Annotated in this window: 107 protein-coding genes, 1 pseudogene and 1 riboswitch; of the genes and pseudogenes, 54 read left to right on the top strand and 54 right to left on the bottom strand. The window is 73.6% G+C overall.

Annotated elements, in window-relative coordinates; all coding sequences use genetic code 11:
* The first annotated feature begins 82 nt into the window (after positions 1-82).
* Entirely contained in the window at positions 83-1,024 is a 942-nt protein-coding gene (locus ACIQ8B_RS23760) for a 5-dehydro-4-deoxyglucarate dehydratase (protein ID WP_403549396.1), read from the top strand.
* The gene (locus ACIQ8B_RS23755) at positions 1,021-2,190 is read left to right on the top strand and encodes a hypothetical protein (RefSeq protein ID WP_403549394.1); all 1,170 of its coding nucleotides are present in this window, start codon (positions 1,021-1,023) and stop codon (positions 2,188-2,190) included. The genes ACIQ8B_RS23760 and ACIQ8B_RS23755 overlap by 4 nt, the downstream gene beginning before the upstream one ends.
* On the opposite strand, the pseudogene ACIQ8B_RS23750 reads toward ACIQ8B_RS23755, so the two are convergent.
* Positions 2,127-2,762: pseudogene (locus ACIQ8B_RS23750) on the bottom strand (MFS transporter); the annotation flags it as partial. The gene ACIQ8B_RS23755 and the pseudogene ACIQ8B_RS23750 overlap by 64 nt on opposite strands.
* A gap of 248 nt (positions 2,763-3,010) precedes the next feature.
* Between ACIQ8B_RS23750 and ACIQ8B_RS23745 the strand changes: the two are divergent.
* From ACIQ8B_RS23745 to ACIQ8B_RS23685, 13 genes are all read left to right on the top strand, one after another.
* Positions 3,011-3,712: a GntR family transcriptional regulator gene (locus ACIQ8B_RS23745; protein WP_290007868.1), complete on the top strand. Its 702-nt coding sequence runs from the start codon at positions 3,011-3,013 to the stop codon at positions 3,710-3,712.
* On the top strand, positions 3,709-4,707 hold the full coding sequence (locus tag ACIQ8B_RS23740; RefSeq protein ID WP_403549392.1) for a dihydrodipicolinate synthase family protein: 999 nt from the start codon (positions 3,709-3,711) through the stop codon (positions 4,705-4,707). The genes ACIQ8B_RS23745 and ACIQ8B_RS23740 overlap by 4 nt, the downstream gene beginning before the upstream one ends.
* Positions 4,695-6,425, top strand: a complete 1,731-nt coding sequence (gene araD, locus ACIQ8B_RS23735) for an L-arabinonate dehydratase (RefSeq protein ID WP_403549390.1) — start codon at positions 4,695-4,697, stop codon at positions 6,423-6,425. The genes ACIQ8B_RS23740 and araD overlap by 13 nt, the downstream gene beginning before the upstream one ends.
* Positions 6,426-6,541: 116 nt before the next feature.
* Positions 6,542-7,474, top strand: a complete 933-nt coding sequence (locus ACIQ8B_RS23730) for a carbohydrate ABC transporter permease (RefSeq protein WP_290007862.1) — start codon at positions 6,542-6,544, stop codon at positions 7,472-7,474.
* Entirely contained in the window at positions 7,471-8,367 is an 897-nt protein-coding gene (locus tag ACIQ8B_RS23725) for a carbohydrate ABC transporter permease (RefSeq protein WP_403549387.1), read from the top strand. The genes ACIQ8B_RS23730 and ACIQ8B_RS23725 overlap by 4 nt, the downstream gene beginning before the upstream one ends.
* Positions 8,364-9,548: a Gfo/Idh/MocA family protein gene (locus ACIQ8B_RS23720; protein ID WP_403549385.1), complete on the top strand. Its 1,185-nt coding sequence runs from the start codon at positions 8,364-8,366 to the stop codon at positions 9,546-9,548. The genes ACIQ8B_RS23725 and ACIQ8B_RS23720 overlap by 4 nt, the downstream gene beginning before the upstream one ends.
* Positions 9,545-10,390, top strand: a complete 846-nt coding sequence (locus tag ACIQ8B_RS23715) for a PmoA family protein (RefSeq protein ID WP_403549383.1) — start codon at positions 9,545-9,547, stop codon at positions 10,388-10,390. Before ACIQ8B_RS23720 ends, ACIQ8B_RS23715 begins: the two co-directional genes overlap by 4 nt.
* Positions 10,387-11,982, top strand: a complete 1,596-nt coding sequence (locus tag ACIQ8B_RS23710) for a family 43 glycosylhydrolase (RefSeq protein WP_403549381.1) — start codon at positions 10,387-10,389, stop codon at positions 11,980-11,982. The genes ACIQ8B_RS23715 and ACIQ8B_RS23710 overlap by 4 nt, the downstream gene beginning before the upstream one ends.
* Positions 11,979-13,343 (top strand): ABC transporter substrate-binding protein, encoded by a 1,365-nt coding sequence (locus tag ACIQ8B_RS23705; protein ID WP_403549379.1) that lies wholly within the window; start codon positions 11,979-11,981, stop codon positions 13,341-13,343. Before ACIQ8B_RS23710 ends, ACIQ8B_RS23705 begins: the two co-directional genes overlap by 4 nt.
* Positions 13,344-13,458: 115 nt before the next feature.
* Positions 13,459-14,250 (top strand): rhamnogalacturonan acetylesterase, encoded by a 792-nt coding sequence (locus tag ACIQ8B_RS23700; protein ID WP_403549377.1) that lies wholly within the window; start codon positions 13,459-13,461, stop codon positions 14,248-14,250.
* A 33-nt stretch (positions 14,251-14,283) separates the two neighbouring features.
* Complete coding sequence (locus tag ACIQ8B_RS23695) at positions 14,284-15,615, top strand: polysaccharide lyase family 1 protein (RefSeq protein WP_403549375.1); 1,332 nt, start codon at positions 14,284-14,286, stop codon at positions 15,613-15,615.
* Positions 15,616-15,697: 82 nt separating this feature from the next.
* Positions 15,698-16,804: a pectinesterase family protein gene (locus tag ACIQ8B_RS23690; protein ID WP_403549373.1), complete on the top strand. Its 1,107-nt coding sequence runs from the start codon at positions 15,698-15,700 to the stop codon at positions 16,802-16,804.
* Positions 16,801-17,874: a dienelactone hydrolase family protein gene (locus ACIQ8B_RS23685; RefSeq protein ID WP_403549371.1), complete on the top strand. Its 1,074-nt coding sequence runs from the start codon at positions 16,801-16,803 to the stop codon at positions 17,872-17,874. Before ACIQ8B_RS23690 ends, ACIQ8B_RS23685 begins: the two co-directional genes overlap by 4 nt.
* Positions 17,875-17,949: 75 nt before the next feature.
* Here the strand turns inward: ACIQ8B_RS23685 and ACIQ8B_RS23680 are convergent, their stop codons facing one another.
* From ACIQ8B_RS23680 to ACIQ8B_RS23655, 6 genes are all read right to left on the bottom strand, one after another.
* Positions 17,950-18,144: a hypothetical protein gene (locus ACIQ8B_RS23680; protein ID WP_403549369.1), complete on the bottom strand. Its 195-nt coding sequence runs from the start codon at positions 18,142-18,144 to the stop codon at positions 17,950-17,952.
* 363 nt (positions 18,145-18,507) lie between these two features.
* The gene (locus ACIQ8B_RS23675; protein WP_403549367.1) at positions 18,508-19,338 is read right to left on the bottom strand and encodes a pectate lyase; all 831 of its coding nucleotides are present in this window, start codon (positions 19,336-19,338) and stop codon (positions 18,508-18,510) included.
* A gap of 96 nt (positions 19,339-19,434) precedes the next feature.
* Positions 19,435-20,316 (bottom strand): hypothetical protein, encoded by an 882-nt coding sequence (locus ACIQ8B_RS23670; protein WP_290007841.1) that lies wholly within the window; start codon positions 20,314-20,316, stop codon positions 19,435-19,437.
* Entirely contained in the window at positions 20,313-20,918 is a 606-nt protein-coding gene (locus ACIQ8B_RS23665) for a SigE family RNA polymerase sigma factor (protein WP_403549365.1), read from the bottom strand. Before ACIQ8B_RS23665 ends, ACIQ8B_RS23670 begins: the two co-directional genes overlap by 4 nt.
* A gap of 502 nt (positions 20,919-21,420) precedes the next feature.
* On the bottom strand, positions 21,421-21,894 hold the full coding sequence (locus ACIQ8B_RS23660) for a GNAT family N-acetyltransferase (RefSeq protein ID WP_290007838.1): 474 nt from the start codon (positions 21,892-21,894) through the stop codon (positions 21,421-21,423).
* Positions 21,895-21,897: 3 nt separating this feature from the next.
* Positions 21,898-22,671, bottom strand: a complete 774-nt coding sequence (locus tag ACIQ8B_RS23655) for an IclR family transcriptional regulator (RefSeq protein WP_106414812.1) — start codon at positions 22,669-22,671, stop codon at positions 21,898-21,900.
* A gap of 142 nt (positions 22,672-22,813) precedes the next feature.
* On the opposite strand from ACIQ8B_RS23655, the gene ACIQ8B_RS23650 reads away from it, so the two are divergent.
* Positions 22,814-24,343, top strand: coding sequence for an aldehyde dehydrogenase (NADP(+)) (locus tag ACIQ8B_RS23650; protein WP_290007837.1), 1,530 nt, complete (start codon positions 22,814-22,816; stop codon positions 24,341-24,343).
* Positions 24,344-24,349: 6 nt separating this feature from the next.
* On the opposite strand, the gene ACIQ8B_RS23645 is transcribed toward ACIQ8B_RS23650, so the two are convergent.
* On the bottom strand, positions 24,350-24,958 hold the full coding sequence (locus ACIQ8B_RS23645; protein WP_403549471.1) for a response regulator: 609 nt from the start codon (positions 24,956-24,958) through the stop codon (positions 24,350-24,352).
* Positions 24,959-25,076: 118 nt separating this feature from the next.
* Here ACIQ8B_RS23645 and ACIQ8B_RS23640 point away from each other — a divergent pair, with 118 nt between their 5' ends.
* The 3 genes from ACIQ8B_RS23640 (at position 25,077) to ACIQ8B_RS23630 (ending at position 27,653) form a co-directional block, all read left to right on the top strand.
* Positions 25,077-25,685, top strand: coding sequence for a DUF1349 domain-containing protein (locus ACIQ8B_RS23640; protein ID WP_403549361.1), 609 nt, complete (start codon positions 25,077-25,079; stop codon positions 25,683-25,685).
* Positions 25,686-25,787: 102 nt separating this feature from the next.
* Entirely contained in the window at positions 25,788-26,504 is a 717-nt protein-coding gene (locus tag ACIQ8B_RS23635) for a DsbA family oxidoreductase (RefSeq protein ID WP_403549359.1), read from the top strand.
* A gap of 96 nt (positions 26,505-26,600) precedes the next feature.
* Positions 26,601-27,653, top strand: coding sequence for an aminotransferase class V-fold PLP-dependent enzyme (locus ACIQ8B_RS23630; RefSeq protein WP_403549357.1), 1,053 nt, complete (start codon positions 26,601-26,603; stop codon positions 27,651-27,653).
* A gap of 172 nt (positions 27,654-27,825) precedes the next feature.
* Here ACIQ8B_RS23630 and thpD read toward each other — a convergent pair whose 3' ends face one another.
* The 6 genes from thpD to ACIQ8B_RS23600 form a co-directional block, all read right to left on the bottom strand.
* Positions 27,826-28,722 (bottom strand): ectoine hydroxylase, encoded by an 897-nt coding sequence (gene thpD / locus ACIQ8B_RS23625; RefSeq protein WP_403549355.1) that lies wholly within the window; start codon positions 28,720-28,722, stop codon positions 27,826-27,828.
* Between the two features lie 6 nt (positions 28,723-28,728).
* Positions 28,729-29,127: an ectoine synthase gene (locus ACIQ8B_RS23620; protein ID WP_106414818.1), complete on the bottom strand. Its 399-nt coding sequence runs from the start codon at positions 29,125-29,127 to the stop codon at positions 28,729-28,731.
* A 35-nt stretch (positions 29,128-29,162) separates the two neighbouring features.
* Positions 29,163-30,434 carry a diaminobutyrate--2-oxoglutarate transaminase gene (gene ectB, locus ACIQ8B_RS23615; protein WP_106414819.1) on the bottom strand — a complete coding sequence of 424 codons (1,272 nt, stop codon included), beginning with the start codon at positions 30,432-30,434 and terminating at the stop codon, positions 29,163-29,165.
* A 68-nt stretch (positions 30,435-30,502) separates the two neighbouring features.
* On the bottom strand, positions 30,503-31,009 hold the full coding sequence (ectA, locus tag ACIQ8B_RS23610; RefSeq protein WP_290007829.1) for a diaminobutyrate acetyltransferase: 507 nt from the start codon (positions 31,007-31,009) through the stop codon (positions 30,503-30,505).
* Between the two features lie 353 nt (positions 31,010-31,362).
* Positions 31,363-31,629, bottom strand: coding sequence for a DUF664 domain-containing protein (locus ACIQ8B_RS23605; protein WP_403549352.1), 267 nt, complete (start codon positions 31,627-31,629; stop codon positions 31,363-31,365).
* A 304-nt stretch (positions 31,630-31,933) separates the two neighbouring features.
* Positions 31,934-33,034, bottom strand: coding sequence for a pyridoxal-phosphate-dependent aminotransferase family protein (locus ACIQ8B_RS23600; RefSeq protein WP_403549350.1), 1,101 nt, complete (start codon positions 33,032-33,034; stop codon positions 31,934-31,936).
* 105 nt (positions 33,035-33,139) lie between these two features.
* Here ACIQ8B_RS23600 and ACIQ8B_RS23595 point away from each other — a divergent pair, with 105 nt between their 5' ends.
* The 5 genes from ACIQ8B_RS23595 (at position 33,140) to ACIQ8B_RS23575 (ending at position 37,859) form a co-directional block, all read left to right on the top strand.
* Positions 33,140-33,991: an ABC transporter substrate-binding protein gene (locus ACIQ8B_RS23595; protein WP_403549348.1), complete on the top strand. Its 852-nt coding sequence runs from the start codon at positions 33,140-33,142 to the stop codon at positions 33,989-33,991.
* Positions 33,992-33,995: 4 nt separating this feature from the next.
* The gene (locus tag ACIQ8B_RS23590) at positions 33,996-34,832 is read left to right on the top strand and encodes an amino acid ABC transporter permease (protein ID WP_403549346.1); all 837 of its coding nucleotides are present in this window, start codon (positions 33,996-33,998) and stop codon (positions 34,830-34,832) included.
* Positions 34,829-35,620, top strand: coding sequence for an amino acid ABC transporter ATP-binding protein (locus ACIQ8B_RS23585; protein ID WP_403549344.1), 792 nt, complete (start codon positions 34,829-34,831; stop codon positions 35,618-35,620). The genes ACIQ8B_RS23590 and ACIQ8B_RS23585 overlap by 4 nt, the downstream gene beginning before the upstream one ends.
* A 21-nt stretch (positions 35,621-35,641) precedes the next feature.
* Complete coding sequence (locus ACIQ8B_RS23580) at positions 35,642-36,733, top strand: amidohydrolase family protein (RefSeq protein WP_403549342.1); 1,092 nt, start codon at positions 35,642-35,644, stop codon at positions 36,731-36,733.
* A gap of 154 nt (positions 36,734-36,887) precedes the next feature.
* Positions 36,888-37,859: an SCO1860 family LAETG-anchored protein gene (locus tag ACIQ8B_RS23575; RefSeq protein WP_403549340.1), complete on the top strand. Its 972-nt coding sequence runs from the start codon at positions 36,888-36,890 to the stop codon at positions 37,857-37,859.
* A 123-nt stretch (positions 37,860-37,982) separates the two neighbouring features.
* Here the strand turns inward: ACIQ8B_RS23575 and cobC are convergent, their stop codons facing one another.
* From cobC to cobM, 6 genes are read right to left on the bottom strand one after another with little or no spacing between them, the layout of a single operon-like run.
* A complete protein-coding gene (gene cobC / locus ACIQ8B_RS23570; protein ID WP_403549338.1) occupies positions 37,983-39,044 on the bottom strand; it encodes an Rv2231c family pyridoxal phosphate-dependent protein CobC in 1,062 nt (353 codons plus the stop codon).
* Positions 39,034-39,945, bottom strand: coding sequence for a sirohydrochlorin chelatase (locus tag ACIQ8B_RS23565; protein WP_290007813.1), 912 nt, complete (start codon positions 39,943-39,945; stop codon positions 39,034-39,036). Before ACIQ8B_RS23565 ends, cobC begins: the two co-directional genes overlap by 11 nt.
* Positions 39,942-40,529, bottom strand: a complete 588-nt coding sequence (locus tag ACIQ8B_RS23560; protein ID WP_106414830.1) for a precorrin-8X methylmutase — start codon at positions 40,527-40,529, stop codon at positions 39,942-39,944. Before ACIQ8B_RS23560 ends, ACIQ8B_RS23565 begins: the two co-directional genes overlap by 4 nt.
* A complete protein-coding gene (gene cobJ, locus ACIQ8B_RS23555) occupies positions 40,526-42,208 on the bottom strand; it encodes a precorrin-3B C(17)-methyltransferase (protein ID WP_403549335.1) in 1,683 nt (560 codons plus the stop codon). Before cobJ ends, ACIQ8B_RS23560 begins: the two co-directional genes overlap by 4 nt.
* On the bottom strand, positions 42,205-43,440 hold the full coding sequence (gene cbiE / locus ACIQ8B_RS23550) for a precorrin-6y C5,15-methyltransferase (decarboxylating) subunit CbiE (protein ID WP_403549332.1): 1,236 nt from the start codon (positions 43,438-43,440) through the stop codon (positions 42,205-42,207). The genes cobJ and cbiE overlap by 4 nt, the downstream gene beginning before the upstream one ends.
* A complete protein-coding gene (cobM, locus tag ACIQ8B_RS23545; protein ID WP_106414833.1) occupies positions 43,437-44,255 on the bottom strand; it encodes a precorrin-4 C(11)-methyltransferase in 819 nt (272 codons plus the stop codon). The genes cbiE and cobM overlap by 4 nt, the downstream gene beginning before the upstream one ends.
* 96 nt (positions 44,256-44,351) lie before the next feature.
* On the opposite strand from cobM, the gene ACIQ8B_RS23540 reads away from it, so the two are divergent.
* Positions 44,352-45,119, top strand: a complete 768-nt coding sequence (locus ACIQ8B_RS23540) for a permease (RefSeq protein ID WP_403549330.1) — start codon at positions 44,352-44,354, stop codon at positions 45,117-45,119.
* A gap of 17 nt (positions 45,120-45,136) precedes the next feature.
* Here ACIQ8B_RS23540 and cobI read toward each other — a convergent pair whose 3' ends face one another.
* From cobI to ACIQ8B_RS23495, 9 genes are all read right to left on the bottom strand, one after another.
* Positions 45,137-45,868, bottom strand: coding sequence for a precorrin-2 C(20)-methyltransferase (gene cobI, locus ACIQ8B_RS23535; RefSeq protein ID WP_290007801.1), 732 nt, complete (start codon positions 45,866-45,868; stop codon positions 45,137-45,139).
* The gene (locus ACIQ8B_RS23530; protein WP_403549327.1) at positions 45,865-47,364 is read right to left on the bottom strand and encodes a cobyrinate a,c-diamide synthase; all 1,500 of its coding nucleotides are present in this window, start codon (positions 47,362-47,364) and stop codon (positions 45,865-45,867) included. Before ACIQ8B_RS23530 ends, cobI begins: the two co-directional genes overlap by 4 nt.
* Positions 47,358-47,966, bottom strand: coding sequence for a cob(I)yrinic acid a,c-diamide adenosyltransferase (gene cobO / locus ACIQ8B_RS23525; RefSeq protein WP_106414836.1), 609 nt, complete (start codon positions 47,964-47,966; stop codon positions 47,358-47,360). The genes ACIQ8B_RS23530 and cobO overlap by 7 nt, the downstream gene beginning before the upstream one ends.
* Positions 47,966-49,966 carry a putative cobaltochelatase gene (locus ACIQ8B_RS23520; RefSeq protein WP_403549325.1) on the bottom strand — a complete coding sequence of 667 codons (2,001 nt, stop codon included), beginning with the start codon at positions 49,964-49,966 and terminating at the stop codon, positions 47,966-47,968. The genes cobO and ACIQ8B_RS23520 overlap by 1 nt, the downstream gene beginning before the upstream one ends.
* Entirely contained in the window at positions 49,963-53,628 is a 3,666-nt protein-coding gene (cobN, locus tag ACIQ8B_RS23515; RefSeq protein WP_403549323.1) for a cobaltochelatase subunit CobN, read from the bottom strand. Before cobN ends, ACIQ8B_RS23520 begins: the two co-directional genes overlap by 4 nt.
* Positions 53,625-55,136: a cobyric acid synthase gene (locus tag ACIQ8B_RS23510; protein ID WP_403549321.1), complete on the bottom strand. Its 1,512-nt coding sequence runs from the start codon at positions 55,134-55,136 to the stop codon at positions 53,625-53,627. Before ACIQ8B_RS23510 ends, cobN begins: the two co-directional genes overlap by 4 nt.
* Positions 55,133-56,074 carry a cobalamin biosynthesis protein gene (locus tag ACIQ8B_RS23505; protein WP_403549319.1) on the bottom strand — a complete coding sequence of 314 codons (942 nt, stop codon included), beginning with the start codon at positions 56,072-56,074 and terminating at the stop codon, positions 55,133-55,135. The genes ACIQ8B_RS23510 and ACIQ8B_RS23505 overlap by 4 nt, the downstream gene beginning before the upstream one ends.
* Positions 56,075-56,195: 121 nt before the next feature.
* Positions 56,196-56,334: riboswitch (cobalamin riboswitch) on the bottom strand.
* 179 nt (positions 56,335-56,513) lie between these two features.
* Positions 56,514-56,735, bottom strand: a complete 222-nt coding sequence (locus ACIQ8B_RS23500) for a hypothetical protein (RefSeq protein WP_106414841.1) — start codon at positions 56,733-56,735, stop codon at positions 56,514-56,516.
* Positions 56,736-56,766: 31 nt separating this feature from the next.
* Complete coding sequence (locus tag ACIQ8B_RS23495) at positions 56,767-58,020, bottom strand: anion permease (RefSeq protein WP_403549317.1); 1,254 nt, start codon at positions 58,018-58,020, stop codon at positions 56,767-56,769.
* A gap of 162 nt (positions 58,021-58,182) precedes the next feature.
* Between ACIQ8B_RS23495 and ACIQ8B_RS23490 the strand changes: the two genes are divergently transcribed.
* The 3 genes from ACIQ8B_RS23490 to ACIQ8B_RS23480 all read left to right on the top strand — a co-directional run bounded on the left by ACIQ8B_RS23490 (position 58,183) and on the right by ACIQ8B_RS23480 (position 61,974).
* Complete coding sequence (locus tag ACIQ8B_RS23490) at positions 58,183-58,968, top strand: class II aldolase/adducin family protein (protein WP_403549315.1); 786 nt, start codon at positions 58,183-58,185, stop codon at positions 58,966-58,968.
* Positions 58,969-59,223: 255 nt separating this feature from the next.
* On the top strand, positions 59,224-60,351 hold the full coding sequence (locus ACIQ8B_RS23485) for an alpha/beta hydrolase (protein ID WP_403549313.1): 1,128 nt from the start codon (positions 59,224-59,226) through the stop codon (positions 60,349-60,351).
* 195 nt (positions 60,352-60,546) lie between these two features.
* Complete coding sequence (locus ACIQ8B_RS23480; RefSeq protein ID WP_403549311.1) at positions 60,547-61,974, top strand: hypothetical protein; 1,428 nt, start codon at positions 60,547-60,549, stop codon at positions 61,972-61,974.
* A 517-nt stretch (positions 61,975-62,491) separates the two neighbouring features.
* On the opposite strand, the gene ACIQ8B_RS23475 is transcribed toward ACIQ8B_RS23480, so the two are convergent.
* Positions 62,492-62,905, bottom strand: coding sequence for a VOC family protein (locus ACIQ8B_RS23475; protein ID WP_290007780.1), 414 nt, complete (start codon positions 62,903-62,905; stop codon positions 62,492-62,494).
* 250 nt (positions 62,906-63,155) lie between these two features.
* Here ACIQ8B_RS23475 and ACIQ8B_RS23470 point away from each other — a divergent pair, with 250 nt between their 5' ends.
* The 3 genes from ACIQ8B_RS23470 to ACIQ8B_RS23460 all read left to right on the top strand — a co-directional run bounded on the left by ACIQ8B_RS23470 (position 63,156) and on the right by ACIQ8B_RS23460 (position 66,267).
* Positions 63,156-64,754, top strand: a complete 1,599-nt coding sequence (locus ACIQ8B_RS23470) for an ABC-F family ATP-binding cassette domain-containing protein (protein ID WP_106414844.1) — start codon at positions 63,156-63,158, stop codon at positions 64,752-64,754.
* 381 nt (positions 64,755-65,135) lie between these two features.
* Entirely contained in the window at positions 65,136-65,357 is a 222-nt protein-coding gene (locus tag ACIQ8B_RS23465; RefSeq protein WP_198602589.1) for a helix-turn-helix domain-containing protein, read from the top strand.
* 106 nt (positions 65,358-65,463) lie between these two features.
* Positions 65,464-66,267 (top strand): enoyl-CoA hydratase/isomerase family protein, encoded by an 804-nt coding sequence (locus ACIQ8B_RS23460; RefSeq protein WP_403549308.1) that lies wholly within the window; start codon positions 65,464-65,466, stop codon positions 66,265-66,267.
* A 32-nt stretch (positions 66,268-66,299) separates the two neighbouring features.
* Here the strand turns inward: ACIQ8B_RS23460 and ACIQ8B_RS23455 are convergent, their stop codons facing one another.
* The gene (locus tag ACIQ8B_RS23455; protein WP_403549306.1) at positions 66,300-67,145 is read right to left on the bottom strand and encodes a hypothetical protein; all 846 of its coding nucleotides are present in this window, start codon (positions 67,143-67,145) and stop codon (positions 66,300-66,302) included.
* A gap of 86 nt (positions 67,146-67,231) precedes the next feature.
* Here ACIQ8B_RS23455 and ACIQ8B_RS23450 point away from each other — a divergent pair, with 86 nt between their 5' ends.
* Genes ACIQ8B_RS23450 through amaP form a run of 5 tightly spaced genes read left to right on the top strand, consistent with a single transcriptional unit; the run spans position 67,232 to position 69,518 of the window.
* Complete coding sequence (locus ACIQ8B_RS23450) at positions 67,232-67,726, top strand: Asp23/Gls24 family envelope stress response protein (protein WP_290007770.1); 495 nt, start codon at positions 67,232-67,234, stop codon at positions 67,724-67,726.
* 25 nt (positions 67,727-67,751) lie between these two features.
* Positions 67,752-67,937, top strand: a complete 186-nt coding sequence (locus tag ACIQ8B_RS23445) for a hypothetical protein (RefSeq protein WP_106414848.1) — start codon at positions 67,752-67,754, stop codon at positions 67,935-67,937.
* On the top strand, positions 67,934-68,314 hold the full coding sequence (locus tag ACIQ8B_RS23440) for a hypothetical protein (protein ID WP_290007766.1): 381 nt from the start codon (positions 67,934-67,936) through the stop codon (positions 68,312-68,314). The genes ACIQ8B_RS23445 and ACIQ8B_RS23440 overlap by 4 nt, the downstream gene beginning before the upstream one ends.
* The gene (locus ACIQ8B_RS23435; RefSeq protein ID WP_403549303.1) at positions 68,311-68,943 is read left to right on the top strand and encodes a DUF6286 domain-containing protein; all 633 of its coding nucleotides are present in this window, start codon (positions 68,311-68,313) and stop codon (positions 68,941-68,943) included. Before ACIQ8B_RS23440 ends, ACIQ8B_RS23435 begins: the two co-directional genes overlap by 4 nt.
* Entirely contained in the window at positions 68,940-69,518 is a 579-nt protein-coding gene (gene amaP, locus ACIQ8B_RS23430) for an alkaline shock response membrane anchor protein AmaP (protein ID WP_403549301.1), read from the top strand. Before ACIQ8B_RS23435 ends, amaP begins: the two co-directional genes overlap by 4 nt.
* A 240-nt stretch (positions 69,519-69,758) precedes the next feature.
* On the opposite strand, the gene ACIQ8B_RS23425 is transcribed toward amaP, so the two are convergent.
* The 8 genes from ACIQ8B_RS23425 to ACIQ8B_RS23390 all read right to left on the bottom strand — a co-directional run bounded on the left by ACIQ8B_RS23425 (position 69,759) and on the right by ACIQ8B_RS23390 (position 80,554).
* Positions 69,759-70,514, bottom strand: a complete 756-nt coding sequence (locus ACIQ8B_RS23425) for an SDR family oxidoreductase (RefSeq protein ID WP_290007761.1) — start codon at positions 70,512-70,514, stop codon at positions 69,759-69,761.
* A gap of 4 nt (positions 70,515-70,518) precedes the next feature.
* Positions 70,519-72,300 (bottom strand): glycoside hydrolase family 15 protein, encoded by a 1,782-nt coding sequence (locus ACIQ8B_RS23420; RefSeq protein WP_403549299.1) that lies wholly within the window; start codon positions 72,298-72,300, stop codon positions 70,519-70,521.
* Between the two features lie 302 nt (positions 72,301-72,602).
* Entirely contained in the window at positions 72,603-73,415 is an 813-nt protein-coding gene (locus ACIQ8B_RS23415) for an SURF1 family protein (protein ID WP_403549297.1), read from the bottom strand.
* A gap of 78 nt (positions 73,416-73,493) precedes the next feature.
* Positions 73,494-74,477 carry a DEDDh family exonuclease gene (locus ACIQ8B_RS23410; protein ID WP_403549295.1) on the bottom strand — a complete coding sequence of 328 codons (984 nt, stop codon included), beginning with the start codon at positions 74,475-74,477 and terminating at the stop codon, positions 73,494-73,496.
* A gap of 98 nt (positions 74,478-74,575) precedes the next feature.
* Positions 74,576-75,583: a CopD family protein gene (locus tag ACIQ8B_RS23405; protein ID WP_403549293.1), complete on the bottom strand. Its 1,008-nt coding sequence runs from the start codon at positions 75,581-75,583 to the stop codon at positions 74,576-74,578.
* 388 nt (positions 75,584-75,971) lie between these two features.
* Positions 75,972-77,336 carry a CoA transferase gene (locus ACIQ8B_RS23400; RefSeq protein ID WP_403549291.1) on the bottom strand — a complete coding sequence of 455 codons (1,365 nt, stop codon included), beginning with the start codon at positions 77,334-77,336 and terminating at the stop codon, positions 75,972-75,974.
* A 102-nt stretch (positions 77,337-77,438) separates the two neighbouring features.
* Entirely contained in the window at positions 77,439-78,965 is a 1,527-nt protein-coding gene (locus tag ACIQ8B_RS23395) for a S8 family serine peptidase (protein ID WP_106414858.1), read from the bottom strand.
* Between the two features lie 59 nt (positions 78,966-79,024).
* On the bottom strand, positions 79,025-80,554 hold the full coding sequence (locus tag ACIQ8B_RS23390; RefSeq protein ID WP_403549288.1) for a S8 family serine peptidase: 1,530 nt from the start codon (positions 80,552-80,554) through the stop codon (positions 79,025-79,027).
* Positions 80,555-80,820: 266 nt separating this feature from the next.
* Here ACIQ8B_RS23390 and ACIQ8B_RS23385 point away from each other — a divergent pair, with 266 nt between their 5' ends.
* From ACIQ8B_RS23385 to moaA, 3 genes are all read left to right on the top strand, one after another.
* On the top strand, positions 80,821-81,177 hold the full coding sequence (locus ACIQ8B_RS23385; RefSeq protein ID WP_106414860.1) for a DUF485 domain-containing protein: 357 nt from the start codon (positions 80,821-80,823) through the stop codon (positions 81,175-81,177).
* The gene (locus ACIQ8B_RS23380; protein ID WP_106414861.1) at positions 81,174-82,802 is read left to right on the top strand and encodes a cation acetate symporter; all 1,629 of its coding nucleotides are present in this window, start codon (positions 81,174-81,176) and stop codon (positions 82,800-82,802) included. The genes ACIQ8B_RS23385 and ACIQ8B_RS23380 overlap by 4 nt, the downstream gene beginning before the upstream one ends.
* A 160-nt stretch (positions 82,803-82,962) precedes the next feature.
* A complete protein-coding gene (gene moaA / locus ACIQ8B_RS23375) occupies positions 82,963-83,952 on the top strand; it encodes a GTP 3',8-cyclase MoaA (RefSeq protein WP_290007747.1) in 990 nt (329 codons plus the stop codon).
* Between the two features lie 28 nt (positions 83,953-83,980).
* Here moaA and ACIQ8B_RS23370 read toward each other — a convergent pair whose 3' ends face one another.
* Together ACIQ8B_RS23370 and ACIQ8B_RS23365 are read right to left on the bottom strand one after the other, a co-directional pair.
* Entirely contained in the window at positions 83,981-84,208 is a 228-nt protein-coding gene (locus tag ACIQ8B_RS23370) for a hypothetical protein (RefSeq protein ID WP_403549285.1), read from the bottom strand.
* A gap of 241 nt (positions 84,209-84,449) precedes the next feature.
* Positions 84,450-84,845 (bottom strand): DUF3099 domain-containing protein, encoded by a 396-nt coding sequence (locus tag ACIQ8B_RS23365; RefSeq protein WP_106414864.1) that lies wholly within the window; start codon positions 84,843-84,845, stop codon positions 84,450-84,452.
* A 246-nt stretch (positions 84,846-85,091) separates the two neighbouring features.
* Between ACIQ8B_RS23365 and ACIQ8B_RS23360 the strand changes: the two genes are divergently transcribed.
* Positions 85,092-85,376, top strand: a complete 285-nt coding sequence (locus ACIQ8B_RS23360) for a GlsB/YeaQ/YmgE family stress response membrane protein (protein WP_290007743.1) — start codon at positions 85,092-85,094, stop codon at positions 85,374-85,376.
* Positions 85,377-85,443: 67 nt separating this feature from the next.
* On the opposite strand, the gene tyrS is transcribed toward ACIQ8B_RS23360, so the two are convergent.
* The 3 genes from tyrS to ACIQ8B_RS23345 form a co-directional block, all read right to left on the bottom strand.
* Positions 85,444-86,712: a tyrosine--tRNA ligase gene (gene tyrS, locus ACIQ8B_RS23355; protein ID WP_403549283.1), complete on the bottom strand. Its 1,269-nt coding sequence runs from the start codon at positions 86,710-86,712 to the stop codon at positions 85,444-85,446.
* Between the two features lie 66 nt (positions 86,713-86,778).
* The gene (locus tag ACIQ8B_RS23350; RefSeq protein WP_403549281.1) at positions 86,779-88,173 is read right to left on the bottom strand and encodes a metallopeptidase TldD-related protein; all 1,395 of its coding nucleotides are present in this window, start codon (positions 88,171-88,173) and stop codon (positions 86,779-86,781) included.
* Between the two features lie 82 nt (positions 88,174-88,255).
* Entirely contained in the window at positions 88,256-89,779 is a 1,524-nt protein-coding gene (locus ACIQ8B_RS23345) for a TldD/PmbA family protein (RefSeq protein ID WP_365418350.1), read from the bottom strand.
* Positions 89,780-90,092: 313 nt separating this feature from the next.
* On the opposite strand from ACIQ8B_RS23345, the gene fabG reads away from it, so the two are divergent.
* Both fabG and fabI read left to right on the top strand, forming a co-directional pair.
* Positions 90,093-90,797: a 3-oxoacyl-[acyl-carrier-protein] reductase gene (fabG, locus tag ACIQ8B_RS23340; protein WP_106414869.1), complete on the top strand. Its 705-nt coding sequence runs from the start codon at positions 90,093-90,095 to the stop codon at positions 90,795-90,797.
* Between the two features lie 5 nt (positions 90,798-90,802).
* The gene (fabI, locus tag ACIQ8B_RS23335; RefSeq protein ID WP_290007736.1) at positions 90,803-91,570 is read left to right on the top strand and encodes an enoyl-ACP reductase FabI; all 768 of its coding nucleotides are present in this window, start codon (positions 90,803-90,805) and stop codon (positions 91,568-91,570) included.
* A gap of 106 nt (positions 91,571-91,676) precedes the next feature.
* On the opposite strand, the gene ACIQ8B_RS23330 is transcribed toward fabI, so the two are convergent.
* The gene (locus ACIQ8B_RS23330; RefSeq protein ID WP_403549278.1) at positions 91,677-92,369 is read right to left on the bottom strand and encodes a FadR/GntR family transcriptional regulator; all 693 of its coding nucleotides are present in this window, start codon (positions 92,367-92,369) and stop codon (positions 91,677-91,679) included.
* A gap of 91 nt (positions 92,370-92,460) precedes the next feature.
* Between ACIQ8B_RS23330 and ACIQ8B_RS23325 the strand changes: the two genes are divergently transcribed.
* From ACIQ8B_RS23325 to ACIQ8B_RS23310, 4 genes are all read left to right on the top strand, one after another.
* Entirely contained in the window at positions 92,461-93,774 is a 1,314-nt protein-coding gene (locus ACIQ8B_RS23325; RefSeq protein WP_403549469.1) for a CynX/NimT family MFS transporter, read from the top strand.
* A 209-nt stretch (positions 93,775-93,983) separates the two neighbouring features.
* Positions 93,984-94,100 (top strand): SGM_5486 family transporter-associated protein, encoded by a 117-nt coding sequence (locus tag ACIQ8B_RS23320; protein ID WP_290007734.1) that lies wholly within the window; start codon positions 93,984-93,986, stop codon positions 94,098-94,100.
* Positions 94,101-94,325: 225 nt separating this feature from the next.
* Entirely contained in the window at positions 94,326-94,532 is a 207-nt protein-coding gene (locus tag ACIQ8B_RS23315) for a hypothetical protein (protein WP_106414873.1), read from the top strand.
* A gap of 63 nt (positions 94,533-94,595) precedes the next feature.
* Positions 94,596-95,114 carry a histidine phosphatase family protein gene (locus ACIQ8B_RS23310; protein ID WP_290007731.1) on the top strand — a complete coding sequence of 173 codons (519 nt, stop codon included), beginning with the start codon at positions 94,596-94,598 and terminating at the stop codon, positions 95,112-95,114.
* An 89-nt stretch (positions 95,115-95,203) separates the two neighbouring features.
* On the opposite strand, the gene serB is transcribed toward ACIQ8B_RS23310, so the two are convergent.
* Together serB and ACIQ8B_RS23300 are read right to left on the bottom strand one after the other, a co-directional pair.
* On the bottom strand, positions 95,204-96,412 hold the full coding sequence (gene serB / locus ACIQ8B_RS23305; RefSeq protein WP_403549275.1) for a phosphoserine phosphatase SerB: 1,209 nt from the start codon (positions 96,410-96,412) through the stop codon (positions 95,204-95,206).
* Positions 96,409-96,639, bottom strand: coding sequence for a hypothetical protein (locus tag ACIQ8B_RS23300; RefSeq protein ID WP_403549273.1), 231 nt, complete (start codon positions 96,637-96,639; stop codon positions 96,409-96,411). The genes serB and ACIQ8B_RS23300 overlap by 4 nt, the downstream gene beginning before the upstream one ends.
* Before the next feature lie 241 nt (positions 96,640-96,880).
* Here ACIQ8B_RS23300 and ACIQ8B_RS23295 point away from each other — a divergent pair, with 241 nt between their 5' ends.
* Entirely contained in the window at positions 96,881-99,415 is a 2,535-nt protein-coding gene (locus ACIQ8B_RS23295; RefSeq protein ID WP_403549271.1) for an FHA domain-containing protein, read from the top strand.
* 91 nt (positions 99,416-99,506) lie between these two features.
* On the opposite strand, the gene ACIQ8B_RS23290 is transcribed toward ACIQ8B_RS23295, so the two are convergent.
* The 3 genes from ACIQ8B_RS23290 to ACIQ8B_RS23280 all read right to left on the bottom strand — a co-directional run bounded on the left by ACIQ8B_RS23290 (position 99,507) and on the right by ACIQ8B_RS23280 (position 102,320).
* Positions 99,507-100,229: a transglycosylase SLT domain-containing protein gene (locus tag ACIQ8B_RS23290; RefSeq protein WP_403549269.1), complete on the bottom strand. Its 723-nt coding sequence runs from the start codon at positions 100,227-100,229 to the stop codon at positions 99,507-99,509.
* Positions 100,230-100,581: 352 nt separating this feature from the next.
* Complete coding sequence (locus ACIQ8B_RS23285) at positions 100,582-101,625, bottom strand: S-adenosylmethionine:tRNA ribosyltransferase-isomerase (protein WP_403549267.1); 1,044 nt, start codon at positions 101,623-101,625, stop codon at positions 100,582-100,584.
* The gene (locus ACIQ8B_RS23280) at positions 101,622-102,320 is read right to left on the bottom strand and encodes an SDR family NAD(P)-dependent oxidoreductase (RefSeq protein ID WP_403549265.1); all 699 of its coding nucleotides are present in this window, start codon (positions 102,318-102,320) and stop codon (positions 101,622-101,624) included. The genes ACIQ8B_RS23285 and ACIQ8B_RS23280 overlap by 4 nt, the downstream gene beginning before the upstream one ends.
* Before the next feature lie 253 nt (positions 102,321-102,573).
* On the opposite strand from ACIQ8B_RS23280, the gene ACIQ8B_RS23275 reads away from it, so the two are divergent.
* The 3 genes from ACIQ8B_RS23275 to ACIQ8B_RS23265 all read left to right on the top strand — a co-directional run bounded on the left by ACIQ8B_RS23275 (position 102,574) and on the right by ACIQ8B_RS23265 (position 104,757).
* Complete coding sequence (locus ACIQ8B_RS23275) at positions 102,574-103,719, top strand: GAF domain-containing sensor histidine kinase (protein WP_290007717.1); 1,146 nt, start codon at positions 102,574-102,576, stop codon at positions 103,717-103,719.
* Positions 103,712-104,353 (top strand): response regulator transcription factor, encoded by a 642-nt coding sequence (locus ACIQ8B_RS23270; protein WP_290007715.1) that lies wholly within the window; start codon positions 103,712-103,714, stop codon positions 104,351-104,353. The genes ACIQ8B_RS23275 and ACIQ8B_RS23270 overlap by 8 nt, the downstream gene beginning before the upstream one ends.
* Positions 104,354-104,511: 158 nt before the next feature.
* Complete coding sequence (locus tag ACIQ8B_RS23265; protein WP_290007714.1) at positions 104,512-104,757, top strand: chaplin; 246 nt, start codon at positions 104,512-104,514, stop codon at positions 104,755-104,757.
* Positions 104,758-104,861: 104 nt separating this feature from the next.
* Here the strand turns inward: ACIQ8B_RS23265 and ACIQ8B_RS23260 are convergent, their stop codons facing one another.
* Positions 104,862-105,650 (bottom strand): hypothetical protein, encoded by a 789-nt coding sequence (locus tag ACIQ8B_RS23260; protein ID WP_403549262.1) that lies wholly within the window; start codon positions 105,648-105,650, stop codon positions 104,862-104,864.
* 164 nt (positions 105,651-105,814) lie between these two features.
* Here ACIQ8B_RS23260 and ACIQ8B_RS23255 point away from each other — a divergent pair, with 164 nt between their 5' ends.
* From ACIQ8B_RS23255 to ACIQ8B_RS23245, 3 genes are all read left to right on the top strand, one after another.
* The gene (locus ACIQ8B_RS23255) at positions 105,815-106,612 is read left to right on the top strand and encodes an ABC transporter ATP-binding protein (protein WP_106414885.1); all 798 of its coding nucleotides are present in this window, start codon (positions 105,815-105,817) and stop codon (positions 106,610-106,612) included.
* Positions 106,613-106,711: 99 nt separating this feature from the next.
* Positions 106,712-107,143, top strand: a complete 432-nt coding sequence (locus tag ACIQ8B_RS23250) for an NfeD family protein (protein WP_106414886.1) — start codon at positions 106,712-106,714, stop codon at positions 107,141-107,143.
* A 158-nt stretch (positions 107,144-107,301) separates the two neighbouring features.
* On the top strand, positions 107,302-108,258 hold the full coding sequence (locus tag ACIQ8B_RS23245) for an SPFH domain-containing protein (protein ID WP_290007710.1): 957 nt from the start codon (positions 107,302-107,304) through the stop codon (positions 108,256-108,258).
* A 69-nt stretch (positions 108,259-108,327) separates the two neighbouring features.
* Here the strand turns inward: ACIQ8B_RS23245 and ACIQ8B_RS23240 are convergent, their stop codons facing one another.
* The 3 genes from ACIQ8B_RS23240 to ACIQ8B_RS23230 all read right to left on the bottom strand — a co-directional run bounded on the left by ACIQ8B_RS23240 (position 108,328) and on the right by ACIQ8B_RS23230 (position 110,406).
* Entirely contained in the window at positions 108,328-108,834 is a 507-nt protein-coding gene (locus tag ACIQ8B_RS23240) for an HNH endonuclease (protein WP_106414888.1), read from the bottom strand.
* 208 nt (positions 108,835-109,042) lie between these two features.
* On the bottom strand, positions 109,043-109,582 hold the full coding sequence (locus tag ACIQ8B_RS23235; protein ID WP_106414889.1) for a YbhB/YbcL family Raf kinase inhibitor-like protein: 540 nt from the start codon (positions 109,580-109,582) through the stop codon (positions 109,043-109,045).
* 41 nt (positions 109,583-109,623) lie between these two features.
* A complete protein-coding gene (locus ACIQ8B_RS23230) occupies positions 109,624-110,406 on the bottom strand; it encodes a sporulation protein (RefSeq protein WP_403549258.1) in 783 nt (260 codons plus the stop codon).
* A gap of 190 nt (positions 110,407-110,596) precedes the next feature.
* Between ACIQ8B_RS23230 and ACIQ8B_RS23225 the strand changes: the two genes are divergently transcribed.
* On the top strand, positions 110,597-111,238 hold the full coding sequence (locus ACIQ8B_RS23225; RefSeq protein ID WP_290007706.1) for a DNA-3-methyladenine glycosylase: 642 nt from the start codon (positions 110,597-110,599) through the stop codon (positions 111,236-111,238).
* The last annotated feature ends 362 nt before the right edge of the window (positions 111,239-111,600 follow it).

Below are 111,600 nucleotides of genomic sequence, written 5' to 3'. Positions count from 1 at the left end.
CCGGCGGGTCCTACCGTGAGGGCGTTCACGGATATGGACATCAATCAAGAATATGGACCATGATCACGACCAGGGAGAGCTTGTGACGTCAGCCCCTCTCGCCGCGCGACTCAGTGTTCCCAGCGGGCCGCTGTTCTTCCCGGTCACCGCCTACGGACCCGACGGCGCCGTCGACCCCGCCGCCTGCCGGCTCCATGTGCGGCGCGGCGTGGAGTCCGGGGCCGCCGCCGTCTTCGCCTGCTGCGGCACGGGCGAGTTCCACGCGCTGACGCCCGAGGAGTTCGAGACCTGCGTGCGGGTGGCGGTGGAGGCCGCCGAGGGGCGCGTCCCGGTCGTCGCGGGCGCCGGCTACGGCACCGCCCTCGCCGTGCGCTACGCCCGGCTGGCCGAGGCCGCGGGCGCCGACGGGCTGCTCGCCATGCCGCCGTACCTGGTCAGGGCCGGGCAGGAGGGGCTGCTGCGGCACTACCGCGAGCTGGCCGCCGCGACCTCCCTCCCGGTGATCGTCTACCAGCGGGACAACGCCGTCCTCACCCCCGCCGCCGTCGTCGGGCTCGCCCGTACCGAGGGCGTCGTGGGCCTCAAGGACGGCCACGGCGACCTCGACCTGATGCAGCGCACCGTGAGCGCCGTGCGCGCGGCCGGCGTCGAGGACTTCCTGTACTTCAACGGGCTGCCCACCGCCGAACTGACCCAGCCCGCCTACCGCGGCCTCGGCATCTCCCTGTACTCGTCCGCGGTGTTCTGCTTCGTGCCGGAGATCGCCCTCGCCTGCCACACCGCCCTGCGCACCGGCGACGAGGCCACCGTGCGCCGCCTCACCGACGGCTTCTACCGGCCGTTCGCCGACCTGCGCGACCAGGGCCGGGGCTACGCCGTCTCGCTGGTCAAGGCGGGAGTGCGGCTGCGCGGGCTGGACGTGGGGGAGGTCCGTCCCCCGCTGCACGAGCCGGCCGGGGATCATCTCAAGCAGCTCGCTCGGCTGATCGAGCGGGGACAGGCGCTGCTCGAGGAGGGCATGTGAAGGCATCGGCGTTCGTCTACCCCTGGGACGTCAACGGGGACCCCGGGGCTCCCGCGCGGCTCGCGGAGCTGGGCACCGCACAGGTGACCCTCGCCTCCGCCTACCACTCCACCCGCGCGCTGACCCCCCGCCACCCCCGGCACCGCGTGGTCACCGCCGAGTACGCGGCCGTGCTGTACCCGGTCGACGGGTCCCGCTGGTCCGGCCGCCGCCTGCGTCCCCATCCGGCGGGCGACTGGGCGCCGGGGGACGCCTTCGGCGAGGCGGCCGCCGCGCTCACGGACGCGGGTCTCGAGGTGCACACCTGGGTGGTGCTCGCCCACACCTCCCGCCTGGGCGCGGAGCACCCGGAGACCTCGGTGGTCAACGCCTACGGCGACCGCTACCCCTGGGCGCCCTGCATCGCCCGGCCGGACACGCGCGCGTACCTGACGGATCTCGCCGCCGAGGCGGCCGTGCGTCCCGGCGCCCGCGGCACCGAACTGGAGTCCCTCGGCTGGTACGGACTGGCCCACCTGCACGCCCACGACAAGACCGCCGGGGTCCCGCTCGGGGACGCCGGGCAGTACCTGATGTCCCTGTGCTTCTGCCCCGACTGCCGGGACGGCTACGGGGAGGAAGGGCTGGACGCGGAGGAACTCGCCGCCGCCGTACGGGAGGCGCTGGACCCGGTGTGGCGGGGAGGGGCGCCCTCCGGGGGCGGCTGGGCCGGCGTCGGGAAACTGCTCGGCGACGCCCGGGCGCACGCCACGCGCGCGTGGCGCGACCGCACGGCCCGCACCCTCCAGGAGGCGGCCGTCGCCGCCGTGCGCCGGGCCGCGCCCGACGGCTTCCAGGTGCTGCTGCACGCCGACCCGGTGTCCTACCACTGCGGCGCCAACGCCGGCGTCGACCCCGCGCACATCCTCTCCGTCGCCGACGGCGTGGTGGTGCCCTGCACCGGTGATCCCGGCCCGGTCACCCCGTTCGCCCGCGAGGGCCGGGAGGGCGCCGTGCTCGCCGCCAACTTCACCGTGGTCTCCGGCATGGGCGGCAGCCCCGGCACCCTCGCCGCCGACGCGGCCGAGGCACGCCGCCTGGGCGCGACCGAACTGCGCCTGTATCACGCCGGGCTGGCGTCGGACGCGGACCTCGCCGCCGTGCGGTCGGCGCTGGCGGACCTCTGACCCAGCACCGTCGCCGTCACCCCCCAGAGGACCACCCCGAGGGCAATCAACTGGGCGCGCCGGCCGAGGAGTTCGACCAGCGCCGCGCCCGCGGCGAGCCCGATCACGTTCGGGACGTGCACCAGGGTGGTGGCGGTGACCCGGCCCAGCAGTGGGCCGGGAGTGCGCCGCTGCACGCTCGTGAGCGCGGCGGTCAGCACGGCGGGCAGCCCCGCGCCGATCGCGGCGCTGCTCGCCCAGGCCGCCGGGTCGTACGGCGCCGCGCGCAGTGCCAGTGCGACGGCCAGGAGGCCGATGCCGTACGCGGCGAACCGCCGGGCGCCCAGCCGCCGCTGGGCCGGTCCCGGGAGCAGTCCGGCCGCCACCGACCCCGCGCCCTGGACGGCGTACAGCACACCGGCGTAGGCGGGGGAGCGGCCCAGGTCCTCGACCACGGCGTACACCAGCGCCCCGTTCACGCCCGCGCACAGCATGGTGACCCCGCCCGCCAGGGCCGGCGGGCGCAGCACGGCGTCCGCCCACAGGCGCCGGAGGCCCTCGGCGGCCCCGCCCCGGCCGCTCCGCCGGGGCGCGCACCGCCCTCCGGCACCGGGCGACCGCCCGAGAGACGGACCGCGTCGATCTGCCCCGGAAGCGCCCGATCAGGACGCCCCGCGTCACATCCGCCCCGCCCCGGCAACCCCAACTTCCTTTGCGCGAAGCATTGACGAAACACCGGGCCACTCCTACGGTCGTCCGCGTCGTACTTCGTACGTCATATATGAGACGCGATACGCGAGATCCGATACGCGTGATCCGACGCGAGATCCGAGAGGCGCGCATGACCTCTGTGCCCACGCCGATCCCCTCCCGCACGCAGTACGTGCTGGAGGAGATCAAACGCCGCATCCTCACCGGCCGGCTCACCCCGGGCCAGGCCCTGGTCGAGACCGACCTCGCCGCACAGTTCGGGGTGTCCAAGACCCCGGTGCGGGAGGCGCTCAAGACCCTGGCCGGCACCGGCCTGGTGGTGATGAGCCAGTACAAGGGCGTCACGGTGCGCATGGTCGACGCGGACATGGCACGCGCGGTCTACGACGTGCGGCTGCTGCTCGAACCGGAGGCGCTCAAGCGCGCCGTGCGCCGCGGCGCCTCCCTGGACGACGCCCGCGAGGCGCTCACCCGCGCCGACGAGGCCACCGACACCGCCGAACGCTCCCTGGCCAACCGGGAGTTCCACCGCGCCCTCTACCTGCCCTGCGGCAACCCGCTGCTCGGCCGGATGCTCGACGAGGTCCGCGACCAGGCCGCCCTGGTCTCCGCGGTCGCCTGGGCCGCCGACCCGTCCTGGGAGCGGGAGGCCGACGAGCACCGCGTGATCCTCGACCTGGCCCTCGCCGGGGACGCGGACGGCGCCGCGCGCGCCCTGCACGCGCACATCGCGTCCTTCGTGCGACGCGCCTTCCCCGAGGCGGAGTTCGAGGCGGAGTTCGCGGCGGAGCTCGCGGCGGCGCAGGAATCCCGGAAGGACGGTCAGGCATGACGACGACGTCTCCCCCTCAGGCGGGCGAACCCCGGGCGGGCGAACCCCGGGCGGGCGAACCCCGGGCGGGCGAACCCCGGACGTTCGAGTCCCGGACGTTCGAGCTCCAGCGGGCCGCCCTGGCCGACGTGGTGGCGATCCCCGTGACCCCGTTCGCCGAGGACGGCTCCGTGGACCCGGACGCCTACCGGGCCCTGCTGCGCCGCCTCCTCGACGGGGGCATCACGACCCTCACCCCCAACGGCAACACCGGGGAGTTCTACGCCCTCACCCCGTCCGAGCGGCGGCTGGTCACCGAGCTGACCGCCGAGGAGGCCGGCGGCCGCGCCGCGATCCTGGTGGGCGTCGGCCACGACGTGCCCACGGCGGTCGCCTCCGCGCGGCACGCCCGCGAGCTGGGCGCGCAGATGGTGATGGTGCACCAGCCCGTCCACCCGTACGTCTCGCAGAGCGGCTGGGTCGACTACCACCGGGCCATCGCCGAGGCCGTGCCCGAGCTGGGCGTCGTCCCCTACCTCCGCAACGCGCAGCTCGCCGGCGCCCGGCTCGCCGAACTCGCCGACGCCTGCCCGAACGTGATCGGCGTGAAGTACGCGGTGCCGGACGCGGCCCGGTTCGCCGCCTTCGCCCGGGACGCGGGACTGGAACGCTTCGTGTGGGTGGCGGGGCTCGCCGAACCGTACGCCCCCTCCTACTTCTCGGCCGGCGCGACCGGCTTCACCTCGGGGCTGGTCAACGTCGCCCCGTCCGTGTCGCTGACCATGCTGGAGGCGCTGCGCACCGGCGACTACCCGACCGCCATGAAGGTGTGGGAGCAGATCCGCCGCTTCGAGGAACTGCGCGCCGCCAACGGCTCCGCCAACAACGTCACCGTCGTCAAGGAGGCCCTCGCCTCCCTCGGGCTGTGCCGCCGCGAGGTCCGCCCGCCCAGCAGGCCGCTGCCCGAGAGCGAGCGCGCCGAGGTCGCCGCCATCGTCGCCGGATGGTCGGTATGAAGTCACCCGAAGAGCTCCGCAGCCACCAGTGGTACGGCACGGACGGACTGCGCTCCTTCAGCCACCGTGCCCGCACCCGCCAGCTCGGTTACCTGCCCGAGGAGCACCTGGGCAAGCCGGTCGTGGCGATCCTCAACACCTGGTCCGACATCAACCCCTGCCACGTCCACCTGCGCGACCGCGCCCAGGCCGTCAAGCGCGGGGTGTGGCAGGCGGGCGGCTTCCCGCTGGAGTTCCCGGTCTCCACCCTCAGCGAGACCTTCCAGAAGCCGACCCCCATGCTCTACCGCAACCTCCTCGCCATGGAGACCGAGGAGCTGCTGCGCTCCTACCCGGTCGACGGGGCCGTGCTGATGGGCGGCTGCGACAAGTCCACGCCCGCCCTGCTCATGGGCGCCGCCAGCGCCGGCCTGCCCGCCGTGTTCGTGCCCGCCGGGCCCATGCTGCCCGGGCACTGGCGCGGTGAGACCCTCGGCTCGGGCACCGACATGTGGAAGTACTGGGACGACAAGCGGGCCGGCGTCATCGGCGACTGCGAGATGCAGGAGCTGGAGAGCGGCCTGGCCCGCTCGCCCGGCCACTGCATGACGATGGGCACCGCGTCCACGCTGACCGCCGCCGCCGAGGCGCTCGGCGTCACCGTCCCGGGCGCGTCCAGCATCCCGGCCGTCGACTCCGGGCACGACCGGATGGCCGCGAAGGCCGGCATGACGATCGTCGACCTCATCCGCGAGGACCGCCGGATCGGCGACATCCTCACCGCGGACGCCTTCGAGGACGCCGTGACGACCGTCCTCGGGCTCGGCGGCTCCACCAACGCCGTCATCCACCTGATCGCCATGGCCGGACGCGCGGGCGTGAAGCTCACCCTCGACGACTTCGACCGCATCGCCCGCACCGTCCCGGTGCTGGCCAACGTACGGCCCGGCGGGCAGACGTACCTGATGGAGGACTTCCACTTCGCGGGCGGGCTGCCCGGGTTCCTCTCCCGGATCCCGGACCTGCTGCACCTGGACCGTCCCACCGTCTGCCACGACACCCTGCGCGAACAGCTCGCCGGCGCGCGGGTGCACGACGACGACGTCATCAGGACCCGCGACAACCCGGTCGCGGAGGAGGGCGGGGTCGCCGTGCTGCGCGGCAACCTCTGCCCCGACGGCGCCGTCATCAAGCACATCGCCGCCGAACCGCACCTGCTCCGGCACACCGGTCCCGCCGTCGTCTTCGACGACTACAAGGAGATGCAGCGGACCATCGACGACCCGGCGCTGAACATCACCGCGGACAGCGTGCTGGTGCTGCGCAACGCCGGCCCCAAGGGCGGCCCGGGCATGCCCGAGTACGGCATGCTGCCGCTCCCCGCCCACCTGCTCAAGCAGGGGGTGCGGGACATGGTCCGCATCTCCGACGCCCGTATGAGCGGCACGAGTTACGGCGCCTGCGTGCTGCACATCGCCCCCGAGTCGTACGTCGGCGGACCGCTCGCGCTGGTGCGCACCGGCGACCCGATCACCCTCGACGTCGAGAACCGCACCCTCACCCTCGACGTGGACGACGAGGAGCTGCGTCGCCGCCGCGCGGAGTGGACGCCGCCGCCCGCGCGCCACGAGCGCGGCTACGGCGCGCTCTACGACGACCAGATCACCCAGGCCGACACCGGCTGCGACTTCGAGTTCCTCGCCCGCCCGGGCACCGTCCAGGACCCGTACGCGGGCTGACCCGCCCGCCCGGGCGGAACCGGCCCCGCACACCCGTGCAGAAAGCGCTTCCTACCCACCCACGCCACAGCCCCAGGCACCGCACAGCACGACGTACCGAGAAACGGAGAACAGTCATGGCCCAAGCCGCAGCCGTGGCGAAACCGCCCGCGCCACCGAGGCGGCGCCGTGCCTCCGCCACACCCCGCCGACTGCCCTACCTGCTGATCGCGCCGGCCGCCCTGCTCATGCTGGGGTTCATCGCGTACCCGGTCCTCAGCGTCTTCTACTACAGCCTGCGGGACTACAACCCCACCAAACCCTGGCGGAACGGCTTCGCGGGACTCGACAACTTCACCCGCATCTTCACCGAGGACCCCCTCTTCTGGGACACCCTCGTCTTCAGCGCCAAGTGGGTGTTCGTCGAGGTCGGCCTGCAACTGCTGTTCGGCCTCGCCCTCGCCCTCATCGTCAACCAGACCTTCGTGGGCCGGGCCCTCGGCCGCGCGCTGGTCTTCTCCCCGTGGGCCGTCTCCGGCGTGCTGACCTCCGCGATCTGGGTGCTGCTCTACAACTCCCAGACCGGCATCACCCGTTACCTCGCGGACATGGGCATCGGCGAGTACGGCGTGAGCTGGCTGTCGGACACCTCCACGGTGTTCCCCGCGGCGGTCGTGGCCGACCTGTGGCGCGGCGTGCCCTTCTTCGCGATCCTCATCCTCGCCGACCTCCAGTCCGTCTCCAAGGACCTGTACGAGGCCGCCGAGGTGGACGGCGCCAGCCGCATCAAGCAGTTCTGGCACATCACGCTGCCGCACCTGAAGGACGCCATCATCCTCTCCACGCTGCTGCGCGCCGTGTGGGAGTTCAACAACGTCGACCTGCTCTACACGCTGACCGGGGGCGGACCCGCCGGCACGACCACCACGCTGCCGCTGTACATCGCCAACACCTCCGTCGACGCCCATGACTTCGGCTACGCGTCGGCGCTGACCACGGTGGCGTTCGTGATCCTGCTCTTCTGCTCGATGGTCTACCTGCGGCTGAGCAAGTTCGGAGGCGAGAAGTGATCACCAAGGAGGCCACCGTGGCCGCCCCCGCCCCCGCGCCGGCCGTCCCCGAGCCGCCCCGGCCCGCGAAGCGGCACCGGGCCTGGGACGAGGCGCCCCGCTGGCAGATCTACCTGCCCCTCGGCGTCTACCTCGTCTTCACCCTCATCCCCTTCTACTGGATCCTGCTGTTCGCGCTCCGCCCGGCCGGCTCCACCTCGCTCGTGCCCTGGCCGATGACCACCGCCCACTTCGAGAAGGTGTGGACCGACCGAGGCTTCGCCACCTTCTTCCAGAACAGCGTGCTCGTCGGCGTCGTCACCCTGTTCATGACCACCCTGGTCGCCCTGGCCGGCGGCTACGCCCTCGCCCGGTTCGACTTCAGGATCAAGCGCGGGTTCATGCTGGCGCTGCTCTGCTCCCAGTTCGTGCCCGGCGCGTTGCTGCTCGTGCCGCTGTTCGAGATCTTCGCCGAACTGCGGATGATCAACTCCCTGGGCAGCGTCATCATCGCGGAGACGGTGTTCCAGCTGCCGCTGTCGATGATCCTGATCAGCAACTTCATCAAGAACGTGCCGTACTCCCTGGAGGAGGCCGCCTGGGTCGACGGCTGCAACCGGTTCCGGGCGTTCCGGGTGGTCGTCCTGCCGCTGCTGCGGCCCGGCCTGATCGCCGTCGGCTCCTTCGCCTTCGTGCACTCCTGGAACCACTTCCTGTTCGCCCTGATGTTCCTCAACAACCAGGAGAAGCAGACCATCCCGGTCGGTCTCAACACCTTGATGAGCGCGGACAGCGTCGACCTCGGCGCGCTCGCCGCGGGCGGCATCATCGCGGCCGTCCCCGTCGTGATCGTGTTCGCCTTCATCCAGAAGTGGCTGATCACCGGCTTCAGCGCGGGGGCGGTGAAGGGATGACCGCCTCGCCCGCCGCATCCGGCGCCCCGCTGCCCGTCGTCCTGGCCGGCGCCCGCGGCCACGGCCGCTGGCACGTGGAGAACATCCGCCGCCTCCAGGCGAAGGGACGGGTACGGCTCGCCGGCGTCTGCGAGCTGACCCCGCTCACCGAGGACGAGTTCGGCGGCGACCTCCCCGAGCAGTCCGCCGACCTCGGCGCGCTCCTCGACGCCACCGGCGCCCGCGTCGCGGTCGTCTGCACCCCCATCCCCACCCACACCGGACTCGCCCTCACCGCGGCCGAGCGGGGCGTGCACCTGCTGCTGGAGAAGCCCCCGGCCCCGTCGTACGCCGAGTTCCGCCGGATGGCGGACGGGGTCGCCGCGGCCGGGGTGGCCTGCCAGATCGGCTTCCAGTCGCTCGGCTCGCACGCCGTGCCCGCGATCCGCGGCCTGATCGCCGAGGGCGCCGTCGGCCGGGTGACCGGGATCGGCGGGGCCGGCGCCTGGGTGCGCCCCGAGGCGTACTTCCGCCGCGCGCCCTGGGCGGGCCGGCGACGCCTCGACGGCGTCGACGTGGTCGACGGGGCGCTCACCAACCCCCTCGCGCACGCCGTCGCCACCGCCCTCGCGCTCGCCGGGAGCACCCGCGCCGAGGACGTCGCCGGCATCGAGACCGAGCTGCTGCGCGCCAACGACATCGAGTCCGACGACACCTCCTGCGTCCGCGTCACCACCGTCCGGGGCGGCCCGGTCACCGTCGCCGCCACCCTGTGCGCGGAGCGGGCCGACGAGCCGTACGTGGTGGTGCACGGCACCAGCGGCCGGATCACCTTCTGGTACAAGCAGGACCGGGTCCTGCTCCAGCGCGCGGACCACGGCCCCGAGGAACTCCACTTCGGCCGCACCGACCTGCTGGAGAACCTCGTCGCGCACCTGGACGACGGCACGCCGCTGCTGGTCACCCCGGACGACACCGGCGCCTTCATGCGGGTCGTCGAGGCGATCCGCACCGCCCCCGACCCGGCCCCGCTGCCCGACGGCGCCTGGCGCCGCGTCCCCGGCGAGGACCGCCGGGTGGTGCCCGGCGTCGACGCCCTGGTCGCGGCCGCCGCGGAGCGCCTGTCCCTCTACTCCGAGCTGGGTGCCCCCTGGGCCCGGCCCGCCCACCACCGTCCGCCGAAAGAGGTGAGCACCCGATGACCGGAAACGACTCCGTGGTGCTGCGCGTCGCCGGCCGGCCCGTCGGCCGGTACGTCACCCGGCCGGAACTGCCGGCCCGGCTCTCCCCGCGGCCCTATCTGCACCCCGTCACCACCCTGGCCGGCACGGCGGTCACCGAGCTGAGCCCCGCCGACCACGCACACCACCTCGGCGTCGGTGTCGCCGTTCCCGACGTCGAGGGGTTCAACTTCTGGGGCGGCCGCACCTACGTCCGCGACCAGGGCCCCACCGAGCTGGACAACCACGGCGCCCAGCGGCACACCGCCTACCACCGGCGCGAGGCCGACGGCTTCACCGAGGAACTGCGCTGGACGGCCGCGCCCGGCGAACTGCTGCGCGAGCGGCGCACGGTCACCGCGACCGCGCTCTCCGACGGCGCGTGGGCCCTGGACCTCGCCTTCGCGCTCACCAACGTCACCGGACGCCCGCTGTCCGTCGGCAGCCCCGCCACCAACGGCCGCCCCGGCGCCGCCTACGGGGGCTTCTTCTGGCGGGCCCGCAAGGAGGACGCGGCGCCGGACGTGTTCACCGCGGCGGCCGACGGCACGGACGCGGTGCACGGGCGGACCGCCGGCTGGGTCGCCCTGGCCGGCTCCGCCTGGACCCTCGTGTTCGCCGCGGCCACCGAGGAGACCCGCCGCGACCCCTGGTTCGTGCGCACCGACGAGTACCCGGGGGTCGGCTCCTCCCTCGCGCACGACGCGCGGCTGCCGGTCCCGCCCGGGGGGACGGTGGAGCGCCGGGTCGTCACCGTCGTCGCCGACGGCCGCCTCGGCCGCGCGGAGGCGGCCGCCCTGGTCGCGAAGGCGGTGAACCCATGAGCGCCGGCCCGGCCGAGCCCGTCTACCGCAACCCGGTCCTGAACGCCGACTGGTCCGACCCCGACGTGATCCGCGTCGGCGACGACTTCTACCTCACCGCCTCCAGCTTCGGCCGCGTCCCCGGACTGCCCCTGCTGCACTCGCGCGACCTGGTCAACTGGACCCTCGTCGGCCACGCCCTGCAACGCCTGGAACCCGAGAGCGAGTTCGCGGTGCCCCGGCACGACTGCGGGGTGTGGGCGCCGTCCCTGCGCCACCACGACGGCCGCTTCTGGATCTTCTGGGGCGACCCCGACCAGGGCATCTTCCAGGTCAACGCCCCCGAGATCCGCGGCCCGTGGACCCGCCCGCACCTGCTCAAGGCCGGCAAAGGGCTGATCGACCCCTGCCCGCTGTGGGACGACGAGACCGGTGAGGCGTACCTCGTGCACGCCTGGGCCAAGTCCCGCTCCGGCGTCAAGAACCGTCTCACCGGCCACCGGATGCACCCGCACGGCACCGAACTCCTCGACGAGGGCAAGGTGATCGTCGACGGCGACCGCATCCCCGGCTGGTTCACCCTCGAAGGGCCCAAGCTCTACCGGCACGACGGCTGGTTCTGGATCCTCGCCCCCGCCGGGGGAGTGGAGACCGGCTGGCAGGGCGCCTTCCGCTCCCGCGCCTTCTTCGGCCCGTACGAGGAGAAGGTGGTCCTGGAGCAGAAGGACACCGACGTCAACGGCCCGCACCAGGGCGGCTGGGTGCGCACCCCGTCCGGCGAGGACTGGTTCCTGCACTTCCAGCAGCGCGGCGCCTACGGCCGGGTCGTCCACCTCCAGCCGATGCGCTGGGACACGGACGGCTGGCCGGTGATCGGGGACGACGGCGCCCCCGTCGCCGCACACCGCCGCCCGGACCTGCCGCCGCAGCCGCCCGCCGCGCCCGCAGGCGACGACGACTTCCCCGGCGGGCGCCCCGGCCGCCAGTGGCAGTGGACCGCCAACCCCCGGGACGGCTGGGCCACCCACCACTCCGCCGACGGACTGCGCCTCACCTGCGTCCGCACCGCCGACGCGCACGACCTGCGGCTGCTGCCCCACGTCCTCACCCAGCGGCTGCCCGGCGCCCCGTGCACCGTCGAGGTGGACCTGCGGCTCGACGACGGCGAACCCGGGGCGCGCGCCGGACTCGTGGTGCTCGGGGACGCCTACAGCTGGATCGGACTCGAGCGCGGCCCCGACGGCGCGGTGCGGCTGGTGCACCGGTTCGCCGAGCCGGCGGCCATGGGGGCGCCTCCCACGTCTTCGGGGCAGTGGGGGAGGGAGCGGGACGCCGCACCCCCGCGCCCCGCTCCCGGCGGCCGGGCCCGGCTGCGCGTCGACATCGGCGCCGGCGCGCGCTGCCGCTTCTCGTACCACACGGGGGACGGTACCGAAGACGGCACCGGGGACGGCTTCCGTCCCTCCGGCCGGGTCTTCGCCGCGACTCCCTGGCGCTGGGTCGGTGCTCTGCTCGGCCTGGTCGCCCTGGCGCCCACCGGACAGGGACACGCCGGCACCGCCACGTTCACGCAGTTCAGGATCCGCATCCAGGAGAAGAGAGCCGACCGATGAAGATCAGCATTCTCGGAAGAAGCACGGGCAGCGGGCGCCGCGGCAGGACGTCGGCGGCCGTCGCCCTCGGAGCGGTCCTCGCCCTGACCGCCACCGCCTGCGGGGACGGCGGCAGCGGCGGGGGCGCGGGAGCCGAGGGCGACGGCACCGGGAAGATCGTCTTCTGGGACAACAACGGCGGTGTCCGCACCGACATCTGGAAGGAGATCATCGCCGACTTCGAGAAGGAGAACCCGGACATCGACGTCCAGTACGTCGGCATCGCCTCCACCGAGTACCAGTCCAAGGTCGACACCGCCATCCAGGGCGGCAGCATGCCGGACGTGGGCGGCATCAGCGCGTCGATGCTCGCGGGCTTCGCCGCCCAGGGCGCGCTGGAACCGCTGGACGAGCGGCTGGAGGGGTCGTCCCTCGACGGCAAGCTCAACAAGGACATGATCGAGTCGCTGCGGGCGGCCGGCGGCGGGGACGACCGGCTGTACTCCGTGCCGACCTCGGCCAACAACGGCGTGCTGTACTACCGCACCGACATGTTCGAGAAGGCGGGCCTTCAGGAGCCGACCACCTGGGACCGCTTCTTCGAGGCCGCGGAGAAGCTCACCGACAAGGGCGACAACCGCTTCGGCTACACCATCCGCGGCGGCGCCGGCTCCATCGCCCAGGCCCTGGACGCGATGTACGGGCAGTCCGGCATCACCTCGTTCTGGGACTCCACCGGCAAGAAGACCACGGTCAACGCCCCGGAGAACGTGAAGGCGCTGGAGAAGTACGCGGGCCTGTTCAAGCGGGTCACCCCCGCCGCCGACCTCAACAACGACTTCACCAAGATGGTCGCGCAGTGGGATTCCGGCGAGATCGGGATGCTCAACCACAACCTCGGCTCCTACCAGGACCACGTGAAGGCGCTGGGCACGGAGAAGTTCCGGGGCATCCCGCAGCCGGTCGGCCCCGGCGGCAAGCGGGTGCAGGTCTCCAACCCGGTCGACGGCCTCGGCCTGTTCAAGAGCTCCTCGAACAAGGAGGCCGCCTGGAAGTTCATCGAGTTCGCCGTCTCCGCGCAGTCCAACTCGAAGTTCAACGAGTCGGCGGGACAGGTGCCGGCGCACGCGGACGCCGCGAAGGACGCGTGGATCGCGAAGGCGGAGCCGACGAAGCTCGCCGCCGAGGCGCTGAGCGACGGGTCGACGACCATCGTGCAGCTGCCGTACTACCTGCCGGACTGGAACACCATCTCGAAGGCGGACAACGAGCCGACCTTCCAGAAGGTGCTGCTCGGGGACATGAGTGCGAAGGATTTCCTGGACGGTCTGGCCAAGCAGCTGAACGAGGCGCAGGCCGAGTGGGACGAGCAGATGAGTTGAGCGGTGCCTTCCGCCGGGGGCGGCCTGCGAGTGCGCAGGCCGCGGGCCGTCCCCGGCCGGGCGCGCAGTTCCCCGCGCCCCTGGTTCTGTCGGCCTTCGTGGAAAGGAACAGGCTGTGTCCCTCTCGCGCAGACAGGTTGTCGTCGCCGGGGCCGGTGTCCCTCTGGGGGCGGCCGTGAGCGGTACGGCGCACGGCGCCCCGCGCCGGCGGACGCTCTGGATCGCCGGTGACTCCACCGCCGCCCAGAAGTACGCCGACGCCGCGCCCGAGACGGGGTGGGGGACGGCGTTGCCCTTCCTGCTCCGGCGCCGTCTTGCCGTCGCCAACCACGCGGTCAACGGGCGGAGTTCCAAGAGCTTCGCCGACGAGGGGCGGTTGGACGCGATCCTCGCCGGCATCCGGCCGGGCGACCTGCTGCTCGTGCAGTTCGCGCACAACGACGAGAAGACCGGCGACCCCAGCCGGTACACCGAGCCCTGGACCACGTACCGGCAGTACCTGCGCCGGTACCTGGACGGCGCCCGGGCGCGGGGAGCGCGTCCGGTGCTGGCGACCCCGGTGGAGCGGCGGCGGTTCGACGCGGACGGGCGGGCCGTGCCCAGCCACGGGGAGTACCCGGCGGCGATGCGGGCGCTGGCCCGGCAGGAGCGGGTCGCGCTGCTCGACGTCCAGGCGCTGTCCCTGGCGCTGTGGCAGGAGCTCGGGCCCGAGGCGACGCGGACGTACTTCAACTGGACCGACACCGAGCAGGACAACACCCACTTCTCCCCGACGGGCGCGATCGCCGTGGCACGGCTGGTCGCCCGGGAGCTGCTGCGCACCCGGGTGCTCGCGCCGCACGACGTGCGGCGGCTGGACCAGGAGATCCCCCCGTCGTGGATCACCTGGCCGGAGGCCGCCGCGTGACACCCCCCGGACCATGAACAGGAGAGCCGCACCATGAACGCATTCGCATGGCATGGGCATGGCAGAAGAGTCGGTGTGCTGGCCGGCTGCACCGCCCTCGCACTGGCCCTGACCGGTACCGCCGCGCAGGCCCACACCCCCGCGCACGCGCACCGCGACCCCGCACGCCAGACCCTGCCCGCGGGCGACGGCTGGGCGGCACACGGCACCGGCACCACCGGAGGCGCCGCCGCCGACGCCGCGCACGTCCGCACCGTGACCGACTGGGACCAGTTCACCGCCGCCCTTGCCGAGGGCGGGGACGCCCCGAAGATCATCAAGGTGAAGGGCACCCTCGACGCCGTCGCCGACGGCTGCGACGCGCTCGCCGCCCCCGGCTACGACTTCGACGCCTACCTGGAGACGTACGCCCCCGAGACCTGGGGCCTGGACCGGGACCTGGCCGACGAGCCCGACGACAGCCCCGAGGGCCTGCGCCGCGCCTCCGCGGCCAACCAGGACGCGGCGGTCAAGGTGAACGTCCCCTCCAACACCACGATCATCGGCGTCGGCCGCGGCGCCGCCGTCAAGGGCGCCAGCCTCCAGATCAAGGGCGTCGACAACGTCATCGTCCGCAACCTCACCCTGGAGAGCCCGGTCGACTGCTTCCCGCAGTGGGACCCGACCGACGGCGACCGCGGCAACTGGAACAGCGAGTACGACACCGTCGTCGTGCACGGCTCGACCCACGTGTGGCTGGACCACAACACCTTCACCGACGGCGCGCACCCCGACAGCGCGGCCCCCACCCACTTCGGCATGCTCTACCAGCAGCACGACGGCCAACTCGACATCGTCCGGGGCGCGAACCACGTCACCGCCTCCTGGAACGTCTTCACCGAGCACGACAAGACGATCCTCATCGGCAACAGCGACAGCGAGTCCACCGCCGCGGGCGACCGCGGCAAGCTCAAGGTGACGTTCCACCACAATCTGTTCGAGGACCTCACCGAGCGGACCCCGCGCGTCCGTTTCGGGCAGGTCGACGTCTACAACAACCACTTCGTGGCCGGCTCCGGCTACGGCTACAGCTTCGGCATCGGCAAGGAGTCCCAGCTCGTCGCCGAGCACAACGCGTTCACCCTGCCCCGGGGCATCAGCCCGGCGAAGATCCTCAAGCGCTGGAACGACGCGCCGCTCACCGCCCGGCACAACCTGGTCAACGGCAGGCCGGTCGACCTGATCGCCGTGCACAACGCGGAGATCCCCGAGGAGACCCTGCGCTCCGGCGCCGGCTGGACGCCCACCCTGCGCAGGACCGTGCACCCCGCGTGGGCCGTGCCCGTCCTGGTCGGCCTCGGCGCGGGCGCCGGCCGCCTCCGCTGACCCGCACCCGCCGAGCCGCCGGTGCGGTCCGCCCCCACGGCCGACCGCACCGGCTCCCGCCCGCCCCCCAAGGAGCACCCGCATGCCCTCGCCCCTGTCCCGGAGGAACGCCCTGCTGGCCGGCGCCGCGGCCGGCTCCGCCCTCGCCCTGACCGCCCCACCCGCCCACGCGCACCGCCGCCCGCGCGGCCCGTTCGGCTGCCACGGCTCGCCGTCCGCGCGGCTCACCCCCACCACCCTGTACGTCCACCCGCGCGGCGCCGGCGACTTCACCGGCGTCCAGGCCGCCGTCGACGCCGCCACCGGCCCCGGACGCACCCTCGTCATCGCCCCCGGCGTCTACCGCGAGACCGTCTCCGTCCCCGCCGACCGCACGGACATGACCTGGATCGGCGCCTGTGACGACGCCCGCGACGTGGTCGTCGTCCACGACAACGCGGCCGGCACCCCCAAACCCGGAGGCGGCACCTACGGCACCTCCGGGTCGGCCACCACCACCCTGCGCCCCGACGGCTTCACCGCCCGCCGGATCACCTTCGCCAACGACTGGCTGCGCGCCGACCACCCCGGCATCAGCGGCACACAGGCCGTCGCCGTCAAGGTCATGGGCGACCGCAGCGCCTTCTTCGACTGCCGGTTCCTCGGCCACCAGGACACCCTCTACGCCGACTCGGCGTCCCCGGCCACCGTGGCCCGCCAGTACTTCGCGCGCTGCTACGCCGAGGGCGACGTCGACTTCGTCTTCGGCCGGGCCACGGCCGTCTTCGAGGACTGCCACTTCCGCACGCTGCTCCGCCCCGACCTGAGCTCCGCCCCCTTCGGCTTCGTCTTCGCGCCCTCCACCGCCGTCGCCGCCCCGCGGGGCTTCCTGGTCACCCGCAGCCGAATCAGCAGCGAGGCGCCGGACGGCTTCTACAAGCTGGCCCGCCCCTGGGTGCCCAGCTCCGACCCGACCGCCCGGCCCATGCTCACCGTCCGCGAGACCCGGATCGACGCGGGCATCGACGCGGTCGCCCCGTACGCGAACATGTCGAGCGGCCACCCCTGGCAGGAGCAGCGCTTCGCCGAGTACCGCAACACCGGACCGGGTGCCGTGATCACCGTGCCGGAGAACCGGCCCCAGCTCGACCGGGTCCGGGCCGCCTCCCACACCCCGCGGGCCCACCTCGGCGACTGGCGGCCCCGGTGACAGCCCCCGTCCCCGGCCCGCCCGGCCTCCACCGGGCGCTCAGGGACGACCTGCGCTTCCCGCTCGCCTGGGGCACCTCGCCGGTCCGGGACTTCCCCGCGTGGCGGCGGGCGGCCCGGGCCAAGGTCGAGGAACTGCTCGTCGTGCCCCGCCAGGACGGCCTCCCGTACGCGCCGCGGTACACGGACCGCTCGGAGGCCGACGGCTTCACGCGCGAACTCGTGACCGTCACCCTCACCCGCCACACGCGGGTCCGCGGCGCCCTGCTCACCCCGCGGGGCACCGGCCCCTTCCCGGCCGTACTGCTGCTGCACGACCACGGCTCCCGGTTCGACATCGGCAAGGAGAAGGCCGTCCGGCCCTGGTACGACGACGCCCGGCTCGCCTCCGCCGGGGAATGGGCCGGCCGGCACTTCGACGGCCGCTTCGTCGGGGACGAACTCGCCCGGCGCGGCCACGTCGTGCTCTGCCTGGACGCCCTCGGCTGGGGCGAGCGCGGCCCCCTCGCCCACGAGCAGCAACAGGCGCTGGCGAGCAACCTCTTCCACCTCGGCTCCTCGCTCGCCGGACTCCACGCCCGCGAGGACCAGCGGGCCGCGGCCTTCCTGGCGGGACTGGACCGGGTGGACGCGCGCCGGGTCGCCGCCCTCGGGTTCTCCATGGGCGGCTACCGGGCCTGGCAGGTCGCCGCCCTCAGCGACGACGTCGCGGCCGCGGCGAGCGTGTGCTGGATGACGGGCCTGAGGGAGATGATGGTCCCCGGCAACAACACGCTGCGCGGGCAGTCGGCGTTCCACATGCTCCACCCCGGGCTCGCCCGGTACCTCGACATCCCCGACGTGGCGAGCATCGCCGCGCCGAAGCCGATGCTGTTCTTCCACGGCGGACGCGACGCCCTCTTCCCCGCCGGCGGGGTGCGGGCCGCGTACGACCGGCTGCGCGCCGTCTGGCGTTCGTGCGGGGCGGAGGAACGGCTGCGGCTGAAGACCTGGCCCGAGGCCGGCCACGTCTTCGACGCCGCGATGCAGGACGAGGTGCACGCCTGGCTCGGCTCCGTCCTGCGCGGCTGATCCGCGCGGCCGAGGACCTGCCGGCCCGTCCCTTCCGCGACGCCGGAGCGGCGGGGCGGTCCCCGGTCACCGCCGTCACGGTGAACCGTGCGGCCCGGGAGCGGGCGTGCCGTGACCGGTGAGGACCGCGCCGGACGCCAGGTCGCGGGCGGCGCCGGCGAAGCACCGCTCGTCGGCACGGGGGGCGAGGCCGGGGACGACGCCCCGGCCGGGGCCCGTGAGCAGAGCCCCGGGCGCGGTGGCCGGACGGCGCGCCCGGGGCGGTGTCACGGGGGCTTCCCGGTGGGAGCCGCCGGTGGACGACGCGGCCGGGCGGTCCTCCCGCGTCCGGACGGACGCGGCGACCCGGGACCTCTGGCTCGGGGCCGTGCAGGGCCGTGTCCGGCTTCGCCGCGCCGCTGGTGGCCGCCGGCCCCGGACACCCGCGCGGAGGACTCCGCACCGGAGGGCCCGCACCGGGAAACGCGGACGCCCCCACCGGGCGTGGGCCGGCGGGGGCGCCCTGACGGCCCTTTGGACGGGGGTCCGAAGGGCCGGGGTCCCGGCGGGCCCGAGGGGGGTTCGGACGTCGCCGGGACCGGGCCGCCGGACGTCGGGACGGCGGCCCGGGGTCACGTCACGGACGCGGCGGGATCACTTGTAGGTGATGTCCGAGTCCGAGAACTTGCAGTACTTCCCGTCGGGGCCGGAGCCGAGGTCCTTCGGCTCCTTGCCCGAGTTGTTGCCCTGGTAGCGGGTGCAGGTCTTCATCTTCTTCTTGCTGTCGCCGTGGATGCGGATCCCCGACAGCGTGGCGGTGTCGCCGTAGTTGGTGTTGATGCCCACGATCGACTTGCCGGGCGCGGTGAGGTCGATGTCCTTCAGCACGATCGTGCGCTTGTACTGCGTCTTGCAGTTGCCGCAGGAGCGCACCAGCTTGCCGAAGTCCTCGACCTGGAAGCCGCTCACGGTCAGCGTGCCGGCGCCGTTGAACTGCAGCACCTTGTCGTCGGCCTTCCGCGCGCCGCCGCCGATCACCTTGTACTGCGCCGACGACGACTTGCCCTTGAAGCTGGCGGCGTCCTCGCCGACGTCCAGCCACCACACGTTCTCCAGCGTGCAACTGCCCTTGCAGTGCACGCCGTCGGCGGCCGGGGTGCCGATGACGACGTTCTTCAGCGTGGCGCCGTCGGCCAGCTCGAAGATCGGGTCCTGGCCCTCGTCCTGGCTGTCGCCGCCCAGGGCGCCGGTGCCGTAGAACTTCTTCATGCCGCCGTCGTAGACGCCGGAGACCGGCACGGTCTTCGACACCGGCTTGCCGCCGGTGTCCGAGGGCCAGGACGGGGCGGCGCTCGCGGTGGACAGCATCGTCGAGGTGACGATCGCCGCACCCGTGATGCCGAGCGCGGAGAACCCGGCGATCGCCACCCGCCTCTTCGCGGTCCGGCGCCGGTGGGAGACGCGCTGTTCGGCTCGTGCAGTCATGCCATTCCTTGCGTGGAGAGGGTCTTTGCGTCTCCTGGTCGCCGCCGGAGCGGGAAGGGTTGCCGCCTCTCCGAAGAATTTTTTCCGGGCCGGCCGTCACGAGTCCCCGTCGTCGGACGAACCGCCCTCGTCCGCCGCCGCCTTGTCCCCCCGGCGCGCGAAGTCGCCGCCCACGGAGAGCCGCTGCGCACCGGTGGCGGCCGTCGCGGTGTAGCGGTCGTCCCCGGCGTCCCGGCCGCCGCGCCCGTGGTCGTACTGCCCCGCGAACACCCACTCGCCCGGCGGGACCGCGCGGCCCTCCTTGAGCGTCCAGGTGTAGACGAGGAAGCCGCCCCGCTCCCGGACCGTGAGGTCGAAGTCGGCCTCGGGCAGCGAACGCCAGGCGCCCGTGGAGGCCACCCCGCCGGTCTGCGCGATCCGCAGCTCCACGGTGAGCGCGGTCAGCCGCTCGGTGGTCTTCAGGGTGACGTTGCTCTGCGCCCAGAACTCGTTGCTGTGCGGGTCCACCGAGCCGTCCGACCACAGCGGCCCGTCCTCCACCCCGGCCGGCGGCCGGACGGTGCCGGACGCACTCGGTGTCCCGGCGGACGGGGCGCCGGTGTCCCGCGGCCGGTCCGGGGCGTCCGGGGAGGGCTCCACCGGCGGCACGGGCGCCCTGCTCGTCGCGTCCGGGGAGGGCGTGGGCGCCGGGGCCGGCGAGACGGCCACGTGCCGCTGCGAAGGCGGCTCGTCGCCCTTCACCGCGGAGGCGACTGCGTAACCGCCCACCGCGAGCACACCGGCCACCGCGGCCGTCGCGCCCGCCATCCGGAGCCAGCCGAACACCGGCGGGCGCCGGGCCCGGTGGTCCGGCCGGGCCGGGCCGGCCATGCCGCGCTCGATCCGGGCCAGCATGCGCTCCCGGTCGGGCTCGTGCGCCCCGGCCGCCTCCTGCAGCCGGGCGCGCAGCTCCTCGTGCACGTCCCGCCGCATCGTCACCGGTCCCTTCCCTCGGCCCCGCCGGAGCGTTCGCGCGTGCCCTCGGCCGTGTCCCCGCGGGCGGCCGCCCCCATCGCCGCGTGCACCCGCTGCGGCACCTCCCGCGTGCCCAGCAGCCGCTGCAGTTCGGCCATCCCCTTCGAGGTCTGGCTCTTCACCGTACCCACCGAGACGCCCAGGGCCAGCGCGGTGTCCTTCTCCGACAGGTCGAAGGCGTACCGCAGCACCACGCACGCCCGCTTGCGGAACGGCAGCCGGCGCAGCGCCTCCCGCACGTCCACCACGCCCGCCACGTCGGGATTCTCGGTCCGCTCCTCGCGCTGCGGCCAGAACAGCGCGATCCGGCGCCGCTCGCGCACCGCGCTGCGGATCCGGGTGCGGGCCAGGTTGGCCACCACGCCCCGGGCGTACGCCACCGGGTGGTCGGCGGCCCGCACCCGGTCCCAGCGGTGCCACAGCGCCAGCAGCGCGTCCGCCGCCAGGTCGTCGGCGGCGTCCGCCTCACCGGTCAGCAGATGGGCCAGCCGGGACAGTTCGGCGTAGTGGCGCTCGAAGAAGGCGTGGAACTCCACGGAGGCGGTGTCGTCGACGACGGTGCCCATGGCCTCCCTCCCCTCGCGGCGGCGTCGGGCGCCCGGCGGGCACCTGTGTGGCTGTGCGCGTCGTGTGGACGGCGTGTGCGTGTCCGGCGTCGACCGGACGAGATCCGGAGCGTAGCAGTGATCGTTCATGCGTTCGTGCGGGGGGCCGAACGCCGTCTGACGGGCCGACAGCCGGCTCCGTCCTCCGGGCCCCGCCCGAACTCCGTCCCGGACGGGCGCGGTTCGGCCGGCGCGCGCCCGTCGGCCCTCCGGCGCAGAGGGCGCTCGTCAGGTCCGGCACCGCGTCCGGCGCGCGGAGGACGACGCCGTTCCCGGTCCGCTCCGCGGCCGGCCCGGTCGAGCGGATTCCGGACGCCGGGCGGGTGCGGGCGGAAGAGGACGGGCCGCCCTCCGGGGGAGGGGCGGCCCGTCCGCGCGGACGGCCTTCCGGCCGGAGGGGTTCGGTCCCCGAACGCGGCTTCCCCCGCCGTCCGGACGGCGCCCGCGGTGCCGCGACGCGCGGTCAGCCCTCCAGTTCCAGCACCAGCTCGCCGGTCTCCTCGCCCCGCCCCGGCGCGTACGCCGTGGCCTCCCCGGTGACGTGGAAACCGCACTTGTGCAGCACCCGCAGCGACCCCGCGTTGTCGGCGGCCACGCGCGCGTACAGCGGTCGGTCGGTCACCTCCGCCAGCAGCAGGCGCAGCGCGGTCGTGGCGATGTCCTTGCCCCAGTGGGCGCGGTCGATCCAGTACGTCACCTCGCGCTCGCCGGCCTCGCCGTAGACGGAGGCGGTACCCACCACGTCACCGTCCGCGAGCACGGTGCGCGCCACGATCCCGGGGGAGCTGCGGATGTGCGCCCAGTGCGCGTCGAAGCGGTCCCGGTCGGCCGGGTCCTCCGGGGTGAAGGCGGCCATCCGCACCGCCTCCGGGTCGTTCATCTGCCGGTAGAAGACGGGCAGGTCGCTGTCGTGCACCGGGCGCAGGGCGATGTCCACGGGTCAGAGCCTCCGGGTGGCCAGGGTCAGCCGGTCGCGGGCGTCGAACAGGGCGTCCTTCACCGTCTGTTCGTGCGCCGGGGTGAGCCGGGCCACCGGGACCGAGCAGCTGATGGCGTCCCGGGCGGGCGTGCGGTACGGAATGGCGACGCCGAAGCAGCGCAGCCCCAGGGTGTTCTCCTCGCGGTCCACGGCGAAGCCCTGCTCCCGCACCTGGTGCAGTTCCTCGATGAGCTTCTCCCGGTCGGTGATGGTGTTCTCGGTGAGCGCGGGCAGCGTCTCCGGGAGCATCTTGCGCACCTGCTCGTCCGTACAGGTGCTCAGCAGCGCCTTGCCCAGCGACGTCGAGTGCGCGGGCAGCCGGCGGCCGACGCGGGTGAAGGGGCGCAGGTAGTGCTGGGACTGACGGGTGGCGAGGTAGACGACGTTGGTGCCGTCGAGACGGGCCAGGTGGATGGTCTCCGTGGTGTCGTCGGAGAGCCGGTCCAGCGTGGGCCGGGCCGCCGCGACGACCTCGTCGCCGTCGATGTACGAGGTGCCCACGAGCAGGGCCCGCACGCCGATGCCGTACCGGGTGCCCGTCGCGTCGGTCTCGACCCAGCCGAGGTCGACGAGTGTGCGCAGCAGCATGTACAGGCTGGACTTGGGGTAGCCGACGGCCTCCTGGACCGCCGCCAGGGAGTGCATCCCGGGGCGCCCGGCGAAGTATTCGAGCAGTTCAACGGTCCGCACCGCGGACTTGACCTGCGCCCCGCCGCCCGTCTCGCCAGCCGACATCGCCCTTGACCCCTTCGTTCGCCGGGAAATAGTCTCCGAAGCGCATTCACCCACAGAGACAGTGTTCAGTATATCGAACAGGCACTGTGGGTGGCGTCCGTACTGCGGCATGGCAAGCGGCATTCAAGTGGAGGGACCCGCGGTGGCAGCAGCACCAGTCTGGAGTGTCGACCCCCGAACCGGGAAGCAGCGTGAACAGGTTGCGGTGGAGGCCACGGCCCAGGAGGTGGACGCCGCCGTCCGGGCCGCTCACGACGCGCGCGAGGCGCTCGCCGACCGCACCGTCCGCGCCGCCTTCCTGCGCTCCGCCGCCGACGAGCTGGAAGCCGCCCGCGACCGGCTCGTCGAGGCCGCCGACGCCGAGACGGCGCTCGGCCCGGTCCGGCTCACCGGTGAACTCGCCCGCACCTGCTACCAGCTGCGCGCCTTCGCCGGCATCGTCGAGGAGGGCGCCTTCCTCGACGTCGTCATCGACCACCCCGACGACACCGCCACCCCGCCCGTCCCCGACCTGCGCCGCTACCGGATCCCACTGGGCGTCGTCGCCGTGTACTCGGCGTCCAACTTCCCGTTCGCCTTCTCCGTGGCAGGCGGCGACACCGCGAGCGCGCTGGCGGCCGGCTGCCCCGTCGTCGTCAAGGCCCACCCCGACCACCCCGCCCTGTCGGAGCTGGTCGCCAAGGTGATCCGGCGGGCCGCCGCCCGGCACGCGGTGCCCGACGGGGTGCTCGGCCTGGTGCACGGCTTCGACGCCGGTGTCGAGCTGATCCGGCACCCGCTGGTCGCGGCGGCCGGTTTCACCGGCTCCGTCCGCGGCGGTCGCGCCCTCTTCGACGAGGCCGCCGCCCGGCCCGTGCCCATCCCGTTCCACGGCGAACTCGGCTCGCTGAACCCGGTCGTGATCACCGAGGCCGCCGCCGCCGAACGCGGCGAGACGATCGGCGCCGGACTGGCCGGCTCGATGACGCTCGGCGTCGGCCAGTTCTGCGTGAAGCCCGGCCTGGTCCTCGCCCCCGCCTCCGCGGCCGGCGACGCGCTGCTGAAGTCACTGACGGACGCGGTCAGCGACACCGATCCCGGGGTCCTGCTCGACCACCGCATGCGCGACAACTTCCTCGCCGGGGTCACCGAGCGCGCCCAGCTCCCCGACGTGGAGTCCCCGGTGACCGCGGGCGCGGGCGGCGATCACACCGTCAGCGCCGGCTTCCTCACCGTCCCGGCCGAGCGGCTGACCCGCGAGGGCGAGCACGACCTGCTGCTGGAGGAGTGCTTCGGACCGGTCACCGTGGTGGCCCGCTACACGGACGAGACCGAGGTGCGCGCCGTGCTGTCCCGGCTCCCCGGCAACCTCACCGCGACCGTGCACCTGTCCTCGCAGGAGGCGGCGGGCCAGGGCCGCGGGGCCGAACTGGTGCGGGAACTGACCCCGCTCGCCGGACGCGTCCTGGTGAACGGCTGGCCGACCGGCGTCGCCGTCGCCCCCGCCCAGCACCACGGCGGCCCCTACCCGGCGACCACCTCCACCTCCACGTCCGTGGGCGGCACCGCCATCGAGCGCTGGCTGCGGCCCGTCGTCTACCAGGGCGCCCCCGAGGCGCTGCTGCCGCCGGAACTGAAGGACGACAACCCGCTCGGGCTGCCCCGCCGGTTCAACGGCCGCCTGGAGCGCTGACCCCGCTCATCCGCCGGCCGGCTCCAGGCCCGCGTCACGGGCCAGGAGCGCGGCCTGCACCCGGTTGTCGCAGTCCGGCTCGGTCAGTGTCCGGCTGACGTACGTCTTCACCGTGGCCCCGCTCATGTGCAGCCGGGCCCCGGCGCCCGCGTGGGACAGGCCCTCCCCGAGGAGCGCCGGCGCCTCGAGCTCCCGCTCGGTGAGCGCGGACAGACGGCGGCGCGCCTCCTCGCCGCGCGCCGCCGCGGCGGGCGAGGCGAGGGCGTCCACCACGTGCCGGGTGGCGGCCGGGGACAGGCAGGCGTGGCCGGCCGCCGCCGCGCGGACCGCGTGGATCAGCTCCTGCGGGGCGGAGTCCTTCAGCAGGAACCCGGCGCCGCCGTGGCCCGGCGCCCGCAGCACGTTCTCCCGTTCCCCGACCGTGGTCGGGATCAGCACCCGCACCCGACGGGCGGTCCGGCCGATCTCGGCCGGCGCGGTCAGCCCGTCCCTCCCCGGCATCTGGATGTCCGGCAGCGCCACGTCGACGGCGGTGGAGCGGGCGGTCTCCACGGCCTCCCGGCCGTCCCGCGCCTCGGCGACGACGTCGATGTCGTCGGCCGAGGTGAGGACCATCCCGATGCCGGCCCTGAGGAGCGGCTCGCCGTCGCCCGGGCGGTCGCCCTGGACACCGTCCGGGGCCGCTGACCGGACCGGCCGCGCGGACCGGCGCACCGCCTGGAACAATCCCGCCATGGACCTCGACCTACCCGAACTCCCCTTCCCGCTGCGGACCTACGGCCCCGACGGCTCCTGGGCCTACGAGGACGGCGCCCTCACCGGCTGGGCCGGACCGCGGCAGGACCGCTTCGTGCCGCCCACCGGCGAGTCCCTGGAGCCCGCCGCCGACGCGCCCCGGCTGCTCGGCGCGCCCGAGGGCGACTTCCAGCTCATCGCCCGCGTCACGGTCGGCTTCGCCGGCGCCTTCGACGCGGGGGTGCTCTACGTCCACGTCGGCGAGCGTGCCTGGGCCAAGCTCTGCCTGGAGTACTCCCCGGACGTGCCCACCGTCTGCACGGTCGTCACCCGGGGCCACTCCGACGACGCCAACTCCTTCACCGTGGACGGCGACACCGTCTGGCTGCGGGTGAGCCGCACCGGGCGCGCCTTCGCCTTCCACGCCTCCCGCGACGGCGAGCGGTGGACCTTCGTCCGCCTGTTCACCCTCGGTGACGAGAAGGAGACCGGGGCCGCCCTGGCCGGGTTCGCGACCCAGTCGCCGATGGGGGAGGGCTGCGTGGTGACCTTCGACCACATCGAGTACCGGCCGTACTGGCCGCCGGACCTGCGCGACGGAAGCTGAGCGGGGCCCGTCCCGCGCAGGGGAATGCCGACGACTGCTTGAACGTTCATCCGGCTGCGGAGGGAGTCTCCGCAGCCGCACGACCCTGGAGAGAGCCGGCCCATGCGCGTCGAGATCTGGAGCGACATCGCCTGCCCCTGGTGCTATGTCGGAAAGGCCCGTTTCGAGAGGGCGCTGGCCTCCTTCCCGCACCGTGACGGGGTCGAGGTGGTGCACCGCTCCTTCGAGCTGGACCCGGGCCGCGCCAAGGACGACATCGAGCCCGTCCTCACGATGCTCACCAAGAAGTACGGCATGAGCCAGGCACAGGCCGAGGCGGGCGAGGACAACCTGGGCGCCCAGGCCGCCGCCGAGGGCCTGCCCTACCGCACCCGGGGCCGCGACCACGGCGGCACCTTCGACATGCACCGCCTGCTGCACCTCGCCCGCGAGCACGGCCGCCAGGAGGAGCTGCTCGACCTGTTCTACCGGGCCAACTTCGCCGAGGAGCGGTCCCTGTTCGGCGACGACGAGCGGCTCGTCGAACTCGCCGGCGCCGCCGGCCTCGACACCGGCGCCGCCCGCCGGGTGCTCGCCGACCCGGAGGCGTACGCCGCCGCGGTGCGCGCCGACGAGCAGGACGCCGCGCGGCTCGGCGCGCGCGGGGTGCCGTTCTTCGTGCTCGACCGGAAGTACGGCGTCTCCGGCGCCCAGCCCGTCGAGGTCTTCACCCGGGCACTCGCCCAGGCCTGGGGCGAGCGCGCGCCGCTGACCCTCGTCGACGGCGGCACGGACGCCGAGGCCTGCGGCCCGGACGGGTGCGCGGTGCCCCAGCGGTAGAACGCGCAGGCCGGGGCGTACCTATAAGCACTCCTTAGCGGTACCGCGCAGAAATATGCCATGGACGGGGAGATGACGGGGCCGCAGAGTGGTCCCATGGAGACCTTCGAGAGCCTCGTCCGCGCCGAGTTCACCCCGAAGAACACCTACCTGGACACCGCGAGCAGCGCCCTGCTGCCCGCCCGTGCCGTGGCCGCGCTCGACGCGGCCGCGCGGCTGCGCGCGGAGGGGAGACCGCTCGACCCGCTGTTCGCCGACGTCGAGGCCTGCCGCGCCGCCTACGCCCGGATCGCGGGCGTGCCCGTCGAACGGGTGGCGGCCGGGGCGACCGTCGCCCTGTACTCCTCGCTGGTCGCCGCCTCCCTGCCGCCGGGCGCCGAGGTCCTCACCGCGGAGGACGACTTCACCTCCGTGCTCAACCCCTTCCACGCGCGCGGCGACCTCACGGTGCGGGCCGCGCCGCTGGACGGGCTGGCCGACGCCGTGCGGCCGGGCACCGCGCTGGTCGCGGTCAGCGCCGCGCAGTCCGCCGACGGCCGGATCGCGGACCTGCCCGCGCTGCGCGAGGCGGCCCGCTCCCACGGGGCGCGCACCTACGTCGACTTCTCCCAGGCGGCGGGCTGGCTGCCGGTGGAGGCCGGCGCGTACGACTACAGCGTCGCCATCGCCTTCAAGTGGCTGCTGGGCCCGCACGGCGCGGCCTTCCTGGTCGTCCCCGAGGACTTCGGGGACCTCGTCCCGGTGCAGGCCGGCTGGCGCGCGGGGGAGGACCCGTGGGGCAGCTGCTACGGCCCGCTCACCGAACTCGCCCGCTCCGCGCGGCGGTTCGACACCACACCCGCGCTGTTCAGCTACGCGGGGCTGCGGGCGTCCCTCACGCTCGTCGAGGAGATCGGCGTGGACGCCGTCCGCGCCCACGACCTCGCCCTCGCCGACCGGTTCCGCGCGGGACTCGCCGAGCTGGGGCACGGGCCCGTGCCCGCGCCCGGCTCGCCCGTCGTGTCCGTGCCGGGGCTGGGGCGGCTGCAGCGGGAGCTGGCCGAGGCGGGTATCCAGGTGTCGGACCGCGCGGGCCACCTGCGGGCGTCCTTCCACCTGTACAACACGGCCGCCGACGTGGACCGGCTGCTCGACGCGCTGTCCGGCTGAGCGCACGGCAGCGGGCCGGCGCCTCCTTGTCCCACACGAGGAGGCCCGGCCCGCGGTCGGTGAGGCGGTGCGCACATCGCCGCCGTGTGTTCCTACTTCACCGGGGTGAAGTCCCGCGCCCCGATGCTGTGTTCACCGGGGGCGACCCCCGGACCCCCGGCCGGGGGATGGTTCACCGGACGGGAGTGAAGTCCCGCGCCCCGATGAACTCGGGACGGCGGACCGGGGCGGCGAAGGGCTCGACCGCCGTGTTCTCGACGCTGTTGAACACGATGAACACGTTGCTGCGCGGGTACGGCGTGATGTTGTCGCCGGAGCCGTGCATGCAGTTGCAGTCGAACCACGTCGCCGAACCGGGCCTGCCGGTGAACAGCTTGATGCCGTACTCCGACGCCATCTTGGTCAGCGCCTCGTCGGACGGCGTCCCCGCGTCCTGCATCTGCAGGGACTTCTTGTAGTTGTCCTTCGGCGTGGCGCCGGCGCAGCCGAGGAACGTCTTGTGCGACCCCGGCATGATCATCAGACCGCCGTTGGTGTCGTAGTTCTCGGTGAGCGCGATCGAGACCGAGATGGTGCGCATGTTCGGCAGACCGTCCTCGGCGTGCCAGGTCTCGAAGTCCGAGTGCCAGTAGAAGCCGCTGGCGCCGAAGCCGGGCTTGACGTTGATCCGCGACTGGTGGACGTACACGTCCGAGCCGAGGATCTGCCGGGCCCGCCCGACGACCCGCTCGTCGCGCACCAGGTTCGCGAACACCTCGCTGATCTTGTGCACCTCGAAGACCGAGCGGATCTCCTTGGACTTCGGCTCGACGATCGAGCGCTCGTCCGCGCGGATCTCCGGGTCGTCGACCAGCCGCTCCAGCTCGCGGTGGTAGACCTCGACCTCGTCCGGGCCGATCAGCTGGTCGATGGCCAGGAAGCCGTCGCGGTCGAGTGCCTGGAGGTCAGCCGCGGAGACGGGGCCGGGGGTGTCGGGGGATCCCCAGACGACCGGGTCCTTGCGAGGGGTGACCACCTCGGTGGCACCGCGGGTCGGGTAGAGATCGGTGACGTGCGTGGTCGTGGTCACGGTGACTCACACCTCCTCGGTGAGCAGCGGATAGACGCCGTTCTCGTCGTGGTCCTCCCGTCCGGTCACGGGCGGGTTGAAGACACAGATGCAGTGGAAGTCCTCCTTGACCTTGAGCGTGTGCCGCTCGTGGCCGTCGAGGAGGTACATGGTGCCGGGAGTGATGTGGTAGGTCTTCCCGGTCTCACGGTCGGTCAGTTCGGCGTCGCCCTTGGTGCAGACGACCGCCTCGATGTGGTTCGCGTACCACATGTCCGTTTCCGTGCCCGCGTACAGAATCGTCTCGTGCAGGGAGAAGCCGACCTTCTCCTTGGCGAGGACGATGCGCTTGCTCTCCCACGTGCCGGACGCCGATTTCACGTGCCGGTCGGTGCCTTCGATCTCCTTGAACGAACGGACGATCACGGTGTTGCGATGCCTCCTCGGCTGGGGTGTGTGTGTCAGGCGGTCTCCCGGACGGCGCGGGCGAGGACGGTGAGGCCCTCGTCCAGCTCGTCCGGGGTGATGGTCAGGGCGGGGAGCAGCTTGACGACCTCGCCCTCCGGGCCGGACGTCTCGATCAGCAGCCCGAGCTCGAAGGCCCGCTTGGCGACCCGGCCCGCGCGCTCCTTGTCGTGGAACTCCAGGCCCCACACCAGGCCGCGGCCGCGGTACTCCTTGACGTCGGCGAGGTTCTCCTCGGTGATGGCGATCATCGCCTGCTCCACCTGCTCGCCGCGCCCCCGGGTCTGCTTCTCCATCGCGGAGCCGTCCGCCCAGTACGCCTCCAGGGCGGCGGTGGCCGTCACGAACGCGGGGTTGTTGCCGCGGAACGTGCCGTTGTGCTCACCCGGCTCCCAGACGTCCAGCTCCGGCTTGAACAGGGTGAGCGCCATGGGCAGCCCGTAGCCGCTGATCGACTTGGAGACGGTGACGATGTCCGGCGTGATGCCCGCCTCCTCGAAGGAGAAGAACGCGCCGGTGCGGCCGCAGCCCATCTGGATGTCGTCGACGATGAGCAGCATGTCCTGGCGTTCGCACAGGTCGGCCAGCGCGCGCAGCCACTCGGGCCGCGCCACGTTGATGCCGCCCTCGCCCTGCACGGTCTCGACGATCACCGCGGCCGGCTTGTTGAGGCCCGAGCCCTGGTCCTCCAGGAGCCGCTCGAACCACAGGAAGTCCGGGACCTGGCCGTCGAAGTAGTTGTCGAACGGCATCGGCGTGCCGTGCACCAGCGGGACGCCCGCGCCGGCCCGCTTGAAGGCGTTGCCGGTCACGGCGAGCGAGCCCAGCGACATGCCGTGGAAGGCGTTGGTGAACGACACGATCGCCTCGCGGCCCTTCACCTTCCGCGCCAGTTTCAGCGCGGACTCCACGGCGTTGGTGCCCGTCGGGCCCGGGAACATGACCTTGTACGGCAGGTCGCGGGGGCGCAGGATCGCGTTCTGGAAGGTCTCCAGGAACGCGCGTTTGGCCGTCGTCGACATGTCGAGGCCGTGGGTGACGCCGTCCCGCTCCAGGTAGTCGATGAGCGCGCGTTTCAGGACGGGGTTGTTGTGGCCGTAGTTGAGTGAGCCGGCTCCGGCGAAGAAGTCGAGGTACTCGTGGCCGTCCTCGTCGTACATGCGGCTGCCGTGCGCACGGTCGAAGACGGTGGGCCAGCCGCGGCAGTAGCTGCGCACCTCGGACTCGAGGGTCTCGAAGACGCTGAGGTCGGGCTGGGTGATGGTCACGACGAATCGCTCCTCGGTGGCGTGGGAAGTCAGAGGGAGTCGGAAGATCGGGGGGCCGGGCCGGCCCGTCAGAAGGCGAACGGCCCGATGCGGTACAGAACCTCGGGGTCGTGCGGTCCGTCGGGGAACTGTCCGGTGTCGAACAGCACCTCGCGCTCCAGCAGGGCGCCGTGGCGCTCCGCGAACGCGGTGAACAGGCGCTCGGAGGCCGTGTTGCCGGGAGCGATGGTGGTCTCCACGGTGTCCACGCCGTGCTCCGCGGCGGTCCGGGCGGCCAGTCCGTCGAGCAGGGCGGCGGCCAGGCCGCGGCCGCGCTGCGACGCGTCGACGGCGACCTGCCAGACCAGCAGGGTGCGCGGGCTCTCCGGGCGGAGGTAGCCGGTGATGAAGCCCACCGGCTCTCCGCGCTCGTCGCGAGCGACGGCCGAGGTGGCGGCGAAGTCACGGCACCACAGCAGATAGCTGTACGACGAGTTCAGGTCGAGGACCTTCGAGTCCCTGGCTATCCGCCACAGCACGGCTCCGTCCGCCACGGTCGGGCGGTCGATTTGCAGGTCTGCTTGTGCGGCAGTCATGCGAATTGAACTTACCCAGGTAAATGCAAAATTGCATCGTCCTGCGGGGTTACGTACGAGCGTGAGATGTGTTATCGCGCGAGCGGACGGGTCCGCGCGAGAGGTCGGCGAAATGGCCCGATATGCACGGAGTGAATCAGGATGAATCGGGCGCGATGTGGAACCGGTCACATCTGTGTAACTCTCGTGACCGCGCTCGGAATCGTCCGGTAGCCGCTTCCTGGATCGGGGTGTTTAGGGTCCGGAGAAGCGGGCAGAAGAAGACGGGAAGCTACTCCGCAGAGTAATAGGGAAATAAGCCGGATAATGTCACGGGAGTATCTGTGCGAGGGATTTCGATAATCCCACGGAATTCACCCTCCCGTCGCTCCGCCGATGCGTTCCCGCAAGAGATCGGCGTGACCGTTGCGGCGCGCGCACTCCTCGCACACCGCCGGCACGTCCTGACCGCCGGCGATCCGCTGGAACCGGTTCCGCTCCCCCTCCGCCGTGCGCCGCACCGGCCCCAGCGGCGTCGGCCGCGACGGCTCGGCCGCCGCGACCCGCACCTGCGCGTCGTCCCGCCCCGCGCACTCCAGCGCGAGCGTCGCCCGGTGACGGTCGAGCCGGCTCTCGAGCATGGCCCGCCCGCCCCCCGGCGAGCCGGGGGGCGGGCCGCCCGCCGGGGTAGACGCGGGGGAGCGGGCACGGACGAGGAGGCGCCGGCACAGACGCGCGGAGCACGGCACGGGGCGGGCCATGTCACCCGGTCCACCGGGCGATCCCGGCCACGGGCAGTCGTCCTGCCGTTCCTCGGGCCGCACGTCGGCCGCTCCGGCCTTCGCAGGCCACGCGTCAGTCGCTCCGGGCTTTCCTGGCCGCACGTCAGCCCTCGGCCTTCTCAAGCCGGCGGGGCACCTTCCCCGCCGGCCACAGTCTCCGCGCCTACCGCCAGGCCTGTTCCGCCGCCGTGAGGGCCGCGGGCAGGTCGACGGACAGCCCCGCGTCCGCCAGGGCCGTCGCCACGGCGGTGAGGCAGGCGCGGACCGTGTGCCGGGTCGCGTCGGGGCCGTAGTGGTTGACGCGGATCATCTCGCGCGACAGGGCGCCGCCGCCCGCCGCGAGGGGGAGGCCCGGATCGGCGGCCAGGGCGCGGGCGACCAGGTCCGAGGCGGTGGCGCCGGAGGGCGCCCGCAGGGTCGTCGCGACGGGCGCCGCGTCCCCCGCGTCGTGGACGTACGGCGCGATCCCGCCGCCGAGCGCCAGCGCGCCCGCCCGGGTCGCGGCGGCCGCCGCGGCGTGCCGCGCCATCACCGTCTCCAGGCCCTCCGCCTCGATCCGCTCCACGCACGCCTCCAGCGCGAGCATCTCCAGCTGCGCCGGGGCGTGCAGCAGGGCCTTGCGGCCGCCGTCGATCCACCGCTCCTTCCAGTCGAGGAGGGAGAGGTAGGAGCGGCGCGGGGCGTTCGGGTTCGCCGCCATCCGGGCCCAGGCCCGCTCGCTCACGGAGACCGCCGAGACCCCGGCGGGCCCGCCCATCGCCTTCTGCGCCCCGATGACGCACAGGTCCACGCCCCACGCGTCCGGCAGCACCGGCTCCGCGCCCACCGAGGCGACCGCGTCCAGGTAGAACAGCGCGCCGTGCTCCCGGACCACCTCGCCGATCGCGGCGACCGGGTTGGTGTTGCCGGTGGCCGCCTCGGCGTGCACCAGCGACACGAAGTCGATCTCCGGGTGCTCCGCGAAGGCGTCCCGCACCTGCTCGGCGGTCACCGCCGTGTGGAACGGCACCGTCAGGTCGACGACGGTGGCGCCGCAGTCCCGCAGCCAGTCGCCGAAGGTCTGCCCGTAGGGGCCGGTGATGACGTTCAGCGCGGTCGTCCCGGGCCCGGCCGCCGCACGGATCGCGCCCTCCAGCGGCAGCAGCGCCTCGCCCTGGGTGATCACCACGTCCTGCCCGGTGCCCAGCAGCCGTGCCACCCGGTCCTCGATCGAGGCGAAGCGCGCGGCGCTCAGCGGGGGCAGGTCGAGGAGGAGGTTCGTCACGGCTGTGCTCTCTTTGCTCATGCTTCACGGCAGCGCGGGTAGGTACGACGACGTCGAGGGTAAACCTTCGGCGGACGGTTCCGTTCCCCCCGACAGGAGGCCTCCGTGAAGACGCTTCTCGGCCGCAGGACCCGGGTCCTGGCCGCCACCACCGCGACGGCCGGGATGATCCTCCTCGCCGCCTGCACCTCCACCGGCGACGGGGGCGGCGGGTCCACGACCGCGGCCGGCGGGGTCGAGCTCGTCAAGGCGGGGCAGCTCACCACCTGCACGCACCTGCCGTACCCGCCGTTCCAGTCGGAGATCGACGGCGAGGTGCAGGGCTTCGACGTGGCCCTGATCGACCTGGTCGCCGACGACCTCGGGGTGAAGCAGCAGATCCTCGACACGCCGTTCGAGAACTTCAAGACCGGCGCCTTCCTCAACTCGGGCGAGTGCGACCTGGCCGCGGCCGGGATGACCATCACCGAGGAGCGGAAGAAGAACGTCGACTTCTCCGACCCGTACTTCAACGCCACTCAGGCACTCCTCGTCGACAAGGACAGCGGCGTCGGCTCCCTCGCCGACGTCAAGGCGGAGAACGTCAAGCTGGGCGCCCAGGCGCAGACCACCGGGGAGGACCACGTGAAGGGCGAGGGCTTCGACCCGGTGTCCTTCGAGTCCTCCGACGCCGTCCTCAACGGCCTGCGCACCGGCCAGGTCAAGGCCGTCGTCATCGACTACCCCGTCGTCCAGGGCTGGCTGAAGGACGAGGCCAACGCCGACGCCTTCACGGTCGCCGAGCAGATCGACACCGGCGAGCAGTACGGCTTCACCGTGAAGAAGGGCAACACCGCCTTGCGCGAGGCCGTGAACAAGGCCCTCGCGGACGCCAAGGCCGACGGCACCTACAAGAAGCTGTACGAGCAGTGGATCGGCCCGTACGACGAGTCCGCCGCCTCCCCGGCCGCGTCCTGACCCCATGGCCGACACGGAGAAGACGCCCGTCCCGCCCAGGCGGAAGGGCCTGACCCGGCGCCAGAGGCGCGGCATCTCGCGCGGCATCCAGTACGCCGTGTTCGTCGCGGCCGTGATCGCCTTCGGGGTCACGGCCGACTGGGGCCGGCTGCAGAACCAGTTCGCGCAGGTCGACATCGCCGAGCGGATGTTCCCCGAGATCATCACGCTGGCGCTGAAGAACACCGTGCTCTACACGGTGACCGGCTTCGGCGTCGGGCTCGCGCTCGGCATGGTGATCGCCCTGATGCGGCTGTCGTCCGTCGGCCCCTACCGCTGGCTGGCCGGCGTCTACATCGAGATCTTCCGCGGCCTGCCCGCCCTGCTGATCTTCATCTTCATCGGCGTCGCCGTCCCGCTCGCCTTCCCCGGCACGGAGATCGTCGGCGGGACGTACGGCAAGGTCGCCCTCGCGCTGGGCCTGGTCGCCGCCGCCTACATGGCGGAGACGATCCGGGCCGGCATCCAGGCCGTGCCCAAGGGGCAGATGGAGGCGGCCCGCTCGCTGGGCTTCTCGCCCGGCCGCGCCATGGTGTCGATCATCATCCCGCAGGCCTTCCGGATCATCCTGCCGCCGCTCACCAACGAACTGGTCCTGCTGTTCAAGGACTCCTCGCTGGTGCTGTTCCTCGGCGTCACCCTGGAGGAGCGCGAACTGTCCAAGTACGGCCGCGACCTGGCCAGCCAGACCGCCAACTCCACGCCCATCCTGGTGGCCGGCCTGTGCTACCTGCTGATCACCATCCCGCTCGGCTTCGTCGTGCGCCGCATGGAGGCCAAGGCCCAGGAGGCCGTCCGATGAGCCGCCCCGAGATCCGCGTCAGCGGCCTGCACAAGTCGTTCGGCGACAACCACGTGCTGCGCGGCATCGACCTGGAGATCGGCCAGGGCGACGTCGTCTGCGTCATCGGCCCGTCCGGGTCCGGCAAGTCCACCCTGCTGCGCTGCGTGAACCTCCTGGAGGAGCCCAGCGAGGGCCAGGTCTTCGTCGGCGGCATCGAGCTGACCGACCCGGACGTCGACATCGACGCCGTACGCCGCCGCATCGGCATGGTGTTCCAGCAGTTCAACCTGTTCCCGCACCTGACCGTGACGGAGAACCTCACGCTGCCGCAGCGCCGGGTGCTCAGGCGCGGCAAGGCACAGGCCGCGAAGGTCGCCGCCGAGAACCTGCGGCGCGTGGGCCTCGCGGAGAAGGCGGACGCCTACCCGTCCTCCCTCTCCGGCGGCCAGCAGCAGCGCGTCGCCATCGCCCGCGCCCTCGCCATGGGCCCCGAGGTGATGCTGTTCGACGAGCCGACCTCCGCGCTCGACCCCGAACTGGTCGGCGACGTCCTCGCGGTGATGCGGATGCTCGCCGACGAGGGCATGACGATGATGGTCGTCACCCACGAGATGACCTTCGCCCGCGAGGTCGCCGACCGGGTGGTCTTCATGGACGGCGGCGTGATCGTCGAGGACGGCAGCCCCGAGCGGGTCATCGGCGCGCCGCGGCACGAGCGCACCCGCCACTTCCTCTCCCGGCTGCTCGACCCCGCCATGGCGGAGGTCGAGGAGGAGACCTCGGACCAGGTGGGGAGGTCCGGCTGACGCACAACTAGGGTGCGCTCCATGAGCGAACGCGCGGTGCTGCACGTGAAGGGACGGATCCTCGTCGGCCCGGACGAGGTCCGCGACGAACTCTGGGTGGTCGACGGGCGCATCTCCCACGACCGTCCCGCCGGGGCCCGTGACATCCGGACCGTCGACGGCTGGGTGCTGCCGGGACTGGTCGACGCCCACTGCCACGTGGGCCTCGACCGGCACGGCGCCGTCCCCGAGGACGTCGCGGAGAAGCAGGCCCTCACCGACCGGGACGCCGGCGCGCTGCTGCTGCGCGACGCCGGCTCGCCGTCCGACACCCGCTGGACCGACGAGCGCGAGGACCTCCCGAAGATCATCCGGGCGGGCCGGCACATCGCCCGCACCCGCCGCTACATCCGGAACTACGCCTGGGAGGTCGAGCCCGACGACCTCGCGGCGTACGTCGCCCAGGAGGCCCGGCGCGGCGACGGGTGGGTCAAACTGGTCGGCGACTGGATCGACCGCGACCTGGGCGACCTGTCGGCCTGCTGGCCGCGGGGCGCCGTCGAGGCGGCGATCGCCGAGGCGCACCGGCTCGGCGCCCGCGTCACCGCCCACTGCTTCGCCGAGGACTCCCTGCGCGACCTGGTCGAGGCCGGCATCGACTGCGTCGAGCACGCCACCGGTCTGACCGACGAGACGATCCCGCTGTTCGCCGAGCGGGGCGTGGCGATCGTCCCCACCCTGGTCAACATCGCCACCTTCCCCGCGCTCGCCGACGGCGGCGAGGCCAAGTTCCCGCGCTGGTCCGCCCACATGCGCCGGCTGCACGAGCGCCGCTACGACACCGTGCGCTCCGCGTACGACGCCGGCATCCCCGTCTTCGTCGGCACCGACGCCGGCGGCACCCTCCCGCACGGGCTCGCCGCCGAGGAGGTGGCGGAGCTCGCCAAGGCGGGCCTCCCGCCCGTCGAGGCCCTCGCGGCCGGCACCTGGAAGGCCAGGGCGTGGCTCGGCCGTCCCGGTCTCGAGGAGGGCGCCCCGGCCGACCTGGTGGTCTACGACGCCGACCCGCGCGCGGACCTCCGGGTGCTCACCGATCCGCGCCGGGTGGTGCTGAACGGGCGCGTCGTCGCGTAGGACGCGCCCGCCGGTGGGGCCCCGGAGGGTGACGGCGGGGAACAGCCGTACCCCGTAAATCGAAAACACTTTCCGGTCTTCCTCGAAGGGGTGAGGAGTCGCCGGATCGCTGACGGGGCGGCGAGGGCGCGGACATTCTTTCCGGGTCCCAGCAATGTCCCATGGGGGTCCCACCACCTTGTACGCCATCAACGTCCGTACGCCTGCCCGCCGTTGGTCCGCAGCCGCCGTGGCCTGCGCGCTCGCCGCGGGACCCGTCGTCCTCGCCGGTGCGGGGCCGGCGTACGCCACCGAGGGCCACGGCAGCGCGAGCGCCGCCGTCCTGCGCACCGGCCTCGACGTGTCCCTGCTCAACACGTCGGTGCGGGTCCCGCTCACCGTCTCCCTCAACGAGGTGCGGGCGCCGCAGAGCGCGCGGAGGACGGCCCTCGCCGCCACCCTCGACGGCGTGAACGGCGGCAGGCCGTTCAGCGTGCTGCGCGCCGAGGCGGCCGACGCGACCGCGACCGTCGAGGGGGACAGGGCCGAGGCGTCCACCACCCTCGCCGACGCCCGCCTGCACGTCCCCGGGCTGCCGCTGCTGCCGCTCGTCGAGCTCGAGGCGGTCGGTTCCCGGGCGGTCTGCGAGGCGGGCAGGACCCCGCACGCCTCGGTCACCCTGCCCGCCGCTGTCACCGTCCTCGGCAAGCGGGTCTCCCTGAGCTCCGGCGGTCCGACGCACGTGGAGGCGCCGGGCGTGGGTTCGGTCCGGCTCGACCTGTCCAGGACGGAGACGACCTCGTCCACGGCCACCGCCGTCGCCCTGGGACTGGAGGTGTCGGTCGACCCGGGGGAGCTGAACGTGGCCGAGGTGGAGGGGCACCTCACGCTGGCCGAGTCCCGGTGCGAGACGCCCGCGCCGGCCGACGAGGAGCCGGCGGCCGCCGCCCCCGAGGCGCCCGGGAAGGCCGACGACGCCCCCGCGAAGGAGGAGGCCGCCGTCGGACCCCAGGGCGCCCCCGCGGGGACCGGCCTCGCCGAAACGGGCGGCGACCCGGCGACCCCGTACGTGACGGCCGGCGCGGTCGCGCTGCTCGCGGCGGGCGGCGGAGCGGTGTTCCTGTCCCGGAGGGGCCGCCGCACCTGACCCGGAGCCGCCGGTCACGGAGGGGACGCCCCCGTGACCGGCGCCCCGCTCCGTCCGGAGCACACCGGCCCCCGGGACCGTCCCCGTCCCGGAGGGGCCGATCCGGGGCCGCGAAGGCGGCGGTCAGCCGGCCAGCGCCCGGTCCAGCGCGCGCAGGAAGCCCTCCGTCGTCTCCCGGTCCCGTACCGCCAGGCGCAGCCAGTCCTCGTCCAGGCCCGGGAACGTGTCGCCGCGGCGGGCCGCGTAGCCGAGGGCGCGCAAGCGCTCCCGCACCCCCGCCGCGTCCGGCACGCGGAGCAGGACGAAGGGGCCCTCGGCCGGTTCCACCACCCGCAGGCCGCGGGACGCGAACTCCCGCAGACCGGCGACCAGACACGACCGGTCCTCGGCGATGCGCAGGGCCGCCCCGGCCGCCTCCTCGAGGGCGGCCGGGGCCACGCACGCCTCCGCCGCCGCCAGCGCCGGCGTCGACACCGGCCACAGCGGCTGCGCCTGCTCCAGCTCCGTGACGATCTCCGGCGCCGCGAGGACGTACCCGATGCGCAGGCCCGCCAGCCCCCACGTCTTGGTGAGGCTGCGGAGGACGACGAGACCCGGCACGTCCGTCCGCCCGGCCAGGGCCTCCCGCTCACCCGGCACCGCGTCCATGAACGCCTCGTCCACCACGAGCGTGCGCCCCGGCCGGGCCAGCCGGGCCAGCGCCTTCGCCGGGTGCAGCACGGACGTCGGGTTGGTCGGGTTGCCGACCACCACCAGGTCCGCGTCCTCCGGGACCGCCGCCGGGTCCAGACGGAAACCGCCGGCCTCCCGCAGCAGCACCCGGTCCACCGTGTGCCCGGCGTCCCGCAGCGCCGCCTCCGGCTCGGTGAACTGCGGGTGCACCACCACCGGCCGGGACACCTTCAGCGCCCGCGCCAGCAGCACGAACGCCTCCGCCGCGCCCGCGGTCAGCAGCACCCGCTCCACGGGCAGCCCGTGCCGCGCCGCCACCGCGGCCCGCGCGGCCCGCCCGTCGGGGTAGGCGGCGAGCCCCGCCAGCGACGCCGCGACGCGCTCCCGCAGCCACGCCGGGGGCGTGTCCGCGCGGACGTTCACCGCGAGGTCGACGAGCGTGCCGCCGTCGTCGCGGACCTCGGCGTCACCGTGATGGCGCAGGTCGTGACCGAGGGCCGGCTCAATGGGCATGGGTGTGCGCGTGGGGGTGACCATGACCGTGATGATGGTGCCCGTCGTCGTCGGGGTGGAAATGCGGCTGCTGCGGCAGCCCCACCTTGTCCTCGAAGCCGGGCAGCGCGATCCGGTACACGCACGTGTCGCAGTTCATCCGCAGATCGCCCTTGACGGCCTCCTCGTACCGCTCCAGGACCAGGTCCAGCAGCTCCGGCTCGGGGCCGATGACGTCCGCCGACCGCACCTCGGTGTCCGGACGCGCCGCCGCCCACTCCTCGGTCTGCGTCCGCACCCGGTCCGGCAGGATCCCGGTGAACAGGAAGTACGGCAGCACGACGATCCGCCGCGCCCCCAGCCGGGCGCAGCGCTCGAGCCCGCTCGGCACGTCCGGCGCGGCCAGCGACACGAACGCGGTCTCCACGCCCGCCCAGCCGCGCCCCTCCCACAGCAGCCGGGCCGCCTTGAACACCTCGGCGTTGGCATCCGGGTCCGTCGACCCGCGCCCCACCAGCAGCACGGTCACCTCGGCGGGGTCCCAGGACGGGTCCACCGCCTCCGCGAGCCGCCGCTCCAGCACCCGCAGCAGCGCCGGGTGCGGGCCCAGCGGACGGCCGTACGTGTACGAGAGGCCGGGGTGGCGTTCCTTCTCGCGGGCCAGCGCGGCCGGGATGTCGCCCTTGGCGTGTCCGGCGGACACCAGCATCAGCGGCACGGCCGCGAACCGCCGCACCCCCCGCTCCACCAGTCCGGCGACGGCCTCGCCGAGCGGCGGCGGGGACAGTTCGATGAAGCCGCCCGCGACGGGCAGGTCGGGCCGGCGGCGGCCCAGCTCCCGCACGAAGGCGCGGAACGCCTCCGCTCCGGCGTCGTCCCGGGTGCCGTGTCCGGCGATGAGCAGGGCGGGCGGGGTGGTCACAGGGTCTCCTCGGTCGGAAGGGGGTGGTACAGCAGGGCGTTGAGCGCGGCGGCGGCGACCGCCGACCCGCCCTTCTCGGACACGTTGCTCACGGCGGGCAGTCCGCTCTCCCGCAGCGCCGCCTTGGACTCGACGGCGCCGACGAACCCGACGGGCAGGCCGACGACGAGCGCGGGGGAGGCGTCCAGGGTCAGCAGCTCCTCCAGCGCGGTGGGGGCGCAGCCGATCACCCACAGGGCGCCGGGACCGACCTCCTCGTAGGCGAGCCGCACGGCGTGCGCGGACCGGGTGAGCCCCGGCCCGGACCGCGCGTCGCGCAGCCGGCACACGGTCTCGCGGCGGGTGATCCCGGCCGCGACCATCTCCACGTCCGCGACGACCGGCGCGCCCGCGTGCAGCGCGGCGTGCGCGCGCACCAGGTCGTCCTCGTCCATGACGAGGTCGCGGGCGTACTCCAGGTCGGCGGAGGAGTGCACGACCCGCTCCACGACCGCGCGGGTCAGCGGCGGGAAGCGCGTGGTGTCGAGGCGGGCGCGCAGCCGCCGGAAGGACTCCTGCTCGATGGGGTGGATCACGCGGTTCACCGGGTCTCCTCCTGCCAGCGGTAGCCGCGCGGGGTGACCATGCGCCCCGCGATCTCCCGGGTCGCCGTGTTGCCCACGGTCACGACCGTCATCATGTCGACCGTCGCCGGGTCCAGCGCGGCCAGCGTGGTCAGCCGCACGGACTCGTCCGCGCGGGACGCGTTGCGCACCACCCCGACGGGTGTGGCGGGCGCGCGGTGCCCGGCGAGGACGGCGAGCGCCTTCGGCAGCTGCCAGTCGCGGCCCCGGCTGCGCGGGTTGTAGAACGTCACCACGAGGTCCGCCTCGGCCGCCGCCCGCACCCGCCGCTCGATGACCTCCCACGGCGTGTGCAGGTCGGACAGGCTGATGGACACGTGGTCGTGGCCCAGCGGAGCGCCGAGCAGCGCGCTCGCCGCGAGCGCCGCCGTCACCCCCGGTACGCCGACCACGTCGATGTCGTCGGACGCCTCCGCGAGCGCCGGGGACGCCATCGCGTACACCCCCGCGTCGCCGCTGCCGATCAGCGCGACCGCCTGCCCGCGCCGGGCCTCCGCGACGGCCGTGCGCGCCCGCTCCTCCTCCGCGCCGAGCCCCGACTCCAGCACGCGCGTGCCGGGCCGCAGCAGGTCGCGGATCTGGTCGACGTACTGGTCCAGGCCCACCAGCACGGAGGCGCGCCGCAGTTCGTCGCGCGCCCGCGGGGTGAGCAGGTCCCGCGCGCCGGGCCCGAGCCCGACCACCGCGAGCCGCCCCCGCCCCGGACGCCGTACGACGGCGCAGGTCGCCATGGCCGGGGACCCCGCCGACTTCCGCTTGGGCACGAGGAGTTCGCCCCCGCCCACGAGCGCGGCGGCCTCCGCGACCGACGGGGTGCCGACGGCGTCCAGCGGCGCGTCGGACGGGTTCGGCACCTCGACCCGCGCCAGCTCCCCGGCGGGGTGCGTCACCAGCGGCACCCCCAGCCGCCGGGCGGCCTCCACGAGCCCCGGCTCCCCGGCCTTGGCGTCCACGGTGGCCAGCTCGGCCACGGACGCGGCCGACAGGCCCGCCTCCCGCAGGGCGTCCTCGACGAGCCCGAGCACCTCCTCGACGGGGGCGCCCTTCGACGCGCCCACCCCGACGACGAGGCTCGGCGGCCGCAACACCGCCTCCCCGTCGGCGGGTCCGACCAGCCGGTCCGTCACCCGGACCGTGTACGCGCCCTCGTCGGCGACCGGGAGCGGCGGCAGCGGCCAGGCCACCTCCGTGCGCAGCGCCACCGCCTCCCCGTCCAGCAGCGCCCGCGACACGGCGGCGACATCGCCCTCCACCGGCAGGCCCAGCGTGTCGAGTCCGGGCAGGCCCACCGCGTCCGTCGCGGTCGTCACCACCGGCTCCGCGCCCAGCACCTCGCCGACCTCGCGGGCCAGGTCGTTCGCCCCGCCGCCGTGCCCGCCGAGCAGCGACACCGCGAACCGGCCCGCCTCGTCCACGCACACCACGCCCGGATCGTTCGCCTTGCCGTCCAGCAGCGGCGCCACCAGCCGCACCACGGCCCCGGTGGCGAGGAAACACACCAGCCGGTCGCACTCGGCGAACGCGGTCCGTACCGCGTCCGCCACCGGACCGTCGTACACGCGCGTGCGGCCGGGCCAGGCGGCGGCCAGCCGGTCGCGCGCCGCCGCTCCCGCCGCCGTGGCGGAGATGAGGCCGATCACTCGCAGACTCCTTCACTGTGCGCCGGGGGCCGGACGCCCCACAGCAGGAAAACCGGATTGGCGGCCGCCAGCCGGGTCACGTCCCCCGGGAGCGGCGCGAGCCGCGACGACTGCAGCAGCACGCCGTCGCAGACCAGACCGGCGCCGGTCAGCGCCGCACGGGCGGCCGGCACCCGGTCGAGCGCGGCCAGCGCCACGACGACCGCCCGCCGCGCCCGGCGCGCGCACGCGGTGACGACCGCCGGCAGTTCCCGGCCCCCGCCGCCGACGAACACGGCGTCCGGATCGTCGTCCAGCCCGTCCAGCGCCCCGGGCGCCTCCCCGTGCACCACCCGCACGTCGACGCCGTGCGCGGCGGCGTTGGCGCGCACCCGCTCCACGCCGTCCGCGTCGCGTTCCACGGCGACGGCCGCCGCACCGAGCCGCGCGCACTCCACGGCCACCGACCCCGACCCCGCGCCGACGTCCCACACCAGGTCGCCGGGGCGCGGTCCCAGCCGCGCCAGCGCCAGCGCCCGCACCTCGAACTTGGTGATCATCGAGTCCCGGTGCGCGAACTCCGCCTCGGGCAGCGCCCATCCGGCGGGGCGTCCGGCGGGCCCCGCGACGGTGCGCGCCGGCCCCGTCGTCCGCGTCTCGTCCAGGCACAGCACCACGCTCACCGCCGTTCCCCAGTCACGGCCGGCCGCCTCCTCGGGCGTCACCCGCTCCACCGACTCCCCGGCCGACCCCAGCCCGGACGCGACGACCAGCACCCGTCGCTCCCCGCGCAGCGCCGCCCCCAGCTCGGCGGGTCCCGCGCCGGGCCCGGTCAGCACGGCGGCCTTCGGGTGCGCCCGGCACACGTTGACCGCCGTGCGCGGGTCCCGGCCGTGCGCGCTGACCACCACGGCGTCGTCCCACGGCAGCCCGGCCCGCGCGAAGGCGGCCGCGACGGAGGACACCCCGGGCCGTACGTCGAGCCGCTCCGGCCCGAACCGCTCGGCCAGCGCCCGCACGATCCCGAAGAACCCCGGATCACCCGAGGCCAGCACCACCACGGGCCGCTCCTCGGCCACGTACGCGGCGACGGTGTCGAGGGCGGGCGCCAGCGGCCCCAGCACCACCCGCTCGGCCCCCTCCGGCAGCTCCACGGCGTCCAGGTGCCGCCGCCCGCCGACCACGAGCGCGGCCTCCTCGGGCACCCGGACGCCGGCCGGCCCGCCCGTACCCGTGCCGACCACGGTGATCATGTGCTCGCCCCCCGCTCCCGCAGCTCCCTGCGGGCCCGCGGGTCGGCCTTGCGGAAGCCGTGGAAGTGCCCCGGGTGGTACAGGTGCGAGCGGGTGCCGTGCGCGTCGAGGGCGGGACCGACCAGGAACAGCGTGTGCTTCCACAGCTTGTGCTCCTTGACCGTCTCCTCCAGCGTGCCGATCGTGCACCGCACGACCAGCTCCTCCGGCCAGGTCGCCTGGTACGCCACCACGACCGGCGTGGACGTCGGATAGCCGCCCTCCAGCAGCTCCCGCACCAGCTGCCCGCTGCGCGCCGCCGACAGGAACACCGCCATCGTGGTGCCGTGCCGCGCGAACTCCCGGACCTCCTCACCCGGCGGCATCGGCGTCTTGCCGCCGCCCAGCCGGGTGAGGATCACCGACTGCGCCACCTCCGGGACCGTCAGCTCCCGCCCCGCGAGCGCCGCCACCGCCGAGAACGACGACACGCCCGGCACGATCTCCGTCGGGATGCCCAGCTCCGCGCACCGGTCGAGCTGCTCCTGGGTGCCGCCCCACAGCGCGGGGTCACCCGAGTGGATCCGCGCGACCCTCCGCCCTTCGTCACGGGCCCGCGCGTAGACGGCCACCACGTCCTCCAGCGACATCGTCGCCGAGTCCAGGACCTCGGCGTCCTGGCGCGCGTGCTCCAGGACCTCCGCCTGGACCAGGCTGGCGGCCCAGATCACCACGTCCGCCTCGGCGATGGCCCGCGCGCCGCGGAACGTCAGCAGATCGGCGGCGCCGGGACCGGCCCCGACGAAGGTCACCTTGCCGGTGGGGGCGTCGGTCATGGAAACAGGTCCTTCCCTGCGTGCGGTCGGAAGTAGGGGTGCGGCGAGCGGCTGTCACGCGTGCGCGAGCGGCCGCCGATCGGATACGAAGGGCACATGGTGGTCCTCGTCGCGCTGGGCGCGTTCCTGATGACGCTGGCCGGCGGCTGGTCGGCCCACCGTGTGACCGACCGCCGCCACCTGGTGCTGGGCCTGGCCGGCGGGCTGATGCTCGGCGTGGTCGGCCTGGAGCTCCTCCCGGAGTCCCTGGAGGCCGCCGGCACCGAGGTGCACGGCGTGCCCGCGGCGCTGCTGCTCTTCGTCGGCGGGTTCCTGCTGGCCCACCTGGTGGAACGCCTGCTCGCCCACCTCCCCCGGCATCTCGACTCCGCTCGAGCCGGGGGGACCCCCATGGCCGCGCACGGCGCGGGCGAGAACCACGGCCGCACCCCCGAGGTGGGCCTCACGGCCGCGGCGGCGATGGTCGGGCACAGCGCGATGGACGGCGTGGCGATCGGCGCCGCCTTCCAGGTCGGCGGCGGCATGGGCGCCGCCGTCGCGGTCGCCGTGATCGCCCACGACTTCGCGGACGGCTTCAACACGTACACACTCACCCACGCCTACGGCAACGCCCGCCGCCGCGCCCTCGCGATGCTGGGGGCGGACGCCGTGGCGCCGGTCGCGGGCGCCGCCTCCACCCTGTTCTTCACGATCCCCGAGCCGCTGCTCGGCGGCTACCTCGGCCTGTTCGGCGGCGCGCTGCTGTACCTCGCGGCGGCCGAGATCCTGCCCGAGGCCCACCACGACCACCCGGCCCGCTCGACCCTGGTGTGCACGGTGGCCGGGGTGCTGTTCATCTGGCTGGTCGTGGGCGCCGCCCACTGACCGCCCGTCCGCCCGGCTCACAGCTTGCCGCCCCGCCCGTCCCCGCGCCGGGGCGGCGCGATGAGCGTCGACAGGTACGGCAGCGGCCGCCCGTCCAGCTCCGCCGCCGGCCGCACCGACTCCTCCGGGAGCCCCAGCGCCGACCCCCACACCGCGTGGTCGAGCCGCCCGGTCTCCCGCAGCGCGTCGGCGACCTCACCGGCCTGCCGCCCGAACTTGTACGCGACGACCGTGCCGGGCCCGGCCAGAGCCTCCTTCAGCACGGACGCCCCGGCGGTCACCGGCACCAGGGTGAGCGGCTCGGTCCCCTCCGTCAGCACGGCCCCCGACCGCGCCGCGAGATCCTGCATGGCGGTGATCCCCGGCACGGTCTCCACGACCACCCCCGGCACCAGCCCGGCGACGGTCTGCGCGAGATAAGTGAAGGTCGAATAGACGTTGGGATCGCCGATGGTCGCGAACGCCACGCGCCCCCGCTCCCGCAACAGCCCGGCGACCCGCTCACCGGCCGCGTCCCAGGCGGCCTCGCGGCGCGCCCGGTCGGTCCGCTCGTTCAGCGCGAACACCACCCGGACGACCTTCTCGGCGGGTACGTAGTGCAGCACGGTCGCCTCGGCCCGCCCCCGCTCACCCGTGTCCATCACGGGGACGACGACGACCTCGGCGGCCCGCAGCGCGTTGACCCCCTTGACGGTCACCAGCTCCGGGTCCCCGGGCCCGACGCCCACCCCGATCAGCCTGCTGCTCATGACGTCCGGCACCTCTCCACGAACCGAAGGGCGACACCGGGCGCCGACGCCCAGTGGGTGTGCAGATAACTGGCGTGCACGCTCTTCCCGACGAACCCTTCGACCCGCCGCTCAGGTGTGCGCAGCCCCCACGCGGGGGAGCCCCCGGCCCCCGGCTCGACGACCGTCCGGTGGAACTCGTGCCCCCGCATCCGCGTCCCGGCCGCGGCCAGCACGCTGTCGGAGACGGCCACGGCGTCCCGGTACCCGAGCGTCAACCGCTCCGACATCCGCGCGGAGGCGTCGAGCACGCCGCACATGGGCATCCCGTCCAGCTCCCGGCAGAGGTACAACAGCCCGGCACACTCGGCGGCGACGGGGGCGCCACCCGCGGCGAGCTCGGCAATCCGCTCCCGCAGGGCTTCGTTGGCGGACAGCTCGGAGGCGTACACCTCGGGGAAACCCCCACCGATGACGACCCCGGCGGTCCCGTCGGGCAACTCCTCGTCCCGCAGAGGATCAAAGGTGACGACCTCCGCCCCGGCGGCGGTCAGCAACTCGGCATGCTCGGCATAGGAAAAGGTGAACGCGGCCCCGCCGGCGAGGGCGATGACCGGGTCCCCCGGCTTCTCGGACGACGTGGCCGCCGCTCCCGGTCCGTCCGGCGTTCGAGGACGAGGCCCGCCAGGGCCGACGAGGGGGCCCGGGGGCGAAGCTCCCGGGGCCGGGACGGGAAGGGGCGGCGGGGGCGAAGAAAAGAGGGCATCACCCGCGTCCCAAGCCGCACCCGCCAGTGACCCCGCACTGCACGCGAGGGCGACAAGCCCTTCGAGATCACATCCGTCGGCGACCAACGCCCCCATCGCCTGGACGGCGTCGACAGCCACGTCGCCCCGCTCAGCCACAGGCACGAGCCCCAGATGCCGAGACGGAGTCTCCACCCCCGCGCCCCGCCGCAACACCCCCATCACAGGAACCCCGACAGCCTCCAAGGCCTCCCGCAGCAACGCCTCATGCCGCTCCGACCCCACCTTGTTGAGGATCACGCCCCCGACCCGCACCTCCGGATCGAAGCTCACGAACCCGTGCACCAACGCCGCCACCGACCGCGCCTGCGCCGACGCGTCGACCACCAGCACCACCGGCGCCCGCAACACCTTCGCGACCTGCGCGGTGGACGCCAGCTCCCCCTCACCGGCCGCCCCGTCGAACAGCCCCATCACGCCCTCGACGACGGCGATGTCACACCCCCGCGCCCCGTGCGCGAACAACGGGGCCACCAGCTCGGCGCCACACAGATACGCGTCGAGGTTCCGCCCCACCCGCCCCGTGGCGAGCGCGTGGTACCCGGGATCGATGTAGTCGGGCCCCACCTTGTGCGGCGACACGGTCATCCCGCGCGCCGACAACGCGGCCATCAGCCCCGTGGCGACGGTGGTCTTCCCGCTCCCCGAGGACGGCGCGGCGATGACCAGCCGGGGGACGGTGAGGACGGAGGCGACGGACCCCGTCACCACTCGATCCCCCTCTGCCCCTTCTGCCCGACGTCCATCGGGTGCTTCACCTTGGACATGTCGGTCACCAGATCGGCGCAGTCCACCAGTTCCGCCGGCGCGTTGCGCCCCGTGATCACCACGTGCTGCGTCCCCGGCCGCTCCCGCAGCACGGACACCACCTCGGCCGTGTCCACCCACCCCCAGTGCATCGGGTAGGCGAACTCGTCCAGCACGTACAGCCGGTACGTCTCGGCGGCCAGGTCCCGCTTGACCTGCTCCCAGCCCTCGCGGGCCTTCTCCTCGTTGCTGACGTTGTCCCCCTGCAGCTCGCGCTGCACCCAGGACCAGCCCTCGCCCATCTTGTGCCAGGCGACGGAACCGCCCTCACCGGAGTCCCCGAGCACCCGCAGCGCCCGCTCCTCGCCGACCTTCCACTTCGCCGACTTGACGAACTGGAACACCCCGATCGGCCACCCCTGGTTCCAGGCGCGCAACGCCAGCCCGAACGCGGCGGTCGACTTGCCCTTGCCCACGCCCGTGTGGACGACGACCAGCGGCCGGTTCCTCCGCTGCCGCGTCGTCAGACCGTCGTCGGGCACGACACTCGGCTGCCCCTTCGGCATTACGCGGCCCTCCCCTGCACGTCCTTCACCAGTCCGGCGATGCTGTCCGCCCGCAGCTCGTCCAGCGTCACCGCGGTCCCGCCCAGCTCACCGGCGAGCCGCCCGGCCAGCCCCAGCCGCACCGGCCCCGACTCGCAGTCCACGACCACCGAGGCGATGCCCTCCGCCGCGAACAGCCGCGCCGCACGCGACGCCAGCGCCACCGGCTCCGGCCCGCCGGTCGCCCGCCCGTCGGTCACCACCACGACCAGGGCCCGCCGCGCGGGGTCCCGCAGCCGCTCCACCCGCAGCACGTCGTGCGCCCTGAGCAGCCCGGCCGCCAGCGGGGTGCGTCCGCCGGTCGGCAGCGACTCCAGCCGGGCCGCCGCCGCGTCCACCGACGAGGTCGGAGGCAGCGCGACGTCGGCCGACGCCCCCCGGAAGGTCACCAGGCCCACCTTGTCCCGCCGCTGGTAGGCGTCGAGCAGCAGCGACAGCACGGCGCCCTTCACGGCGCCCATCCGCTGCCGCGCGGCCATGGACCCGGAGGCGTCCACGACGAACAGCACGAGATTGCCCTCGCGGCCCTCCCGGGTCGCCTGCCGCAGATCGTCGCGGCGCACGACGAGACCGCGCCCGGAGCGTCCCCGGGCCCGCTGGTGCGGCGCGGCGGCCCGCACGGTCGCCGCGAGGTGCAGCGCGGTCAGCGTCCCCTCGGGCCGGCGCGCACCCGTCGTGCGCCCGTGCTCGGTACGGGCCCGCGACCGCCGCCCGGCGGCCCCCGCCCCGACCCCGGGAACGCTCAGCGCCTTCGTGCGGAAGGGCTCGGAGGCCCGCACGGGCGACTGCTCCCCGGCCCCGCCGGGCGCGGGCTCACCCTCACCGCCCTCGGGCCGGGACGCCGCGTCCCCGCCCTGCGGCCCGCTGTCCGGAGCCGGCTCCCCGCCGCCCCCGCCGGGCCCTCCCTCAGGACCGTCACCGTCGGGGCCGGGGCCGGGGTCGTCGTCACCCCCGAACTCCTCCAGTGTCTCGTCCAGCTTGTCCTCGTCCAGCCCCGGCGCGTCGAACGGGTTGCGCCGCCGCCGGTGGGGGAGAGCCAGCAGCGCCGCCTGCCGCACGTCCTCGGCGAGCACCTCCGTCCGCCCGGCCCAGGCGGCCAGCGCGGTCGCCGTGCGCGCCATCACGATGTCGGCCCGCATGCCGTCCACCTCGAAGGCCGCGCAGGTCGCCGCGATCTGCCGCAGCGCGGCATCCCCCAGGCGCACCGACGGCAGCACCTCCCGCGCCGCGACGATCCGCTGCCGTACGGCGGCCTCCTCGTCGGCCCACCGCGCGGCGAAGGCGGCCGGACCGTCCTCGTACGCCAGCCGCCGCCGGACCACCTCGACCCGCTGGTCCGGCTCCCGGGACGCGGCGACCTCGACGGTCAGCCCGAACCGGTCCAGCAACTGCGGCCGCAGCTCGCCCTCCTCCGGGTTCATCGTCCCGACGAGCAGGAACCGCGCCGCGTGCCGAACGGAGACGCCCTCGCGCTCCACGTACGAGGCGCCCATCGCCGCCGCGTCCAGCAGCAGGTCGACCAGGTGGTCATGCAGGAGATTGACCTCGTCGACGTACAGGATGCCCCGGTGGGCGGCGGCGAGCAGCCCTGGCTCGAACGCCTTCACGCCCTCCGAGAGCGCCCGCTCGATGTCCAGCGCACCGACCAGCCGGTCCTCGGAGGCGCCGACGGGCAGCTCCACCATCCGCGCGGGACGCGCAGTGCCGCCGCCCCCGCCCTCGTGCGGCCCGTCCGGGCACCCCGGGTCGGGCGACGCGGGGTCGCAGGAGAACCGGCATCCCGGCACCACGGCGACCTCCGGCAGCAGCGAGGTCAAGGCCCGTACCGCCGTCGACTTGGCGGTGCCCTTCTCGCCGCGCACCAGCACACCGCCGACCGACGGCGACACCGCGTTCAGCAGCAGCGCGAGCCGCAGGTCGTCCTGGCCGACGACGGCCGTGAAAGGAAAGGGGGTGGTCACTGGTCGTCGCCCTCCGAGTCGCCTTCGAGGTCGCCCTCGAGTTCCAGGTAGGTGGCGCGCAGCCGCTCCAGCGTGCCGGCGTCCGGCTCCGCCCACAGCCCGCGGTCCGCCGCCTCCAGCAGCCGTTCCGCGATGCCGCGCAGCGCCCAGGGGTTGGACTTCTTCATGAAGTCCCGGTTCTCCGGCGAGAAGACGTACTCCGCGCTGAGCTTCTCGTACATCCAGTCGTCCACGACCCCGGCCGTGGCGTCGTACCCGAACAGGTAGTCCACGGTGGCCGCCATCTCGAAGGCGCCCTTGTAGCCGTGCCGGCGCATCGCGGCCATCCAGCGCGGGTTGACCACCCGCGCCCGGAACACCCGGTGCGTCTCCTCGCCCAGCGTCCGCGTCCGCACCTGGTCCGGTGTCGCCGAGTCGCCGACGTACGCCTCCGGGCTCGCGCCCGTCAGGTGCCGGACCATGGCGACCATGCCGCCGTGGTACTGGAAGTAGTCGTCCGCGTCGACGAGATCGTGCTCGCGCGTGTCGACGTTCTTCGCCGCGACCGCGATCCGCCTGAACGCCGTCTCCATGTCGCCGCGTGCCGCGCGCCCGTCGAGTCCGCGCCCGTAGGCGTAGCCGCCCCACACCGCGTACACCTCGGCGAGGTCCGCGTCGGAGCGCCAGTTCCGGGCGTCGATCAGCGGCAGCAGCCCCGCCCCGTACGCCCCCGGCTTGGAGCCGAAGATGCGCGCGGTCGCCCGCCGCCGGTCACCGTGCTCGGCGGAGTCCTCGTCCACGTGCGCGCGCACGTAGTTCGACCCGGCCGGCTCGTCCAGCTCGGCCACCGCCCGCACCGCGTCGTCGATCAGCCCCACCACGTGCGGGAACGCGTCCCGGAAGAAGCCGGAGATGCGGACGGTGACGTCGATGCGGGGCCGGCCCAGCTCGTCCAGCGGGACGACCTCGAAGCCGGTCACGCGCCTCGACGCGTCGTCCCACACCGGACGGCAGCCCAGCAGCGCCAGGATCTCGGCGATGTCGTCGCCCTGCGTGCGCATCGCGGACGTGCCCCACACGGTCAGGCCCACCGACCTCGGGTACGCGCCCGTGTCCTCCAGGTAGCGCCGTACCAGCGAGTCCGCCAGCGACTGTCCGACCTCCCAGCTCAGCCTCGACGGGATGGCCTTGGGGTCGACCGAGTAGAAGTTCCGGCCCGTCGGCAGGACGTTGACCAGGCCGCGCGTGGGGGAGCCGGACGGGCCCGCCGGGACGTACCCGCCGTCCAGCGCGCGCAGGATGTGCCCGATCTCGTCCGTCGTCCGGGCCAGCCGGGGCACGACCTCCTCGCAGGCGAACCGCAGCACGGCCACCGCGTCCGGGAGCTCCGTGCCCAGCACCTCCCGCACCAGCGCGGGCACGGCCTCGGCCGCCCACCCCCGCTGCTCCATGCCCTCCGCGAGCCGCCGGCACAGCTGTTCCAGCAGGTCGATCGCGTCGGAGGCCGTACGGGACGGGCCCTCGACCAGGTCGGTCAGCTCCACCGGCGCCTTCACCGGCGTGCCGGGCTCGGCCAGCAGCTCCTTCTCCACCAGCCCGAAGTGCCCGGCCAGTGCGGCCCGCAGACCCGGCAGCGCGTTGGCCCGCCCGCCCCACACCTGCGAGGCGCGCAGCACCGCCAGCACCAGGTTCACCCGCGGTTCGCCGGCCGGCCCGCCGCCCAGGACGTGCAGGCCGTCGCGGATCTGCACGTCCTTGATCTCGCACAGGTAGCCGTCGATGTGCATGACGAACTCGTCGAACGCGTCGTCGTCCGGCTGGTCGTCCACGTGCAGGTCGTGGTGCAGCTCGGCGGCCTTCACCAGGGTCCAGATCTGCGCGCGCACCGCCGGCGCCTTCGCCGGGTCCAGGTCGGAGACCAGCGCGTACTCGTCCAGGAGCTGTTCCAGCTTCGCCAGGTCGCCGTAGGTGTCGGCGCGGGCCATCGGCGGGACCAGGTGGTCGACGACCGTGGCGTGCCCGCGCCGCTTGGCCTGGGTGCCCTCGCCGGGGTCGTTGACGATGAACGGGTAGACCAGCGGCAGGTCGCCCAGCACCGCGTCCGGCGCGCACCCGGCGCTCAGTCCGAGGCCCTTGCCGGGCAGCCACTCCATCGTGCCGTGCTTGCCCATGTGGACGATCGCGTCGGCGCCGAAACCGTTCTCCAGCCAGCGGTAGGCGGCCAGGTAGTGGTGGGACGGCGGCATGTCCGGGTCGTGGTAGATCGCGATCGGGTTCTCCCCGAAGCCGCGCGGCGGCTGGATCATCACCACGACGTTCCCGAACCGCAGGGACGCCAGCACGATGTCGTCCCCGTCGACGTACAGCGAGCCCGGCGGCTCGCCCCACGCCTCGGTCATCGCCTCCCGCAGCCCCGGGTCGAGCGTCCCGAACCACTCCCGGTAGTCGGCCAGCGGCACCCGCGCGGGCGCGGCGGCCAGCTGGTCCTCCGTCAGCCACTCGACGTCGTGCCCGCCCGCCTCGATCAGCCGGTGGATCAGCTCGTCGCCCTCGGCCGGGTGCCCCTCGACCGCGTACCCGGCGTCCCGCAGCGCGTCCAGCACGCGCACCGCCGACGCGGGCGTGTCCAGCCCCACCGCGTTGCCGACGCGCGAGTGCTTCGTCGGGTACGCGGTGAAGACCAGCGCCACCTTCTTCTGCGCGTTCGGCTTGTGCCGAAGGGCCGCGTGCCGCACGGCGATCCCGGCGACCCGCGCCGCCCGCTCGGGGTCGGCGACGTACACCGGCACCTCGTCCGGGCCCTGCTCCTTGAAGGAGAACGGGACCGTGATCAGCCGGCCGTCGAACTCGGGGATGGCGACCTGCATGGCCGCGTCCATGGGGGAGAGGGCGGCGTCGGACTCCTCCCAGGCCGCCCGCGAGGACGTCAGACACAGCCCCTGCAGCACCGGGACGTTCAGATCGGCGAGCGCGCCGACGTCCCAGGCCTCCTCCTCGCCGCCCGCCGACGCCTGCGAGGCGTGGCTGCCGCCGGCCGCGAGCACGGTGGCGACCAGCGCGTCCGCCCGCCCCAGCAGCTCGTACAGCTCCGCGTCGGCGCCGCGCAGCGAACCGCAGTACACGGGCAGCGCGTTGGCGCCGCGCGCCTCGATCGCGTCGCACAGGGTGTCCACGAACGCGGTGTTGCCGCTGAGTTCGTGGGCGCGGTAGAAGAGCACGCCGACCGTCGGACGGCCCGGCACGACGGGACGCTCGCCGTGCACCCCGAACTCCGGCATCCTGCGCGGCTGCTCGAAGCCCTCGCCGGTCAGCAGCACCGTGTCCGACAGGAAGCGCGCCAGCTCGGCCAGATTCTCCGGGCCGCCCTCCACGAGGTACCGCAGCGCCTCGGCCACCACGCCCGCCGGGACGCTCGACTCGGCCATCAGCTCCGCGTCCGGCACGGTCTCCCCGCCGAGCAGCACCGTGGGGATCCCGGACGCCCTGAGCGCGGCCAGGCCGTCCTCCCAGGCGCGCTTGCCGCCCAGCAGCCGCACCACGGCGAGGTCGGCGCCGTCGAGCAGCGCGGGCAGCTCCTCCACGACGTCCACGCGGGTGGGGTTGCCGATGCGGTAGCCGGCGCCGGAGGCCCGGGCCGCCAGCAGGTCCGTGTCGGCGGTCGACAACAACAACACAGTGCTCATGCGGGCGCTCCTGGTGGGATGAAGGGCAGTCCTCGTGGCGCGCCGGACTCGATGAGCCGCCACAGCGCGTCCGTGTCCGCGTGCTGTTCGATCAGGTCGCCGAGCCGGTCGAGCTGCTCCTCGCGCAGCGCGGCGAAGGAGGTGTCGGGGGCCGGCACGAAACGGCGTCCCGCGCGGTCGGCCACCGCGCGCAGGAACGCCCGCCGGAACCCGTCCGACTCCAGCGCGCCGTGCCAGTGCGTGCCCCACGTGCCGCCCACCCGGCAGCCGTCCAGGAAGGCTTCGCCGCCCCGTACGTCGGCGACCCCGTGATGGATCTCGTACCCCTCGGCGCGCTCGCCGAGGGCCTCGCCGACCGGGCGGGCCAGGGTCTTCTCGCGGGCGAACCGCACCCGTACGGGCAGCACGCCGAGCCCGTCCACGCGGCCCGCACGGCTCTCCACGTCGTCCTCGATGCGCTCGCCGAGGAGCTGGAAGCCGCCGCAGACGCCCAGCAGCGGCCGGCCCTCGGCGGCCCGCCGCACCAGGGCGTCCGCCAGCCCGCGCTCGCGCAGCCAGCGCAGCGCCCGCACGGTCCCGCGGGTGCCCGGCACGACCACGAGGTCCGCGTCGGCGAGTTCGTCCGGCCGGTCCACGAACCGCACCACGACGCCCGGTTCGGCGGCGAGCGCGTCCACGTCGGTGAAGTTGGACATCAGCGGCACCGCGCACACCGCGACCCGCAGCACCTCCTCGCCGACCGGCGCGGTCACCGCGGACTCCCGCACCGCGCCCCTGAGCGACACCCTGAGGCCGTCCTCCTCGTCGATGCCGAGCCCGTGCCGGAACGGCAGCACGCCATAGGTGCGCCGCCCGGTCAGGCCGTGCAGCATCCGAAGGCCCGGCTCCAGCAGCGAGACGTCCCCGCGGAACTTGTTCACCAGGAACCCGGCGACCAGCTCCTGGTCCTCGGGGGAGAGCAGGGCGACCGTGCCGAAGAAGGAGGCGAAGACGCCGCCCCGGTCGATGTCCCCGACGACGAGGACCGGCAGACCGGCGTTGCGGGCGAGGCCCATGTTGACGATGTCGGTGCGGCGCAGGTTGATCTCCGCGGGGCTTCCGGCGCCCTCGCAGATCACCGCGTCGTACTCGCTCCGCAGCCGGTCCAGGCAGTCCAGGACCGTGCCGAGGAGGCTCTCCTGACGGCCGCCGTGGTAACCGCGTGCGCTCATCTCGCCGACCGGGCGGCCCATCAGCACCACCTGGCTGGACCGCTCGCCGCCCGGCTTCAGCAGCACCGGGTTCATCAGCGCCGTCGGCTCCACCCGGCACGCCTGGGCCTGCATGGCCTGGGCCCGCCCGATCTCGGCGCCCTCGCGCGTGACGAACGAGTTCAGCGACATGTTCTGCGCCTTGAACGGCGCGACCTTCACGCCCCGGCGCGCCAGCCACCGGCAGATCCCGGCGGTGACCACGCTCTTGCCGGCGTCCGAGGTCGTCCCGGCGACCAGCAGTCCGCCACCGCTCACGTCGCACGTCCCTTCAGTACGCGCCGCGCGGCCGCTCCGGCCGCGAGCGCGAGCCAGCCGACCCGCCGCGACAGGCGTACCGCCCGCTCGATGTCGGCCACGGCGACGGGGCGCCCGCCGCTGTTGAGGACGGGCCGGTGCTCGACCCGGCCGCCGTAGGACAGGGTTCCGCCGAGCCGTACGCCGAGCGCGCCCGCGAAGGACGCCTCGACGGGACCGGCGTTGGGGCTGGGGTGCCGCGCCGCGTCCGCACGCCAGGCCCGTACCGCCCCGCGCGGGTCCGGCCCGCTCAGTGCGGCGAGCACGGCCGTCAGGCGCGCCCCCGGCCAGCCGGCGACGTCGTCGAGGCGGGCGGAGGCCCAGCCGTAGCGGCGGTAACGGGGCGACTTGTGCCCCACCATCGCGTCCAGGGTGTTGACGGCCCGGAAGCCCACCAGGCCCGGGACTCCGGCGACCGCGCCCCACACCAGGGCGCCCACCACGGCGTCGGAGGTGTTCTCGGCCACGGACTCCACCACGGCGCGGGCGATCCCGTCGGCGTCCAGGGCCTGCGGGTCCCGGCCGCACAGGTGCGGCAGCCGCTCCCGGGCGGCCTCGACGTCACCGGACTCCAGGGCCCGCCCGACGGCACGCGCCTCCCGGGCCAGCGAGGTGCCGCCGACGACGGCCCAGGTGGCGACGCCGGTCAGGGTGACGGAAGCGGTGGGGGAACGGCGTACGGCGCGGGCGGCCAGGCCGCCGAGCGCGACGGCGCCGCCGACGCACACGGCGGTGTGCACGGCCCCGCGGCCCCGGTCGTCCTGCCACAGCACCCGCTCCACGGCAGCCGCGGCCCGCCCGAAAGCGGCGACCGGGTGTCCACGGCGGGGATCGCCGAGCAGCAGGTCGCCGAGGAGGCCGGCGGCGGCGCCGTACGCGAACACGCGATCGGCACCCATGGGGTCAGCCGGTGACGGATCCGGAGGGAACGGCCCCGGAGGCGGGTGGGGTGTCGCTGATCGACCTCGGCAGGCAGCCGCGCATGGCGATATGTCCTCACTCAGGGTGTCCACGCCCTGGTTCGACGAGACCGGCGGTGAAAGTTCCTGGCTCCCGGGGTGGTCACCCCGGTGACAGTGGCGGGACCGCGCCGGATTCGCACCGGCTTCCTCTCCTGCCGCCGTGTTGGCGGAGGCAGTCCACCATGCTCCCGGAAGGGCCGTCAACTTGCCGTTGACCTGCGGGGCTGAAGTGTGCCGAGGCCCACAGAGGGACTCACGTGGGTGAACGGCGTGACCGGCGTGACCGGCGTGACCGGCCCGCGGGGGCGCGGACACGGCGGCGGGCGGGACGGGAGCGGCCGCTCCCGTCCCGCCCGCGCACGCGTGCGGCCTGCCGTCAGGCCATGATCAGGTGGATACCGTAGCCCACCGCCGCCGCGCACGCGGCGAAGCAGGCGTAGGCGCCGGTGACCGCGAGAGCCGTGGACCGGCCCTCCGCGGCGGCCCGCTCGCGGCGGGACATGCCGGAGATGCCGAGGGTGAACAGGGCCACCAGGGCCACGGTGACCACGAGGCTGACGCCGAAGACGGAACCGAGGGCCGCCCAGTCGATCTTCATGGTGCTCTTCTTCCTTCGTGCCGGGTCGCGGTCAGACGGACGTCTTGGCCGGCGGGCCCGCCGGGTCGCCGGCCGTCGGCGCCGGGATGGAGGCCGTGAGGTCCTCGGCCACGGTGCCGGCCGGGGGCGGGGTCACGGCGGCCATCGCCTGGGTCACCACGCCGGACGGCTCCTCACCGGCGCCGTCGTGGTCGTTGACGTTGGTGTGGTCGACGATCTCGCGCCGGGAGATCTTCCAGATGGCCGCGCTGGAGGCGACCAGGAAGACGGCCACCACGGCGGTGCCCCAGTCGCCGAAGCCGCAGACCCACTCGGCGAGCGCCGCGACCAGGGCGGCGGCCGGCAGGGTCAGGCCCCAGGCGACGAACATCCGGGTGGCCGTGGACCAGCGGACCACGCCGCCCTTGCGGCCCAGGCCGGCGCCCATGACGGCGCCGGAGACGGAGTGCGTCGTGGACAGGGAGAAGCCGAGGTGCGAGGAGGCCAGGATGACCGTCGCGGCGCTGGTCTGGGCGGCGAAGCCCTGCTGCGGCTGGAGGTCGGTCAGGCCCTTGCCCATGGTGCGGATGATCCGCCAGCCGCCGAGGTAGGTGCCGAGGGCGATGGCGATGCCCGCCGAGAGGATGACCCACATGGGCGGGTCGGAGTCGGGGGCGAGGGTGCCGCCGGCCACCAGGGCGAGGGTGATGATGCCCATCGTCTTCTGGGCGTCGTTGGTGCCGTGGGCCAGGGAGACGAGGCCGGCGGAGGCGATCTGGCCGGCGCGGTAGCCCTTCGCGGAGGCCTTGTCGTCGGCGTTGCGGCCCATGCGGTAGGTGAGCCGGGTCGCGAGCATCGCGGCGACGCCGGCCACCAGCGGGGCGGCGATCGCGGGGATCAGGACCTTGGTGACCAGCACGTCGCCGTGCACCGCGCCGAAGCCGGCGGAGGCGACCGTGGCGCCGATCAGACCGCCCATGAGGGCGTGGGAGGAGCTGGACGGCAGACCCACCAGCCAGGTGAGGAGATTCCAGAGGATCGCGCCGACCAGTGCGGCGAAGATGACCTCGGGACGGATGCCGGCCTCGTCGACGAGGCCCTTGGAGATCGTGTTGGCGACCTCCACCGAGAGAAAAGCACCCACAAGGTTGAGGACGGCGGACATGGCCACTGCCGCCTTGGGCCTCATCGCACCGGTCGAAATGGTCGTTGCCATCGCGTTCGCGGTGTCGTGGAAACCGTTCGTGAAATCGAACGCGAGTGCGGTTACCACCACAATCGCGAGGATCAGCGAGAAGCTTTCCATTTACCCAGGCAATCGTTCGAGGTCATTGGCTGGTCGAATGTAGGTAACCAGGGTGAACGGAAGATGAACTGGAATGGGCATCGTGGTGACCGCAAGAGGGGTGGGCACTCCGCCGTACAGCCCAGGCCGCCTGGGTTCCCGGGCTCCTGGCAGGATCCCCCCATGGCCGAAGAGCACCGGACCGGACAGAAAGCGGAAGGCGCTGTGCGTGGCGCCCCGGACACGCGCGGCAAGGGCTCCGGGGGCGGGGTCGAGGAGGTGGCGCACGCCTGGGCGGAGCTCGTCGGGACCGCCCGCCGGACCGTGGCCGACGGGCTCGTCGTCGGCACCTCGGGCAACGTCTCGGTACGGGTCGGCGACACCGTCCTCGTCACGCCCTCGGGGATCCCGTACGACCGGCTCACCCCGGCCGACGTCACCGGGGTGGACCTCACGGGCCGGCAGGTGCTCGGCACGCTGGTCCCCACCAGCGAGCTGCCCCTGCATCTGGCCGTCCACCGCGCGACCGACGCGCGCGCCGTCGTGCACACCCACGCCGTGCACGCGACCGCCGTCTCCACCCTCGTCGACGAACTGCCGGCGATCCACTACATGACCGCCGCCCTCGGCGGCCCCGTCCGCGTGGCCCGCTACGCCACCTACGGCACCCCGGAACTGGCCGAGAACACCCTGCGTGCCCTCGACGGCCGCACCGGCTGCCTGATGCGGAACCACGGCACCCTGACCCACGGCGCCACCCTCGACCAGGCGTACGACCGCACCGCCCAGCTCGAGTGGATGTGCCGGGTGTGGCTCACCGCCTCCTCCGTGCCGGGCATGACCCCCAGCCTGCTCGGTCCCGAACAGCTCGCGGAGGCGGGCGAGCGGCTGAGGGGGTACGGGCAGTCCCCGGCCGGCGGACGGGCGGCCCCCGAGCCGCCCGGACGCGAGACCGGCAAGTCGGCATGACGCCGGGAAGCCCCGGACGCCGCACGCGTGCGGGGGTTTCGGGGGCGGACGTCCGCCGGCCGGGGACGCGTGCGGCCGGCGACCGCCGAGTCCGGTCTGCGGGTGTGGCGCCCGGCCCACGGGGAACGTGTCCGGAAGCCGGATGACGCGCCCGGCGGAACCGAGGACGCGGCCGGAGGCCGGCCCGTGTCCGGGCGGGCTCCCGGGCGACGCGCCCACTGGCCGGGTCCGCGTCCTGACCCGACACTGGGAGGCGTGCGCACTGTGACAGCGACGGCCACAGCCGTTACCGCCGTGATAGGGGCCGGCGCCGCCGCGGTGGCCGCCGGCCGGTTCGCCAGCGATGCCGCCCTGAGGATCCCCTCGGGCCGGCCCCTGCCCACCGAGCCCGTGCTCACCGTCCACGCCACCGCCGCCGGCCAGGTCACCCTCACCCGCGACCTCGCCGCCCTGCGGCCCGGCCGTCACGGCCTCGTCGGCGACGGCTTCCACGCGGTGGTGGGACCCGTGCTGCCCGGCGCCCCGAACTCCGCCGACAGCGTCGTGCGCCGCCTCGAACGCGTCACCTACGGCGCGCCGGAACCCGGCGACCGGGTCCGCTTCACCCCCAACGTGCACGTCGGCGACCCGGGCACCGCGCTCGACGTCGACCACACCGTCCTCGACGTGCCGGGCGAACTCGGGCCGCTGCCCGTGTGGTTCGTGCCCGGCGTCCGGGACACCTGGGTGATCGCCGTGCACGGCCTCGGCGCCACCCGGGAACACGTTCTCAACGTCCTCCCGGCCCTGCGCCGCAACCAGTTCCCGGTACTCGTCCCCGCCTACCGGGGCGACCCGGACGCGCCCCGCTCCCCGGACGGGCTCAGCCACCTCGGCGAGACCGAGTGGCGCGATCTCGACGCCGTGCTGCAGCACGCGGTGGACTCCGGCGCCCGCAAGGTGGTGCTCTACGGCTTCTCCACCGGCGCGACCATGGCGCTGCGCGCCGCCGCCCGCTCGGAACTGCGCGAGCGCGTCGCCGGGCTGCTGCTGGACTCCCCGGTGCTCGACTGGGAGTCCACCCTGCGCGCCCTCGCCTGCGCCCGCCGCACCCCCGGCGTGCTGCTGCCGCTCGCCGTCCGCGCCGCCCAGGGCCGCACCGGCCTGTACGGCGACCACCGGCCCGGCGCGGTCCGCCTGGACGGCATCGACGTTCCGACGCAGATCTTCCACGGCCCCGACGACACGGTGGCCCCCTGGCGGTTCTCCCGCCGCCTCGCCGCCGCCCACCCCGGCACGGTCACCCTGCAGACCGTCAGGGGCGCCCCGCACGCCGCGATGTGGAACGCCGACCCGGAAGCGTACGAGGAGTCGCTGCGGAGGTTCCTGGTGCCGCTGATGTGAGCCGGCGCGTCGGCCACCCGCGCGGGTCCCTGCGGGGGGTGTCGCGGCAGGCGGTGCGAGGGGTTCCGTTTAGCGCCGCACCAGTGGCCTGATCAGGCCCCCACGGCACCGTCCGAGCCCGCAGGACGACGGCCGCCGAGGCGTCCCCCGGCATTCCGTTTGGGATTTCTGACCGTCAACCGGAAGACTGCACCCGTGACGTCCCGTATCCCGCGCGACTCCAGGCTTCGACTCGTCCGCCCGCGCCCCCTGGCCGCCGCCCCCGCCGCGATCGAGCAGCGGCGTGTGCGCCGCCCCGCGCCACGCCCTCCGGAGGGCACGCCCGCACCGGCCGAGCTGGCCGGAATGGCACGCTCCGTCCTGGCCGCCGCCGCCCGTGTGGCCCGCTGGGCCGACCGCGCCCTCGGCCCCGGCGGGGACAGCGCCACCGCCGACGGCAAGGCCACCCTGTCCGACGCGACCGCCCGCCGGGCCGCCGAAGCCCTCGGCCTGACCGCCGATCAGGTCCGTGCCGACTGGGACACCGCCCGGCTGGCCGGCCTCATCGAGGTGCACGGTGACAGCGCCCGCCCCGGCTGGCGGCTGCGCGCCTGGGACCGCGACGACGGCGCCGTGCTGCGCGGCTGGGTCGCCCTCTGCGACGCCTGGTCGCTCGCCTGCCCCGAACCCGAGACCTACGAGCCGGCCGCCGTCGCCGAGGTCGTGACGGCGATGCCGCAGGTGCTGTCCTTTCTCCAGCTGTCCGCCGGGCCGGTGCCCGTGCCCCAGCTGCTCGACCTGCTGGAGCAGCGGGTCACCGAACTGCGCACCGAGCGCTGCGAGGTGGACTACGGGGCGGGGCCCGGCACGCCCGCCGTCACCCCCGAGCCCCGCCCCGCGCCCGCCGGGCCGCCCGCCGCGGACGCCCCGCTGGAACCGCTCCTCGACTGGGCGCTGCGCGCCCTCGCCTCCGTCGGCGCGCTGACCTACGGCGACGGACAGGCCACCCTCACCCCGCTCGGCAGCTGGGCGGTGTGGGTCAAGCTGGAGCAGATCTGCGTCGCCGCGCAGAGCCCTGCGGGCAACATCGAGCAGGGCGCCGAGGACATGCTGCGCGGGTGCGCGCGGCTCCGTCCGGCCGCGGCCCGCGCCGAGTACCGCGCCTGGCTCGCCGCCCGGCCGGTCGGCAGCGCCGTCACCGAGCTGATCGCCGCCGCCCGCGGCGAGGACGCCCTGCTGCGCGGCCTCGCCTTCGAGGCGCTGCGGGTGGTCGGCGCCCCCGCCGAGCCCGAGGTGCGCGCCGCCCTGGAGGAGCCCGCGCTGCGGCCGTACGCCCTGCTGTGGCTGGCCGAGCACGACGGGATGGACCCCGAGGACGCGCACGAGGTCCTCACCCGCGAGGAGGCGACCTGGCTGTGGGTGGACACGGCCGCCGCGGTCGCCGACCACGGAGAGGCGCCGCTGCTGGTCCGCCACCTGGAGACCGCGGTCCAGCCGACGGTGCCGGCCCTCCTCGACGAGGTCCGCGCGGTCGGCCACCCCCGCACCGTCCAGGTCCTGGTCGCCCTGGCAGCCGCCCACCCGGACCCCGCCTTCGCCAAGGCGGTCCGAAGAGCGGCCTTCCAGGTCCACAAGGGAGGCTGACGGCGCCTGCGCGGAGCGGGCTCTCGGGGGCGCGAGGTGGCGCCCCGGCCCCTTGCGCGGGGTTTCACGGCCGCCCGACTCGGCCTGCGCGGGGTGCGTTCCTGGGGGCCGCGCAGCCCGGCGTCCCGGCCCCCGCACCGGGTTTCACGGCTGACTGATCCCGTCCGCGCGGGCGGTGCGCCGCAGAGGCCCGCGAGCCGCGGCGGCGGGACCAGGGGCCGTGGGCACGGGCGCCCGGGTACTCGCGCGGGCGCCTCATGGGCGGGAGCCGGACATGCGGGCGGCGAGCCAGAGGCCGGGCACATGACGCCCCCGGCCGTCGCGGGCAGTCGTGCTTCCCTCCGTGCCTGAACGGCCTGGGGGACCCCGGCGGCACGGGTGGGCGCAACGGGCACTCGCGCGACGCGGCACCCTCGTGGCGCGGCGCCCGCGCAACGGCGCCGGCCCTCGTACCGCGCCGGTACCGGCGCGCGGGCAGCGGCGGACGGGGCCGGGACGACGGGGCCGCCCCGCCGGATCAGGCGCCCGCGTCCGGCGCGTACGTCCCGAAGCCCCAGACGTTGCCCTCCAGATCGCGGGCCATGTAGTCCCGCGACCCGTAGTCCTGGTCGGCCGGCGGCATGAGGATCTCCACGCCCTGCTCCACCGCCCGCCGGTGATGCGCGTCCACGTCGTCCACGACGACGTACACCCCTGCCGGCCCCGCGTCCTTCATCGCCGTGTCGAACACGCCCCCACGCCCCTTGGAGCCCAGCATCACCACCCCGTTGCCCTGGGCCAGTTCCGCATGCATGACCGTGCCGTCCTCGCCCTCGTACACCGACACCTCCGTGAAGCCGAGGGCCTCCGTGAGCTGCCGGACCGCAGCCTTCGCGTCCCCGTACAACAACGTCGGGACGACGCTCGGACGCGAGCTGCCCGCGCCTGCCATGGTGATCACTTCCTCGTGTCCGGAGTGCGCCGGGATGTCTCGTCACGGCCCAGTGTGGCACCGGCCACCGACAGCCGCCGGGAGGAAACCGCACGGGAAAAAGCGGTTGCACCGCCCCGTTAGAATGGCTCGCATGGCCATTCTCCTCGCGCATTAGACGGCGGGAACGTCCTCAGCCGCCCACCGCCACCCCTCCCCACCCTCGGCTCCGCCCGAGCGGGGGACCCCCCGACTGCCCTGGAGTCTGTCCGTGATCTCCGCCTCCGGCATCGAGCTGCGCGCCGGTGCCCGCGTCCTCATCGAGAGCGCCACCTTCCGCGTCGCCAAGGGCGACCGCATCGGCCTGGTCGGCCGCAACGGCGCGGGGAAGACCACCCTCACCAAGGTCCTCGCCGGCCAGGGCCTGCCCGCCGCCGGCACGGTCACCCGCTCCGGCGACGTCGGCTACCTGCCCCAGGACCCCCGCACCGGCGACCTCGACGTCCTCGCCCGCGACCGCATCCTCTCCGCCCGCGGCCTCGACGTGCTGATCCGCAAGATGCGGGAGAACGAGCAGCGCATCGCCAACGGCCAGGGCGCCACGCGCGAGAAGGCGCTGAAGCAGTACGAGCGCCAGGAGACCGAGTTCCTCACCAAGGGCGGGTACGCCGCCGAGGCCGAGGCCGCCACCATCGCCGCCGCGCTGAACCTCCCCGACCGGGTGCTCGGCCAGCCGCTGCACACCCTCTCCGGCGGTCAGCGCCGCCGCGTGGAGCTCGCCCGCATCCTGTTCTCCGACGCGGACACCCTGCTCCTCGACGAGCCGACCAACCACCTCGACGCCGACTCGATCGTCTGGCTGCGCGACTACCTCAAGACCTACCGCGGCGGCTTCATCGTCATCTCCCACGACGTGGACCTGGTCGAGACGGTCGTCAACAAGGTGTTCTACCTGGACGCCAACCGCGCCACGATCGACATCTACAACATGGGCTGGAAGCTCTACCAGCAGCAGCGCGAGGCCGACGAGAAGCGCCGCCGCCGCGAGCGGCAGAACGCCGAGAAGAAGGCCGCCGCGCTCAACGCCCAGGCCGACAAGATGCGCGCCAAGGCCACGAAGACGGTCGCCGCGCAGAACATGGCCCGCCGCGCGGAGAGGCTGCTGGCCGGTCTGGAGGAGGTGCGCCAGTCCGACAAGGTCGCCAAGCTGCGCTTCCCCGAGCCCGCGCCCTGCGGCAAGACCCCGCTGATGGCCGAGGGCCTGTCGAAGTCGTACGGCTCGCTGGAGATCTTCACCGACGTCGACCTGGCCATCGACAAAGGCTCCCGGGTCGTCATCCTCGGGCTGAACGGCGCCGGCAAGACCACCCTGCTGCGGCTCCTCGCGGGCGTCGAGCAGCCCGACACGGGCGCCGTCGTCCCCGGGCACGGCCTCAAGCTCGGCTACTACGCGCAGGAGCACGAGACCCTCGACCCGGACCGCACGGTCCTGGAGAACATGCGCTCCGCCGCGCCCGACATGGACCTCGTGGAGGTCCGCAAGGTGCTCGGTTCGTTCCTGTTCTCCGGCGACGACGTCGACAAGCCGGCCGGGGTCCTCTCCGGCGGTGAGAAGACCCGTCTCGCCCTGGCGACCCTCGTCGTCTCCTCGGCGAACGTCCTGCTGCTCGACGAGCCCACCAACAACCTCGACCCGGCCAGCCGCGAGGAGATCCTCGGCGCGCTGCGCACCTACAAGGGCGCGGTCGTCCTCGTCACCCACGACGAGGGCGCCGTCGAGGCGCTCCAGCCGGAGCGGATCATCCTGCTGCCGGACGGCGTCGAGGACCTGTGGGGCTCCGACTACGCGGATCTGGTCGCGCTCGCCTGACCGCGGCCCGACGGCACGGTCCCCGATCGCGGTCACCCGCGTGTGATCGAATACGTGATCCACTGAGTATGGATCATTCGGTCCATCGGTGATCCATCAATCGTGTGAGATCTCCTCATCCTGAGGTGTGTCCTACACGGATTTCGCGGCCGGACCCTCCAAGAACCGGGGTCCGGCCGTCGCACCTTTCTGACCTGCGGTTTCCCGGAGGAACCCGTTCGGCGGTCGCGCGCACACCGCCTGGAATCTCTCCTTCCGGATGTGGGGACACGCTCCCGTCGTCACGAGGTTGTCTCATCGACCTTGCCGAATGGGTGGCCATCGGGCCCGGGAGGGGTGATCATGAGGAGACCAGAGCGCACTTCCCATGAGGAGGCACGGGTGGCCGAGACTCTGAAGAAGGGCAGCCGGGTGACCGGCGCCGCGCGCGACAAGCTCGCGGCAGACCTGAAGAAGAAGTACGACGCCGGTGCGAGCATCCGGGCGTTGGCCGAGGAGACCGGCCGCTCGTACGGATTCGTGCACCGCATGCTGAGCGAGTCGGGCGTCACGCTCCGAGGGCGTGGCGGGGCGACACGGGGCAAGAAGTCTCCGACGCCCTGACCCGGCGGCCCCGCGGACCCGATGGGTGGCCACCCGGCCGGCCGTGCGACCGGCCGGGTGGTTACTGTGCAGTCACTTAGACGACCGCACCCATCGGAGGCGCCCCATGGCTTCGTTCCCCCAGGACCTCGGTCCGGTACTCGACAAGGACGGCGTACGGCTCACCGTCGACGACGCGATCGCCACGGTGACCCTGACCAACCCGGCCAAGCGCAACGCGCAGAGCCCCGCTCTGTGGCGCGCGCTGACCGAGGCCGGTCAGCTGCTGCCCGGTTCCGTCCGGGTCGTGGTGCTGCGCGGGGAGGGCAAGTCGTTCTCCGCCGGGCTCGACCGGCAGATGTTCACACCCGAGGGGATCCCGGGCGAGCCGTCGTTCGTCGACCTCGCGCGCAGTGACGACGCCGCGCTGGACGCCGCCATCGCCGGCTACCAGGACGCGTTCACCTGGTGGCGGCGCAACGACATCGTGTCCATCGCCGCCGTGCAGGGACACGCCATCGGGGCCGGGTTCCAGCTGGCCCTCGCCTGTGACCTGCGCGTCGTCGCGGACGACGTGCAGTTCGCCATGCGCGAGACCAGCCTCGGCCTGGTGCCCGACCTGACCGGCACGCACCCCCTCGTCGGCCTCGTCGGCTACGCCCGCGCGCTGGAGATCTGCGCGACGGGCCGTTTCGTCACGGCCGAGGAGTCGGTGAACACCGGCCTGGCCAACCTCGCCGTGCCCGCCGCCGAGCTCGACGCGGCGGTCCAGGACCTCGCCGCGGCGCTGCTGGCCGCGCCGCGCGACGCCGTGATCGAGACGAAGGCGCTGCTGCGCGGTGCGCAGGACCGCACCTACGACGAGCAGCGCGGCGCCGAGCGCGCCGCGCAGGCCCGTCGCCTGCGCGACCTGGCCGGCCTCGGCGAGTGAGCGGACGGCCGTGACCGGCCGACGGCGGCGGGTCAGTCCAGGTCGGTGACCAGGACGGCCACCGTCGGCCGGTCCGGCAACGCGGCCGCCACGGCCGTCCGCACGGCCCGCGCCACCTCCAGCGGCCGGAACCCCGCCGCGACGGCGAGATCCACGCGCGCATGGCGGCGGGGCAGGGCGGCCCCGGTGGCCGGCTGCTCCGCACCGAGCCGCACCCCGCGCCCCCACGCGCCGGTCAGCCGGCTCACCCCCGCCACCCCGAGCACCACATCCGCGACCCGTTCGGCCTCCGGGTCGCCGCCCCCGCCGGCGACACCCGCCGCGGGAGCAGGCGTCGCCGCGCCGAAAGCCTCCGCCCTCCCGGACGCTTCCTCGGGCTGAGACGCCGTGGCGGCCCCGGAGACCTCCGTGCCCCCGGTCGTCCGCGCCGCCGCGGACGCCTCCCCCGCTCCCGGCGCCGGTCCGTCCGAGGCCGGCTCCGTGTCCAGCAGTTCCGTGACCCGCAGGTCCACCTCCGTCAGCTCCAGGCCGATCCGTTCCGTCGCGGCGGCCGCCAAGGCCGTGCGCAGGCGGGACGCCGTCTCCGGGAGGGGCCAGGCCGCCGCGGCCGCGAACTCCGCGGTGAGCCGCAGCGGGCCCGGCGGCAGAGCGCTCGGCGGGGCCGGGACGGCCGGGTCGGACGCCGCGTCCGGGTCGGCGAGCCCGAGCCGGACCCCGTCCAGCCGTACCTCCGGCACGTCCCGTTCCGCCGCGCGGCGCAGGGCCGTGCCGGCCGCCCGTTCCGCGATCCACGCTCCGTCGCGCGGTCCTCCCAGCGGGAGGAACCTGCCGAGCCCCACCTGCTGCCGCACCATCCGCGTCCACCGGTCCGCCGTCATTCCTCCAGCCTGCCGTATTCCTGGCGCGAATCGGGGCAACCGCGCATACGGTGGTGGAAGGAGGACGACCGAAGGGATGTATGGCGATGACCGACATGACCGAAGGCGGCTCGGTGCGGGCTCCTGAGACCGACAAGACGCTGGGCGACTCCGGCACGCGCCGGGGACAGGGCACACGGCGCGGCGGCGGCGACCCCGCGGACCGGGGCCGGACCACCATCGCCGACGGCGTGGTGGAGAAGATCGCCGGGCTGGCCGCCCGTGACGTCCCGGGCGTGCACGCCATGGGCAGCGGGATCTCGCGGACCTTCGGCGCCGTGCGCGACCGGGTGCCGGGCGGGGCGAAGTCGGTGACACGCGGCGTGAAGGCCGAGGTCGGCGAGGTGCAGACCGCGCTGGACCTGGAGATCGTCGTCGACTACGGCGTGTCCATCGCCGACGTCGCCAAGGACGTGCGGGAGAACGTCATCGCGGCCGTCGAACGGATGACCGGCCTCGAGGTGGTCGAGGTCAACATCGCGGTGAGCGACGTGAAGCTGCCCGACGAGGAGGACGACGAGCCCGAGTCCCGACTGCAGTGAGACGGGCTGAGCGGAGGAGCGAGGCATGAGGATGGCCGTCGTCGGCATGATCGCCGGCATGGCGTTGGGCTTCGCCGGATACTTCGGCGGATTCGGGGCTTTCCTGCTGGTGGCGGCCCTGGGCGCGGTGGGTTTCGTGGTCGGCCGGCTGCTCGAGGGCGACCTGGAGCTCGGCGACTTCTTCCGTCCCCGTGACGAACGGCGGCGGTGACGGGGGTGGGCGCGGGGGCCGTGGAGCTCACCGGAGACCCGCGAACCGTCCCTCCGGGCGAACGCGGGCAGACCACGATCGCCGACCGGGTGGTCGCGAAGATCGCCTCCCAGGCGGCGCGTGAGGCCGTCGGCGCGCTGCCGCCGGACGCCGGGCCGCCGCACGCGAGCGTCGTCGTCCGGCACGGCAGCGCCCGCGTGCGGGTGCACGTCGAGCTCGACTACCCCGGCGACATCGGCGGCCGCTGCGCGCGGGTGCGGCGGCGGATCGTCGACCGGGTGCGCGATCTCGCGGGCATGGCCGTGCCGGAGGTCGTCGTGCAGGTGGAGCGGCTCCACCTGGCCGCCCGGCCCGACACGGTCGGGAGGACGCCATGAGCGGGCCCCCGGGCACGACGGCCGACCCGGCGCCGCCGCCCACGGGGAGCGGCGTCGTCACCGGCGGCGCGAGCGGCGGGCGCCGGCGCTTCTGGTCCGCCCGCCGCGTCCCGGCGGCTCTGCTGGCACTGGCGGTCCTGGTGATCGTGGGCGTGTTCCTGTACGACATCGCCGCGGTACGGGCCGGCCGGCCCGGGATGAGCTGGCGCCGCGACCTCGCCCGGCAACTGGCGGAGCGTCCGCTGGACGACGTGTGGGTGCTGACCGGCGCGGCCGTCGCCGCCGCGCTCGGTCTGTGGCTGCTGGTGCTGGCCCTCACGCCGGGACTGCGCTCGCTGCTGACGATGCGCCGGGTCCGTCCCGACGTTCGCGCGGGCCTCGACCGGGACGCCGCCGCGACGGTGTTGCGGGACCGGGCGATGGAGGTGGCCGGTGTGCAGTCGGTCCGGGTCGCCGTGCGGCGGAGGAGGACGAACGTGCGGGCGGTGTCGCACTTCCGTGACCTGGACGACGTACGGGACGACCTGACCGCGGTGCTGGACGGGGCGCTCCGGGGGCTGGGCCTGGCCCGGCCGTCCACGTTGTCGCTGCACGTGCGGCGGCCCGGCCGGAAGGGGCGGCAGCCGTGAACAAGACCGTCAACCGTGTGCTGCTCGCGCTGGCGGGACTGGTGCTGTGCGCGCTCGGCGGGTCGGTGCTGGCGATCGGTCTCGGCGCGCCCGCGCCCTCCTGGTGGCTGCACGACGGCCGGCACGACGTGCTGCTCGACGACTCCGAGCGGACCCGGTGGCGGGACGAGGGCTGGTGGTGGCCGGTGGTGATCGCCGCGCTCGCCGTGGTGGTCCTGCTCTGCCTGTGGTGGCTGGTCTCGGTGCTCCGCCGGCGACGGATGTCCGAGGTCTTCGTCGACTCCGGCGACGGGGAGGGGGCGGCGCTGCGGGGGCGTGCCCTGGAGCACGCGCTCGCCGAGGAGGCGAACCGGCAGGACGGCGTGGCCCGTGCCCGCGTCCGCCTCACCGGCCGCCGCGGCACGCCACGGGCCCGCGTCGTCCTGCTCCTGGAACCCCACGTGGACCCCGGCACGGCCCTCGACACCCTCACCGCCGGCCCCCTCACCCACGCCCGCGAGGCCACGGGTCTGCCCGCCCTCCCGGCGGAGGTGCGGCTCCGGGCGGTGAAACACCGCCCGGAGCGGGTCACCTGACGCCGGGGCCGCCCCGGCACGCGTCACCGGACCCACCGCGCACCGTGCGAGCGGGCGATCGAGCAGGAGGGGAAGAACGCCCTTCCTGGTCCGCCCTTGCCGGACCGGGGCCGCTGCCCCCGGTTCCGGGCGGCGGGGGCCACTGCCCCCGTGCCGGGACGGGCGGCTCCCGCCCGTCCCGGCACGGCACGGCGGAGCCCGTAGCGGGCCAGGGCCGCCGGAGACCTGGTGCGTCCGGGTTCAGAACCCGTGCCGTGACCCGCCGTCCACCGGGAGCATCACACCGGTGATGTACGACGCCGCCGGCGAGAGGAGGAACGCCGCCGTGCGGCCGAACTCCTCCGGGGTGCCGTAGCGGCGGAGCGGGATGCGGGACTCCGAGGCCTGGCGGGTGGCCTCCGGGTCGGCGGACAGGGAGTCCAGCTCGCGTACCCGGTCGGTGTCGATGCGCCCGGGCAGCAGGCCCACGACGCGGATGCCGCGCGGGCCCAGCTCGTCGGCGAGGGACTTGGCGAAGCCGGCCAGGCCCGGGCGCAGCCCGTTGGAGATGGTCAGCCCGGGGATCGGCTCGTGCACCGAGCCGGACAGCACGAAGCCGACGACACCCCCCTCGCCCAGCTCCGCGGCGGCCGCGCGGGCGAGCCGCACCGCGCCGAGGAACACCGACTCGAACGCCGCCTGCCACTGCTCGTCGGTGGTGTCGGCGACGAACCCCGGCGGCGGCCCGCCCACGCTGACGAGGACGCCGTCGAAGCGGCCGAACCGCTCCCGCGCGGTGGCGATCAGCCGCTCGGCGGCCACGGGGTCGGCGTTGTCCACGGCCATGCCGGCCGCGTCCGGCCCCAGCGCGGACACGGCCTCGGCGACCGCGTCCTCCTTCCGCCCCGTGACGACCACCTTCGCGCCCTCGGCGACGAGCGCCCGCGCGGAGGCGTGGCCCAGTCCGCGGGTGGCCCCGGTGACGACGTACACCCGGTCCTTCAGTCCAAGATCCATGGCCCTATCCTGCCCCCTCGTCGCCGAACAGGGCGAGGGCGCTGTTCACCAGGCCGATGTGGCTGAACGCCTGCGGGAAGTTGCCCAGCAGCTGCCCGTTCACCGTGTCGTACTCCTCCGCCAGCAGCCCCACGTCGTTGGCCAGCCCCAGCAGCCGTTCGAACAGCGCGCGGGCCTCCTCGGTCCTGCCGGTCATGTGCAGGGCGTCCACGAGCCAGAACGCACACGCCAGGAACGCGCCCTCCTGCCCGGGCAGCCCGTCCACGCCGGTGGCGTCCGGGGTGTAGCGGCGCACGAGACCGTCCTGGCCCAGCTCGGCCCGGATCGCGTCGATGGTGCCGAGCACGCGCGGGTCGTCCGGGGGCAGGAAACCGGCCCGGGGGATCAGCAGCAGCGCCGCGTCCAGCTCGCGCGACCCGTAGGACTGGGTGAACGTGTTGCGCACCGGGTCGTAGCCCTTCTCGCACACCTCCCGGTGCACCTCGTCGCGCAGCGCGCGCCACCCGTCCAGGTCGCCCTCCAGCTCCGGGTGATCCTCCATCGCGCGCACCGCGCGGTCCGCGGCCACCCACACCATCACCTTGGAGTGCACGAAATGGCGCCGGCCGCCGCGCACCTCCCACAGCCCTTCGTCGGGCTGCCGCCAGGCCGTGCGCAGGAAGTCCAGCATCACCGACTGCAGCGCCCACACGTCCGGCCTCCCGGGCAGCCCCGAACGCCGGGCCAGCGCCAGCGAGTCCACCACCTCGCCGTACACGTCGAGCTGGAGCTGGTTCACGGCGTCGTTGCCGGTCCGTACGGGGGTGGCGCCGTTGAAGCCGGACAGCCACGGCAGTTCGAACTCCGGCAGCCGCCGCTCGCCCGCCAGCCCGTACATGATCTGCAGGTCCGCCGGTTCCCCGGCGACCGCGCGCAGCAGCCAGTCGCGCCAGGCCTCGGCCTCCTCCTGGTAGCCGGCGGAGAGCAGCGCGCTCAGGGTGAGCGTGGAGTCGCGCAGCCAGCAGAAGCGGTAGTCCCAGTTCCGTACGCCGCCCGGATCCTCCGGCAGGGAGGTGGTGGCGGCCGCGACGATGCCGCCGGTGGGACGGTAGGTGAGCGCCTTCAGCGTGATCAGGGACCGCACCACCATGTCCCGGTGCGGCCCCCGGTAGCGGCACCGGGACGCCCAGGCCTGCCAGTCCTTCAGGCTGTGCCGCAGCGAGGCGTACGGGTCGACCAGCGCGGGCCGTGGCTCGTGCGAGGGGTGCCAGGTGAGCACGAAGGCGACCCGCTCGCCCTCCCTCACCGTGAACTCCGAGTGGGTGCCCAGGTCTTCGCCCCAGGTGCGCACCTCCGGCTCGCTGCGCAGCCACGCCGAGTCGGGCCCGGCCACCGCGACCCGGTGCCCGTCGTCCTCGCGCACCCAGGGCACGACCGAGCCGTAGTCGAACCGCAGCCGCAGGGTGCTGCGCACGGTCACCTCACCGCTGAGCCCCTGCACGATCCGCACCACGTCCGGCGCCTGGTGGCGCTGCGGCATCAGGTCGGTGACCTGCACCGCGCCGTCGGGTGTCTCCCACACGGTGTCCAGGACCAGCGAATCGTCCCGGTAGGCGCGGCGCGCGCACCGCTCCTGGCCCCGTGGGGCGATGCGCCAGTACCCGTTGTCCTCGTCGCCGAGCAGCCGTGCGAAGCAGGCCGCCGAGTCGAAGCGGGGCAGGCAGAGCCAGTCGATCGAGCCGTCGGTACCCACCAGGGCAGCGGTCTGCTCGTCGCCGATGAGCGCGTAGTCCTCGATGCGGTGCACGGGGTGCGGGTTCCCGGCCGCCGGGTGCGGCAATCAGCGGAACGGCCGGAGCGGCTCGGACCGCTTGTGGCCGGTGCGGTCCTGGCCGGTGCCGTTCGCCGCCGGGCCTCCACGGCCTGGGCCGGCTCGGCGATGCCGCGCGAGGCGTACGTCTTGGCGGAGCCGCGGGAGACGCCCGTCGCAGCGGCGGTCTCGGGCTCCCTCGGCCCGAGCCGGCGGCCCAGCACCAGTGCCTCCCGCCGCAGAACCCGGCGAACGGGGAGAGCGGAGAGAGCGAGGAGAGGAGAGAACGGGGAGTGCGGTCAGACGGCCGCGGACTCGGTGCGGGCGGCGCCGGACGGCCCGGCGTCCGTCTCCCCGCCCGTCTTCGCCGCCCGCTCGCGCGCCTCGCGGCGGGCCAGCACGACCCAGCCGACCGGGACGGCGGCGGCGAACAGCCACCACTGGACCGCGTACGCGTAGTTCAGCGCCGCGTTCTCCTTGCCGGGGTCGCCGAGCTGCTGGGGGAGGCCGCCCCGGGGCTCGGGCGCGGTCTGCGCCACGTAGCCGCCGAGCACCTCGGCGTCCAGCCGCTCCGCCTCCCGTTCGCTGTCGATCAGCATGATCTGCCGGTCCGGCAGGCCCTCGAGCTCCTTGATGCCGCTCGCCTCGGTTGTCTCGTCCGGCATCAGCCGGCCGGTGATGGTGGTCTCGCCGCGCGGCGGCGCGGGCACCTTCGGGAACTCGGTCTGGCTGGGGCCGTCGGCGGGGATCCAGCCGCGGTTGACCAGCAGCACCGCGCCGCCGTCCAGGACGAACGGGGTCAGGACGTGGAAGCCGATCTCCTCGTCGGCGTTGGTGCGGCGGCGCACCACGACCTCGGAGTCCGTGTCGAAGCGGCCCGTGGCGGTCACCGTGCGGTAGCGCTCGGCGCGGGTCACCGCGCGGCCCGGGGCCGCCAGCTCCTCCACCGGCACCGGGTCGGCGGCCAGCGCGTCGGTCACCAGCTGGTTACGGGCGGCCCGCTCCTCGTAGCGGTTCATCTGCCATACGCCCAGCACGATCATCGTGGGGACGAGGAGCAGGGCGGCCAGTGTGAGGGTCACCCATTGCCGGGACAGCAGGAAGCGGTACACCCCACGACCGTACAACCCGGGCGCGGGGTGCGTTGAGCCGGGTATGTGCCTTCGCGCCCCCCGCGCCCGGGAGGGCGGTCAGGTCTCCGAGGCCGGCTCGACGTCGGCGAGGAGCTGGCCGAAGGCGGCCTCGTCGACCACCGGGGTGCCGTACTGGCGGGCCTTGACCGTCTTCGACGTGCCCGAGTCGGGGTCGTTGGTGACCAGGAGGCTGGTGAGCCGGGACAGGCTCGACGCCACATGCAGCCCGGCCTCGGTCGCCCGGTCCTCCAGCAGGTCCCGCTCGACGGAGGTGTCTCCGGAGAACGCCACCCGCATGCCCTGCTTCAGACGCTTGCCCGGTTCGTACCGGCCCGGGTTGGGATAGGGGCATGCGGGCCTCTTGCGGGAGGGACGCCAACTGGCGGGCTGCCGTCCGCCGTAGCCCGCCTGCTGTCCGGTGCGGGGACGGTCCGACCACTCGGTGAGCGGCCGGCACTCGTGCAGCGGCAGCCGTACGCCGCCCGCCGCCGCGGCCCACAGGCTGGGCCGGAACGCCTCCGCCAGCACGCGCGCGTCGTCGAGGGCGTGGTGCGCCCGCCGCTGCACCACGCCGAAGTGCGCGGCCAGGGACTCCAGCTTGTGGTTGGGCAGCGGCAGCCTCAGCTCCTTGGACAGGGCGATGGTGCACAGCCGCTGTCTCACCGGGGCCTCGCTGCGCGCGCGGGCGTACTCGCGGGCGATCATCTGCCAGTCGAACACCGCGTTGTGCGCCACCAGCACGCGGCCCTCCAGGCGCGCCGCGAACTCCGCCGCGACGTCCTGGAAGAGGGGCGCCCCTTCGAGCATCTCGCTCGTCAGCCCGTGTATCCACACCGGGCCCGGGTCGCGCTCCGGGTTGACCACCGTGTACCAGTGGTCCTCGACCTCGCCGCGCGCGTCCAGCCGGTAGACGGCCGCGGAGATGATGCGGTCGTCCCGGGCCAGCCCCGTCGTCTCCACGTCGACGACCGCGTATCCCTGCGGGTACGCGGCCGGCCACGCGGCGGGGGAGGAGGCTGCGGCGGTGAGGTCTTCGAGCATGGTTCATGAGGATACGGGCCGCTACTGACAGGCCTGTCCGACAGGCGCCCCGCGCGGCGCGTCCGTCGCGGCTCGCGTGTGACGCCCGGGCGCGGCGGTCACCAGCGGATGGGCACCGGCAGCGCGGTCAGCAGTCCCGACACCGCGACCACCAGGGCGAGCACGTACACCTCCGTCCGCGCGGGTGAACTCGCGGTCAGCGGGTCGGCCGCGCGGGCCAGCCGCACGCGCGCCCACAGGGCGAGCGCGGCGACACCGGCCATGAGGATCAGCTTGGCGAGCAGCACCCGCCCGTACGCGGTGTCCGTCAGCTGCTCCAGGACGGTCCCGGGCGGCATCCGGCGCAGCGAGCTGCACACCCCCGTCGCGGTGATGGCGACGAGCAGGACGAGCGCCACGCGCGCGTAGCGGCCCAGCAGCGCCACGCCCGCCTCCGTACGCCCCCACAGCCGCAACGTGCGCAGCACGTGCGGCAGGCCGCCCACCCACAGGGAGGCGCACGTCAGGTGCACCAGCGTCAGGGCGGAGCCGATGAGCGGGCTGTACTCCGTCGTCGGGTGGGCGCGCAGCGCCTCCGCGACGATCACCGCGGCCAGCGGCAGCGCCTGGGCGGCGCGGCGGCGGGAGGCGGAGCACAGGGCCGCCGCGAGGAAGCCGTTGACCTCCAGCAGGGCGAGCTTGCCGTCCCGGGTCTCGTAGAGGCCGCCCACGTCGATGTCGGCGGGACCGCTGGGGACGAGATTGCCGGTCGCCACCACGGAGGCGAGTCCGAGGGCGGCCACGAAGCCGACGCTGTTGGCGACGGTGGACCAGCTGCGGGGCAGGGCGGGAGGCGCGCCGGGCGTCGCACGCGCCAGCCGGACGGCGAACAGCTCGCCCACGGGGACGGCCAGCGCGGCGAACAGCACCGTGCGCAGCAGGGCTATGCCGCCGGTGCCGGGAGCGTCCGCCTCCCCGGTGCCGTGCAGCGCGGGCGACGGACCGAGCAGGGGTATCAGCGCGCCGAGCGTCACCAGGACGAGCACGGCCGCGGCCCGCCCGGCTCCGGGCCGCCGCGGACCACTGTGCGCACCGGTCGTCCGGGACCTGGATTTCGTCAGAGTCACCTCAGGATCTTCACAAGATCACACAGAGCGGGGCAAGCGCGGGGCGATATGCGGACTTCGTCCGCCCGTTCCGGCGCGGGTGGACCGCTGGTGAGCGCCGGTCACGCGTCCTGCGCGCCCGGCGTTCATCCACAGCAGGCCTGCTCTCCGCCCTCCGGCGTGCGGGGAACCGTCCGCCGTCCGAAGTCACCCGTGGCCGAACCCCCGTCAGCGCCTGTCCGTGTGCGTCCGCGGGGTCCTGGGCCTGTGCTGCCGGCGACCCCGGTCCGCACCCGTCGTCCGGCGCCCGGCCGCGCGCCGGACGACGGGCGGAGCCCTTCACACGAGGCTCTGTGTTCACCGCCGATGCGCGGGGCGTGCCCCGTGGGCGCCGCTGCCGCGCCCACGCTCACCGCCACCGCGCCGCATCCGCCCCCCACACCCCCGGCGCCCGCCCCCAGTCGCGCGGTCCGCCCGCGAACGCGACCGGCGGCAAGGCGTACCGCAACCGCCCCAGCGGGCTGTCCCGTTCCGTCAGCCACGGCGTGGCGGAGAACTCGCCCTCGCCCTCCTCGGCCCCGGAACCGGACGCCCCCGCCAGGAGTTCGCCCGCCGTGCGGGCCAGAGCCACCCGCACCAGCCTGCTGCCGCCCTCCTCCGCCTGCTCCGACAGGGACCGCAGCACGCCCGCCGCCAGCAGGTACCCCGTGCCATGGTCCAGCGCCTGCGCGGGCAGCGCGCCCGGGTGGTCCCTCCCGCCCTCGACGTGGGCGATGCCCGTGGCCGCCTGGACCAGGCTGTCGAAGCCGCGCCGGCCCGCCCACGGCCCCGTGGCGCCCCACGCCGACAACTGGGCCACGACCACCCCCGGCCGCCGCTCGGCCAGGGCCTCCGCGCTCGCTCCGAAGCGGTCCAGGGCGCCCGGCCGGTACCCCGTGACCACCACGTCCGCCCGTGCCAGCAGCTCCTCGAAGACCTCCCGGCCGCAGGCCAGATCCACCCGCGCCGACCGCTTCCCGAAGCCGGTGTCGGCGTGCTGGTCGGGCAGTTCGGGCAGCCCCGGCGGGTCCAGCCGCAGGACGTCCGCGCCGAGCAGGGCGAGCGTGCGGGTGGCGACCGGACCGGCGATGACCCGGGTGAGGTCCAGCACCCGCAGTCCGGCGGCGGGCAGCAGGAGGTCCCCACCGGCCGCCGCGAACTCCCGCGCGGGCGCGGAGTCCAGCCGTACCCGCTGCACCAGCGGCAGCCGCGCGACCGCCGACGCCTGCGCGTGCGCCGCCCACTCCCCGGGCGTGCGCAGGGCGACGGCCAGTCCGCCGGCCGCGGTGACCGTCTCCTCGACCTCCCGCGCGGACCTCCGCGCGAGCACCGCGGCCACCGCGTCAGGGTCCTTGGGCACGCCGAGCGCGGCGAGCAACCGCGACCGGTGGTGCGGATAGTTGGCGTGCGTGCGCGCCCATCCGTCCGCCGTGCGCCAGAAGCGCGACAGCGGGGCGAAGTTCTCCGGGGCCCGCCCGTCGATCCGCAGGTGACGCTCGCTCACGAACGCGGTGGCGACCGCCCCGTCGTCCACCCGCACCGCCGGGACCTCGCCGCCCGCGCGCCGTGCCGCGAGCTCGGCGGCGGCCAGCGCGCACACGCCGACGCACGCCCCCGCGAACTCCCGCACCGGCAGCCGTGAGGGCAGGACACCCGGCCGGCCGACGGCGGACACCCGTGAGAGGAGAGCGGGATCCCCGCCCAGACCGGACCAGAAGGACACGAGACGGTTCATGCCCTCACTGTGCAGCACCGCCAGGCCGGGGAGGGTGCCTGCCCGGATGACGGAAAGGGGCCGGGCGCACCCGCCCGGCCCCTCCCCGCGCCCCGGCGGCGACTACCGCGTCACCGCGTCCAGCGCGTCGGCCATGCCCCAGCCGTAGAAGCCGTTGCGGTTCTTCGGGCCCTCGCACACCGCGTCGGCCTTGCCGTCGTTGTCGATGTCGTACGGCTTGGTGCAGGCGGTGGCGTCGGCCTGCGCGTACAGCAGGGCCTTCACCAGCGCCGGCGGCGCGTACGGGTGCTTCGACTTGATCAGCGCGGCGACGCCCGCCACGTGCGGGGACGCCATCGACGTACCGGCCATGTAACCCCAGCGGCCGCCGGGCAGCGGGCCGAGGATCAGGCCGCTGGTGGCGGGCGGCTCGGGGGTCTGCAGGGCCGTCGAGTCACCGCCGGGCGCGGCGATGTCGATGACGCCCCGGCCGTAGTTGGAGAACGACGACTTCAGACCCTTCGCGCCGGTCGACGCGACCGTCACCACGCCCGGCAGCTGCGTGGGGATGTCCAGGCACTCCGACGGGTCGATCACCCGGTCCGACGGGGTGCCGTCGTTCGGCGAGGACGGGTCGGTGATCTCGTCGGCCGCGAGGTCGTAGTTCTCGTTGCCCGCCGCGGCGACGTTGACCGCGCCCTTGCGCTCCGCGTACCGCGTGGCCCGGCCGACGGCCTCGACGAGCGCCTTCTGGTCCGGGTCGTTCGTGCAGTTGAAGTACCAGGGGTCGGTGTAATAGCTGTTGTTGGTGACGTCGACCCCGTGCTCGGCGGCCCACATGAAGCCGCAGACGACGGCTTCGGCGTAGAAGTAGCCGTCCGGGTTGGACACCTTGATGCCGGAGACCTTCACCCCGGGGGCGACACCGGTCATGCCGACGCCGTTCTTGGCGGCGGCGATCTCACCGGCCACGTGCGTGCCGTGCGGGCTCTCGGCCGCGCCCGGACGCCAGGCGCCCTCGCTGGTGTCGGGCTTGCCCGCCACGCAGTTCACCGACGCGGCCCGGTCGAAGTTGGGCGCGATGTCGGGGTGGGTGTCGTCGACGCCCGTGTCGATGACGGCGACGGTGACCTTCGGGCTGCCCAGCGACTTCTCGTGCGCCTTGTCCGCCTTGATGGCGGGCAGGTCCCACTGGAGGTTCTGCAGCGGATCCTGGTCCGCGGCGGCCTGCTCCGTCGCCTCGGCGACCTCGGCGGCGCTGAGCACCTTCGGGGAGCCCGTGTCCGTGGTGGCCGCCGACGGCAGCGGCGCGTTGCGGGTGGCGCCGGCCGACTGCACCCCCGGCACCGTGCGGATCGTCTTCGCGAAGTCGGCGTTCGAGGAGTGGACGACGATCACGCCGATCTTCTCGTACGACGTCACGATCGTCCCGCCGGCCTCGGCGATCGCCTTCTTCACGTGCGCCGGAGCGCCGTGCCCGCCCCGCACGTTGACCACGTAGCTCAGCGAGGCGGTGTCCGCGGAGGCGGCCCCCTGGTGGGCGGGGGCGGCCGTGGCCGCCGTGTTCGGCAGGAACGCGAGCGCGGTCGCCAGGGCCATGCCGGCCGGGACGACCAGCGCCCGGCGGTGACGCGGGTGGGACGCTGTCATGAAGTCTCCAGTTCGCTCACTTCGAGGTGCGGGGTGGGGCGGGTGTGCGGGTCCGTGGCTCACTTGACGGCGCGCAGCGCGTCGACGATGCCGTGACCGTAGAAGCCGTTGGCCAGCCGGCCGCCCTCGCACGTCGCGTCCTGCGTTCCGTCACCGTTCTGGTCGTACGACGCGGGGCAGCCCGGGTTGTTCGCCTGCGCCTTGAGGAGGGCCTGCAGCGCCGCCGGGGGCGCCCACGGGTGCTTGGACTTCAGCAGCGCCGCCACGCCGGCCGCGTGCGGCGAGGCCATCGAGGTGCCCTGCAGCCAGGCGTACTCGCCGTTCGGCATGGTGGACAGGATGCGGCCGTTCCTCGACGGGGTGTCCGGCAGCTGGTAGCGGCCGTCCCCGCCCGGCGCGGCCACGTCGACGACGCCCTTGCCGTACGAGGAGTAGTACGACTTGAGGTTCTCGGAGCCGGTCGCGCTGACCGTGACGACGCCCGGGAGCTGCGTGGGCAGGTCCAGGCACTCGCTCGGGTCGATGGTGCGCGGCACCGGCGTGGTGTCGTTGGGGCTGGACGTGTCGTCGATCGCGTCCGAGGCCAGGTCGTGGTTGGAGTTGCCGGCCGAGGCGAGGTGCAGGGTGCCCTTGCGCTGGGCGTACAGCTGGGCCCGGTTGACCGCGTCGACGATCGCCCGCTGGTCCGGGTCGTCCATGCAGTTGTACATCCACGGGTCGACGTAGTAGCTGTTGTTCGTGATCTCCACGCCGTGGTCGGCGGCGAACACGAACGCGCAGACGACGGCCTCCGCGTAGAACAGCCCGTTGTCGGGGTCGGTGACGTTGATCGACGAGACCTTCACGCCGGGCGCGACGCCGGCGACGCCGATGCCGTTGCGGGCGGCGGCGATCTCACCGGCCACGTGGGTGCCGTGGTAGTCGCCCGCGGTGTACGGCCGCCAGGCGCCCGGGGAGGTGTCCGGGGCGCCGCCGAAACAGTTGGCGGACTGGGACGCCGAGAAGTTCGGCGCGATGTCCGGGTGGGTGTCGTCGACGCCGGTGTCGATGACGGCGACCGTGACGTTCCTGCTGCCCGGGTTGATCTTCGCCGCCTTGTCGGCCCCGATGGCGCGCAGGTCCCACTGGTCGGCCTCGAGCGGCTCGCTGCCCGGGGTCTTCGCGGAGGCGGCCCTCAGCTGCGCGGCGTCGGCGGCCGTGAGGTACTCGGCGGAGCCGGCGTCCGTGGTCCCGGCCGGGGCCAGCGGCGCGGTGCGGGTGGCGCCGGCCGACTGCACGCCCGGCACCTCGCGGAGGGCCTGCGCGAAGCCGGCGTTCGAGGAGCGCGCGACGATCACGCCGATCTTCTCGTACGCGATGACGACCTCGCCGTCCGCCGCGGCGATCGCCCGCTTCACCGCGGCGACCGTGCGGTGGTCCGCCCTGGTGTTGACGACGTACGCCAAGGCGGGCGCGTCCGCCGCCTGCTCCGCCGGCACCGTCGCCGGGGCGGCCGAGGCCGCCGCGGGCAGGAAGCCGAGCGAGGCGGTCAGCGACAGCACGACGGGAACGGCGAGGGCGAGCCGGCGCCTGGAACGCAGATGAGCCATGGGGTCTCCACATCATCCGGAAACGAAACCGGCCCGAGACAGGTGTGGCTGCCCGGGCAGGTACATGACGGGTGGTGCAGGGTGAAGCTATCCCGCCCGTCGCTGGCCAGCAATGATTTGCGTGCAACGTCTTCGGAAAACGTTCACGGAAAAGAACCGTGCCGAGTTGAACCGGTCCTCGCGTGGCGCCGTGCCCTTGGACAGGGAGCGCGAGGACACTCGCCTTTCGCCGACGCAAGAACCGACCCGCAACGCGAGGAGACTCCGTGGCCGCCGAAGCACCGCCCCCCTCGACAGAGCAGTCCAAACTCCCCACGCCGGAGGAGTTCACCGAGGTTCAGGAGAGCGCTGAGTTCGGTGAACTGCGCCGCTCCCACCGTTCGTTCGCCTTCCCGCTGACCATCGCCTTCATCGCCTGGTACCTGCTGTACGTGCTGCTCTCCAACTACGCGGGCGGCTTCATGGGAGCCAAGCTGGTCGGCCACATCAACGTCGCCTTCGTCTTCGGCGTGCTGCAGTTCGTCAGCACCTTCCTCATCGCCTGGTGGTACTCCAGGCACGCCGCCACCAAGCTCGACCCCAAGGCCGAGGCCATCAAGACCCGTATGGAGGGCGGCGCATGAGCCCCGCGATCACCCATGTCACCCTCGCCGCGAACGAGGCCAGCGAGCACCGCCCCCTGATCATCACCCTGTTCGCGCTGTTCGTGGTCGCCACCCTCGGCATCACCGTCTGGGCCGGCCGGCAGACCAAGGACGCCGCCGACTTCTACGCGGGCGGGCGGCAGTTCAGCGCCTTCCAGAACGGACTCGCCGTCTCCGGCGACTACATGTCCGCCGCGTCCTTCCTCGGCATCGCCGGCGCCATCGCCCTCTTCGGCTACGACGGTTTCCTCTACTCCATCGGCTTCCTGGTCGCCTGGCTCGTCGCCCTGCTGCTCGTCGCGGAGCCGCTGCGCAACTCCGGCCGCTACACGATGGGCGACGTCCTCGCCTACCGCATGCGCCAGCGCCCGGTCCGCACCGCGGCCGGCACCTCCACGATCGTCGTCTCGATCTTCTACCTGCTGGCCCAGATGGCCGGCGCGGGCGTCCTGGTGTCGCTGCTGCTCGGCATCACCTCCGACGCCGGCAAGATCCTCATCGTCGCCCTCGTCGGCGTCCTGATGATCGTGTACGTCTCCATCGGCGGCATGAAGGGCACCACCTGGGTCCAGATGGTCAAGGCCGTGCTGCTCATCGGCGGCACGCTCCTCATCACCTTCCTGGTGCTGCTGAAGTTCAACTTCAACATCTCCGACCTGCTGGGCAAGGCCGCCGAGAACAGCGGCAAGGGCGACGCCTTCCTGGAGCCCGGCCTCCAGTACGGCGCCGACAACCTGACCAAGCTGGACTTCCTCTCCCTGGGCATCGCCCTGGTGCTCGGCACCGCCGGCCTGCCGCACATCCTGATCCGCTTCTACACGGTGCCGAACGCCAAGGCCGCCCGTAAGTCCGTGAACTGGGCCATCGGCATCATCGGCGGCTTCTACCTGATGACCATCGCGCTGGGCTTCGGCGCGGCGGCGCTCATCTCGCAGGACGAGATCATCGAGTCCAACCCGTCCGGCAACACGGCGGCCCCGCTGCTCGCCCTGCACATCGGCGGCGTCGACTCGGCCTGGGGCGCGATCCTGCTCGCCACCATCTCGGCGGTGGCGTTCGCGACCATCCTCGCCGTGGTCGCCGGACTCACCCTGGCCTCGTCCTCCTCCTTCGCGCACGACATCTACGCCAACGTCATCCGCAAGGGGAAGGCCACCGAGAAGGAGGAGATGAGGGCGGCCCGCTGGTCGACCGTCCTCATCGGTGTCGTCTCCATCGCGCTCGGCGCCCTCGCCCGCGACCTGAACGTCGCCGGCCTGGTCGCCCTGGCCTTCGCGGTCGCCGCGTCCGCCAACCTGCCGACCATCCTCTACAGCCTGTTCTGGAAGCGGTTCACCACCCAGGGCGCGCTGTGGTCGATCTACGGCGGTCTGATCGTCGCCGTCGGCCTGGTGCTGTTCTCGCCGGTCGTCTCCGGCGACCCGAAGGCGATGTTCCCGGACGTCGACTTCGCGTGGTTCCCGCTGAAGAACCCGGGCATCATCTCCATCCCGTTCGGCTTCCTGATGGGCTGGCTGGGCACCGTCCTGTCCAAGGAGGAGCCCGACGCCAAGAAGTACGCGGAGCTGGAGGTCCGGTCGCTCACCGGCACCGGCGCCCACTGACGGAACACCGCGCGCGACGGCCGCGTCGCGGGGACCCCTACAGGTCCCCGCGACGCGGCCGTCGGCCTGTCGGCGCCTCCCGTCGCTGGGTGATGTCGGCGGCGTCACGTACGCTCGCAGATACCGGACATGAGTGATCGGCGTCGAGGGAGGGGCCCACGTGCTCATCGACACCTACGGCCGGGTGGCCACCGACCTGCGGGTCTCGCTGACCGACCGGTGCAACCTGCGCTGCACGTACTGCATGCCCGAGGAAGGGCTGCAGTGGCTCGCCAAGCCCGATCTGCTCACCGACGACGAGATCGTCCGGCTCATCGGCATCGCGGTCACCTCCCTGGGCGTCGAGGAGGTGCGCTTCACCGGCGGCGAGCCCCTGCTCCGTCCCGGCCTGACCGGCATCGTCGAGCGGGTCGCCGCCCTCGCCCCCCGCCCGCAGATGTCCCTCACCACCAACGGCATCGGGCTGCGCCGCACCGCCGGCGCGCTCAAGGCGGCCGGCCTGGACCGGGTCAACGTCTCCCTCGACACGCTCCGGCCCGACGTCTTCAAGACCCTCACCCGCCGCGACCGCCACCGGGACGTCCTGGACGGCCTGCACGCGGCCCGTGAGGCCGGTCTGACGCCCGTGAAGGTGAACGCGGTCCTGATGCCGGGGCTCAACGACGACGAAGCCCCCGACCTGCTCGCCTGGGCCGTGGAGCACGACTACGAGCTGCGCTTCATCGAGCAGATGCCGCTGGACGCCCAGCACGGCTGGAAGCGCGACGGCATGATCACCGCCGGGGACGTCCTCGCCTCCCTGCGCACCCGCTTCGACCTCACCCCCGAGGGCGACGAGGCGCGCGGCTCCGCCCCGGCGGAGCGCTGGCTGGTCGACGGCGGCCCGCACCGGGTGGGCGTCATCGCCTCCGTCACCCGGCCCTTCTGCGCCGCCTGCGACCGCACCCGTCTCACCGCCGACGGGCAGGTCCGCACCTGCCTGTTCGCCACCGAGGAGACCGACCTGCGCGCGGCCCTGCGCTCGGGCGCCGGCGACGAGGAGATCGCCCGCCTCTGGAAGCTCGCCATGTGGGGCAAGAAGGCGGGCGCGGGCCTGGACGACCCGTCCTTCGTCCAGCCGGACCGTCCGATGTCCGCCATCGGCGGCTGAGCGGCCGCCGGACGCCCCCGCTGCCGGGTCAGGCCCCCTCCGGGGCCTCCCACTCCTCGAACCGCACGACGTCCTTCAGGAAGCCGCGCACCCCGAGGAACTGCGCCAGGTGCTCCCGGTGCTCCTCGCAGGCCAGCCACGTCTTGCGCCGCTCCGGCGTGTGGACCTTCGGGTTGTTCCAGGCCAGCACCCACACGGCGGGGGCGCGGCAGTCCTTGGCGGAGCAGATGGGCGTTTCGGGGTCAGGGGTGATCACCGTCCGACCCTAACCCGTTCGCCGCAGAGGAATCCGCCCGGGAAAAGGCGACGCCGAGCAGCCACGGGGGGAGCTGCCCGGCGTCGGTCCGTCGCTCCGACGGGGGATGCGGAGCGCGTACGAAGTATGTCACGGGTCCCCCCGCCCCCGGCACCGGAAGAACATGATTGATCTGAGGTTTCTTTGAGCTTGGCCGGGAAGTGACTTCCGCTCGCCGTGGCCCGCGCTCACACGCCGCCGCTCAGGAGCGTCCCGGATCCTCGGATCGTGCGCCCGGCGCCGTCGGTGACGGCACTTCTTCCGCATCGGGTTCCGCCGGGCCGTCGTTCGTCCGCGGCGGTGCGATCATCTGCCTCATCGGCGTCGTGACGAAGGTCGACGGCAGGGACGGCGTGTTCTCCCGCCCCGCGTTGGCGATCACCACCGCGACGTACGGCAGGACCACCCCGAGCACCAGCGCCACGATCGCGACATGCCGCTCCACGTTCCACAGGGTGGCCGCCAGGATGACCGAGATCGTGCGAACGGTCATCGAGATCACGTACCGGCGCTGCCGCCCCCGCACGTCCTCCTGCAGACCCGCCCGGGCGCCCGTGATCCGGAACACCTGAGCGTCGTCGCCACGCTGCTTCCGCATCACATTCCACCATCCGCCCGTATCGGACCCTTGTGCGTACCTGGCTGTCCGGCGTCCCGGTCTGTGACGTCTGGTCCGGACAGAGTCAACGGTACGCCGCACCCCACCCGATCACGAGAGCGGGTCGCCCGGTCCCGCGCCGCCCCGGCTGCGCCGTACCGCGTACGGCATGTCCGACATGCGGCGTACCACGACTGGGCCGACACTTGCCGTAATGCTCGCGTCAAGTCGTACGAGGAGGCAGTCATGGGCTGGTTGTGGGCGATCATCGTGGGATTCGTGCTCGGTCTGCTGGCCAAGGCGGTGATCCCCGGCAAGCAGCACATTCCGCTCTGGCTGGCCACCATCTGCGGCATGATCGGCGCGGTCGTCGGCAACGCGATCGCGCGCGGTTTCGGCATCGAGGAGACCCGCGGCATCGACTGGGGGCGGCACATCTTCCAGCTCGGCGCGGCGATCGTCGTCGTGCTGCTCGCGGAGATGGTCTACAACGCCATGCAGCGCAGGAAGCACGGGCGGCAACGGGCCTGACCGGCCCTCCGGACACGGGGCGGGGGCGGGCCCCGGAAGGGACCCGCCCCTCACGCACGCCACCGGCTCAGCCGGCCGCGACCTCCACGGCCGCGAGGTTCTTCTTGCCGCGGCGCAGCACCAGCCAGCGCCCGTGCAGCAGGTCCTCCTGCGCGGGGACCGCGTCCTCGGCGGTGACCTTGGCGTTGTTCACGTAGGCGCCGCCCTCCTTCACCGTGCGGCGCGCGGCGGACTTGCTGGGCACCAGGCCGACCTCGGCGAACAGGTCCACCACCGGGCCCAGGTCGGCCACCTTCACGTGCGGCACCTCGGAGAGCGCCGCAGCCAGCGTGCGCTCGTCCAGCTCACCCAGCTCGCCCTGGCCGAACAGGGCCTTCGACGCGGCGATCACGGCGGCCGTCTGGTCGGCGCCGTGCACCAGCGTCGTCAGCTCCTCCGCCAGCGCGCGCTGCGCGGCACGCGCCTGCGGACGCTCCTCCGTCTGCCGCTCCAGCTCCTCCAGCTCCTCGCGGGACTTGAAGGACAGGATCCGCATGTAGCCCGAGATGTCCCGGTCGTCCACGTTCAGCCAGAACTGGTAGAACGCGTACGGCGTGGTCATCTCCGGGTCCAGCCAGACGGCGCCGCCCTCGGTCTTCCCGAACTTGGTGCCGTCCGCCTTGGTCATCAGCGGCGTCGCGTAGGCGTGGACCGTGGCGTCCGGCTCCAGCCGGTGCAGCAGGTCGAGCCCGGCCGTGAGGTTGCCCCACTGGTCGCTGCCCCCCTGCTGCAGGGTGCAGCCGTAGCGGCGGTACAGCTGGAGGAAGTCCATCGCCTGGAGCAGCTGGTAGCTGAACTCCGTGTAGCTGATGCCCTCGGAGGACTCCAGCCGCCGGGCGACCGAGTCCTTCGTCAGCATCTTGTTGACGCGGAAGTGCTTGCCGATGTCCCGCAGGAACTCGATCGCGGACAGGTTCGCCGTCCAGTCGAGGTTGTTGACCATCACGGCCGCGTTCTCGCCCTCGAAGGACAGGAACGGCTCGATCTGGCCGCGCAGCCGTTCCACCCAGCCCGCGACGGTCTCCGGCGAGTTCAGCGTGCGCTCGGCCGTCGGCCGCGGGTCGCCGATCTGCCCGGTCGCGCCGCCCACCAGCGCCAGCGGCCGGTGACCGGCCTGCTGGAGCCGGCGCACGGTGAGCACCTGCACCAGGTGCCCCACGTGCAGCGACGGCGCGGTCGGGTCGAAGCCGCAATAGAACGTGACGGGACCGTCCGCGAGCGCCTTGCGCAAAGCGTCCTCGTCAGTGGACTGGGCGAACAGCCCGCGCCACTTCAGCTCGTCGACGATGTCCGTCACGGTTCTCGTGTCTCCTCGGTGATCTGCGGCCGTACGGGCGACGGCCTGCTGCGAACGCCTACGAGGTTATACGCCCCGGCTGACCGAGCTCATATGGAAATCGGGGACGCGCAGCGCGGGCATCGCGGCCCGGGTGAACCAGTCGCTCCACTCCCGGGGCAGCGTCTTCTCCGTACGGCCGGCCTCGGCCGCCCGGCCCAGCAGGTCCACCGGCGACTCGTTGAACCGGAAGTTGTTCACCTCACCGGTGACCTCGCCGTTCTCCACCAGATAGACGCCGTCCCTGGTCAGCCCGGTGAGCAGCAGCGTCGCCGGGTCCACCTCGCGGATGTACCACAGGCAGGTCAGCAGCAGCCCCCGCTCGGTGGCCGCGACCATCTCCTCCAGCGAGCGGTCCTCACCGCCGTCCAGGATCAGATTGTCGACGGCGGGCGCGGTCGGCAGGCCGGTCAGGCCCGCGCTGTGCCGGCTCGTGGTCAGCCGGTGCAGCGCGCCCTCGCGCACCCAGTCCGTCGCCGACAGCGGCAGCCCGTTGTCGAACACCGACTGGTCGCCGCCGGAGGAGTGCGCGATCACGAACGGCGCCGACTCGAGCCCCGGCTCGTTCGGGTCGCTGCGCAGCGTCAGCGGCAGCCCGGTCAGCCGCTCGCCGACGCGGGTGCCGCCGCCAGGCCTGGAGAACACCGTGCGGCCCTCCGCCGCGTCCCGGCCCGACCCCGACCAGAACTGGTAGACCAGCAGGTCCGCCACCGCGCTCGGCGGCAGCAACGTCTCGTACCGGCCCGCCGGCAGCTCGTGCCGCCGCTCCGCCCAGCCCAGCCGTACGGCCAGCTCGGCGTCCATGGCCGCCGGGTCGACGTCCTTGAAGTCGCGGGTGGCGCGGCCCGCCCACGCCGACCGGGTGCGGTCCGGGGACTTGGCGTTCAGCTCCAGCGTGCCGTTCGGCTGGTCGTGCCGCAGCCGCAGCCCCGTCGACGTGCCGAGGTAGGTGGAGACCATCTCGTGGTTGGCGAAGCCGTACAGCTCCCGGCCGCCGGCCCGCGCCCGGGCGAACGCCTCGCCCAGCGCCGGGGCGAAGTCGGCGAACACCGCGGAGGTCGTCTCGGCGGGCGCCTCGGTGAACTCGGGGGACGGGTCCACCCCGGTGACCAGCGGCTGGGCGTCCTCGGCGGGACCGGCGCCGCGCGCGGCGGCCTCGGCGGCCCGCACCAGCGGCTCCAGCTCGTCCACGGTCACCGCGGACCGGGAGACCACGCCGGAGGCCGTGCCCTGGGCCCCGTCCACCGTGGCGATCACGGTGAGGGTGCGCCCGCGGGTGACCCCGTTCGTGGTGAGCGCGTTGCCCGCCCAGCGGAGGTTGGCGGACGAGTGCTCGTCGGCGATCACGACACAGCCGTCGGACCGGGACAGCTCCAGCGCCCGCTCGACGATCTCGTGCGGCTTGGTGGTGCGCGCGCTCATCGCCCGGCCTCCTGCGTGGTGTTGAGGCTGTGCTTTCCCGGGGGACAACCCCCGGACCCCCGGCCGATCCTGGTGCTGACGCTCATCGCCCGGCCTCCTGCGTGGTGTTGAGAATGTTGACTCCCTTGAAGAGGGCGGACGGGCAGCCGTGGGAGACCGCCGCGACCTGGCCCGGCTGGGCCTTGCCGCAGTTGAAGGCGCCGCCCAGGACGTACGTCTGCGGACCGCCGACGGCGGCCATGGAGCCCCAGAAGTCGGTGGTCGTGGCCTGGTAGGCGACGTCCCGGAGCTGCCCGGCCAGCCGCCCGTTCTCGATCCGGTGGAACCGCTGCCCGGTGAACTGGAAGTTGTAGCGCTGCATGTCGATCGACCAGGAGCGGTCGCCGACCACGTAGATGCCCCGGTCCACGCCTCCGATCAGGTCCTCGGTCGACATCCCCGCCGGGTCCGGCTGCAGCGACACGTTGGCCATGCGCTGCACCGGCACATGCCCGGGGGAGTCGGCGAAGGCGCATCCGTTGGACCGCTCGAACCCGGTGAGCTTCGCGATCCGCCGGTCCAGCTGGTAGCCGACCAGCGTGCCGTCCCTCACCAGGTCCCAGGACTGCGCCTCGACGCCTTCGTCGTCGTAGCCGACGGTGGCGAGGCCGTGCTCGACGGTGCGGTCACCGGTGACGTTCATCAGCTCGGAGCCGTACTTCAACGTGCCCAGCTGGTCGAAGGTGGCGAACGAGGTGCCCGCGTAGGCGGCCTCGTAGCCGAGCGCGCGGTCCAGCTCGGTGGCGTGCCCGATGGACTCGTGGATGGTCAGCCACAGGTTGGACGGGTCCACCACCAGGTCGTACAGGCCCGGCTCGACGCTCGGCGCGCGCATCTTCTCGGCCAGCAGCTCGGGGATCCGCGCCAGTTCGTCGTCCCAGTCCCAGCCGGTGCCCGTCAGGTACTCCCAGCCGCGCCCGGCCGGCGGGGCGAGCGTGCGCATCGAGTCGAACTCGCCGCTCGACGCGTCGACGGACACCGCCGTCAGCACCGGGTGCAGCCGGACGCGCTGCTGCGTGGTCACGGTCCCGGCGGTGTCCGCGTAGAACTTGTTCTCGTGCACGGTGAGCAGCGAGGCGTCCACGTGGTCGACGCCGCTCGCCGCGAGCAGCCGCCCGCTCCACTCGGCCAGCAGCCCCGCCTTCTCCTCGTCGGGCACGGTGAACGGGTCGATCTCGTACGACGACACCCAGGTCTTCTCGGCGTGCACCGGCTCGTCGGCCAGCTCCACGCGCTCCTCGCTGCCGGCCGCCTTGATCACCTGCGCGGACAGTTTCGCCATCGCCACCGCCTGGGAGGCGACCTTCGCGGCGGCGTCGAGGGTGAGGTCCACCCCGGACGCGAAACCCCAGGTGCCGCCGTGCACCACACGCACCGCGTACCCGAGGTCGGTGGTGTCCGACGAACCGGCGGGCCTGGCGTCCCTCAGCCGCCAGGAGGCACTGCGCACCCGCTCCAGACGGAAGTCCGCGTGCTCCGCCCCGAGCGCCCGGGCGCGGGCGAGCGCGGCGTCGGCGAGGGCGCGCAGCGGCAGGGATGTGAAGGCTTCGTCAATGCTGTGAGACACCTACGTCTCTTCCTGTCGGGTTCAAATCGTTCGGGTCGTCCTGCGGTCAGTTGTCGCTGCGGCGCATCATGTCGCGCCGGCCCGGACCGGGACCACACCTTTGCGGCGGGGCGTGCCGCATTCGGGTCAGCGGGCCGGTGACCGCCGTCGCCCGGCCGGGTTCATTCTGTAGGGACCCGACAGAGCGGCCCCCCTGCCACTGTCGGTGCCCCGATGTCCCGAGCCGGACCGGGACCGATAGGTTTTCGGTGCAGCCGCCTGTCGTCACGGTGTCCGGGCGGGTGGACCAGACCGCTATCGAAGGGGTGATCCGTTGAGCCGCTCGGTTCTCGTCACCGGAGGCAACCGGGGCATCGGCCTCGCCATCGCCCGCGCGTTCGCCGACGCCGGCGACAAGGTCGCCATCACGTACCGCTCGGGGGAGCCGCCGGCCGGTTTCCTCGCCGTCCGGTGCGACATCACCGACCCCGAGCAGGTGGAGCAGGCCTACAAGGAGATCGAGGAGGCGCACGGCACCGTGGAGGTGCTCGTCGCCAACGCCGGGATCAACCGGGACCAGCTCCTGATGCGCATGTCCGAGGAGGACTTCACCTCCGTCCTCGACACCAACCTCACCGGCACCTTCCGGGTCGTCAAGCGCGCCAACCGCGGCATGCTGCGCGCCCGCAAGGGCCGCGTCGTGCTGATCTCCTCGGTCGTCGGGCTGCTCGGCTCCGCGGGACAGGCCAACTACGCCGCCTCCAAGGCGGGCCTGGTGGGCTTCGCGCGCTCCCTCGCCCGGGAGCTGGGCTCGCGCAACATCACCTTCAACGTCGTCGCGCCCGGCTTCGTCGACACCGACATGACCCGGGAGCTCACCGAGGAGCAGCAGGCGAAGATCCTCGCCCAGGTGCCGCTCGCCCGGTACGCGAAGACCGAGGAGATCGCCGCCGCGGTGCGCTTCCTCGCCTCGGACGACGCCTCGTACATCACTGGAGCCGTCATTCCCGTTGACGGCGGACTGGGAATGGGTCACTGACACACATGAGCGGAATTCTCGAGGGCAAGCGCGTCCTGATCACCGGTGTGCTGATGGAGTCGTCCATCGCCTTCCACACCGCGAAGCTGGCCCAGGAGCAGGGTGCCGAGATCATCCTGACCGCGTTCCCGCGGCCCACCCTGACCGAGCGCATCGCCAGGAAGCTGCCCAAGCCCACCAAGGTCATCGAGCTCGACGTCACCAACGACGAGCACCTGGGCCGCCTGGCCGACGTCGTCGGCGAGGAGCTCGGCGGCCTGGACGGTGTCGTGCACTCCATCGGCTTCGCGCCGCAGGACGCCCTCGGCGGCAACTTCCTCAACACGCCGTTCGAGTCGGTCTCCACGGCCATGCACGTCTCGGCGTTCTCCCTGAAGTCGCTCACCATGGCCTGCCTGCCGCTGATGCAGAACGGCGGCTCCGTCGTCGGCCTCACCTTCGACGCGCAGTACGCCTGGCCGCAGTACGACTGGATGGGCCCGGCGAAGGCCGCCCTGGAGGCGACCAACCGCTACATGGCGCGGGACCTGGGCAAGCAGAACATCCGCTGCAACCTCATCTCGGCCGGTCCCATCGGCTCGATGGCCGCCAAGTCCATCCCCGGCTTCGCCGAGCTGGCCTCCGTCTGGGACACCCGCGCCCCGCTGGAGTGGGACCTGAAGGACCCCGAGCCGGCCGGCCGCGGTGTCGTCGCCCTGCTGAGCGACTGGTTCCCGAAGACCACGGGCGAGATCGTCCACGTGGACGGCGGTCTGCACGCCGTCGGCGCCTGACCGGACGCCCGCACGCGAGGGCCCGCGTCCCCTGCCCGGGGGAGCGGGCCCTCGCGCGTGTCGCCGAGCGTGTGCTCGAACGTCGCCGAGGACGTGGTCGAACGGCTCAGTCGCCCGCGGGGGCCGTGAACCGCCCCGGCTTGCACGCCAGCGGATAGGCGGCGGCCTCCTCGGCCGCCGTCGCCGCGTCGCCCGCGCGGATCGCGTCCACCAGCCGGCCGTGCTCCATGTGCGTCTCCGGCGTCATGCCGCCGCCCACGTCGTCGCGCAGCCAGTCCCGCAGCACCTCGACCAGGTCCGCGTACAGCGCGGTCATCACGGCGTTGTGCGAGGCCGCCACGACGGCCATGTGGAAGGTCGCGTCCGCCGTCACGAACGCCTCCGCGTCGCCCGACTCCCAGGCCTCCTCGCGGCGCAGCAGCAGCGTGTCGAGCTGCTTGAGGTCCTTCTCCGTGCGCCGCTGAGCGGCCAGCCGCGCCGCCGAGGACTCCAGCGTGGAGCGCAGCTCGGCGATGTGCCGGGGATCGGCGTCGGCGAAACGGCGGTGCATCACGCCGGCCAGCTCACTGGTGGCGACCACGTAGGTGCCCGAGCCCTGGCGGATGTCGAGCAGTCCGTTGTGCGCCAGCGCGCGCACCGCCTCCCGGACGGTGTTGCGGGCCACCCCCAGTTGCTCCACCAGCTCCGGCTCGGTGGGGATGCGCGAGCCGACCGGCCACTCGCCGGAGGTGATCTGAGCCCGCAGGGCGGCGATGACCTGTTCGGACAGCGCGGAACGGCGCGGATGGCTCAGAGGCATGACTCACCTTCGCACGGCAGTGGCATCGGGCGGCGCCCACGACATGGACAACCAATCATCCTATGATTCTATGATGAGTCGCATGACTCGTATGCCTGGTGACGAGACCCGGACCACCGCGCCCGCCGCCGTCCGTACGCCCGCCCCGTCCCCGGACCGACGCCCCGGCGACACCACGCGCGCGTGGCGGACACGGCTGCTCGTCGTCGGCATCGTGCTGGCCGCCCTGAACCTGCGCCCCGCCATCACCAGCTTCGGCGCGCTGCTCGAAGAGGTGCGCGACGGGCTCGGCATGAGCGGCAGCGTGGCCGGGCTGCTCACCTCCCTGCCCGCGCTGTGCTTCGCCGTGTTCGGCGTCACCGCGCCCCGCCTGGCCCGGCGCTTCGGCCCCGGCGCGGTGGTGTGCGCCGGCATGGCCGCCATCGCCACCGGCCTGCTGGTCCGGCCCTCCACCGGCGACACGGTCGCCTTCCTGCTCGCCAGCGGCCTCGCGCTCGCCGGCATAGCGGTGAGCAACGTGCTGATGCCGGTCATCGTCAAACGCTGGTTCCCCGACCGGGTCGGTTCCATGACCGGCCTGTACTCGATGGCCCTCGCCCTGGGGACCGCCACCGCGGCGGCCGTGACCGTCCCGGTGACCGACGCGCTCGGCGGCAGCTGGCGGGCGGGGCTCGCCGTCTGGGCGGCCCTCGCGGCGGCCGCCGTGCTGCCCTGGCTCCCGTTCGTACGGGGACGGGGCGGGGCACCGGGGGAGGAGGCGACGGAGCCGCCGCAGCGGGACGGGCGGCCGGAGGGGCGGCCCGCCGGGCGGGCGCCGGCGCTGCGCATCACCCGCAGCCGTACCGCCTGGGCACTGGCCGTGTTCTTCGGGCTCCAGGCCACCGCCGCCTACATCACCATGGGGTGGATGGCGCAGATCTTCCGTGACGCGGGCGTCCCCGCCGGCCGGGCCGGTCTGCTGCTCGCGGTCACCATGGTGATGGGCGTGCCCCTGGCGTTCGTCATACCGCGCCTCGCCGCCCGGCTGCCCCGACAGGGCCCGATCGTGCTCGCGCTGGGCGTCAGCGGCCTGATCGGCTACGCGGGCCTCTACTTCGCCCCGGCCGCGGGAGCCTGGGCCTGGGCGGTGCTGCTGGGCGTCGCCAACTGCGCCTTCCCGCTCGCGCTCACCATGGTCGGCATGCGGGCGCGGACGGGCGCGGGCGTGGCCCAGCTGTCGGCCTTCGCGCAGAGCACCGGCTACCTGATCTCCATCCCCGGGCCGCTGCTGGTGGGCGTGCTGTATCAGCACAGCGGCGGCTGGGGACTGCCGATCGCGCTCATGGCGGGGCTGATGGTCCCGCAGATGATCGTCGGGGTGCTGGCCGGGCGGGACCGCACGGTGGAGGACGAGGCGGCGGCCTGAGGCGCCGCCTCGTCCTCGCCCCGCCGGGGTGCCCGGCCCCTGCCTGCCTGCCTGCCCGTCCGCCGGGCCGCCTGCCTGCCGGTCCGCCGGGCCGGACCGCCACGCCCGCCAGGCCGCCCGCCTACCTGCCCGTCCGCCGGGCCGGACCGCCACGTCCGCCGGGGTACCCCGTGGCCGGTGCCGGGCGGGCAGGGTGCGACACTTGCCCCATGCCAGTCCTCGACCCCAACCCGCAGAACGGCCAGAAGAAGATGCTGCTCGTCTTCGGCCTGTTCTTCGCGATCTTCATCGTCATCGGCGTCGTCGCGACGGTGCTCGCGCCCTGAGCGCGGCGGTCCTCCCCACGCCCTGGGCGGGAAGGCATTCCTCGTGCCCAGGGCGCGGCGACTGTTTCCGCGCCCCATGGTGGTGCTGGCACCCCCGTCCCCTAGGGGGCCAGGCTCAGGGTCAAGTGGGTGGATCACCGGATGGGGTGACGCCCCGCTGATCCGTACCTTCGAGATGTGGCCGCGACCGGCGCGCCACGGACCACTCGAAGAGCGGAGGCCCCCATGTCGGCGCGTACGCACTCCCGGCCCGCCCAGGCCCCCCGGGCAGGTGCCGCCACCCGGCTGCCGTGGTGGGCCCTGGCCCTCCCCGCCCTGGCCTTCGTGGCCCTGCTCGCCCTCGTCCTCGACCCCGCCGACGCGCACGCGACCGCCGGTGAGCCCGCGCTCACCCTCCTCGTCGAGCGGGCGCAGCAGCTCATGGCCCGCTGAACGCGCCGAGGCGCCGGTCAACTCCCTGAGCCCTGTGGCTTGTTTCATGCGAAGCTGGGTGTCATGAGCGTCGCAGAATCCCGCAGGATTGTCCTTTTCCGGCATGCGAAAGCCGACTGGCCTCCGGTGGCCGACCACGAGCGCCCCCTCGCCGAGCGAGGCCGCCTGGACGCCGCGGCCGCCGGCCGCAAGCTGGCCGACACCGGCGTCGCCTTCGACCTGGCCCTGTGCTCCACGGCGGTCCGCACCCGCGAGACCTGGAAGCTCGCGGTCCACGAGTTCCCGAAGCGGCCGAAGACCGTCTACGAGGAGCGGATTTACGAGGCCTCGCCCGGCGAGCTGATCGCCCTGCTCAACGAGACCCCCGACGACGCGCAGAACGTCCTGCTGATCGGCCACAACCCGGGCGTGCAGGGGCTGGCCGACATCCTGGCCGGCACGTCCGAGGGCGACGCCCGCGAGCGCATGACGCGCCGCGGCTACCCGGCCGCCGCCTTCTCGGTCCTCACCTTCACCGGCCCCTGGAAGTCCCTGGAGCCCGGCACCGCCACGCTGGTCGACTACTGGGCGCCCACCGAGTGACCCCCGGCTGACCCGCCCGGCACGACAGGGGCCCGGCACCGACCACGTCGGCGCCGGGCCCGTCCGTCGTCACGGCCGGCCCGCGCGGATCAGCCGCCCGCGAGCGTGTCCGCGGCCTCGACCTCTTCGCGCGTGATGCCCAGCAGGTACAGGACGGTGTCGAGGAAGGGGACGTTCACGGCCGTGTGGGCCGCCTCGCGCACCACCGGCTTGGCGTTGAAGGCGACACCGAGACCGGCCGCGTTCAGCATGTCCAGGTCGTTCGCGCCGTCGCCGATCGCCACCGTCTGCGACAGCGGCACACCCGCCTCGGCCGCGAAGCGGCGCAGCAGCCGGGCCTTGCCCGCCCGGTCCACGATCTCGCCGGTCACCCGGCCGGTGAGCTTGCCGTCGACGATCTCCAGCGTGTTCGCCTGGGCGAAGTCCAGACCGAGGCGCTCCTTCAGGTCGTCGGTGACCTGGGTGAAGCCGCCCGACACCACCCCCACCTGGTAGCCGAGCCGCTTGAGCGTACGGATCAGGGTGCGGGCGCCCGGCGTCAGACGGACCTCGCTGCGCACCTTGTCGATCACGGAGGCGTCCAGCCCCTCCAGCAGCGCCACCCGGGCGTGCAGGGACTGCTCGAAGTCCAGCTCCCCGCGCATCGCCGCCGCCGTCACCTCGGCGACCTGGTCCTCGCAGCCGGCGTGGGCGGCGAAGAGCTCGATCACCTCGTCCTGGATGAGCGTGGAGTCCACGTCCATGACCACCAGACGCTGCGCCCTGCGGTACAGACCCGCCGCGACCACCGCGATGTCCACCCGGAACCGGGCCGAGTCCGTCACCAGCGCGGTGCGCAGCGCCTCCGTCTCCACACCGGACACCGCGAACTCCACGGCGGTCACCGGATACTTGGCGAGCCGGAAGATACGGTCGATGTTGCCGCCGGCCTTGGTGATCCGGGCGGCTATCGTCGCCGTCGCCTCCGAGGTGAGGGGGTGGCCCAGCACGGTCACCAGGGACCTGCCCAGACCGCGGGGGCGGTTGTCGCCCTTGCCGGAGATGATCTCCGCCTGCATCCTCATCGACTCCGCCCAGCTGTGGACGGTCGCCCGCAGGTCACCCTCCATCCCCGCCGGGGGCTGGGTCACGAGCGCGCAGAGCACGATGCGACCGCGGGTGACGACCTGCTCGATGTCGACCACGTCGACGGAGTAGGCGGCGAGGGTGTCGAAGAGGCCGGCCGTGATGCCGGGCCTGTCCTTGCCGAAGATCTTGACCAGGAGGGTGGGAACGTCGGAGTTCTGCGATGCGCTCATGGTGCTCCCACCGTATCCGGCACGCAGTGCCCCGCGCCCGCGAGGTCCGCCAGCCGGACACCCTTACCGGTCCTCTCCGGGCCGTGTCCCGGCTCGCTCGTCGGCGCCGCCGTCCCCGCCACCCCGATCAGCGCCCAGCTCACCGCGGCGACCGCGGACATCACCACGTCCGCCCACGGCACACCGGCGTCACGCCCCGGCCCGGCGGTGCCCCCGGCAGCACCCATGGCGGATCCCCCGAGCCGCGGAGCGGCCCGGCGGGCCGCACATGTCCCCCTCGCGGGGTTTACCGCGCTCCGGTCCGGTTTCACCCTTCGTCCGGACAGGACCGTCGACGCCTTGTCGCGGGGTCGTGACAGGGCCGACTTCCGGTCGGAGGACCGGGCCTGAAATAGTTCCCCCGATGTTCGACATCCCCAGACTCCCTGCGAGGGGGGGCATTCGGGGGACAACTCAGTGGGGCGTGGAGTGCCGGAACTCGTACTGGAAACAAACGGACGCACCTGGACGCTCGATCCGTCCAGGTCCTACACCCTGGGACGTGACCCACAGGGCGACGTCGTACTGGACGACGCCAGGGTGTCCTGGCGTCACGCCACGATCAGCTTCAACGGCCGCAGTTGGATGATCGAGGACCACGGCAGCACCAACGGCACGTTCGTGCAGGGGCAGCGGATCCACCATCTGGAGTTCAGCGCCGACACGGTGCTGCACCTGGGCAACGCGACCGACGGGCCGCGCGTGACGCTGTCCGGTGCCGGTGCCGGTGCCGGTGCCGTGCCGCAGGCTCAGCCGCAGCAGCCGTACGCCGCCCAGGGCGCGGGCGCCGGCTGGGCGCAGCAGCCGCCCGTCCAGCAGCAGCCGCCGGCCCAGCAGGGCTGGCAGCAGCCGCAGCAGCAGGGCGGGCCGCAGCAGGCCGCGCCGCACATCCCGCAGCAGCAGGGCCCCGGTGGTGGCGCGGGGGCGCCGCCGGTCCACGGCGACCGCAGTCCCACGACGTTCCACCAGTTCTCGCTCGGCCGCGTGATGCGCATCGGCCGTGCCCTGGAGAACGACCTGGTCGTCTCCGACCTCCAGGTGTCCCGCAGCCACGCGGAGTTCCACTCGACGCCCGACGGGCGCATGGAGATCCGCGACCTGGGCTCACACAACGGCACCTACGTCAACGGCCAGCCGATCCCCAAGGGCGGCTCGCAACTGCTCGGGCCCACCGACGTCGTGGGCGTCGGTCACTCGACGTTCCGGATCGTCGGCGACCGGCTCGAGGAGTTCGTCGACACCGGTGAGGTGTCCTTCTCCGCCCGCCACCTGACCGTCACGGTCGACGGCGGCAAGCAGATCCTCAAGGACGTCTCCTTCGGCGTCCCGGAGAAGTCGCTGATCGCGGTCATCGGCCCGTCCGGCTCCGGCAAGTCGACGCTGCTCAAGGCGCTCACCGGCTACCGGCCCGCCAACGAGGGCGAGGTGCTGTACGACAACCGGAACCTCTACAAGCAGTTCGCCGAGCTGCGGCAGCGCATCGGTCTGGTCCCGCAGGACGACATCCTGCACAAGGAGCTGACCGTCAAGCGCGCCCTGAAGTACGCGGCCAAGCTGCGCTTCCCCGCCGACACCACGGCGGCCGAGCGCGAGGCCCGCATCGACGAGGTGCTGCGCGAGCTGAAGCTGGACATCCACAAGGACAAGAGGGTCACGTCCCTGTCCGGCGGCCAGCGCAAGCGCGTGTCCGTGGCACTGGAGCTGCTCACCAAGCCGTCGCTGATCTTCCTGGACGAGCCGACCTCCGGTCTCGACCCGGGCATGGACCGTGACGTCATGCAGCTGCTGCGCGGACTGGCCGACGACGGCCGCACGGTCCTGGTGGTGACCCACTCGGTGGCCGAGCTGGCGCTGTGCGACAAGCTTCTGGTGATGGCGCCGGGCGGTTCGGTGGCCTACTTCGGCCCGCCCGAGGAGGCGCTGAACTTCTTCGGCTACGACACCTGGGCCGATGTGTTCTCCGCCTTCGAGAACTACCGCGACTACGACTGGGCGGGCCGCTGGAAGGGCTCGCAGCACTACCAGATGTACGCGGCGGACATCGACGCGGTCGCCCCGCAGTCCGTACAGGTCCCCCCGATGCAGGCGATGAAGCCGCCGAAGCCGCAGGGCTGGCTGTCGCAGTTCTCCACCCTGGTGCGCCGGTACGTGTCGGTGATCGTCTCCGACAAGGGCTTCCTGGCCCTGATGGTGATCCTGCCGGCCGTCCTCGGCGCGGTCAGCCTGCTCATCAACCCGGACAAGGGCCTGCTGCCCAACCCGCCCCACCCGCAGACCGGGCGGCTCGCCCCGAACGGCACGGCCACCACGGTGCTGCTGATCCTCGCGGTCGGCGCCTGTTTCGCGGGCGCCGCGAACTCCGTGCGCGAGCTGATCAAGGAACGGGTCATCTACGAGCGGGAGCGCGCCACGGGCCTGTCCCGCTCGGCGTACCTGATGTCCAAGGTGTTCGTGCTCGGCCTGATCACCGTGCTCCAGGGGCTGCTGGTCGGCGTGATCGGCTTCGCCGGCCGGGAGATCCCGGAGGAGGGTCTGATCCTCGGGGGCTTCACGCTGCTGGAGCTGTCGCTGCCGATCATGGCGCTCGGCTTCACCTCGATGATGTTCGGCCTGATCATCTCCTCGCTGGTGAAGACCGCCGAGAAGACCATGCCGCTGCTGGTGATGTTCGCGATCATCCAGGTCGTCTTCACCGGCTGCCTGTTCACCCTGCACGGCTCGATCGGCGTCAACCAGTTCTCGTTCCTGATGCCGTCGCGCTGGGCCGTCGCCGCGTCGGGCGCCACACTGGACTTCAACAGGATCAGCCCGCCGGAGAGCGCGGGCGACACCGACCCGCTGTGGGAGCACACGGCCGGCGCCTGGGCGATGGACATGGGCGCGCTGCTCGCCCTCGGCGTGATCTGCGGCTTCTTCGTGGCGCGCTTCCTGCGCCGCCACGAGCCCGAGGTCATGCGCAAGTAGTCCTGCCGTACGGCCCCGAAGGGCGGCGCCCCGTCAGGAGGGCGCCGCCCTTCGGCGTCCGTGGGCGCAAGGAGAGGTCCGCGCCGACCTCTCAGTACGCGCTGTCGACGTTGTCCATGGTGCCGTACCTGTCCGCCGCGTAGTTGCAGGCGGCGACGATGTTGGCGACCGGGTCGTAGATGTCCTTCGGGGTGCCCTTGACGTGGTACGCCTCGAAGGTCGGCGGGATCACCTGCAGCAGTCCCTTGGAGGGGATGCCGTTCCGGGCGTTGATGTCCCAGAGGTTGATCGCCATCGGGTTGCCCGAGGACTCCCGCATGATGTTGCGGTGGATGCCCTCGTAGGAGCCGGGGATGCCGTTCTTCTCCATGACGGACATGGCCTCGCGGATCCAGCCGTCGAGGTTGTTCCCGTACTTCTTCGGAGCGGCCTTCTTCACCTCGGCGCGCTCGGCCGAACGGCTCGCCGCCTCCGTCGCCTGGCGGGCCTTCGCGGCCTTGGCCTCGGCGGCGGCCTGCTTCTTCGCGGCGGCCTCGGCGGCGGCCTGCTTCTTCGCCGCGATCTGCTCGGCCTTCACGCTGGCGCCGGCGAGCTGGTCGGTGATGTCGGCCTTGACGCCCTGGATCCGCTCGGTGCTGTAGGTCACCGTCGCCGTCCGGGCGGGGGCCTCGGCCGTGGTCGTCGTGGACGCGCTGCTCGGGACCGCGGAGAAGCCGATGGCGGCGGCGCCGAGGGCGGCGACGCCCGCGGCGGCGATCTTGTGGTGGCGGGTCAGGGCACGACTGTGACCACGGGTGAGGATGTGCTGGGGCATGCGGAACGGACCTCTTCGAATAGCGCGGAGGTCGCTCGATGTCCGGTGCGGACGGTGCTTCTTCGGCACACGAACGCCGCGGGCGAGAACCCACGGCGTTGAGCGACGCAGCCATTCTTAGCGGCCGCAAAAACGCTCGGCAAAGATGTGACCTACGAAGCCGGGTAGTGGATCAGGGGGGTGCGAAACCGGGCAGATCGGGCTGTTCGCCCCGTTCGTGTGGGCGGTATGTCTCTCCTACTCCACTTCGTACGTGATGTGCACCCTATGCGCGGCCTCACATCCACCCCCCTCCCCCCTCACCGCGTGTTGCTGCCGCAACGCGCTGTGTGAGGTGCTCCACGGCCCCCGTTCAGGACGGCAGCAACAGGTGCACGTCCCCGAACTCGTGCCACAGGTAACGCCCGCGCAGCGCCTCCTCGTAGGCCCGCCCGACCGCCTCCCGCCCGGCGACCGCCCCCAGCATCGACAGGTGCGACGCCTCCGGCTCGTGCAGCCCCGTCAGCAGCCCGTCCACCACCCGCACCCCCCGCTCCGGGGTGACCACCAGATCCGTCCACCCCGCGCGGGCCCGCACCACCCCGTCGGGACCGGCCGCCGACTCCAGCGCCCGCACCGCCGTCGTCCCCACCGCGATCACCCGGCCGCCGCCCGCCCGCACCGCGCCGATCAGCCGCGCCGACGCCTCCGGCACCGCGAACCGCTCCGGGTACGGCGGCTCGTGCGCCTCCGCCGACGCCACCCCCGTGTCCAGCCGGACCGGCGCGAACCACACCCCGCGGCTCACCAGCTCCGCCACCGTCCGCGCGGTGAACGGACGCCCCGCGCTCGGCATCTCCGCGCTCCCCGAGCCGTCCCGCGACGGCAGCGCGAACACCGTCTGGTACGCCGACAGCGGCTGGTCCCGCTCCGTGTACGCGTACCGGATCGGCCGCCCGTGCTCCCGCAGCAGCCCCGGCACGTCCCGCGACACCCGCGCCCACCACAGCCGCGGCGACCCCGCGCTCAGCGGCTCCTCGACCCACAGCCGCGCGTCCCCGGCGAGCCGCACCTCCGTACCCGCACGCGTGCCCGCGCGCACGCGCGTGGTGCCCCGCCCGTCCGGGTCCCGCAGCTCGACCGCCCAGCGTCCGTCGTCCCCCCGGGTGGAGAAGTGCACCACCACGCGCGCGTCGCCGGTCCGGCCGTCGACGGCCGCCGCCAGCGTGGGCGAGGTGTTCACCACCAGCAGGTCGCCGGCGCGCAGCAGCAGCGGCAGCTCCGCGAACGCGTGGTGCGACACCTCGGCGCCCCGCGACACCAGCAACCGCACCGCGTCCCGGTCCCGGCCGGGTGCCCGACGCTCCGCCGGCACCCGCGCCGACAGCTCCTCCGGCACCCGGAACGTGACCGTCACCGCCGTCCCTCCAGCAGCGCCGGGGCGCCGTAGCGGCCACTGGCCGGCCGCTCGTCCAGCAGCCGCAGGAAGCCCGGCACCACCGCGTCCGGCTCCGGCCGCGGACCGTCGTCGTCCGGCACGGCCGCCGCGTACAGGTCCGTCGCCATGTCCCCGGGGTCGACCGTCCACACCCGCAGCCCCGGCTCCTCCTCCGCCAGCACCGCCGCCAGCCGGTCCAGCCCCGCCTTGGACGCCCCGTACCCGCCCCACGTCGGGTACGCCTCCGCGGCGGCGTCCGAGCTCACCATGAGCACCGCGCCCGCCTGGGCCGTCCGCAGCAGCGGCAGCGCCTCCTGCACCAGGCCCAGCGCCGCCACCAGGTTCACCTCCAGCGCCCGCCGCAGCCCCTCCAGCGGCAGCTCCGCCAGCCGCACCAGCGGCTCGGCGCCCAGCGCGCTCGCGTTGTGCACCAGCAGGTCCACCCCGCCCAGCCGCCAGGCCGCCGCCACCAGCTCCGCCCGGTGCGCGGGGTCCGTGACGTCGCCGGGCACCGCCGTCACCCGCGTGCCGTGCCGTGCGGCCAGCACCACCGTCTCCGCCAGGCGGTCCTCGCCCCGCGCGTCGAGCGCCAGGTCCCAGCCCCGCTCCGCCAGTCCCAGGGCCAGCGCCCGTCCGAGCCCCTTCGAGGCGCCCGTGATGATCGCTACCGGCATGACAACCGTCCCCTCGTCCGTCGTGTCGTCCCGCCGTGTCGGCGTGCGATCACCGTAGGAAGCCGGGCCCGGGCGCCGCCTCGGCCGCGGGACGCAGCCGCCCGGGTCCCTTCGGCCTACGACGGCACGCCCCCGCCCCGGGTCCCGGGCCGCGGCGGCCGGCCCCGGCCCCGGGACCTAGGACCAGCGACGGGGGAGAGGGGCGGACACCGGCCCGATCCGCCGGGCCGGGCGCCGCCGGTACCGTGAGGACATGAGCCACGGCCCCCGGTCCGGCCTCGCCGCGGTGAGCTCCGCGTTGCTGGCCATGAGCAGGCACCTCGAGGTGCGCGACGTCCTCAAGACGATCGTCGTCTCGGCGCGCGACCTCCTCGACGCCCAGTACGCCGCGCTCGGCGTGCCCGACGACCACGGGGGCTTCGCCCAGTTCGTGGTGGACGGCGTCAGCGACGAGCAGTGGAAGGCCATCGGCCCCCTGCCGCGCCGGCACGGCATCCTCGCCGCGATGCTCGACGACGCCGCCCCGCAGCGCCTCGCCGACGTGCGCCGCGACCCCCGCTTCGGGGGCTGGCCGAGCGCCCACCCCGACCTGGTCGACTTCCTCGGCCTGCCCGTGCGGGACGGCGACGAGGTGCTCGGCGCCCTGTTCCTCGCCAACAAGAGGTGCCCCAAGCCGGAAGGCGCCTGCGGCTTCACCGAGGACGACGAGGAACTCCTCGGCATCCTCGCCCAGCACGCCGCCATCGCCCTCACCAACGCCCGCCTCTACGAGCGCAGCCGCGAGCTGACCATCGCCGAGGAGCGCTCCCGGCTCGCCCACGAGCTGCACGACGCCGTGAGCCAGAAGCTGTTCTCCCTGCGGCTCACCGCCCAGGCCGCCGCCCGTCTCGTGGACCGCGACCCGGCCCGCGCCAAGGGCGAGCTGCAGCAGGTGGCGGAACTGGCCGCGGAGGCCGCCGACGAACTGCGCGCGGCGGTCGTCGAACTGCGCCCCGCCGCCCTCGACGAGGACGGGCTGGCCGCCACCCTGCGCACCCAGGTGCAGGTGCTCGACCGCGCCCAGAGCGCGCGCGTCACCTTCACCGGACACGGTGTGCGCGCCCTGCCCGCGGCCCAGGAGGAGGCGATGCTGCGGGTGGCCCAGGAGGCACTGCACAACGCCCTGCGCCACTCCGGCGGGAAGCACGTCGACGTGACCCTGGAGCGGCGCGGCAACGGGGCGGTCCTGCGGGTCGGCGACGACGGCAGCGGCTTCGACCCGCACGCCGTCCGCCGTGCGGGCCGCCACCTGGGCCTGGTCTCCATGCGGGACCGGGCGAGCGGGGTCGGCGGCAGGCTGACCGTGGAATCGGCGCCCGGCAAGGGCACCGTCATCGAGATGGAGGTCCCCGGTGGCTGACGCGATCAAGGTGCTGCTGGTCGACGACCACCAGGTGGTCCGGCGCGGTCTGCGCACCTTCCTCGAGGTGCAGGACGACATCGAGGTCGTCGGCGAGGCCGCGGACGGCGCGGAGGGGGTCGCCCTGGCGGGGGAGCTCCAGCCCGACGTCATCCTCATGGACGTGAAGATGCCGGGCGTGGACGGCGTGGAGGCGCTGCGCCGGCTGCGTGAGCTCGACCACCGGGCCCGGGTGCTGGTCGTCACCAGTTTCACCGAGCAGCGCACGGTGGTCCCCGCCCTGCGCGCGGGCGCCGCCGGCTACGTGTACAAGGACATCGACCCCGACGCGCTGGCCGGCGCCATCCGCTCCGTGCACGCCGGGCACGTGCTGCTCCAGCCGGAGGTGGCGGGCGCGCTGCTGTCCCAGGAGGAGAGCGGTCCCGGTACGGGACGCGCGGGTTCGCTCACCGAGCGGGAGCGCGAGGTGCTCGGGCTGATCGCGGACGGCCGCGCCAACCGGGAGATCGCCCGCGCCCTCGTGCTCTCCGAGAAGACGGTGAAGACGCATGTGTCGAACATCCTGATGAAGCTCGACCTGGCGGACCGCACCCAGGCCGCGCTGTGGGCCGTACGGCACGGTCTCAGCGGGTGATCACCGACGTCCGCCATCACCCGGAAGGTTCCCCTCCGGTGCGAGATTCATACCGTAGGGGGAATGCCCCGCGGAGGGCCGTATCGCTTGCCGGTGCCGCGCGTTGCCCAGTGCGGACCGCGGCGCCTGCCGCGGTCGTCGCAAGGAGGGCTCGGAAAGTGAAGAACCTGAAGAAGGCAGCGGCCGTGACGATGGTGGCCGGCGGTCTGCTCGCCGCCGGCACGGGCATGGCCTCCGCCACCGAGGGCAGCCACGCGGACGGCAAGGCCGTGGGCTCCCCGGGCGTCGTCTCCGGCAACCTCGTCCAGATCCCGGTCGACGTCCCGGTCAACGTGTCGGGCAACAGCATCAACGTCATCGGCGTCCTGAACCCGGCCTTCGGCAACGTCGCCGTCAACGACTGACGCCTCCCGCCGCCGGCCCCGGCCGCCCGCCCCCACCCGGCGCCGGGGCTCGCCCCTGTCCAGGGACCGCGCCGAGGACCGGCCCCCAGGGCCCGCGTCCGGGCTCAGCGCCCCCCGCGCTCCTCCACGAACGCGTTGTACGCGGCCACCAGCGCCCGCCGGGCCGTCCGCTCCACCGGCCGCAGCGCCAGCGCCCGCGCCGACATCTCCGACGCGCTCACCGCGCCGCCGTGCCCGTGCTCCGTCGCCAGCGACACCAGCGCGCCCACCCGCTGCGCCAGCTCCAGCACCCGCACCGCGCGCGGCGGATACCCCGGCGCCAGCACGTCCCGCCCCCGCGACGCCATGGCCCGCGCCCGGTACGCGTCGACCGCCGCCTCCGCGACCGGACCCGACCCGGCCACGTCCAGCCGCGTCAGCACCTCCGTCGCCTCCCGCAGCGCCTCCGCCAGCTCCCGCTCCGCCTCACCCAGCGACGGCACGTCGGCGGGCGGCGCCTCCCGCACCGGCAGACAGCGCCACAGGACCTCCACATGCACATCGCCCCCGGGCCCGGCCTCCGTCACCTCCGGGACCAGCCCCAGCGCCGCCCCCTGGCACACCACGGCCTCCCCGGCCTCCAGCGCCCGCGCGTTGAACTCCGGCGGGCCGCTCAGCCCCAGCGGATGTCCCGGCGCCGGCAACGCCACCCGCAGCCCCGACACCCCGAGCCCCCGCAGCCGCCCCAGGGCCAGCGTCAGCCCCACCGGCGCCGACTCCCCGGGCACCCCCTCCACCCGGTGGACCGCGTCCTCCCCGACGGCGGCGAGCACCGCCTCGTCCGGGGAGACGAGTCCGGCAAGAAGGGCGTTGCCCCAAGCGGCGAGACGACCGGAGCGTGGTTCCGAGAGCATGCGTACACCCTAGACAGCACCCGGAAACCGGACCGATGGAATGTCCGGGTCGACCGGTGGCGTAGATTTCATGAGGGGCTCCCGCCCACGGGTGCGGCGGACCGACCCACCAGGCGTACGCGACAGCCGAGACCGGCCACACTGCAAGGGGAGACAAGGCGCTCATGAGCGATGTTCTGGAACTTCAGGACGTATCCGTGGTCCGCGAGGGCCGGGCTCTGGTGGAGCAGGTCTCCTGGTCGGTCAAGGAGGGGGAGCGCTGGGTCATCCTCGGCCCCAACGGCGCCGGCAAGACCACCCTGCTGAACATCGCGTCCAGCTACCTCCACCCGAGCAAGGGCACCGCCACCATCCTCGGCGAGACGCTCGGCCGCCCCGGCACCGACGTTTTCGAGCTGCGCCCCCGCATCGGCGTGGCGGGCATCGCCCTCGCGGACAAGCTGCCCAAGAAGCAGACCGTCCTGCAGACCGTGCTCACCGCCGCCTACGGCATGACCGCCGGCTGGCAGGAGGAGTACGAGGACATCGACGAGCAGCGCGCCCGCGCCTTCCTCGACCGCCTCGGCATGTCCGAGTACCTGGACCGCAAGTTCGGCACCCTCTCCGAGGGCGAGCGCAAGCGCACCCTCATCGCGCGCGCCCTGATGACCGACCCCGAGCTGCTGCTCCTCGACGAGCCCGCCGCCGGCCTCGACCTCGGCGGCCGCGAGGACCTGGTGCGCCGTCTCGGCCGCCTCGCACGCGACCCGATCGCCCCCTCCATGATCATGGTCACCCACCACGTGGAGGAGATCGCCCCCGGCTTCACCCACGTCCTGATGATCCGTCAGGGCAAGGTCCTCGCCGCCGGTCCGCTCGAGCTCGAGCTCACCAGCCGCAACCTGTCCCTGTGCTTCGGCCTCCCGCTCGTCGTCGAGCAGGTCGGCGACCGCTGGACCGCCCAGGGCCTCCCGATGAGCTGAACCGCACCACCACCCCGCGCACAACACCCGGCACGGCACGGCCCGTTCGGCCGACCGGTGCCCTGTCCGTGACCGGGTGCGCGGTTCTACCATGACGTCGTGGACATCGACGCATGGCTGTGGTGGCTGATCGGCGCGGCGGCACTCGGCATCGGGCTCGTGATCACCGCGATGCCCGAACTCGGCATGCTCGCGGTGGGCGCCGTCGCCGCGGCACTGGTCTCCGGCATCTTCGGCGGCGGCGCCGTCGCCCAGGTCGCGGTCTTCGCCGTCGTCTCGACCGCGCTGATCGCCGTCGTCCGCCCCATCGCCCGCAGACACCGGTCCCAGCGGCCCGAACTCGTCACCGGCGTCGACGCCCTGAAGGGGAGACAGGCCGTCGTCCTCGAACGCGTCGACGGCAGCGGCGGCCGCATCAAACTGGCGGGCGAGGTCTGGTCCGCCCGCGCGCTCGACGCGGGCCGCTCCTACGAGGCCGGCCAGGAGGTCGACGTCGTGGACATCGAGGGGGCCACCGCGATCATCATGTGATCCCGCACCTCCCGTACGACACAACCGGTGCGAACACGCCCCCGGTTGGGCCCGCGGTCTGACAGACTCGACCAGCAAGATCTACAACCGCACGACCGTGCACAGGCACAACGACCTGCCATAGGCGCCGAGGCTAAGAAGGGTTCGGGCAACCGACGATGGAACCGGTCATCATCGTCCTGATCATCCTGGTGGTGTTGGTCTTCATCGCCCTGATCAAGACGATCCAAGTCATCCCACAGGCCAGCGCCGCCATCGTCGAGCGCTTCGGCCGCTACACGCGGACGCTCAACGCGGGCCTCAACATCGTCGTCCCGTTCATCGACACCATCCGCAACCGCATCGACCTCCGCGAGCAGGTCGTCCCCTTCCCGCCGCAGCCGGTGATCACCCAGGACAACCTGGTCGTCAACATCGACACCGTCATCTACTACCAGGTGACCGACGCCCGGGCCGCCACCTACGAGGTCGCCAGCTACATCCAGGCCATCGAGCAGCTCACCGTCACCACCCTGCGCAACATCATCGGCGGCATGGACCTGGAACGGACCCTCACCTCCCGCGAGGAGATCAACGCGGCCCTGCGCGGCGTCCTCGACGAGGCCACCGGCAAGTGGGGCATCCGCGTCAACCGCGTCGAGCTCAAGGCCATCGAACCTCCCACCTCCATCCAGGACTCGATGGAGAAGCAGATGCGCGCCGACCGCGACAAGCGCGCCGCCATCCTCCAGGCCGAGGGCGTCCGGCAGTCCGAGATCCTGCGCGCCGAGGGCGAGAAGCAGTCCCAGATCCTGCGCGCCGAAGGTGAGGCCAAGGCCGCCGCGCTGCGCGCCGAGGGCGAGGCCCAGGCCGTCCGTACGGTCTTCGAGGCCATCCACGCCGGCGACCCGGACCAGAAACTGCTCTCCTACCAGTACCTCCAGATGCTCCCGAAGATCGCCGAGGGCGACGCCAACAAGCTCTGGATCGTCCCCAGCGAGATCGGCGACGCCCTCAAGGGCCTCTCCGGCGCGGTCGGCAACTTCGGGGCCATGGGCGGCGCCCCCGGCGGCGGCAACGGCACCACCGCCAACGTCCCCGCCCAGGAGCGCCGCGAGAAGCCCACCATCGACTGAGACCCGCCCCCGGACGCACACGGTCCCCGCACCCCTCAGGGGCGCGGGGACCGCTCACGTCGGCCGCCCTCAGGCAGCCTCCAGCGCCAGCCAGTCCGGCAGCGCCTCGAAGTCGTCCCTGGCGAGCGCCAGCAGCATCGCGTCCGCCGGCGTCGGCTCGTACGGCTCACGCAGCAGCGGCATCCCCGCCTGCTCCGGCGTCCGGTCGGCCTTGCGGTGGTTGTCCTCCGCGCACGACGCCACCGTGTTCAGCCAGGTGTCCTGCCCGCCGAGCGACCGCGGCACCACGTGGTCCACGGTCGTCGCCCTGCGCCCGCAGTACGCGCACCGGTGACGGTCCCTCACCAGCACACCCCGCCTCGACCACGGCGCACGTCTTCGGAACGGCACCCGCACGTACTGGCAGAGCCTGATCACCCGGGGCGCCGGTATGTCGACCGCGGCTCCCCGCATCCGCAGTTCGGGGTGGGCCTGCTCGACGACGGCCTTGTCCTGGAGCACCAGAACGACGGCTCGGTTCAGCGTCACCGTCGACAACGGCTCGAAGCTCGCGTTCAGCACCAGCGTGTCCCGCATACCAGCCCACCTCCCGTGCGCACCGGCCCGCCCCTCGGCGAGCTGGAACAACTCTGGCCGGGCACACCGAGATGGACAACGCAATATCCGCTGCTCCCACGGGAGACGACCCCCGGGGACCCCGGCGGAAAAAAATGCCCGCCCCTGATCAATTCCAAGACCAGGGGCGGGCAAACGTCCCGGACACGTCCGGCGTCGCGCGGAGGACTCAGGACTCCGCGGGCACCTCGTACTCACCGATCAGCTGTGCGCGCGCGATCGTGTGGAACCGCAGGTTGAAACCGACCACGGCAGGAGAGGCGTCCGCGTCCGGACCCAGCTTCTCCTGGTCCACGGCGTACACCGTGAACACGTACCGGTGCGGACCGTCCCCGGGCGGCGGAGCGGCACCGCCGAACTCCTTGGTGCCGTAGTCGTTCCGCGCGTGGACGGCGCCCTCCGGAAGACCCTCGAACGAGCCGCTGCCGGCGCCGGCCGGCAGCTCGGTCACCGAGACCGGGATGTCGAACACCACCCAGTGCCAGAACCCGCTGCCCGTCGGGGCGTCCGGGTCGTAGCAGGTCACGGCGAAGCTCTTGGTCTCCGGCGGGAAACCCTCCCACCGCAGGTGCGGCGACGTGTTGCCCGCCGCGTGGACCTGAGCGTCCTTGAGCGTCGCCCCCTCCGTCACATCGTCGCTCGTCACCGTGAACGACGGCACGGGCGGATGGAAGTCATGGGGGAGCGGCCGCCGCTTGAGCTCGGTCACCTCGGTACCTCCTGATCGATGACGTTCAGTCGCGAACGAGCCTAGAACCAGTTGCGCTTGGAACCGACCTCCGACAGCCACTGGTTCAGGTACGCCGCCCAGTCGGTCCCCTGGTAGTCGTTCAGCCCCACCTGGAAGGAGCGGAAGGTGTCGCTGCCCTCGCTGAACAGGCCCGGCTTCTTGTCCATCTCCAGCACGACGTCCATCGCCTGCTCGTCGGCGACGAAGCTCAGCTCCACCTGGTGCAGGCCGCGGTACTGCGACGGCGGGAAGAACTCGATCTCCTGGTAGAACGGAAGCTTCTGCCGCGTGCCCCGGATGTGGCCGCGCTCCAGGTCCGCGCTCTTGAACCGGAAGCCGAGCTGGATGAACGCGTCCAGGATCGCCTTCTGCGCCGGCAGCGGGTGCACGTTGACCGGGTCCAGGTCACCGGAGTCGACGGCCCGCGCGATCGCCAGCTCGGTGGTCACACCGACGTCCATCCCGCGCAGCGGCTGTCCGTCGATCATCGTGACCGGCGTCTCCCACGGGATCTCCAGCCCGAACTGCACGGCGTGCACCGCGCCCGCCTGCAGCTCGAAGGCGCCGCCCAGCTGCTGCTTCGTGAACTCGATGTCCTGCTTGTACTCCTGGTCGCCGCTCTCCACCTCGACCTTGGCCTGGAGGCCGACCGACAGCCCCTCGATCTGCTGGTTCACGGACCCGCCCTGGATCCGCACCTCGCCCTGGACCACCCCCCCAGGAACGACGTTGACCTCGTGCAGCACCGTCTCGACCGAGGCCCCGCCGGCCCCCAGACTCGCCAGCAGCTTCTTGAACGCCATGTCTCTCCCTCTCCAGGCGACCCCAGCCGGGCCACACCTGATCCACCGGACCGCAGCACCTCGCGCGCCGGACTCCGACCCCTAACAACGCGATCCGGCCGCGGCCGGTTCCGTGTGCCCCTGCCCCGGCAACTCCGGCGACCGCTCGGCCGGTCCGTGGTCCGCCACGCCTCCAGTACCCTCGGACGGCATGATTGCGAGCCCCGACCGTACGCCCTTGCCCAGGGAGTTCTTCGACCGCCCCGTCCTCGAGGTCGCCCCCGATCTGCTCGGCCGCCTCCTGGTCCGCGACACCCCGGACGGCCCGATCGCCCTCCGCCTGACCGAGGTCGAGGCCTACGACGGACAGAACGACCCCGGCTCGCACGCCTATCGTGGCCGCACCGCCCGCAACGACGTGATGTTCGGTGCGCCCGGCCATGTGTACGTCTACTTCACCTACGGCATGTGGTTCTGCATGAACCTCGTCTGCGGTCCCGAGGGCCGGGCCTCCGCGGTCCTGCTGCGCGCGGGGGAGATCGTGGAGGGAGCGGAGCTCGCCCGCACCCGCCGGCTCTCCGCCCGCAACGACAAGGAACTGGCCAAGGGGCCGGCCCGCCTCGCCACGGCCCTGGACGTCGACCGTGCCCTCAACGGCACGGACGCCTGCGCCACCGGCGACACCCCGCTACGGGTGCTCCACGGCACGCCCGTCCCCCCGGGCCAGGTGCGCAACGGGCCGCGCACCGGCGTCTCCGGGGAGGGCGCCGTGCACCCCTGGCGGTACTGGGTGGCGGACGATCCCACGGTCAGCCCGTACCGGGCCCACGTGCCGCGCCGACGTCGAAGTTGACTCGTCCGCCGAAGATGCGTAGTGTAGTCCGAGCCGCTTGAGCCGGGCAGGGCAGTCGTCCGCACCGGAAGCGGCCAACCCACTACCTACAACCACCCCTTCAGCGGGGTCGAATTCGACGTGTCCGCATGTCTGAATTCGAAGCCGCCGGGCCCGATTATGAATCGGGTGGGGAGATCGGTTAACGTAGTGAATGTCGAAAGGCCGACAGGGCGAAAGCCCAAGGTCCAACGACATCCCGCCGGCCGGGAATCGGAACCGAAAGGGTCTGATAGAGTCGGAAACACCGAAGGGAAGCGCCCGGAGGAAAGCCCGAGAGGGTGAGTACGAAGGAAGCGTCCGTTCCTTGAGAACTCAACAGC

Origin of the sequence: Streptomyces sp. NPDC096105 (assembly GCF_044763335.1) — a bacterium.
Lineage (GTDB): Bacteria > Actinomycetota > Actinomycetes > Streptomycetales > Streptomycetaceae > Streptomyces.
This window is presented reverse-complemented; position numbering and strand designations above follow the sequence as displayed.

What these genes read in the sequence shown, in the direction of transcription:
- ACIQ8B_RS23745 (WP_290007868.1), top strand. Translation starts at nt 3,011, where the DNA reads ATGACCTCTGTGCCCACGCCGATCCCCTCCCGCACGCAGTACGTGCTG.
- ACIQ8B_RS23740 (WP_403549392.1), top strand. Translation starts at nt 3,709, where the DNA reads ATGACGACGACGTCTCCCCCTCAGGCGGGCGAACCCCGGGCGGGCGAA.
- araD (WP_403549390.1), top strand. Translation starts at nt 4,695, where the DNA reads ATGGTCGGTATGAAGTCACCCGAAGAGCTCCGCAGCCACCAGTGGTAC.
- ACIQ8B_RS23730 (WP_290007862.1), top strand. Translation starts at nt 6,542, where the DNA reads ATGGCCCAAGCCGCAGCCGTGGCGAAACCGCCCGCGCCACCGAGGCGG.
- ACIQ8B_RS23720 (WP_403549385.1), top strand. Translation starts at nt 8,364, where the DNA reads ATGACCGCCTCGCCCGCCGCATCCGGCGCCCCGCTGCCCGTCGTCCTG.
- ACIQ8B_RS23715 (WP_403549383.1), top strand. Translation starts at nt 9,545, where the DNA reads ATGACCGGAAACGACTCCGTGGTGCTGCGCGTCGCCGGCCGGCCCGTC.
- ACIQ8B_RS23710 (WP_403549381.1), top strand. Translation starts at nt 10,387, where the DNA reads ATGAGCGCCGGCCCGGCCGAGCCCGTCTACCGCAACCCGGTCCTGAAC.
- ACIQ8B_RS23705 (WP_403549379.1), top strand. Translation starts at nt 11,979, where the DNA reads ATGAAGATCAGCATTCTCGGAAGAAGCACGGGCAGCGGGCGCCGCGGC.
- ACIQ8B_RS23695 (WP_403549375.1), top strand. Translation starts at nt 14,284, where the DNA reads ATGAACGCATTCGCATGGCATGGGCATGGCAGAAGAGTCGGTGTGCTG.
- ACIQ8B_RS23690 (WP_403549373.1), top strand. Translation starts at nt 15,698, where the DNA reads ATGCCCTCGCCCCTGTCCCGGAGGAACGCCCTGCTGGCCGGCGCCGCG.
- ACIQ8B_RS23675 (WP_403549367.1), bottom strand. Translation starts at nt 19,338, where the DNA reads ATGACTGCACGAGCCGAACAGCGCGTCTCCCACCGGCGCCGGACCGCG.
- ACIQ8B_RS23665 (WP_403549365.1), bottom strand. Translation starts at nt 20,918, where the DNA reads ATGGGCACCGTCGTCGACGACACCGCCTCCGTGGAGTTCCACGCCTTC.
- ACIQ8B_RS23655 (WP_106414812.1), bottom strand. Translation starts at nt 22,671, where the DNA reads ATGTCGGCTGGCGAGACGGGCGGCGGGGCGCAGGTCAAGTCCGCGGTG.
- ACIQ8B_RS23645 (WP_403549471.1), bottom strand. Translation starts at nt 24,958, where the DNA reads ATGGTCCTCACCTCGGCCGACGACATCGACGTCGTCGCCGAGGCGCGG.
- ACIQ8B_RS23640 (WP_403549361.1), top strand. Translation starts at nt 25,077, where the DNA reads ATGGACCTCGACCTACCCGAACTCCCCTTCCCGCTGCGGACCTACGGC.
- ACIQ8B_RS23635 (WP_403549359.1), top strand. Translation starts at nt 25,788, where the DNA reads ATGCGCGTCGAGATCTGGAGCGACATCGCCTGCCCCTGGTGCTATGTC.
- ACIQ8B_RS23630 (WP_403549357.1), top strand. Translation starts at nt 26,601, where the DNA reads ATGGAGACCTTCGAGAGCCTCGTCCGCGCCGAGTTCACCCCGAAGAAC.
- ectA (WP_290007829.1), bottom strand. Translation starts at nt 31,009, where the DNA reads ATGACTGCCGCACAAGCAGACCTGCAAATCGACCGCCCGACCGTGGCG.
- ACIQ8B_RS23605 (WP_403549352.1), bottom strand. Translation starts at nt 31,629, where the DNA reads ATGCTCGAGAGCCGGCTCGACCGTCACCGGGCGACGCTCGCGCTGGAG.
- ACIQ8B_RS23590 (WP_403549346.1), top strand. Translation starts at nt 33,996, where the DNA reads ATGGCCGACACGGAGAAGACGCCCGTCCCGCCCAGGCGGAAGGGCCTG.
- ACIQ8B_RS23585 (WP_403549344.1), top strand. Translation starts at nt 34,829, where the DNA reads ATGAGCCGCCCCGAGATCCGCGTCAGCGGCCTGCACAAGTCGTTCGGC.
- ACIQ8B_RS23580 (WP_403549342.1), top strand. Translation starts at nt 35,642, where the DNA reads ATGAGCGAACGCGCGGTGCTGCACGTGAAGGGACGGATCCTCGTCGGC.
- ACIQ8B_RS23575 (WP_403549340.1), top strand. Translation starts at nt 36,888, where the DNA reads ATGTCCCATGGGGGTCCCACCACCTTGTACGCCATCAACGTCCGTACG.
- cobC (WP_403549338.1), bottom strand. Translation starts at nt 39,044, where the DNA reads ATGCCCATTGAGCCGGCCCTCGGTCACGACCTGCGCCATCACGGTGAC.
- cbiE (WP_403549332.1), bottom strand. Translation starts at nt 43,440, where the DNA reads ATGATCACCGTGGTCGGCACGGGTACGGGCGGGCCGGCCGGCGTCCGG.
- cobM (WP_106414833.1), bottom strand. Translation starts at nt 44,255, where the DNA reads ATGACCGACGCCCCCACCGGCAAGGTGACCTTCGTCGGGGCCGGTCCC.
- ACIQ8B_RS23540 (WP_403549330.1), top strand. Translation starts at nt 44,352, where the DNA reads ATGGTGGTCCTCGTCGCGCTGGGCGCGTTCCTGATGACGCTGGCCGGC.
- cobI (WP_290007801.1), bottom strand. Translation starts at nt 45,868, where the DNA reads ATGAGCAGCAGGCTGATCGGGGTGGGCGTCGGGCCCGGGGACCCGGAG.
- cobO (WP_106414836.1), bottom strand. Translation starts at nt 47,966, where the DNA reads ATGCCGAAGGGGCAGCCGAGTGTCGTGCCCGACGACGGTCTGACGACG.
- cobN (WP_403549323.1), bottom strand. Translation starts at nt 53,628, where the DNA reads ATGAGCACTGTGTTGTTGTTGTCGACCGCCGACACGGACCTGCTGGCG.
- ACIQ8B_RS23505 (WP_403549319.1), bottom strand. Translation starts at nt 56,074, where the DNA reads ATGGGTGCCGATCGCGTGTTCGCGTACGGCGCCGCCGCCGGCCTCCTC.
- ACIQ8B_RS23500 (WP_106414841.1), bottom strand. Translation starts at nt 56,735, where the DNA reads ATGAAGATCGACTGGGCGGCCCTCGGTTCCGTCTTCGGCGTCAGCCTC.
- ACIQ8B_RS23495 (WP_403549317.1), bottom strand. Translation starts at nt 58,020, where the DNA reads ATGGAAAGCTTCTCGCTGATCCTCGCGATTGTGGTGGTAACCGCACTC.
- ACIQ8B_RS23490 (WP_403549315.1), top strand. Translation starts at nt 58,183, where the DNA reads ATGGCCGAAGAGCACCGGACCGGACAGAAAGCGGAAGGCGCTGTGCGT.
- ACIQ8B_RS23475 (WP_290007780.1), bottom strand. Translation starts at nt 62,905, where the DNA reads ATGGCAGGCGCGGGCAGCTCGCGTCCGAGCGTCGTCCCGACGTTGTTG.
- ACIQ8B_RS23460 (WP_403549308.1), top strand. Translation starts at nt 65,464, where the DNA reads ATGGCTTCGTTCCCCCAGGACCTCGGTCCGGTACTCGACAAGGACGGC.
- ACIQ8B_RS23455 (WP_403549306.1), bottom strand. Translation starts at nt 67,145, where the DNA reads ATGACGGCGGACCGGTGGACGCGGATGGTGCGGCAGCAGGTGGGGCTC.
- ACIQ8B_RS23450 (WP_290007770.1), top strand. Translation starts at nt 67,232, where the DNA reads ATGACCGACATGACCGAAGGCGGCTCGGTGCGGGCTCCTGAGACCGAC.
- ACIQ8B_RS23445 (WP_106414848.1), top strand. Translation starts at nt 67,752, where the DNA reads ATGAGGATGGCCGTCGTCGGCATGATCGCCGGCATGGCGTTGGGCTTC.
- ACIQ8B_RS23435 (WP_403549303.1), top strand. Translation starts at nt 68,311, where the DNA reads ATGAGCGGGCCCCCGGGCACGACGGCCGACCCGGCGCCGCCGCCCACG.
- ACIQ8B_RS23425 (WP_290007761.1), bottom strand. Translation starts at nt 70,514, where the DNA reads ATGGATCTTGGACTGAAGGACCGGGTGTACGTCGTCACCGGGGCCACC.
- ACIQ8B_RS23410 (WP_403549295.1), bottom strand. Translation starts at nt 74,477, where the DNA reads ATGCTCGAAGACCTCACCGCCGCAGCCTCCTCCCCCGCCGCGTGGCCG.
- ACIQ8B_RS23400 (WP_403549291.1), bottom strand. Translation starts at nt 77,336, where the DNA reads ATGAACCGTCTCGTGTCCTTCTGGTCCGGTCTGGGCGGGGATCCCGCT.
- ACIQ8B_RS23395 (WP_106414858.1), bottom strand. Translation starts at nt 78,965, where the DNA reads ATGACAGCGTCCCACCCGCGTCACCGCCGGGCGCTGGTCGTCCCGGCC.
- ACIQ8B_RS23390 (WP_403549288.1), bottom strand. Translation starts at nt 80,554, where the DNA reads ATGGCTCATCTGCGTTCCAGGCGCCGGCTCGCCCTCGCCGTTCCCGTC.
- ACIQ8B_RS23380 (WP_106414861.1), top strand. Translation starts at nt 81,174, where the DNA reads ATGAGCCCCGCGATCACCCATGTCACCCTCGCCGCGAACGAGGCCAGC.
- ACIQ8B_RS23365 (WP_106414864.1), bottom strand. Translation starts at nt 84,845, where the DNA reads ATGCGGAAGCAGCGTGGCGACGACGCTCAGGTGTTCCGGATCACGGGC.
- ACIQ8B_RS23360 (WP_290007743.1), top strand. Translation starts at nt 85,092, where the DNA reads ATGGGCTGGTTGTGGGCGATCATCGTGGGATTCGTGCTCGGTCTGCTG.
- ACIQ8B_RS23350 (WP_403549281.1), bottom strand. Translation starts at nt 88,173, where the DNA reads ATGAGCGCGCGCACCACCAAGCCGCACGAGATCGTCGAGCGGGCGCTG.
- fabI (WP_290007736.1), top strand. Translation starts at nt 90,803, where the DNA reads ATGAGCGGAATTCTCGAGGGCAAGCGCGTCCTGATCACCGGTGTGCTG.
- ACIQ8B_RS23330 (WP_403549278.1), bottom strand. Translation starts at nt 92,369, where the DNA reads ATGCCTCTGAGCCATCCGCGCCGTTCCGCGCTGTCCGAACAGGTCATC.
- ACIQ8B_RS23325 (WP_403549469.1), top strand. Translation starts at nt 92,461, where the DNA reads ATGCCTGGTGACGAGACCCGGACCACCGCGCCCGCCGCCGTCCGTACG.
- ACIQ8B_RS23320 (WP_290007734.1), top strand. Translation starts at nt 93,984, where the DNA reads ATGCCAGTCCTCGACCCCAACCCGCAGAACGGCCAGAAGAAGATGCTG.
- ACIQ8B_RS23315 (WP_106414873.1), top strand. Translation starts at nt 94,326, where the DNA reads ATGTCGGCGCGTACGCACTCCCGGCCCGCCCAGGCCCCCCGGGCAGGT.
- ACIQ8B_RS23310 (WP_290007731.1), top strand. Translation starts at nt 94,596, where the DNA reads ATGAGCGTCGCAGAATCCCGCAGGATTGTCCTTTTCCGGCATGCGAAA.
- serB (WP_403549275.1), bottom strand. Translation starts at nt 96,412, where the DNA reads ATGAGCGCATCGCAGAACTCCGACGTTCCCACCCTCCTGGTCAAGATC.
- ACIQ8B_RS23300 (WP_403549273.1), bottom strand. Translation starts at nt 96,639, where the DNA reads ATGGGTGCTGCCGGGGGCACCGCCGGGCCGGGGCGTGACGCCGGTGTG.
- ACIQ8B_RS23290 (WP_403549269.1), bottom strand. Translation starts at nt 100,229, where the DNA reads ATGCCCCAGCACATCCTCACCCGTGGTCACAGTCGTGCCCTGACCCGC.
- ACIQ8B_RS23280 (WP_403549265.1), bottom strand. Translation starts at nt 102,320, where the DNA reads ATGCCGGTAGCGATCATCACGGGCGCCTCGAAGGGGCTCGGACGGGCG.
- ACIQ8B_RS23275 (WP_290007717.1), top strand. Translation starts at nt 102,574, where the DNA reads ATGAGCCACGGCCCCCGGTCCGGCCTCGCCGCGGTGAGCTCCGCGTTG.
- ACIQ8B_RS23260 (WP_403549262.1), bottom strand. Translation starts at nt 105,650, where the DNA reads ATGCTCTCGGAACCACGCTCCGGTCGTCTCGCCGCTTGGGGCAACGCC.
- ACIQ8B_RS23255 (WP_106414885.1), top strand. Translation starts at nt 105,815, where the DNA reads ATGAGCGATGTTCTGGAACTTCAGGACGTATCCGTGGTCCGCGAGGGC.
- ACIQ8B_RS23245 (WP_290007710.1), top strand. Translation starts at nt 107,302, where the DNA reads ATGGAACCGGTCATCATCGTCCTGATCATCCTGGTGGTGTTGGTCTTC.
- ACIQ8B_RS23240 (WP_106414888.1), bottom strand. Translation starts at nt 108,834, where the DNA reads ATGCGGGACACGCTGGTGCTGAACGCGAGCTTCGAGCCGTTGTCGACG.
- ACIQ8B_RS23230 (WP_403549258.1), bottom strand. Translation starts at nt 110,406, where the DNA reads ATGGCGTTCAAGAAGCTGCTGGCGAGTCTGGGGGCCGGCGGGGCCTCG.
- ACIQ8B_RS23225 (WP_290007706.1), top strand. Translation starts at nt 110,597, where the DNA reads ATGATTGCGAGCCCCGACCGTACGCCCTTGCCCAGGGAGTTCTTCGAC.